This window comes from Legionella sp. km535, assembly GCF_003990085.1.
GTDB classification, from domain to species: Bacteria; Pseudomonadota; Gammaproteobacteria; order Legionellales; family Legionellaceae; genus Legionella; species Legionella moravica.
In genome coordinates this window covers 57,672-173,014 of sequence record NZ_RZGU01000003.1, presented here as the reverse complement: position 1 = coordinate 173,014, position 115,343 = coordinate 57,672, and the positions used below count along the sequence as shown (strand labels likewise).

The following is a 115,343-nucleotide window of genomic DNA, read 5'->3' as shown; positions in this document are numbered from 1 at the left end:
CAGTTACCTGACATACTCTAGACATTCTGTTACTCCAAATAGGTTCTATATTGTGTTCGTCTTTGTAAAATTCGGGGCTTTCGTTAAACAAAATAGCCGGATGTGAAATACAAGAGCGGTTTTATAACAAAAAAACTCCAATATTGCAATAATTTTTACTTCACTCTGCTAATTAAAACCCAATATTTGGGACAATCAGCAGGGAACGCTTAAATCGTTTAAACCGATTCTTTTTATTTTTACTCAATAGAGTGTAGCGAATCATAACGTAAAATGAGCTATTGCTTCTTTTAATTTATCAAAAAAACGTTGAATGAGGAAGCTTGGTAGAAGTTTTAAACAAAATCAGTATAATTCGATGCTTTTGAATTGAGTTTTAACGATGCATCGTAAGATTAAAAGTTATGTTCTGCGTGCAGGACGAGTGAGTAATCGCCAGCAGCAAGGATTGGATTTGTGGCTTAAAGAATTTGAGATACCTATGGGTAACGACCCCCTGGATTTATCAAAAGAATTCAATCGTACTGCGGATACCGTTGTCGAGATAGGCTTTGGCATGGGTACATCGTTATTAACTATGGCAAAATCCAATCCTCAAATAAATTATTTAGGTATCGAGGTTCATAAAGCAGGTGTAGGCAGTCTGGTAGCTGATTTGCATGATCATCAGTTGTCTAACGTTCGAATTATGGCTCATGATGCTGTAGAGGTATTCCAAACTCAACTAGCAGATGATTCTCTGGAAGGAGTACAAATTTTTTTCCCAGACCCCTGGCACAAAAAGCGCCATCATAAGCGACGTTTGATTCAACCCGAGTTTATTCGGCTGTTAGCTCAGAAAATCAGGAAAGGAGGGTTCATACACTGCGCCACCGATTGGATGGAGTACGCTGAGCATATGCTTGAAGTGTTAACTGCAGAACCGGCATTAAAAAATCAGCAAGACAACGGTGGATATTCGCCAAAACCTGATTCGCGGCCACTTACAAAATTTGAATTACGAGGTGAGCGTTTGGGACATGGAGTGTGGGATTTGATTTTTATTAAACAATAGGGATGTTACTTGTTTGGAAAACTATTACTTATCAGTGGTTTCACTGTATCTTTGGCTGTAAATGCCGCATCTGAAATGCCCTTGCTGGCACATCTTACTGAAATGGCAGGGGCCTCGGGCTTTGAAAAGCCGATACGACAGGAGATGGAAAAAAATTGGCAACCTTTATTAGCTGATTTCTTTACAGCTTGAAGTGGAGCCTGGATATGGTGAGGATGGTGCAAAAATTCAAGCGTCGGGTTCGGGTGTTCCCGTTGTAAACATCGGCATTCCTATTCGTTACGCACATCAACACGCCGGTGTTTTTGATAAACGAGATTATGATAATGCAGTCAAGCTGATGACGCTGATCGCCGAGCATTTAAATCAGGATGTTGTAGACAAAATTAAAAAGAGTTGATATTTGTTCTGATAGAACTCAAATACGCACAATATAGAAGCAACCGGACATTTTAATACTCAAGGTTCTGTGCCTGTTTTGTAAGCCCCGTTTGAACTTCAATTATCCATTGTGTAATATCGATGTTCGAGCGGTGAATCATTAGAAGCGCTATAGAGAGGGATGTACGATATGGATTTTAGAGATGAAATGAACAGAGTAATTGGATTGAGCCTGGAGGAGTTTAGAGCTTATATCCTTCGCAAATTACAACAGGATAAGAATTATCTTGAACGGCTTTTTTGGTTGCCCAATGGCTCACAAATGACTGTTTTAAATTATTTGATTGAACAGCATCAAGAAACGGTGCACGATCCTGAAGCAGCAGAACCTCCAATACAACTGATCGATAAAATCGATGTGATTCTGGAGTTATCCAGTAATGTGAATGTTGGTGAACCCATACACCAGGCTATAGCTTCAGGAAAAACTCTATTGGCGCTCCATTTGTTGCAAGCTGATAAAATGAATTGTTCACTGGTCGAATACATTACTATCAATGTAATCAGTGCGCTTAATGCCTTGAGAGAAAAGGCCAAAGAATTGGCCTCAGAGTTACAATCATTTTTGTTTGATGTGAATAAACGGGATAATGAAGGTCATACGCTGCTTTCATTGGCAATAGATACCAAAAATCCAGAATTACTTATCCATATTCTGGTCAAAGAACCTAATATTCATGCGGTAACCAACAGGTCAAATGCTCAGGCAAAATTTCAACCGCTTCATCAGGCTGTTGTTTTAGATTATGCCGATGGAGTTCGATTATTAGCTCATGAAGGAGCGAACCTCTCAAATCCTATGGGAGTTATGAAAGATACCCCTGTTTTGTTAGCTTCCCGTTTGGGTAAAATTAATGCATTGGAAGCATTAATGGAGTTTCCAGTAGAGAAACTCAATCTTAACGCAGAAAATAATCATTATTTTGAAGATAAAAAAACAGGTCATACTGCTATTGAAGAGTTGTGCGTGCGTATTGCAAAGAATGAAGGGAAGGGAGATGCTCTTCGAGGGGTCGCTGTTTTATTATGTCATGGCGCTGAACCTCCTCGCAATGAAAGCATGCGTACTTTATTACGTAATAATCGAGTGACTTTATTAAAGGCTGTTCACCGTTATCTGGAAGACAAGCCTGACCTGGTCGATCCCTTTGTCAATCGATGCCATCTTACAGAAAGTGCACTACATTATATTGTTTACGCCGATCACTCCTGGGGGAGTTCGATTCGTCATCTTCTCGGTAGCCCCTGTTCCGCAGCCTTTTTGGTTGAAGAGCTGGTGATTAGAAAATACAGTAATACCTTAGTCGCTCAGGGCTCACATGAGCCATTACAAACTGCTGCAAGCGCTAATTTGTCTACAGAACATGATCCTCTAAAATTGTATGCTGACTTCGTGAGACGCTATAAACTGGCTTATGAAAACCAACTGCTACCCAATTGTTGGAGCACTATGCGATGGATGATAGCAGAGGGGCGGAGTGATTGGGGGGTTGTTGAGCGTTACTCAAAAACTTATCCTAAAAGCAGGACTGGAATTATCTATAATGAAATGTTTCCAAAACTTGATATACCAGATGATTTTGATAATGAAGCGCAGGATAAACCTTTGACAAATCGAATTTGAGTGGCGTTGCCATGCCAGTTTATGGGCATGGCGCTATTTCCAGCAGAACTTAAATAATAAATCTTGAAACAGTATCTACTTGCTTAAACTTGATATACCCCATAGAATTCTAGCTTTCTTTAAACATGTTAGGAGTGGTACATGGGGTGGAATGAGCCAGAAAAAGGCAAGGATCCATGGAAGGGTAAAAATCAGCCTCCAGATCTTGATGAGGCTTTAAAGCGTATTCATGAAAAATTGAAGAACACTTTTTTTGGAGGCAATGGTTCATCCGAAAATCAATCATCTGGTGGATCAAGTGGTGGTTTGTTGGCGATGATCGTCGCCCTGATTGCTTTTATCCTCTGGGTTCTTTCTGGAATATTTATTGTCGATCCTGCGGAACAAGCGGTCATTTTGCGATTTGGTAAATATGTTGAGACCGTAGGCCCAGGACCTCATTGGATACCAAGAATCATTTCATCCAAAATCGTCATGAATGTTGATCGGGTTATGGATTATTCATACTCAGCACAGATGTTGACCCGTGATGAAAATCTGGTAGCGGTATCTTTGGCTGTACAATACCGCATCAGTGATTTACAGCAGTATTTATTTAATGTTGCAAATCCTGAAGAGAGCCTGCAGCAAGCTACCTCCAGTGCGTTAAGACAGGTAGTCGGCACGACTACTCTGGATCAGATTATCACTGAAGGCCGGGAAATCTGGGGAAATAGTGTGCAGGATACTTTGGTGAAAACACTGGATATATACAAGCCAGGAATTTCAATTGTTAACGTATCTCCTCAACCTGCCCGCGCACCTGAGAGTGTGCAGGATGCCTTTGATGATGCCATTAAAGCTCAGGAAGATGAAAAACGATTTAAAGAACAGGCGTATGCCTATGCGGCTAAGGTAATTCCTATTGCTGAGGGTAATGCCAGTCGTATTGAACAGGAGGCCGAGGCCTATTCAAAACAAGTTGTTTTACGTGCTCAGGGAGAGGTAGCCGAATTTTTAGCTCTACTTCCTCAATTTGTTGCATCACCACAAATTATGTCCGAACGTATGTATCTTGAGACCATGCAAAAGGTATTGAACAGCAGTACTAAAATTATTGTCGACAGTAAATCGGGCAATATGCTTTATTTGCCTTTGGATAAAATCATTGGCAACCAGAATGCTACTCAATCCAATAGCACAAAGAGCAAAATCAGTACTGTGAATAGTGCTAATGATAATGACAGTTTAATACTTTCTGGACGAGATCTCACCAGACCTACTTACAGTCAAGGGAGGGATTAATTATGAATGCTACCAAGACAAGCATCGGTATTGTTTTATTTTTAATTTTAGTTTTATTGTTGACTAGTGTCTTTACTGTGACTCAGGGGCAGCAAGGAATTATTTTGCGTTTAGGCCGGCTGGTAAAGGATGCTCAGACCGACAAAGTCAAAGTCCTTAAGCCAGGACTGCATTTTAAAACTCCTTTTATTGAAAGCGTTCGCATTTTTGATACTCGTATACAGACTATGGACATCAAATCTACTCGAATAGTGACTAAAGAAAAAAAGGATGTGATGGTGGATTATTATGTTAAATGGCAGATCGCTGATTTAGCACAATATTTTAAATCTACTGGGGGTAATGAATTTAAGGCTGAAACGCTGTTGGAACAACAATTGAATACTTTATTACGTGCCCAATTTGGTAAACGTACTATTTCAGATGCTGTTTCCGGTGGCCGTGAAGACGTCATGGAATTACTACGAAATGCGGCTGAAAAACAAGCAGGCGAATTGGGTATTAATGTAGTTGACGTTCGTATTAAAGGCATAGAGCTTCCTGCTAATACCAGCAATGCGATTTATCAACGAATGCGCGCCGATATGCAGAAAATTGCAAACAGACATCGCGCTGATGGGCAAGCTGCGGCTGAGGAAATACAAGCTAAAGCTGATGCTAATGTTATGGTCTTACTGGCGAAAACGAAAAGTAACGCCCAACGGACACGTGCGATTGGACAGGCTGAAGCGGCAGCAATATATGCCAAGGCTTACGGTCAAAACAAAGATTTTTTTGCTTTGTATCGAAGTTTAATTGCCTATGAGGGTAGTTTTAATAATAAAAAAGATATTTTGGTTTTGGACCAAAGCAGTTCGTTTTTTGATTACTTTAAACACGCCATGCCAAAAAATGATGGTGTAGCTGCTAAAAATTAATTATAATGTCCGATTTTGCTGAAATCGGGTTCAAGATCAATCAGCTTTTGCAGACTAAGAGTGGATCATGGGTAAGAATGTTGTTGTTTTAGGTACACAGTGGGGCGATGAAGGCAAAGGTAAAATTGTCGATTTGTTAACACAGGATGCACAAGTGGTTGTCCGTTATCAAGGCGGTCACAATGCGGGTCATACATTGAAAATTAATGGGGTGAAAACGGTACTTCGTTTAATCCCTTCGGGTATGCTCCGACCTCATGTAACCTGTTATATTGCCAATGGGGTGGTGTTGTCACCCCAGGCTTTGCTAACGGAAATGAATGAGCTCGAACAGAAAGGCATTAATGTACGAGATCGTTTACGAATCAGTATGGCCTGTCCATTAATTCTTCCCTGTCATGTCGCTTTGGATAAAGCCCGTGAAGTACACATGGGTAATTCAGCTATCGGAACAACAGGACGCGGTATAGGGCCTGCTTATGAAGATAAAATAGCTCGACGTGCAATTAAGGTAAGCGATTTATTCCATCCTGAGCGATTGGCTCAAAAGCTGACTAATTTGCTCGACTATCATAACTTCGTTTTGACAGAATATTTTAAGCAACCTGCAGTAGAGTTAAAGCCGATATTGGATGACGCCAAGCTTTGGGCTGAAGAACTGCGTTCAATGGTCTGCGATGTATCTGCATGCTTGCATGAGCATCGAGAAAAAGGTGATGACATATTATTTGAAGGAGCCCAGGGAGTATATCTTGATATCGATCATGGGACATATCCTTTTGTTACTTCGTCAAATACCTGTGTTGGTTCTGTTATTAATGGCGCTGGATTTGGCCCCAGATATCTTGATTACGTATTAGGTATTACCAAGGCTTACACGACTCGTGTAGGTAGTGGCCCCTTTCCCACTGAACTTCTGGATGACGTAGGTAAACAAATTGCTGAGCGCGGACAGGAATTTGGAGCAGTAACTGGAAGACCAAGACGATGCGGTTGGTTTGATGCTGTATTGTTGAGACGTTCCATTGAGTTAAATAGCATTACCGGTTTATGTATGACTAAACTCGATGTTCTTGATGGGCTGGATGTTCTGCGAATTGCCGTCAATTACAAAGACAGCAAAGGTAACTTATTATCACGTCCGCCACAAGCTGCTGATGATTTTGAAGGGCTTGTTCCAGTATATGAAGAAATGCCTGGCTGGCACGAGACAACAGCTGATGTGACCGTGATGAGTGACCTTCCTGCAAACGCTATAGCGTATTTAAAGCGAATAGAAGAGCTATTAGGCATTCCCATCGATATGTTATCTACTGGGCCAGAGAGGGATTCAACCATTATTTTACGCGATCCTTTTTCAGGATAGCATGCATTGATAGCCTGGAACATCATGCTGGTTCCAGGCTTATCTCATTAACCATCAGATCTCCACGGCTGTCCCATTAAAAAAATGACGTCTTTCCGAGCGTGGCGAGGAATCTCCTGCAAATTGGCACAATCTGAATTAATGCATTAATTATCATTACCTTTTAACCTCTTTGTTTTTACAAGGAATTTAATGATGTCATCAGTAGATGTACCTGGATTTTTATATCATTTCGACTGATATGATTTTAATGGCCGCATTTTAATGGGATCGTGCAACCTTGCAGGAGATTCCTCGCCACGCTCGGAAAGACGTCATTTTTTTAATGGGACAGCCGTGATCAGATCTCGTCATCCTCTTACTCTTTATAACCTAGTACTACTAAAATACAGGGGCCTTTAGCAATAACATTTATTTGATTTATCTTACAACTATCTATAGCTCGCTCACTTTCCGCACCAGGTTGCATCCAAATATTTTTAATTCCTTTATCAATGGCTTCATTAACACAAAGCTCAGTAATTGGGGGTGGAGTAATGATTGAGATACTTTGTACATCATCAGGCAACTCACTTATATTGGATACTACCGCCAAACCTTCAATTTGTGCTTCATGGGGATTTACTGGATACACCTTTTTCCCATGCTGAATGTAGCACCGCAATACTTTATTACCGTATTTGTCACGATTTGAAGAGGCACCAATGACTGCAAATGAACTGGATGTAAAAAACTGGTCTATTGAATGGGTTGGCATGATAAATGGGTTCCTAAAGTGCAAGTAGAGTGTAGATAAGAATATCAATGATTTCTCAGGATGTGAATCTGCCTGTTTTGCTAAAGAGGGCGATAGGTACTTAGGTCACTGGTCATGATTGAGTTGTACTTTATAATGATTAATTACCCCGCATTTATTGAGTCTTAAATGCGGGATTTTATGTATCCTGTTTGAGAATTAAAACGTGTTTTCAAAGGCTATTAATTTTTGTTCTAATTGCCATTGTAATTTTGCTTTTTCACTTTGATTGATAAAACTGTGGCATGTCGCACTGTTTAAATCCTTACATTCAGCAACTGGCTCTGCACTATCTGCATTATTCCAAAGGCTTTTACCTGGAAGAAAAGCATAAGTCAGAGTGTTTCTATTAATTTGCTTCAGGGTGGGATAATCCAGTCCGTGGCCTAGCACTGCTTCTACGTATTGTCTTGTTAAATCGGTCCTTAAAACGCCTTCATCATCCGTTGATAAAACCACTGGAACGTGATGAGCCAAGTAATAATTGAGGGGGTGATTACGGCCTGATACATTCAGTAATTTCTGATTGCTGATTAGGTTTATTTCAACTGGTACATGATGATCTGCCATATACTGTAGGGTTTTTTCTGCATTATTTTCATAGGCTATAGACACACCATGCCCAATTCTTTGTGCCTGTCCGGTCTTTAAAGCATCGTGTATATGGAACCTCAGATCTTCAGGAGTAACAGATTCTGGGGCCAATTCGCCTGCATGCAAGGAAATGTTGACATTGGGGTATTGCTTATGGAGATAGTCAAAGATTTGCATTTGTTTGTGATAGTCACGCAAAGAAATAATACCGTCTTCTGGCTGAACCAAATTAACGCCAACCAGATTTCCTTTAGACAAAGTGACTGCTTCAAAGGCATTCAACGCCTGAGCGAATACGCTGTCTATTGGTTGCTCGCGAAGCACATAGTACAAGACTTTGATTTGAACTTTGCAGACCTCTTTATCCGGGGTTGTGGTGCAGCCTAATTCATTGTAGGCTTCTTTAAGCATTCGATCACTTTCAAAAACAGTTTGTTCTATATTATTTTTAAAGTCTTTGTTTTCCAGAAGAATTTTTTTCTTTTGGTCGAAATTATCGGTGTTTTTGATCAACTCTCCAAAACGAAGCGAATTGGCATTATCAGTAATATCCATTAGTTCCAAATACTGTTCTTGTTGTTGCGCTGCTGTTCGAATGACATCTGCGATTAATTGCGGTCTGTAATCAAAGACAATCGGCATATACTTCATGAAGCCATTAAAAAAATGATCGTGCCCTGTTTCTTTCCCAGGAATAAAGTCTTTTAGTGACCAGTCCCGAATAACAGAGGCATAGAGTTCGGGCTTATAAAACAGGTCTTTTATCTGGATGCCATCACAATGAAGAGATGTCTTACTAACTGAAAAATTAGATAAATCAATACAATATTTACCATTAGCTGCTAACGACACCATGGTTTCTGGATAAGGTCCTCCAGCAAGATGATAATGTAATTCCCCACCTTTAGGCATGTTTTTAAAAAATGCATACAGCGCATTGGGATCTGTTTTTATCGTATTAAAATAATTATTAATCTCTGCATGAACAGGTGATAAGAATAATGAACAGAAGAACAGCGAAAGTGTTTTATTAAGATTCATAATGAGCTATTGATTATCAGGTAATTATGAATTATCGCATAAAACAGCTAAATACCATAGAGATTGATTGGTGTGATTGGGTGCTTCATTAAATTCATCTTAACCTACCTCAGCTCCAAAATCAGCTTTGATGCCACCGTTTACTATCGGATAGAAGTTATGTTCTTGAATGCTTTGAAGAATGATGAATAATCATTGTATTTATGATGCATTCATAGCAGAATATTTTTTAAGATTCATAACCACTGAAGATGAATATGCCTAAAATAGTGTTGAAAACCGCATTGATATACTGCGCTTTTATCGTATCGATGATTGGTGGAGGAATAATTCAGGCTGCTGTATGCACGCCTGATCTGAACGATAAAACCAGTGTTAGTGTTAATGTGGGAATCTACGCTCCATTCTCAAATCAATCTGCGTTTATAGGTAGAAATATTCTTGCCGCTATGGAAATGGGACGTGATCAATTAAAATCCTCTCGAATTCATTATACGTTCTACACTTTGGATGAGCTACCAAAACAAAGTCATGCCGCTGAGACGCTTCAAAAATTTGTCACGACCCGCCATATCAATGTTTTAGTAACTGAAGGTTCTGATAATGGTTTATTGGCAGCGCCCCTTGCACGTAAAAACAATATTCTGCATTTTAGCTTGGCCAATGATCCTGCAATTGCTGATGGCAAGAATAACTTTCTGGCCTGGAGTCCCGCCTATGAACAAGCGGCTGTTTTGGTTGAAGAACTCCAGCGTAAAAAGATAGGCCAAATCGGGATTATAACTTCAAAACGCCCTTCATCCATGGTTTTAACGCAAAGCGTGATAAAGCAGTTACAGCTTCATTCTGCAATTAAAATTGCTGCTTATGAGCAGATTGAACCTGGAATGAAGGACGTTTCGCATCTAATTCAGAGCATTGAAAAGAAAAAACCGGATCTGTATTTTATTATGGCTTCCCCTGAGGATATTGAAATCATCCAATCAGAAATGAGCCGTGCTCATGTGAACAAACCGATAACCAGTATTATCGGAAGGGTTACCCCTCAGGTAATGAAAATTTTTGATGGGCAATGGTATATTGATACTCATGAAATGAAACCTGAATTTATCCAAAAATTTAAGGAGCACTATCTAAATTATCCTGTAACTGAAGCAGGATATGCCTTTGATGTATTTCACATTTTGAATCAAAGTGTTGCCATGGTGTTGAAAACCAAACATCATTTTTCTAGTAAGGAAGTTGCCAATCAAATTCATGTACTGGCAAAAGGAACAGGGGTAATGGGACCATTTAATTTAGGAAAAAATGGTGTTTTGTTTACCAAATCTGAGATTAAAACCATAAAAGACGGTCATGTAGTCACTGTTTAATTAATTATGGTTTATAAAAAGACTGATGGGCATGTCGCTTTAGCAACAATGCCCATCGAATAGATTGTTCTGTTTGGTTATTATCTGTTTGCCAAGGCCATACCTTCCAACACCGTTAATGCTGCATAAAGCTGGTAATCTTCGTGAATTAAATCGTCGGATTTAGCTTCGTTTTTAGCATTGGAATTTTCCGGATTATTCTTATTGATCAAGTGTCCACTCAGATCGGCTTCACTGAATCCGGTTGCGTCAGATTTTTTTATGGAATTTTTGGGAACATCCATTTCTTCTACAATGATATCTGGAATAATTCCTTTAGCTTGTATGGAAGTTCCAGAAGGGGTGTAGTACAAAGCGGTAGTTAACTTAATTCCAGTTTTACCATCCAGAGGTAATACGGTTTGTACCGATCCTTTACCAAAACTTTTGGTTCCAAGAATAATGGCTCTCTTATTGTCTTTCAGGGCACCTGCTACAATCTCTGATGCTGAAGCCGAACCATTATTGATTAGAACGACAATTGGAGCATTATCCAAAACATCCCCAGGGTTAGCCAAGGCGGTAAATTTAGAGCCAGGTAAGCGTCCTTCAGTGTAAACGATTAGCTCTTGTTTGCCGGATTTGTCATTACCCAGGAAGGCGTCAGAAACCTGGATGGCAGAATCCAGTAAACCTCCGGGGTTGTTTCTAAGATCCAGTACCAAACCTTTTAATTTTCCATTAGACTGTTGCTTTAACTGCTCGATTGCTTGCATCATGTCTTTACCGGTTAAAGCTTGGAATTGAGTTAACCGGATGTAACCGTAGCCATCACTTAACATTTTACTTTTAACACTTTTAATTTGAATTACTTCCCGAATCAGGTCAAAGGTAAGTGGTTTGCTGACTCCTTTACGTAATACGGTTAATTCTATTGTTGTGCCTGCTTTGCCCCTCATCAGATTCACTGCGTCTTTTAGAGTAAGACCTTGTACTGATTCTTTACCTAGTTTAATAATATAGTCCCCAGATTTTATTCCTGCCTTGAAGGCTGGAGTATCAACCAAAGGTGTAATTACTTTTACAACTCCGTCTTCCATGGTAACTTCGATGCCTAATCCACCAAATTCACCACTGGTTGAGGTTTGTAGCTCTTTAAACTCTTCTTCATTAAGATAACTTGAATGGGGATCCAAACCGGTGAGCATGCCTCGAATGGCATTGTCAAAGAGTTCTTTATCGTCAATTGGTTTGACGTAGTATTTTTTTATTTCACCAATTGCATTAGAAAATCGTTGGACATCTTCCAATGGTATACGTTTCGTATTAGTATTATTTGTATCGGTCTCATCGGCTGTAAATGCTGTTAATGGGAGCATCAATGCGAGCGCGAAAATAAACGCTACTGTGCTGGGAAGAATTTTCTTGATAACCATAGCGATCTCCTAGGATGCAAGGCCATAAAATCAGCCGCTTACTTTTGTTTTTATTAATTATTGAAATGCAATTTAAATGCCAAGCGCGAAATCTAAGACAACCAGTCTAGCGGGGGCACCGCTTTTCCTCTTAGTCTTATTTCAAAGTATAGACCGTTTTGCTTAATTCCACCGCTGTGCCCTACACTGGCAATTTGTTCGTTTTGGCGGACTGTCTGCCCTTTATGTTTGAACAGTGATTGGTTATGGGCATACAGGGTCATGAAACCTTGGCCATGGTCGATAATCAGGAGTAAACCATAGCCTTTTAACCAATCGCTGAATACTACTTTTCCTGGATAAACGGCAGTAACTACTGATCCTTCATCGGCAAAAAATGTCACGCCTTGATTCATTCTGCGTAAGGATCTTTGTACATTTTGTACTGGTAGCGGCAATTTTTTGCGCATTTGAATGAAGGGTTTGCTGCTTTGGACAACACTTTGTTGCGATAATGACTTTAACAGGCGAGATAAATTGGCTTTATCTTTTTCAAATTCTTGTAAGTCATGTTGTTTGTTCTGAATATCATTATTTAGTGATTCAATTAATGTCGTGTGGTATCGTTTATTTTGTTCCAGCTGTTGCTGATGTTGTGACAATTGATTATGCAGTTTTTGATTTTCAGCCAGTTCGTTATTTAATTTATCCTTATTCTCGCTTAGATTGGTACGAGTTTCGCCTATTTTGTCGATCAATTCTTGCCGGGATTTAATTATGTATTGATAATAGGTCAAAATTCGGCTTATTTTATAGGGATCATCCTGGGTAAGTATCCATTTCAATGGTTGGTATTCACCCATTTGATATCGTGCTCGTACATGATTTGCCAGTAATTGCTGCTGTGTGGCTAATTGTTTATTCAATAATTCAGCTTTGGCATGCAATTCGGCAATTTTTTGCTCTTTAGATTTTATATCGTTTTGAATTGAATGCAGTCTATGTATACCTTCACCGATTTGTTTTTCAGTACCGGAAAGTTCCTGATTTAAAATCCCCCGCTTGTCATGAGCTGTGGCCAGTGTTTGTTTTAGATTGTTAATCTGAGCATCCAGCTGTTTTAGCTTGGTTTGAGTTTGCAGTACTGGCGAGGGAGCTGGTGTCGCCCCAAGACTAAAATGAATCAACATTCCCAATGCAATGCCGCTCAGGAATGCAGGTTTCGGAGAATACTGGCTAGATTGCGTGGACATGGCTATTTTCCAGTAAGATGTGTCCGGTCATTTCTTTAGGTGGAGTGATGCCGATTATTGAGAGAAGTGTGGGGGCGATGTCGATTAAACTGCCCTCTGATTGAATAAAATGCCAATCTCCTCCAACACACATAAAGGGCACTGGCTCACTGGTATGGGCAGTATGAGCCTGACGGGTTGTGTCATCAAACATTTCTTCTGCATTACCATGATCTGATGTAATTAATAGTGTTCCGCCTTGACGTTTGAGTGCGTCCCCAACACGTTTCATGCACTGATCAAGGCATTCTATAGCCCGAACTGTGGCATTAAAATTACCACTATGTCCTACCATATCTGCGTTTGCATAATTGCAGATGATTACGTCATATTTTTTTTGATTGATGACGTTTACCAAAATATCGGTAAGTTCAGGAGCACTCATTTCCGGTTGGAGATCATAAGTTGCAACCTTGGGGGAGGGGATTAAAATTCGTTCTTCGTTGGCAAATACATGTTCACTGCCACCATTAAAAAAGAAGGTTACGTGAGCGTATTTTTCTGTTTCCGCAATTCGTAATTGTTTTAAACCCTGGTGGGCAATAACTTCTCCTAAAGTATTATTTAATGGCACAGGTGGAAATGCCGGAGTTGTCTTCAGATTTTTATCGTATTGAGTCATGCTGATAAAGCAGGATAATTTGGGGCAGGTTGTTCTTTTAAATCCTGAAAATGCGGGATTGATAAAGGCTGATGATAATTGTCGAGCCCTGTCTGCACGAAAATTAAAGAATAAAATAGCATCTCCGTCTTCTATTACTTTAGGATTTCCAATCAAGGTTGGGGGAATAAATTCATCTGAAAGCTCATTTTGATAAAAATGCTTAATAGCCGTTTCTGCATCATCAAAGTGGTGGGTACTTTGTCCCTGAGTGAGTAAATTAAAAACGGGTTCTACACGGTCCCAACGCTTGTCTCGGTCCATTGCATAGTAACGGCCAGTGATTGAGCTTATGGTGATTCCAGGATGGGTTTCAAGTTCCTTGTTCAAGCGATGCAAACTGTCCAGAGCGCTTTGTGGTGGAGTGTCTCTGCCGTCAAGGAACAGATGCAAATAAACGGAGCTGAATTGTTTCTCATGACATAAATTCAGTAATGCAAATAAATGGCGCTCATGGCTATGAACTCCTCCAGGAGAGAATAACCCCATGATGTGTAGTGATTTACCTGTTTGCCCCAATGTCTCAATCGCTTGATTAAAAACGGGATTATCAGCAAACTCACCTTGTTGTATGGCTTTATTAATTCGTGTGAAATCTTGTTGTATTACTCTGCCGGCACCAATATGCATGTGCCCAACTTCAGAATTACCCATTTGCTTGTCTGGAAGGCCTACTGGTTCACCAGACGCTTGCAGAAGGATGTGGGGGCAATTTTGCCACCATTTATCCCATTGAGGTGTATGAGCTGACGCAATGGCATTATGTTTATCACTGGCGTTGTAGCCCCATCCATCAAGAATCATGAGTACCAGGGGAGTATTTTGGGACATGAGATAAATCCTGAATCAAGCAGTTAAATGTCAATAAAAATGATTATACCTTTGGTAATTAAAGAGGTATATAGCTGAAAGAATTGATATTGTTAGGGTGATTTATTTCATTAACGGGGTATTAAGAACTTTGCATTATCAATTGGTATTTTTTGCTTAGTCAGGCTTTGCTGTGGAATGGCTTTAATTTTATCTTTTATCCTTGCAAATGCGAGACAATGTTCCTTATTTTTGTCATATTGCCCTATTAGAGAGAGAAGTGCTCTTGTATTGATTGCGGGAGTTGCGCCTATTTGCTCACAAACAGGCTTAATTCTCATCTCAACCGAATTCCTGCGGCTGTGACCGCGGGATCCATGATGGTGGCATTCAAGTATTAGATCCCGCGGTCTTCGCCGCGGGAATTCGGCTTAGATTTATTTAACGGCAGCTACCTGATGCTGAGACATAGCTAATCTATGGTTCAAGCATAGCCATCCTGGATGCCGCGATAAAAATGCACAGTATCTAATCACAACTTTGAGTTTGGGTGCAATTTCCATTTGAATCGCATTGCTGCACGTTCTGACAATCAGAGTCTTCGTCATCGTATGAGTTGTTGATTATGTACGTTGGCGCGACGTAAGCTGGCGCTACATATACTGGTGCAACCCAGCCATTTCCTGGGTGATAATTACCAATGGAGATATCATTATTGTGAATAGTGTAATCAGGATGATTCCATCCTCCATAGCCGACATTGGGATGAAATCCACCGCCAAATCGATCGCCAAAACACATCATGGAAGCAGATAAACCAATTACGAAGAATAGTGCGCGAGAAACGTGGTAATTCCGCCTTAATGAGCTCATAAATTTCTCCTGATAAAAGTCATAAGTTCCTAATCCATAAAATGTTCACGACTTACGAAAATGCCTAATATCTTCGTTAAAAGGAATATCTAATCAAGTCATTGAGTTTACCTAAACTCCCTCGTTAAAAATTCCTTATCTTTATAAGAGTATAGTTCTTTTATCGCCCCATGCGTTTATTATTTATTCTGATGGCTAATGGATGGGCTTATTGGCAATAAGCTTTATATTATTAAAAATAGGATAAAAATTTGACCAGTTTTTTAACCTTTTTAGAAAACAATTTAGGTGTATAAAATTGGCTTGCTACTCGTTTGCTTAGTTCACTTAGAGTAGGGTAGGCGACAATGGTATCTGTGAATGCTCTTAAGGTTTTACCTTCCCTGATCGCCATGACCCACGGGAGTAATAATTCGCCAGCCTGGTCTCCTACTATAGTGACACCGAGAATGCCCCCCTTTGGATTTATGATTACTTTAATAAATCCATTCGTCTTTTTACAGGTTTGAGCTCTATCATTGCTGGAATAGTCCGCTTTTAGCAGTTCATATTTTATGCCCATAGAGGCACACATCGATTCACTTTTACCCACATGGGCTAATTCCGGAGTAGTATAGGTGACCCAGGGGATCGCGTTATCATGCATCTTGACCGGGAGTTTAAACGCAATATTTTGCAGTACTATTCCTGCATGATAGTTTGCAATATGAGTAAACAGCATGATTCCTGTAACATCTCCTATGGCGTATATTTTTTTGTTACTCGTCCTAAGTCGTTTATCGACCAGTATTCCTTTCGGACTGAATTGAATTCCTGCCTGACCACAATTTAATTGATCAATATTAGGTTTTCGGCCTGTAGCCACAAGCAAGTGAGTTCCGGTGACAAGGATTTCATCATTATTCTGTTTGCACTGAATGAGTGTTTGCTTTGCTTCATTGGTTTCAATTCGTACAATATCGATCTGCTCATAAAGGGTTATGCCATATCCAATCAGCGATTGTCGTACCTGTTCAACCGCCTCAGGATCGTCATGATTTAAAATGCCAAAATGTTCCAATAAGGTTACTTTTGACCCAAGCATGGCGAAGGCTTGTGCTAATTCACAACCGATTGGTCCGCCACCTATGATTAACAGTTCCGGGGGTAATTGAATGAGTTTAAAAATGGTTTCATTCGTGTAGAAATGGGTAGAATTCAACCCTGGTATAGGGGGGATTGCCGCGGATGACCCTGTAGCAATCACGTAACGCTTGGCTTTAATTTCCGCTGAGCCTGCTTTTAAAGTCCGGTCATTGATGAACGTTCCTTTAGCTTGTATAACTTGTACACCAAGTCCTTCAAATCTCTCTACTGAATCATGTACGGCAATAGTATCAATCACCTCTCGGACATGCTGCATAATGCGGGTAAAATCTACTGGTTCCTGAGGAATAGTCATTCCAAGAACTTCATTATGGCCGGTATGCCAATGAGCTGCAGCGGCTGCCAGAAGAGCTTTGGAGGGCACACATCCATAATTTAGACAATCTCCTCCCATCAATCCTTGTTCTATCAAAACGACCTTTAGCCCTAATTGAGCGGCACCAGCAGCCAGACTCAGTCCTCCTGCTCCAGCACCGATAATTGCAATATCACAGCTAATTTCTTTGTTCATAGGAACCTTTGATTTTTTTGTAGAATACAGGCATTAAGGAAAGAAAAGCTAACGCTAAAAGAGGTAGTAACAATTCCGGAGAAAAAATAATTTTAAAATTGGGTGCTTGCCCCTGTTCGAAAAGATGATTCAGACTATTACCGACAGAAGCATAAATGAGCGATCCGGGTATTATTCCGAGGAATGTCGCAAGAACAAAGGTTCTGGCTTTAACCCCAAGTAATGCAGGTACGATGTTGACTACCCAGAATGGAAATATCGGCATCAACCGTAAAACAAGTAAATAGGAAAATGCATTATGCTGGAATCCTTGTCGCATTTTATTTACCCATCCTGAGGTTTTTTGAGCAACCAAGTCACTAAAAGCGTATTTTACAGTGAGAAATATCAGTATGGAGCCTATCGTTGCGCTGATTACTACAAACAATGTCCCCCAGAACAAGCCAAATAAAAGGCCTCCGGTCAAGGTGAGGATTAATGCTCCAGGAAAAGAAGCTGCGACACAAATAATATAAGAAATCATGAATGTTGCCACTGCCAAAATATAATGATCATTGGTCCATGAAATAAGCTGCTGATGGTGTAATTGTAAGGATGAAAAAGTTAAATATTGATTCACTCTAAAAGAGTAGAGAAGAAATAATAACAACAGAATAAGCAATACAGGCCAGATTCTTCGTAGAACACTAAAAGTCATTAGTCTATTCTCCATGATAATCGTCAATGACGTGAAGTGATCGCTTGCTTCGTTGATTTGCAGAACATCATAATGATGATTTTAACCAATAAGGTCAATTGATTTCTTGGTAGCACTTAAATTTTTACTTTAAAGAGGTTAGACTATGTGCCATTTTGAATGGTAGGAAGTGTAGTTTTGGATTACAAATTACCCCAACACATTGCCATTGTGATGGATGGCAACGGTCGCTGGGCTGAAAATCGAGGTTTGGCTCGAATAGAAGGGCACAAGGCTGGCGTTAAGACAGTTAAAACAATGATCAAATCGTGTCTCGAAAAGAAAATTGGCTGCCTTAGCTTATTTGCGTTTAGTTCTGAAAACTGGGCAAGGCCCATTGCTGAAGTCAATTTTCTTATGGAGTTATTCGTAGAGGCTTTAAGAAAAGAACTGGCGGAATTAAAACAACATGGAATCCGTATTCGGTTTACCGGAGACAGAGAACCCTTATCCTCTGTTCTGCAAAAAGAAATGCAGGAAGCTGAGTTGCTGACGCAGAATAATCAACAATTAATTGTAAATGTTGTTGTTAATTACGGAGGAAAATGGGATATAGTTACCGCAGCCAAAAAAATGTCCCGGGCTGTTAGTAATGGTACCATTGCTTTGAATGAAATAAATGAGTCTAATTTCGCCCAATTTCTCGATACAGATGGGTTACCTGAACCTGATCTTTTTATTCGGACCAGCGGAGAGTTGCGGATTAGTAACTTCTTTCTGTGGCAGTTAGCTTATACCGAACTTTATTTCACTGAAGTGCACTGGCCAGATTTTAATAATGAAGAGCTTGAATTAGCTCTGGATTCCTTTAGTAAGCGCAAAAGGCGCTTTGGTCAAATTTAGACTTTTAATAAGGGCATATATATGTTCATGCAACGCTTAATCACATCATTAATTTTAGTGCCCTTGGTCTTGATGACGCTTTTTTATGCGCCATCCTGGTTTTTAGCGGGCGTACTTTTGCTGGTTTTTGTTGCTGCATGGAAAGAAAGCTTGCAACTCATTCCCATTAATAATATAGCACACCAAATTGGCTTTTTAGCGTTAATGCTCTTGGCTTTGTGGTTATGTGGTTATTTGTTTTCTTATTGGTTAACCATAGGTTTGGTACTTTGGGTATTTAATTGTATTGCCATTCTTGGTTTTCCTGATTCACAGCGTTATTGGGGATATCCTTCAGTTGTTGGCAGTGTACTGTTGATCCTTTTACCTTTATTTATTCAAAGCCTGGCCCATGTGTATGAGTTGCCTCAGGGTAAAGCCCTGGTTATTTATTTACTGTTCTTGATTTGGGCTTCTGATGTTGGTGCCTATCTTGCTGGAAAGCAATGGGGAACACACAAATTAATTCCACAGGTTAGTCCGGGTAAATCCTGGGAAGGCGTGTTGGGAGGATATCTGCTTTCAATGGTTGTTGCGGGTGTCGGGTTTTATTATTTTATGCCTTATTCCATTTCAATCTGGTTTGGACTGGCATTTATTACTGTGACCATTTCAATTTTTGGCGATTTATTCATCAGTATTTTAAAACGACGTTGTCATTTAAAGGATACAGGTACTATTATTCCCGGCCATGGCGGTATTTTGGATCGCCTGGATAGTTTAATAGCGGCCTTACCTTTATTTTATTTTGGATTAACTTTTATCCCCTTGGGAATTTAGTTTACTGGTTGGATTAAATATTGGATGACAGCATGCTTTTAACTCTGTTGTATTTTTTACTGGCTTTATTATTACTGGTTACCGTTCATGAATATGGCCATTTTCAGGTAGCACGGTGGTGTGGGGTCAAAGTACTACGTTTTTCATTTGGTTTTGGAAAGGTACTTGCGAGATGGCGTGACAAAAAGGGAACTGAATACGCCTGGTCCCTTTTTCCCCTTGGCGGATACGTCAAAATGCTTGATGAAACGGAAGGGGAAGTAGCGGAGCAGGATAAGCCTTACGCTTTCAATAACAAATCAGTTTGGGCGCGAATAGCCATCGTTCTGGCTGGCCCCATGTTTAATTTTATTTTTGCTTTTGTCGCATTATGGCTGGTGCTGGTTATAGGAATGCACTCACTGGCTCCGATGATTGACTCAGTCAAGCCTGGCAGTCTGGCAGCTAAAGCGGGTCTTGGGCCTAAACAGGAAATAATCGCACTGAACGGCACCAGGATAAACAGTTGGCGAGATTTTCAATACGCCATGATGCCGCTTATTGGTTCACGGGAAACAGTCAACATAACGGTCAAATCTTTAGTCGATGGCCATCAAAGTCAGCTCAGTTTGCCGTTAACTGATTGGAAACTCGATGATAAGGCACCCGATCCTCTGGATAGTCTTGGTATTGAGCCATTTATTCCAACAATTCCACCCGTGATTGGAGAGGTTGTACCAGACTCTCCTGCAGCAAAGGCGGGTCTTACGGTTGGCGACGAACTATTGAGCGTCGATGGCCAGTCATTTGATGATTGGATGTTTCTGGTAGATTATGTGCGAGAACGGCCTGATACCCAATTAACTTTGCAAATAAAAAGAAAAGGAATAAAACAGAGCATATCCATACTGACAGGAAGTCAAAAAAACAAAGACAAGATAGAGGGTAATATTGGCGTTCGCTCCCAAAAAGTTGACTGGCCAGCACATTGGTTACGCCTGGAGAGAGAGGGGCCAATATCCGCTTTGGGTACTGCATTCAATCAAACACTTCATCTCACGGGGACAACATTTACACTGATGGGCAGATTGGTTACAGGTCGCTTGGGATTAAACAGCATTAGCGGGCCCGTTGGGATTGCTCAAGGAGCAGGAAGTTCCGGGCGGAGTGGTTTGGTATCTTATTTGTTTTTTCTTGCCTTGGTGAGCATTAGTTTAGGTGCTTTAAATTTATTACCAATACCTATGCTGGATGGGGGACATTTGCTGTATTATGTTCTGGAAATTATTAGACGCAAGCCTTTGTCTGATGGAGTCAAAACTGTAGGAGTGTATTTAGGTTTGGTCTTATTGGTTGCCTTAATGTTTGTAGCACTTACTAATGATATATCAAGATTAACGGGGTAGGAGTCTCTATACATTTAATGCATTCTGGATCTCCATCCTGCCGCGGTACTGGTGATGAACAATTCCTGGAGATGAGTGATTAAAATAGGATATTAGAGTTAAGAAACTTGACAGTAGTTTCTTCTTCCTATAAAACGGTTTCAATTTTTGGCGTGACTGAACTGTAGTAAAATTTCAGAAAATCGCGTAGTACTGGACGTAAAAAAATAATGAAAAAAGTCGGTAATAAAATAATATTGGGTGTTTGTTGTTCTACTATGTTGGCGTGGTCCGCACAAACTATGGCTTCTGATGGGTTCATCGTTCGGGGTATCAAAGTTACGGGATTACAAAGAGTCTCTACTGGAACCGTATTAAATTACATACCAGTTCAGGTTGGCGAAGAGATTAACTCAAGTTCAACAGGCCAGATTATACGAACTCTATATGATACTGGCTTTTTCCAGTCTGTCTCTCTTGAGCGTCAAGGGAATATTCTAATCGTCAATGTGGTTGAAAGGGCAACCATTGGTAGCATCACTGTTGTCGGAAATAAAGACATTCCCAGCGATAAAATGAAAGCTTTTCTCAAGGAAATGGGACTGGTCAAAGGTCGCGTATTTCAAAAGTCTTCATTGGAGCGCTTGGAAAAAGAACTCAAACAAGCTTACACGGCTCGAGGCAAATACAATTCACGTATTGAAGCTAAAGTTTCTTCATTAACTGATAACAGAGTAGCCATTACCATTTCAGTTTCAGAGGGTCGTGTTTCTCGGATTAAAGAAATCAAAATAATAGGCAATCACGATTTTACTACCAATGAATTGTTGCCTGAATTTGCTTTGTCTACCAGTAATCTATTTACCTATTTTTCTAAAAAGGATCAGTACTCCAAGGCATCAATGGATGCCTCTCTGGAAGCGTTGAGATCGTTCTACCTGGATCGGGGCTACTTGAAATTTAATATTGTTTCATCACAAGTTCTGCTATCTCCTGACCGGAAAGATGTTTATATCAATGTGCATATAGAAGAAGGGCCACAATATCATTTCGCCGGCTATTCAGTCGTTGGGAAAACAATACTGCCGAAGGAAAAAATTGATCCTCTGGTTCAAGTGAAAAAGGGTGATGTATTTTCCCGGAAAAAAGTAACTGAATCCATTTCGGCTATTGGCTTGGCTTTAGGTGATGTCGGTTATGGTTTTCCAGCAATAAGTGCCGAACCTCGCATCGATGAGAATGATAAATCGGTCTTTATTACTTTTGTAGTGGAGCCAGGCCGCCATGTTTATGTTCGTAGAATTAATTTTCACGGCAACACCAAAACCGCAGATTATGTATTAAGAAATATTATTCGCCAGAATGAAGGCGGCCTTTTGTCCTTACATAATATTAAAGAATCAGAGAGACAATTACGCTTACTTGGCTATTTAAAGAATATTGATGTTAAGACCAATCCTGTTCAGGGAACCAATAATCAGGTTGATTTGGATGTTCAGGTTGAAGAAGCCCCATCAGCTGAAGCCAGTGCTTCCATAGGTTACGGTACTAACGGTTATCAATTTAATACCTCTGTGAATCAACATAACTTTATGGGAACAGGCCGCTCCATGGGAGCATCCTTTAATGCCAGTCAATGGGGACAGGATTATTCATTTAATTACTACAATCCATTCTATACAGATACGGGGGTAGGACGAGGAGGCAGTCTCTATTATTCTCGGATAGACCCTACAAACCTGAACGTCAGTACCTACAGCTCGAACCGATTTGGAGGAGATATTAATTATAATTTCCCTCTGGGAGAAGCGAGCAGCTTCCAGATCGGTTATGGTTATCAGGATATTGATATCAAATCAGTTGGCCCTGTAATTCCAATTCAGAATTTCGTCAATCTGTATGGCACTCATTTCCAGGAAATTCGCTTAACTACTGGTTGGAGTAGAAACAGCTATGATCAGATGCCTTATCCCAATAGCGGTTTGAATCAACAGGCAATCGCTTTTGTTGCTCTGCCTGCAACATCGCAATCTTTAACTTACTATAAGAGCTCATATCAAGCACGCGTGTATTACCCATTGTATCGTGGATGGATATTTTCAGCATTAGGCAATGTGGGATATGGAAATACCTTTAGTTACAATGGGCTGCCATTCTTTGAAAACTACTATGCTGGGGGTACTGCACAACCGGGGCAAGTTCGGGGTTATGACGTTAATTCTTTAGGTCCACTGGATAATATGGGTAATGCTATGGGAGCGAACCTTCTGCTTAATGCCAGTGCTGGTCTTATATTACCGTACCCTTTAAGCCGCGATAATATCAGAACAACTATCTTTGCTGACGCGGGTAATGTGTTTTCTTATGGAACTCCTGACGCATTACGTGGAACTCCTGCAGGTCCAATGCGTTATTCAGCGGGTGTTTCATTAGAATGGCGTTCTCCATTCGGTCCGCTGGCATTCAGTGTTGCGAAGGCGTTAAACCCGCAACCGTTGGATCAAACACAGTATTTCCAATTTGCTCTCTCTTCAGGATTTTAGGGGAAATCGCAAAGGAATTTATAATGAAAAGGTTTGTTGAAAAGTGTTGCTGCACATATCGCAACCCTTTTCGAATTGTGCTAGCATCACTATCTTTAAATTAGGAGATAAATATGAAACGTTTTGGTGCGGTATTAGTCGCATTGGTTTTTAGTTTGGTTGGCACATCTGCATTTGCAGATTGGGCAAAAATAGGTGTTGTTGATTTACAAAAAATCATGCAGACATCAAGTCAAATGAAAGACATCCAGGCAAAACTGGAAAAAGAATTTAAACCACGTCGTGATAAGTTAATGGCTGTAGAAGCAAGTCTGAAGTCTGACATGGAAAAATTCAAGCGTGATAGTGCTATTATGAGTGCTACTCAAAAGAAAGATCTGGAAAAGAAAATTGTTGCTGCACAACAACAATTTGAACGAGATGGACAGCAATATCAGCAAGAATTAAGCACTGCTCACAATGAAGCAATGGAAGGTTTGTATACTAAAGTTCGTTCTGCAATTTCTAAAGTTGCCAAAGACGAAAAATACGATATTATCGTCCAAAAAGATGCAACTCCTTTCAGTTCTGATACATTAGATGTAACCGATAAAGTTATTAAAGCAATAAATTAGTTCGGCGGACCAGTTGCTGACCCTTGCGCAATTAGCTGATATTTTAAATGGCGTCTGGCATGGAAATGCCAGTCACGCCATTTTTGGTTTGTCTTCTTTGGCGCGAGCCACATCTAGGGATGTCGCTTATTTCGATAACCCTTTGTTGTACAATACACTAGGACATACTGCTGCAGGCGCTGTCATTCTGAAAGCAGAGCATGTGCATCTATGTCCAGTGAATTCTATAGCGGTTTCAAATCCTCTGGCCTCTATGACTGAAGCAGTTAAGTTGTTTTCCTCTGCCCAATCTCCTAACAGTGGAATACACGAAACAGCTCGTATTCATCATTCTGCACAAATAGGTAACCAGGTTTCCATAGGTGCTTATAGTGTTATTGGTGAAGATGTTCACATAGCTGATGGCGTTATCCTGGGTTCCAATACTGTCATTGAATCGGCCGTGTCCATTGGAAAAGACAGCAGGATTGGTTGTGGGGTAATGATTCATTCAGGTTGTCGCCTTGGAAGGAATGTGCGTATTAATTCAGGGTGTATTATTGGTTCAGCTCCCTTTAATTATTTCAAACATCATGGAGTTTGGCAGCAAGGCCCTGATGTTGGTGCGGTGATTCTTTCTGATGAAGTGCATTTAGGTGCTAATACGGTGATTGATAGAGGAGCGCTGGGTGATACTTATCTTGCAGAAGGCGTTTGCGTCGATAATCTGGTGCAGATCGCGCATGATGTGTTTATCGGGAGTAATACCGCAATAGCCGGTTGTGCTGCTGTAGGTGCTTATGCTCATATTGGCTCTGATTGCATTATAGGGGGAGCAAGCAGCATTGCCGCTAATGTTCGATTAGGCGAAAATATTGTGATTACTGGAATGTCTACGGTCAGTAAATCGATAGTCAAGTCAGGTATTTATTCTTCTGGAACCATGGCCCATGAACATAATCGATGGCGCAAAAATGCAGCGCGATTCAAACGGCTGGATGATTATATAACCAGAATGGGTGCACTAGAGAAAAAACTAAGGAATGGTGATCCATCAATACAGGTACAGCAAGAGTAAGGCTGATTCAGATTTCTGATTGGTTTAGGTATTCAATTGGATATTTTTTAATTATTCGATTGATTAGAGTAGTGTAAAACAAGATAATGAATATTCTTTTAAAGAATTCACAATGATTCAATGAGAAACAATGTATGAGTGAGCATATTGATATAAATCAGATAATAAATCTGTTGCCGCACCGTTATCCATTTCTTTTGGTTGACAGAGTCCTGGATTATAAAAAAATGGATTATTTGACAGCAATCAAAAATGTGACCATGAATGAGAATTTTTTTACTGGCCATTTTCCAGGAAATCCAATCATGCCAGGTGTACTAATGCTTGAAGCATTAGCTCAAGCCTGTGCTATTTTGTCTAATCTTTCCCGCCAACCTAAAGAAGGGTACGAATTCTTGCATTATTTTGCAGGAATTGACAATGCGCGCTTTAAACAAATAGTGACCCCAGGTGATCAATTAAGATTGGAAGTAAAGTTAATTGGGCAAAAGAGAGATTTTTGGCGTATGCATGGTGAAGCTTATGTAGGTGATAAATTAGCTTGTTCCGCAGACTTATTAAGCGCAGCAAAGGAAATTCTAAAGTGATAGATGAAAGAGCAATGATTCATCCATCTGCAAAACTGGGGAAAGGGGTATCTATTGGCCCTGGTACAGTAATCGGTGCAGATGTTGAGATTGGTGAAAATACCTGGATTGGTCCGCATGTAGTAATTGATGGGCCAACAACGATTGGTAAAAACAATAAAATATTTCAATTTGCTTCAGTAGGTGATGAGCCACAGGACATCACTTATAAGGGCGAGCCAACTCGTTTGGAAATTGGTGATAATAATGTAATACGCGAATATTGTATGATTAGCCGCGGCACCGTCAAAGGCGGTGGTGTTACTCGCATCGGAAATAATAATTTTTTAATGGCTTATTCTCATATAGGTCATGATTGTATGGTTGGTGACCAAATTATTATGGTTAATTACGCGGCCTTATCTGGTCACGTTATCGTTAATGATTTCGCGATCATTGGTCCTTATGCGGCGGTACATCAGTTTTGTCATGTAGGGGCTTATGCATTTATTGCGCGTGCAACGTACGTTACTAAAGATGTATTGCCCTATGTCATGATTGCAGGACATACAACTTCAGCATGTGGAATAAATACTGTTGGATTGCGCAGACGGGGCTTTTCTTCTTCGGCAATAGACAGTCTAAGACGGGCTTATAAAATTATTTTCCGTAAAGGTTTGACAGTGCAACAGGCTGTAGCTGAACTGGAGTTGATGCAGGGGGAATGTCCTGAGGTTATTCCTATGATTGATGCTCTGAATCAATCCACGCGCGGTATTGTGAGATAAATGATGATTGCTCCCTACCTAGCTGTAGCTTTTGGAGGGTCTTTGGGAGCAATGTCGCGTTATGCAACTGTACTTTTTGCGCAGAATATATGGGGATTACGATTTCCATACGGTACTTTAATCGTCAATACTTTAGGTTCTTTTTTAGCGGGATTCTTTCTTACTTTATTAGTGGGGCGTTTCAGTGCTGAAGAATATTGGCGTTTATTTTTCTTTACTGGTTTTTTAGGTGCGTATACCACCTTTTCAAGTTTTGCTGCTGAATCATTGTTTCTGTATGAACAAGGACAATGGTTCAAATTACTGGCGAATATTTTAGTTAATAACATTGGTGCCTTGACAATGGTACTTGTCGGTACCTGTGTTGCTCGATGTTTGCTTGCAGGGTACCTTGATCCAACTTAAAACTCAGAGTGTTTACTTATGTTAGATAATCAATTACTTCGTGAAGATCCCCAACGTGTTGCATCTCAACTTTTAAAGCGTGGCTTTAAATTTGATGTGGATGCCTTTTCTGAATTGGAAGAAAAACGTAAAGCATTACAAGTCAGCACCCAGTCGCTACAAAATGAACGGAATATGCGCTCCAAAGCCATTGGCGCGGCAAAATCTCGCGGTGAAGATATAGAGCCTATGCGAGAAGAGGTTAATCAATTGGCAGCGCGATTAGAGCAGCAGAAAGCAGAGCTTGAAACGGTATTACAGCACATTGAAGCTATTGCATTATCTCTGCCTAATATTCCGCATGAATCTGTCCCTGTAGGTAAAGATGAACAAGATAACCAAGAGGTTAGGCGTTGGGGTACAGTTCCCGAGTTTGATTTTCCAGTGAAATCTCATGATGAGTTGGGAGATGCACTTGGACAAATGGATTTTGCTCTGGCTGCTAAAATTACGGGAAGCCGTTTTGTAGTAATGAAACATCAAATTGCGCGACTGCATCGTGCTTTAATTCAGTTTATGCTCGATACTCATACCCAACAGCATGGTTATCAAGAGATCTATGTACCCTATATTGTGAATTCTGACAGTCTTTTGGGGACTGGTCAGTTGCCTAAATTTGAAGAGGATTTGTTTAAACTGACTGGAGAGAATGGTTATTATCTGACTTCCACAGCAGAAATCCCTGTAACTAATACAGTAAGAGATACCATTTTGCCTGTCGAATCGTTGCCTGTTCGCTATGCATGCCATTCACCCTGTTTCAGAAGTGAGGCCGGTTCTTATGGCAAAGATACTAAAGGGATGATTCGCCAGCATCAATTTGAAAAAGTTGAGTTGGTCTGGATAACGAAGCCAGAAGATTCTTATGATGCTCTGGAGCAGCTAACCCACCATGCTGAAGTCATTTTGCAGCGATTGGAGTTGCCTTATCGGGTACTTGCTCTGTGCACCGGGGACATGGGGGCTGGATCTGCAAAAACGTATGATCTTGAGGTTTGGCTGCCTAGCCAAAATACGTATAGAGAAATTTCATCCTGCTCCAATATGGAAGCCTTTCAAGCACGTCGAATGAAAGCGCGATATCGTAATCCAGAAACCAATGAAATAGAATTGGTTCATACCTTAAATGGCTCAGGATTGGCAGTAGGAAGAACTTTGGTCGCCATTATGGAGAATTACCAGGATAAAGACGGCGCTATTCATATTCCTACTGTTTTAAAACCTTATTTGGGTGGTATGGACGTTATTTTAAATTCATTAAAATAGTATGTATTCTCTAGTATTTTAAATGCCATGCGTGTTCCCTGCTCCCTTTAAAAGGGAGAAGGGGAATAGTTTGAGCAGCCGGTTACCTATCTACCCGGTCATTTATGTTACCTCTATTCTGGTCATACACTTCTGCTGGTGAATATTTTGGATTATGATCCGGCGCATTGAATCGAATCAATAATTACCGGTATTTGTCTTATGTATAAATTATGTTTCAATGTTCCTGAAACTCATCTTGAATTAGTTAAAGATGCCATTTTCGCAGCTGGAGCTGGAATTATTGGTAATTACTGCAAATGTTCATGGCAAATATTAGGAGAGGGGCAGTTTATGCCGCTAGTTGGAAGTAATGCATTTATTGGTGAAATGAATCAATTAGAAAAAATAGCTGAATATAAAGTTGAGACGGTTTGTCAGAATGAATGCATCAAGGAGGTTATTGAAGCTTTAAAAAGCAGTCATCCCTATGAAACACCTTCATATGAAGTCTGGCAGCTAGAGGCATTTTGATAGGAAAAATAAATAATGTCTTGGTTGTTGATAGATTCGGTTTAAACCTTATAACCAGAATAATCGTACCCAAAGGTATAATAGGGACATTCCTATAACTGGAATAATGACAAAGCCAAAAAATAGGTGTATCTGAGTTCGATTTTCTGCAGATGAGCGATAATATTTTAAAAATTTTTTGAACACAGACATGCCATTCAGCCATTAATCAATTGAATTCATAACAGAATACTATGAATTCTTTGTTTGTTGAACATTCCGTTTACTAAAGATTCATCAATGAACATTAAATATGTTGAATTAATAAATGCTAACGAAACGATTTGGCATTTTTCGTAAGTCCTAAAACTTACAGGGTTGAAAAATCAGTATGCTGTATTGCATACTGCATTCCTGACATTAATTAACAAAGATCGCAATGAATAAACTAAAGAAAATTTCCTGCCCAATCTGCGGCAAACAAAATACCTGGGATTCTGAAAATGCTTTTAGACCCTTTTGTTCTGAACGATGTAAATTGATAGATTTAGGCGAGTGGGCCAGCGAAACCCGAAAAATCCCTGGAGACTCTATTGATTCAAACAGCCTTCCAATTGATAGCGATGCTGCTGATGAGCCTGATGATCCCTTCTTGAGATAGCACGGATGTTTATGGAAAGGGGACCTCAGAATAGTTAATCCTTTATTGGTGTCTCAATCCCGCATCCTGTTCTTTATGAAGCTCAGGCAAATTTTCTTTTATCGTACCAAGCGCCTCTTCAAGTGAATTGGCTTGACTAATTGCAGTAAATACGGTGATGCGCTTATCTATTTGGCTGGTATCTCTGCTCGGATTTTGCTCTTTGATTTCAACATTTTTCTCAATGCCTTTCTCTGCAATCGATTGAATTACTGAGAAATCATCATTTGCTTGTAACGCTCTGATTAAATTAGCTAAATTAGGGTATAGCTGTGATTTAATAGTTACTCCGGGCTCAACAAAGAGACCACTTTGCAGGATGGAACATAATTCACTATAGCAATTCTTATCCTGTTCAGAGTCTTGTTTCATCAATAAGTCCTGATCAGTCGACGCTTGAGGATTGGAAGTTATTCCAAATTTATTCTTATATTGATTCCATTCATTCTTTAATGCTGTCATTTGAGGGCTGTCATCCAAACTGCTCATATAAAGTTCTGTTAAATCTATGAATGCAGGAGTTGAGTGCTTAGTACTATTAATCAAAAGAGCGATCCCTTCACTCAATGCATAGGCCTGCTCATTTTCCTGATATTCAGTGGTGTTTTTTTCTAATGAAAATCTTCTGGAAAATAAGATGTTAGCTGATTTTTCGATTAAATTATTAACTTTGATATTTAATAAAGGACCGACTTCATTAATATTCTTCTCAATGATCTGAGTTAAACGACTTGCAGATATTCCGTATTTCGCCTTAATTTCCGACCAAAGTGAAGTAGCTCGTCATGAGATTCCGATAGTTTGGTATGTAATTTGAGAACAGTGTACCCAGTCCTTCGATGTCGTTACGCCAGTCGCGGTGCAATTCACAAGCCATGCCAAACCAGTTAATCAATTGTACGCCAGCGGCCTGCATTCGCAACCAGGCACTATGGCGGGTGACCTCATTAAACGTCCCTGAAGCATCAGTGATTATAAAAACTTCATATCCCGCTTCCAAAGCTGACAGGGCAGGAAAGGCCACGCAAACCTCGGTAACCACACCGGCGATGATGAGCTGTTTGCATCCGGTATTCTTCACTGCATTAACGAATTCCTCATTATCCCAGGCATTGATGTTGCCAGGGCGTGCGATGTACGGAGCATTCGGAAACATTCACTTTCTCCCAGAAGGAGTGGGGAGAACATGACATTCACTGATTATTAATATGGTCGGAGTGACAGGAATTGAACCTGCGACCCCTGCCTCCCGAAGGCAGTGCTCTACCAGGCTGAGCTACACTCCGATAAGATTGACGAGCGATCGTTCTCCTTGTTTCTATAAAGTGTGATTGAACGAAACTAATTATTCAAGGGTTGGTGTGTCTCCTGAGAGGGTTCATTCACTGCTATCATGCTATTAATGCCTGATCCGATAAAATCAATCAAATTGATTACAGGACTGGCTACACCGACAACGGCCGCTATAAAGGAAAAAACCAAATAAACTGCAGCATCTATAATATCGATTTTCGCAACCTGCGGATTTAATTTTGCCAGATTAACAATGGATTTGAGCCCGAGGTATACAGATGCTGCAGCGAGTTCCAGGGTGATAATTGTAAGGCATACAGGAGCCGTTATGGTGCTTGCTCCTTGGTAAAAAAATTCATTAGGAGATTTATATGGATTAAAAAAAAGAGATTTTATGGGGGTTCTTTTATCTAATCGTACGTGGTCAAATACCGTATAGGTCACACCACATTGGTCAAATAAAAATTCATTAAATTTTTTTATTAATTCCTGAGTAGTCATAAGAATCTTAGGCAAATAGTTTTGTAATTTCATCATACATGAAAATTTGTCTGTTTTTAAAGAGCTATCACGGTTCTGTTTCTGATTTTAATAGTGCGGCAGAGACTCTGATAACAGAAACAGGAGCGGGAAGACATGCAGCACTTTGTAGTGTTTTAGTAATTTCGTTCCAGAGCAAAATTGGCCAAATCAATCAGTGCTGTTTTATATTCTGAATCTGCAAGAACTGTTAAGCAAGACAGTGCTTTATCTACTTCCTGAGCAGCGATTCGTTTGGTATAGGCTATGGCATTAGTTTGTTCAATCGCCAGAAGAATATCGGGTAAATGGTCCAAACTTCCCAATTTTAAACTGTTTTTAATTTGCTCTTGTTGTGTTGGTGTACCATGCTGTAATGCGTGGATTAAAGGAAGGGTTGCTTTACCGTCCGCAAGATCGTCACCAATATTTTTACCCAGAGTTGCAGAATCAGAGCAATAATCCAGTGCATCATCAATCAGTTGAAAAGCATTCCCCAAATGCAAACCATAAGCATAGAGGCTATTTTGTACTTCAATGGGTGAGTTACCCAGAATAGGACCTATACATGCCGCAGCTGCAAAAAGTAGAGCTGTTTTAGACCGAATAACATCGAAATAATCCTCAATACTCAATGCTGGGTTATGCCGATTTGCAAGTTGCTTGACCTCACCACAACTAATTTGGTGTGATGTATTGGCGAATAGATTGAGAATCGCGGAAGTCCCGACTTCTACCATTAATTGTACCGATTGAGTAAATAAATAGTCTCCGACCAACACACTGGCTTTACTACCCCAGATGCTGTTAGCGGTTTGTCTTCCTCTTCTCAAGGTAGATTCATCAACTACGTCATCATGTAATAAAGTGGCAGTATGAAAAAATTCAACCATGGCTGCCAAAGAGATGTGATCCGTACCTTTATAGCCGCAGGCATTGCTGGACAAAAGTACCAGTAAGGGGCGTAATCTCTTGCCACCGCTCTCAACGATATGATGGGACAAGTCATGAATTAAAACGATTTGTGATTGAATTTTATCAATAATCAAGTTATTAACCGCGTCAAAATCTTCATTTACCAAGGCGCGTATACGGTCAATAGTCATTCTATATCCTCTACCAATTAGTCAATGCATGCTAAGGGGGGATATGTTAATTGTCAAGTATAAGAAGGAACTTGCGCACGGCTATCCTATTAAAAATATGACGTCTTTCCGAGCGTAGCGAGGAATCTCCTGCAAGGTTGCACGATGCCATTAAAATGCGGCCATTAAAATCATATCAAGAGTTGAGTCTCCCGAGCCAGCCTTTTTCTGCAGGCGCCTAATGCTCATATCCTTAAATTTCTTTAATGTTTTGCCATCAATGGCTATCAAATTACCCAATGCTTGTTGGAATGATTGAATCCAAGAAATAAAAACACTTCTTAAATTCATCCGGATTTAAAATCGAAAATACACGAGCACATGTATTTTTAGATGGAATGCCATTCTCAAAAGATAAAAATCGGCGTAAATAATCTAATTGTTCTTCTCCGAATGTTACAAAATCACGCCAACTCTGAGTTCCACATAGGTTAGCGCAGATAACAACAAATAATAGTTCCGTTAAAGGATACAATTTCTTTCTATCAATTCTTGGATCTTCGAGCGTGTCGAAATGATATAAAAATCCAGGTACATCTTCTGATGACATCATTAAATTCCTTGTAAAAACAGAGAGGTTAAAAGGTAATGATAATTAATGCATTAATTCAGATTGTGCCAATTTGCAGGAGATTCCTCGCTACGCTCGGAAAGACGTTACATTTTTAATGGGACAGCCGTGGGAACTTGCGGTTTGCCCAACGGGCGTAGAATTGATCTATTGACTGTGTTTATTGTGTTTCGCTTTTATTTTTTTGTTTTTATACATGTTGTTGTCAGCCAGCTTGAGTAAGTTCTCTGCATTTGTAGCTTCATCTGGAAAAATTGCTGTACCGATACTGATCGTACAATTTAAATCCAGATTTTTAATGTGAAAGGGTTCAGAAAACTCCTGTTCTATCCTTTTAATTATTGTATCGGATATCGACTCATTCGGTTTATAAGTGATGACTGCGGTAAATTCATCACCGCCTAATCGCGCAATAATATCGTTTGCCCTAAAGCAGTTTTTCAGTCTTTTACCAACCTGTAATAAGAGGATGTCACCTACGTCATGGCCGTATTTATCATTTATTTTTTTAAAGCCATCCAGATCCATAAAAAATAAAGTGACTGTGTTTTGGGTTGATACAGCCAAATCGAGAATTTTCTGTAAATGAGTATTAAAATAAGAACGATTAGGCAAATTGGTTAATGAATCATGATTTGATAGGTAGTGAAATTTTTGTTTATCTGCTTTGAGTAAGAAATTTTGTTCCCTTAATACCGTTTCATAAAGTCTATTTTCTTTCAATAAATTATAGAGAATGGTGATCGTAAGTAAAAAAATAAAAATATGATTTATATTTTCGATGTAGAGAAGATATTCTGCAGGGACCTGGTATACCGGTGAGATGTATTGATAGACAAATATCATTACTATTGATGCAGATAATAGGCTGTAGAAAATTAATCCCTCAAGTCCTATTGTTGCAGCGGCAAGGATGGGCGACAGATAGAACCAGCCAAAATAGGAACTGGATATTCCTCCTAAACACAAATTACCTACAGTCATGACCAACAGGCATAAACTATTCAATACATGGCCACAAAGGATGATGCTGTATTTCTTCTTGAGTAATATCAAATTACCGAATGCAATAACGCTGGCAAAACATAAAAAGTAGGCAATAATCCAAAAATGCAAATAAATATTGAGTGCAGCGAAATTAATACCAATAACAAGGAGTTCAACAGTGATTGTAGTGAGCAGGCGGTATTTTCTATCATGTTCACTGGGAAGTGGTAGTTGTGACTTACGATTCATAACATCTTGTTCACCCAGTGTCATTTAAAGACCTCAGATTCTAGATATGAAGAAGTTAAATTATTTCATATCAATATCTACAGTATAGATTATTATTTGTACAGGTTTACGTCGTTTATTCTATTCAAATTGATAAATTATCTTGATCATTAAGTCAAGAGATCAGCTGAGTTAAAGTCAAATAATGTTTAAAAAGCTTTTAAAAAAGCGGCAAGTTCTTGGGGATGGCCCTGCTAGCCCCAAACAGGAATTAAAACTGACTCGCGAGCAGTACCTAACTCCTGATTGGGGCATAATTAAACTACACGACTTCTGATGTGTCATCGCTACACATTAAAACGAAAGTGCATCACATCACCATCACAAACAATATAGTCTTTCCCTTCAAGACGTAGCTTTCCGGCTTCTTTAGCTCCCTGTTCGCCACGACAAGCGATGAACGCCTCATAAGAAATGACTTCTGCTCGTATAAAGCCTTTTTCAAAGTCTGTATGAATTACTCCAGCTGCCTGTGGTGCTGTTGCTCCTTTGTGAATGGTCCATGCTCTTACTTCCTTTACTCCGGCAGTAAAATAGGTTTGTAATCCCAATAGGTCATATCCTGCTCTGATCACTTTGTTTAACCCCGGCTCTGTTAATCCCAGGTCAGTCATGAATTCTTTGCGATCAGCATCATCCAGCTCTACCAGCTCAGATTCAGTTGCTGCGCATAAAGCCACAATGCGTGCCTGTTCCTGGGCTGCAAGATTTTTAACTTGTTCCAGTAAAGGATTATTTTCATAGCCATCATCATTAACATTGGCTATATAAAGTACCGGTTTTGCAGTGAGTAAAAACAGTCGACGCGTAATGAGTTCTTCTTCAGGAGTAAGTCCTAAAGTTCGAACAGGATATCCAGCATCCAGGTGCGCTTTAATTTTTTCGAGAGTTTTCATTTCGAAAATAGCTTCCTTATTGCCACTTCTGCTGTTTTTTCCTGCTTTTAGCATGGCTTTTTCAAGTGTTTCCATATCTGCTAAAGCAAGTTCTGTGTTAATTACTTCTATGTCGCTAAGTGGATCAACGCGACCTTCAACGTGTATTACATCCGAATTTTCAAAGCAACGCACCACATGAGCAATCGCATCAGTTTCGCGTATGTTTGCCAGAAATTGATTCCCCAGCCCTTCACCGCTGGAAGCCCCTTTAACCAAGCCGGCAATATCAACAAACTGCATGGTCGCAGGAAGAGCCTGCTGTGGCTTTACGATGTCGCTTAATGCATCCAGACGAGGATCGGGAACAGTTACGATACCCACATTAGGTTCAATGGTACAAAATGGGTAGTTAGCCGCTTCTATACCTGCTTTGGTCAGGGCGTTGAATAGAGTTGACTTTCCAACGTTAGGTAAACCAACGATACCGCATTTAAATCCCATATGTACTACCTCTTTGCTAATGTTCTAAATGAAGCGTCAATCGTGAGGATTGGATGGTTTATTTAGAATTAAGTGTTTAATTGATTCATTGCTCTGGCTATATCTCCAGACAATACCAAAGGCATTACAGCTATGCCTCTATCTATAGCATCGTAAATTTTCTGTCTGTCATCGACTGAAGGTTTGCCCAATACAAATTGGTGGACGAGGTCTCTATGACCAGGATGGCCAATCCCAATTCGTAATCGATGAAATTCACTGCTTCCTAACTGAGTTATAATGTCTCGTAAACCATTGTGCCCCCCATGGCCTCCACCTGTTTTTATTTTTATACGTCCAACAGGCAGATCCAGCTCATCATGTACGACCACAATTTCTTCTGGTTGAATTCGATAAAATTGACTGATTGCCCGGGTAGGTAACCCACTGTGGTTCATAAAAGTTAAGGGTAATACTAATTTGCATTGATGATGATTGATATCCAGATCAGCAATTTCCGCCTGCATTTTTTTATCTGATTTATAATGAGTGCTGTGTCTTTGTGCCAGAGAAGTAACCAACCATCCACCGGCATTATGCCTGGTTTGTTCATAGGCAGAGCCTGGATTACGTAAACCGATGATTAGTTTAATGGCCATAGACTGTAGTTTCTTAATATATGTATCGGATTCATCGTAGAGTAGCAGAGCGTGTTTTCATTGAACTATCTTTACAGACAGCCAGAATGAACGCATGCTGGCTGTCTGCAAGAAATGAATCCAGAGTAATCGTTACTCTGCGCTGTTCTCTTCATTAGTAGTAGGTACAGCAGAAGCTGGAACTGATGTTTCTTCTTCAGCTGAGCTGACTTTAGGTGCATGAATGCTGACAACAGGTGCATCATGACTTCCATCGGTAACATCAACAGTCAGATGAACACCTTTAGGCAGTTTCAGATTAGACAAGTGAACTACATCATCCATTCCAACATTAGTCATATCCACTTCAATGAATTCAGGTAAGTCTTTAGCTTGACAACGAATTTCAACTTGAGTCATGGTGTGGTTAATGATACCACCAGCTTTAACGCCAGCAGATTTTTGTTCATTGATGTAATGAATGGGTACAAGTTTAACCAGAACATCTTTTCCTGAAACACGTTGTAAATCCATATGCATAACAAGTGGTTTGTATGGATGGCGTTGTAATGCTTTCAAAATCACGTGTTCAACTTTACCGTCAACAGAAATATCAAAAACACTGGAGTAAATACTTTCAGTTTCCAAGGCTTTAATTACTTTATTGTGTAGAAAGTGGATTGATTTTGGTTCTTTATCACCGCCATAAATTACAGCGGGAACTTTATTTTCAAGACGACGTAGGCGGCGGCTCGCACCTTTCCCCATATCCGTTCTTGTTTCGGCTTCTAAAAGAATTGTTGACATTATATACTCCAATAAATTTAAGGATCCCTATTTAATCCGCGACCAGATTAAACACCCGATTACTCACTAAAAGGGAGCAATTAAACCGGGAAAGGGTGAAGAAGTATACAATATTTTAAAATGAACTTGAAGTCATAGCCATAATTTCATAGAATATGGCACTTTGTTGAAATTGTGATAGCCAATCAGGCGAGTTGGAGAATAGTTATGTATGCGGTAATCAAGACAGGCGGTAAGCAATATACCGTAAAAGAAGGTGATGTTCTAAAAATTGAATTGCTGCCTGAAGATGTTGGCAATGAGATCAAATTTTCAGAAGTACTGATGTTGGCAGATGGCGATAAAGTCGTGTGCGGCACTCCATTTGTTGCTAAAGCAGTAGTTAAAGCTGAAGTTCTTGATCACGGTCGTCACAAGAAAGTAAAAATTATTAAATTCCGTCGTCGTAAGCACCACATGAAACAAATGGGGCATAGACAATATTATTCGCAAGTTAAAATTACTGCGATAAGCAAGTAAGAGGGGATAGCAATGGCTCATAAGAAGGCAGGTGGTAGTACTCGTAATGGCCGCGACTCGAATCCAAAGTTTCTTGGTGTAAAGCGTTTCGGTGGTCAATTTGTTAATGCGGGTGAAATTATTGTAAGACAGCGTGGAACTCGTTTCCACCCCGGAACAGGTGTTGGTTGTGGTCGTGATCATACCCTTTATGCTCTGGTATCCGGTTTGGTACATTTTGCCGTTAAGGGTGAAAAGAATCGCAAATACGTCACTATAGTTGCCGAACAAATAGAAGAAGCTGCGAATTAATTTGCAACAATGCATCATGATTTGCAATGATCTTGCAAAGCACAGATGTATTTTAAAGTGATTTCAAAAATAATAGGATGTAGCAGTTATTTTGTAGAACACATTTTTGATGGTATCTAAACGTTACGATATTTGTCATCCAGTTTATAACCCCGGTAACGGGGTTTTTTTTTAGTTTAAGGTTGGTCATGAGATTCGTCGATGAAGCAATTATTAAGGTAGACGCCGGTAATGGTGGAAATGGTTGCGTCAGTTTCAGGCGTGAAAAATTTATCCCTCGTGGTGGTCCCGATGGTGGTGATGGTGGGGATGGTGGCAGTGTTTATTTTGAAGCGAGCAGCGATTTAAACACCCTGGTAGATTTTCGCTATATGCGTCATTATAAAGCAGAGAACGGTCAACAAGGGATGGGTGGCAACTGCAGTGGGAAAAAAGGAGCAGACCTGATTATAAAGGTTCCTGTAGGCACCATGGTTTATGATATCGATACAGGTGAGTTACTCGGAGATATAAATAAACCCGGCGAACCCGTTCTTATTGCTCAGGGCGGATTTCATGGATTGGGAAATACACGGTATAAAAGCAGTGTAAACCGATCTCCAAGACAATCAAGTCCAGGTAGCCCCGGTGAATGCCGGCATTTACGTTTGGAATTGCGTGTTTTGGCTGATGTTGGCTTATTGGGGCTTCCAAATGCCGGGAAATCCACATTAATTCGTGCCGTTTCCAGTTCAAAAGCAAAAGTTGCTGATTATCCCTTTACTACATTGCACCCAGGTTTAGGTGTGGTTAGTGTCTCATCTCACAAAAGCTTCGTAATGGCTGATATTCCCGGGCTTATAGAAGGAGCAGCTGCAGGCGCAGGGTTAGGTCATCGGTTTTTAAAACATCTTTCCCGTACTTGTGTTTTATTGCATGTAATCGATGTTGCTCCTCTTGATGATAGTGATCCGGTTGTGTCAGCAAAGGCCATCATTAATGAGCTGGGTGAATACAGTCCTGATCTCTTGAATAAACCTCGCTGGCTGGTGCTGAATAAAATCGATATGCTACCCGATGAAGCCAGCAGGCAGGAACGGGTAGAGGCCATCGTAAAAGGTCTGAATTGGACGGGTAAAGTATTTGCCATTTCAGCGATTAGTGGCCAGGGAACTCAACAACTGTGTTACTCATTGATGCAATTGATTGATGAGATGAAAGAGTCGGAAGCTTAACCACTCGGCTGCATAATAGACCACCAGAGGACTGCGATAAGGTATCTGGTGTGTCTCTCCTCCTTCCTGGATTTGATTACTGTAGTTTATGGTTAATTGCGTTGAACCTTTTGCCGGTTGTTGCGACCAATATTCCTCCAGGCCTCTGAGATGAAAATATAATCTTGTCGATTTAAGATTATGGAAGTGAATCAAGTGCTGAGTCCCTGGTTTTATTAAAAGGGATTGCAATAATCCTTGGGTGACTTCGTCTATTATGGTTATAGGTTCATTATTTTTAAGGATCAGCTCCCTCAGATTAACCGATGCTTTTTTGTCAATAGAAGCAATGATATGCGGAGACAGGATAGGATCGATAATGTCTTTAACTGTATCCACCAGATCACGGGTACAACGAACCTTGAATTCGATATAAGGCACGTCCAGGCGGTATCCTGTTTGACAATCAATATCAGCCAGCGCATCTTCCAGGGTCTGGGCAATTTCGCTCTCTGCCACACCAAAAATCCGCCACTTAATGATCTGTTTCGTGCTGCGCTCCATTGTCAAAAGGTTAGGAAGAACATGGTTATTGAACATAGGCAGACATTCACGGGGAGGTCCGGGCAGTAAGATAAAAATTCTATTATTCCATTGGTAATAACACCCTACAGCACTGCCGTTTGGGTTAGGCAGTATTCTGGCTTGTGGCGGAAACAGGCATTGCTGTAAATTTCCTTCGTTAATGACTACCTGGACTGATTGCAGTCGTTTCTTGATATGTTCTAAAGCTTCATTATGTTGAACTAAAACATCACCTGTGTATTTTGCTAACGCAAAACGAGTTAGATCATCTGTTGTTGGCCCCAGTCCGCCGATTACAATAATAACTTCATGTTTTTGGGCTAAAAATTCCAGGCAGTTTACGATGTCTGTTTCTTTATCGCTGCAGGCCATTTGCAATCCCAGAGACAAGCCTTCTGAACAAAGAATATGCGCAATATCATGACTATTGGTATTCAGTGTGTCCCCATGAACGATTTCATCCCCTGTAGCTAAAATGGCAATAGTCATTTGTTTTTCCAATATTGAAATAGATTGTGAGAATTCTATAGTAGAATGTAAAAATAAGTAATATTTATTAACAGGAGGTTGACATTTAGGGTGTGGTTGGGTAATTACTAAATCAAGATTTTTATTTTGGAATTTACAAAATTTTCCGGCTTTGAGCCTTGAGTTATTTGTAATTCCTGTATTTATCTCCCTGAGTTGTCATCCCGAATTCATTTTGGGTTTTCTCCATTGTGTGAAAGATATTAATTCTTTATGCCTAGAATTTGGCTGCATATTATAGAGAGAAGATGGGCAATTGCTGGTGTAGTTGAAATATAAATGAGTGAAGGAGAAGTTATGGGGTTTGAAAGTCGTTATGTTGCACATGTTCCTGACGCTCAGGGTATAGTCAATTATTCTGCAGAAGAAAACAGAATCTGGAATATATTATTTGAACGACAAATGAAAATATTGCCTGGTAGAGCCTGCGATGAGTTTTTGACTGGTTTGAATACATTGGGTGTAACCGGGAATGCAATTCCCCAGCTTCCAGAAGTAAGTCAAAAATTAAAGGCAAAAACAGGATGGCAGGTAGCCCCTGTCGCTGCATTGATTTCAGCACGGGAGTTCTTTGAACTTTTGTCAAATAAATACTTCCCGGCAGCCACCTTTATTCGTTGTGAAGAAGAATTGGATTACGTGCAGGAGCCTGATATATTTCATGAAATATTTGGCCATTGTCCTATGTTAACGGACAAGGTATATGCGGATTTTATCCATGATTATGCGTGTAAGGTTCTAACCTTTCCAGAAACCGATTGGCCATTATTGCAACGAATGTTCTGGTTTACGGTTGAGTTTGGTTTGATTAATACAGCAAAAGGCTTAAGAGCGTATGGTGGCGGAATTTTATCGTCCATTAGTGAAACCGTTTACAGTGTAGAAAGTGATATTCCTCTTCGTGTACTTTTTGAGCCTGTTGCAGCATTTCGAATGCCTTATCGGATTGATAGGTTACAGCCAGTGTATTTTGTTATTAATGATTACCAGACCTTATATAATTTTGTTTCGTCTAATATCAATGAACTTTTGGATCGAACACGACAGCTAGGTGAGTATCCTCCATTTTTTGATGTTGATCCTGATAACCCGAATATCCATATCAGGGCCTGTTAGCTGGGGAAGGAATAGGATGTCTATGTATTGTAATGACAGAAGAGTCTTGTTAACATCATCCAACACACTTTGTTCATTGGCTTGTTGGTCAAGGAGCATCATTTGATTAAAGTATTAATTGTTGATGACCATGCATTGGTTAGAATGGGTATTCGACGATTGCTTGAAGACATGGCGGATGTAGATGTAGTTGCGGATGCTGAGATCGGTGAGCAGGCCTTGGCATTTGTAAAAACTCATAACCCTGATGTCGTTCTTTTAGATATGAAAATGCCTGGAATTGATGGTTGGGAAGTTACTCGTCGCTTAAAAAAATCAAATCCTCAAATTAAGGTCATTGCGGTGACTGCAATATGCACTGATCCTTTGCCTACTCGAGTTTTGCAATTGGGTGCCATGGGCTATCTGACCAAAGAGTCAGGAGCGGAAGAAATGGCGGCGGCAATTCGTAAGGTAGCTAAAGGCGAAAAATACCTCAGTGCTGAAATTGCTCAGAAAATGGCAATTAATAGCTTGCAGGATGCCCAGGATTCTCCCTTTGACATGTTGTCAGAAAGGGAAATGCAAGTCATGCTAATGATCACCAGCGGTATGAATGTGCAGGATATTGCGGATCGATTGTTTTTAAGCAGTAAAACCATCAATGGCTACAGATATCGTATGTTTGAAAAATTAGGAATAAAAAACGATGTCGAGCTTACCTATCTGGCAATGAAACACCGCGTTATTGAGCATCCTAATGATATAATCCAAGATGATTAAACCGGATAGTCCAGGTACATATGGTGTTGGGCATTGGTTTAATTGAATTTCCAAGTAGCAACAAAGCAGCCAAGTATAAGCTATGATGCTATATAATTACCTTATTTTTGTCGTTTATGAATATTAGGCAGTCATCCGCTGAATTAACTTTATTTCTTAGTAAACTACCTGGTGAACCGGGTATTTATCGCATGCTTGATGAATCAGGTACCGTCTTATATGTAGGTAAAGCATCCAATCTTAAAAAAAGAGTCAACAGTTATTTCAGTAAATACACTACCGCAGTTAAAACACGATCCCTGGTCAGTCAAATTGCATCAATTGAAATATCGGTCACCAGAAGTGAGACAGAGGCTTTATTACTGGAAAGTAATCTTATTAAGGCTTTACGGCCAAAATATAATATATTGATGCGTGATGATAAGTCTTATCCCTACATCCATATATCGAATCATCCTGAATTTCCACGCATTGAGAGTTATCGAAGTAAAAAGAAACCGGTATCGGGTAATTTTTATGGCCCCTATCCCAATGGCTCTGCCGTAAAAGAGACCATTTTAACGATACAAAAAGTATTTAAGATTCGAAACTGTCGGGACAGTTATTTTAATGCCCGTTCGCGCCCATGTTTGCAATACCAAATCAAACGATGTACCGCACCTTGTGTCTCTTATATTAGTCCTGAGTCTTATCGTCAATCTGTGGACGATGCCATGCGATTTTTGCAGGGTAAATGTCAGGTGATTTTAGAAGAGCTGACGGAGCGTATGGAACACGCTGTTGAGCAACTGAATTTTGAAGCAGCGGCAGTTTTTCGTGATCAGATTAAAAATCTGCGTCTGGTTCAGGAACAGCAAGCAGTGGTTCAGCTTAAGGGGGATGCAGATGTAATCGCTATTGAAGTTCATCCCGGTTTTGCCTGTATTCAGTGCGTTACGATTCGGGAAGGGCAGGTATTAGCCAGTCGTAGTTTCTTTCCTTCAGTTCCACATAAAGGATTGAATGAAGAGTTGGATGTTGAGGATTTATGGCAACAGACCTTTGAGGCTTTTGTTGGATTTTACTACCTGGATTCTATTGATCGAATTCCTGCGTTAATTATCACAAACAAGACACTCTCCGATCATCATTCTTTAGAGGAAGCTCTGACTGAAAAACGGGGCAAAGCATGTACGATCCAAATCAATCCCCGTGGTGTTAAATCCCGATGGATGGATTTTGCTGTCAATAATCTGCGAGTATCAATAGCAGAGTATGTCAATCAACATTCTACGATTAAGTCCAGATATCATGCTTTGGAACAGCTATTATCGCTTGATAAGCACATTGAGCGAATGGAATGTTTTGATATCAGTCATACTCAGGGAGAAGCAACAATAGCTTCCTGTGTGGTTTTTGACGCAGAAGGGCCGTGTACTAAAGAATACAGGCGATTTAATATCGAAGGGATTACTCCGGGTGATGACTATGCTGCTATGGAGCAAGCCGTTACACGGAGATTCAAACGATTGCTAGAAGCCCAATCCTTGCCTGATGTATTAATTATTGATGGTGGGAAAGGGCAGGTTGCGGTGGTACAACGGGTTTTATTGTCCTTGAATGTACACGATGTGATTCTTCTGGGCGTTGCGAAGGGACCATCTCGTAAAGCCGGTTGGGAAAAACTGATTTTAGTTAATGAAGAGCGAGAATTTACCTTGCCTGAGGATTCAAAGGCACTGCATCTATTACAGCACATCCGTGATGAAGCACATCGATTTGCGATTACGGCGCATCGTAAAAAAAGACAAAAAGCCCGACTGGATTCGACTCTTGAGAGTATTGAAGGCGTAGGTGCCAAAAGGCGCCAGGCTTTACTGCACCGATTTGGAGGCTTACGGGAATTGTCCAAAGCATCCGTAGAAGAAATCAGCAAAGTTCAGGGGATTAGTGAACATTTGGCCTTGCGGATTTATCAGTATTTTCATGGATAATCAGGTTATCAAAAATCGTATTAAATTTGTTTAGTAGTGGATTTTGAGTTTATTCTACCTCGACTTTTTACTAGGGGCTGTTTACATTTCATTGTATTCAAGCCTAATTTCCGCGACTTGTTCGCGGAATCGATAGATCTTGCGTAAAACAAGAATATATTGCGCCTATAAAGAGTGAATTGGATCCTGCGAACAAGTCGCAGGACGTAGAAACTTGAATTGTCAACAGACCCTAAAAGAGTGTAAGAAAATTACTGTTTAAAATTATCCATCTGATTTAAAAAGAATTTGGCGCTAGGATTACAAATTGCAGCAATCCCTTAGCTGTTTAAGAAAGATATATATAATATTGAATTAATTGTTATTTTTTTGTTGTAAAAAATCCCCAATTTCCTGACACGTTTGGTCAATAACGGTTAAAACTTGTTGATAAAGGGATTCCAATTGTACGCGTTGCCCTGATTTATAATAACGCTCAATAAATTGACATGCCATTTTGAGTCGTACTGTTCCTACATAGACTGCGCCACCTTTAATTTTATGGGCTAAATGTTGCGTTTTGTCCCAATCCAAATTGGTATGAGCTTCTTGTATTAATTGCCTGTCTTTAGGAAGAGTATCTTCAAGCATAAAAGCAAGCATTTTTTCCAGTATCATTTTATTACCAGTAGCTTTAATTCCTTCTTCGAAGTCCAAAATAGGAAAAGGGGATAAGTCAAATAGTGATTGATTTTGTTCATGTACATCAGAGTTCTTTTTCGATGAATTTTTATGTGTAGATAGCTGAGCGTTCCCTGGCATAAATGCTTCTATGATGTCAGCACAATTTTTTGTTGTTAAGGGCTTTGTTAATACCGCATTCATTCCTGCATCAATACATCGTTTTTTATTTTCATCGCCGGCATGAGCGGTTAATGCAATAATTGGAGTATGGATCTTTTTAGTTAATTCATGAACTCGAATAAGATGCGTTATTTCATACCCATCCATATCTGGCAATCCAATGTCCATAAAAATTAAATCGTAGTGGTGCTTTTTCCAGTACTCAATGGCATTTTTCCCTGTATCAGCGATGTCGGTGGTACAATTTAATTTGGACAAAATAGACTTTGCTACAATTTGAGCAATAGGATTGTCTTCAACAACAAGCACCTGGTGCATATGTCCTGGATTATTTTGAAAAATGGCCTTTATTTCCTGAGATTGCGTTTGTTCATGAGTGGAATCCTGGATCTCTTCAATTTCCTCATGGATTCCTAAATCATCATCGAGTAGTGGTTCTTGCAGTGGGATAACACAGGTAAATCGAGAGCCTTTTCCTGATTCACTTTCTACGTAAATTTCACCATCTAATTCATCAATAAATTGCTTGGCCACTGAAAGTCCTAAACCAACCCCTTTATATATGCCTTGATAGGATGGAGTAAGTCGTTTAAATTGAATATAGATTTCCTGTTGTTTGTCTTTGGGAATACCAATACCTGAATCTTCAACGACCAGTTTTATAATTAATTCTCGTTGATGACGTTTAGCAAGAATGACAGAAAGGGTAACATGGCCTGAGTCGGTAAAATTCAGAGCATTGGCTATCAACTCTAATGCTATACGATGAATGCGTACTTTATCACCGATAACGCAATATGGAATGTGCTCATCAAACCTTAGACTAAGAGCTATTTTTTTCTGGGCAGCTTTGGATCGATTTAATTTAATCACATGATTTAAAGTATCCTCCAAGTTAAATTTTTTCTTTAATTTGGGAATCTCCCCTGTGCTTACTTGTATTGCCTCGAGTACCTCATCAAGAAGATCGCGAAGTGCATGGCTGGAAGCTACCAAATTTTCAGAATACTCTTTAATCAAAGGATTATCGGATTCCATTTTGAGTAAATCGGCAAATCCTACAATTCCAGTTAAAGGGGTGCGAATATCGTGGCGCATGTTTTCGAGAAATTCAGTTTTGGCCTTATTGGCTACCTCTGTTTTTTCTTTTTCCTGTAACAAATCTGAAATATCGGTCGATATTCCTGCAACGCCTGAAATAATGCCATTCTTATCAAATAAAGGGACTCTGCTGGTTAAAAAATTAAATACCTGATTTTTTGTTCCAGGAATAGGGGGATCTTCTATTCCATATATGGCGCGCCCTGATTTAATTACCTTAAGGTCATCATTTTTTAATTTTTCGGCTAACCCTTCAGGCCAGTGGCATAAGACCGCTAATTCTTCATAGCTTTTTCCTTTAAATTCTTCTCTTGATAAATTCAACATGTTTAAAACGTTTTGATTACATCCTACCATAAGACAATTTTTATCCATCCAATACACGTTACAAGGCATGTTTTCTATGAGCACTTCCAGATTATGAATAGTATTTTCTTTACCTAATTGCTTTTTGTTATTGGTTTGAATTAGAAAATAGCGTTGGTTATTTTCAGTTAATTCATTAATTTCCCAGGTAAGCGATTTGTATTGATAAAATTTAGAGATATTTGAGTCTTCGCTAAGAGAAGCATATTCTTTAACAAAATTACATAGCCCTGCTTCAAGTTTATTTTGTTGGCATAACTGATTAAAACATTGACCGATTGTTATGGTTGATTCTGGAAGTAAGTTTCTTTTCGCTTCATCATTAATAAAGACGATATGCAATGTTTCGTTAAGAATAAGAATGTATTCTTCACTTTGATTGGCAAAAAACTCAAGGAAAGATGTATTGAATTTCAACAGCTCCTTAGAATGTGCCATAAAGATTATGTCCTTATAAGTATTATGAAAACTGGCAATTATTTTGATAACATGCTTTAATTGTAGTCGAAAGGGGGCGTAATGGAAAATAAAACGTGCATTTTGATTGGTGATGATACACTACTAGTCGAATGTGCCACGATACTGGTTCAAAGACAGTACACTATCAAGACTGTAATATCCTCGTTTGAAGTCATTCAACTTTGGTGTAAGAAAAATAAAATCCCTTGCATATCCTTAGCTCAATATGATTTATCTGAAACACAACCTCGGGTTGATTATCTATTTAGTATAGTGAATGGTCACCTTCTAAACGCCAGGCATCTTCGATGTGTGCGCCAATTTGCCTTTAATTATCATGATTCTTTGCTTCCAGCCTATGCCGGTTTGAATGCAACAACCTGGTCTATCTTAAATAATGAACCTATGCACGGCATCACCTGGCATCTTATGAATGAAAGAATTGATGCTGGCGATATTGTTTATCAAAAATCGTTTTCTTCAGAAAATAACACAGCATTGAGTTTAAATTTAAGGTGTTTTGAGGAGGCGGTCATAGGATTCAATATTCTTTTGGATAACCTGGAATCTAATCAGTTAAAATTTTGGAAGCAATCCGCTGCTGGACGAAGTTATTATGGTAAAGATAAAGTTATTCCTCAATTGGGTTTTATTGATTGGAATACATCTGCTGAATTCATAGTTCGTATGTTTCGGGCACTAGCACATGGCCACTATCCTAATCATGTTGGAACACTTAAGTTGCTCACTCAAACTACTTCGTTGATTATTTCGTCTATGGAACAGACTAATACACACTCAACTCAAGCCAAACCAGGTGAAATCATTGCTGCTGATGAGCAGGGAATAGAATTGGCAACCAGCTGCGGTACCTTATTAATTAAGGAATGTCGCGCTTCTTCAGGAAAAGTAATTACACCTTTAGAATGTGCACAAGAATATGGGATGCAAATTGGATCCCAATTAGCTTGTTTTCAGTTACATGAATTTAATGAGCTGAGTCACTATTATATACAATCGCTAAATCAAGAAGCGTATTGGATAAACGAATTTCGACAGGTTGTTGAACACTCTCTTTTTTCTGAACGTGCTTATGTAAAAAAACAAGAAATGAACCCGTTTGGTTGTATTTCTTTTAAGGGTATTGATGATGAGTTATTGAGTGTCACCTTCATTGCTACCGTATTGGTTTATTTATATCGGCTCAATGATTATGAACACTGTTCATGTTTTTTATTAAAATCACCAGAGCCAGTGGGGGCATATGCTGGACGCTATTTATTTGGAGATAAACTTCCGCTTTCAGTTGATCTCCAAGCAGACAATACTTTTAATGATACACTGGCGTTTGTAAAAAACAAAGTGGAGTCCTTGACTCAAAGAGCACCGTATCTCATTGATTTATTAGTTCGTTATCCCTCACTTGAAGAGGTATTTATTGAACCTGTTATAACGCTCAGAATATCTCAAGATAACACTCAAACAATTCCTGAATGCTCGGTAATGCATTTTGAATTAAATGAACAAACATCAGAATTGAAACTTTTTCATAAATTAGATTTGGATTATCAACAGGGCGGTTTACAATCCCTGATACACCATGCTCCTGAGCATCTTTCGCAGATACTTCATCTGATTTTAGAAGCCCCAAAGTTACGCATAAATGAATTTGAACTGATTACCCCAATGGAGCGCCGTCATATTTATTTATGGGGATTAGGTGAGAAGCATCAATTGCCTTCTCAATCAATATACTCCATGTTTCACGAACAAGTGATGAAAAGGCCGAATGCTGCGGCACTTTATTCAGAGCAACAAGTCATTACTTATCATACTTTATGGAATTGGGCAGAATCAGTCGCGAGTTTTATAAGGTTATTGAATATTCCTCCACAGACTCCCATGGGCATCTATATGGAGCGTTCAAAAGAGATGCTTCCTGTTATACTTGGAATTTTAAGGGTGGGATGTATTTATGTTCCTTTGGATAGAAAATATCCATTTAAAAAAATCGAACTGATTTTAAAGGAAGCAAAGATTAACTGCATTTTTAGTAACGAAGAGTCTGCTAAAATACTCAATGATCATTTTCAAGATGATGATTCAGTTAGGATATACCTGACCTCTGATCTCCTCTCTAATAAGCCTTGCGAGAATGCATCTCCTATTGAGGTAATTCCCCTAGAAAAGAACGATATTGCTTATTATATGTTTACCTCTGGTACAACCGGGATCCCTAAAGGCGTCATGATATCTCATCTTAATGTCATTAATTATTGCCACTGGTTTACTCAAACGACCGATTTTAATCAAGATTCCATCATTGATTTTTCCTCCTCCATCGCATTTGATTTATCCATTCCCTGTACCTTAGCTCCGTTGATGTATGGTGGGGCTTTAGCGGTATGTTCCGATTATCAGAAGATGAGTCCTGAATTGTATTTGAAGCATTTACAAAAACATAAGATAACGCATACCGAATTAACCCCAGGATATTTGGATCTTTTGTTACAGCACCCAGATGAAATAAAAACACTTCATCATTTAAAATACTTAATGCTTGGGGCTGATACGGTTCATATCGAGGAGGTCAAGAAATGGATGAGCTTATGTCCTGATTGTCACGTAGTGAATGAATACGGTCCAACAGAAACTACCGTTTCAGTTACTTCATTCCGTGTGCCATCTAACAAGGCATTGACTGGTACAGTGGTTCCAATTGGACAGCCTGCCTTTAATAGTTCGTGCTACATTGTCGATAAATTTATGAATTTATGTCCTATCGGTATGAAAGGGGAGTTATGTATTGGAGGGAATCAGGTTTCCTTGGGGTATCTTAATAAACTCGATCTAACCTGTAAAAAATTTATTGAAGTATTCTTTAATGGTAAAGATAGAGTATATAAAACAGGGGATTTAGTGAGTTGGTTACCTGATGGCGTAGTGCAGTTTTTTGGACGAAACGACCACCAGGTTAAATTGCATGGTTATCGGATAGAGTTGGCTGCAATAGAATCTATATTGATGAAGCATGAGCACATATCTCAAGCGGTTGTGGTGATTTGCAATGAAAATACAAATAATAAAACGTTGCGAGCCTATTTGGTAAGCGAAGATAAGTTGCTTACTGTTAAACAGTTGAAGCACTTCTTATTGGAGTATTTACCTTCATACATGCATCCAAAAGAATATTATCTGGTTGATTTTATCCCACTTAAAGAAAACGAAAAGATTAATTTTGATGTACTTGAAAAGCAATCCGGCAGGGTGGTGTCTTATGATCTCATTCAAAATGATACCTTAATGACTGAAATGGAACGTCTATGTCTTGAGTGTTGGAAAGAGTCATTTCAAATGAAAGACATTCAACTTGATGATGACTTTTTTTCAATAGGAGGTGATTCCTTAACCGCATTGCATATCATCGGGCAACTAAAAAGACTGATTTCAATAGACATTCATTTATCTTTATTGTTTCAGTTTCCAACGGTGCGCTCATTAGCCTCATATCTGGATGATAGATTAAATGAGCAGGAACACTCTGAAATATCTCATCTGATAACTCAAGATAATTCACCACTTATTAAGTTGTCTTGTGGAGCACATAAAATACCGCTTTTTTTGGTTCATCCAATTGGCGGCAGCGTATTTTGGTATCAACAATTAGCACATGAACTAAAGGGAGATTTAACGGTATATGGAATAGAGGATCCAAGTCTTAATGATTCTGATATCAAATTTTCGTCACTTGAAGAGATAGCTACATATTATGTTGAATGCATTGCTCATAAGTACTCTGGAAAGAGAATCTATCTTGGCGGAGCATCCTTTGGCGCAAATTTAGCTTTTGCTATGGCTCATCACATGAAAACACGGGGAATGGACATACAATTTTTAGGTATATTTGATGGGTGGCTACACTATCCATCTACTTTGATGCAACACAATACTCTAGATCTGCTTACCCATAAATTTTCTGACCTGCCATCAGAAGAATTTTTGCGTTTAACTGCTTTAGAAGAATACAGAAGGAATTTATTACTCAGCTATAAACCTTCCGTTATAGATAGTGATGTCATCTTGTTCAAGGCCAGAGAATTATGGCCGCAATTTGCAACGGTAGATTCGTTTGATAATGGATGGAAAAAGATCATAAGCGGTCAACTCGAAGTGCATTTGGTTCCTGGATCTCATGAAACTATGTTTTTTGCCCCTCATGTTAAATACTTAGCAGAATTAGTGAAAAAAATAATCTACGAGACCTAAATTCTGTGAATGAATTTTTAATTTGTTACAAATAAGTCATCATTGCGAAGGAAGTGAAGCAGTACAACATGTTAGCGAAGATTCGATTTACTTCGCTAACGATTGCAATGACGTTTCTTTATGTAATAAATAAATTTTATTCAAGGAAATATATTTTTTGAAACGCCACATAAAATTTTGAGCTGGCCAAAAAGTTGATTTTCGATGGTGTCACTGAGCTGTGAGCTGTTTGTGACAATGGCAACTGTTCTGTCATTAAGGCATCGCTGTCAAAAGTAATTATTTTTTGAAATGGTTTGGCGTTTGGGGTTACAAAATATTAAATCGTTATTGCATGGTTTATTCAATTGATAGTAAGTATCATTTATCTAAAATGCTTCATGATATTGATTTATGACATGTATTTTAATTGATAAAAATAAGGGCGAATCTAATGCCACAATCAAATGTTATTATTGTTCATGGTGCCTATGGTCATCCGTTTGAAAATTGGTTCAATTGGATGAAGATTGAATTAGAGAGTATCGGCATTGAATGTTTTGTTCCACAGTTACCTACGCCACATGCTCAGGAATTGAAGAACTGGCTTCAGTTATTTAATGCCACAGTATCACCAATGATTACTCCTAATACGATTTTAATCGGTCATAGTTTGGGGGCGGCTTTTTTATTGAGGTGGCTTGAGCAAGCCCATCAGTCTGTATCTGCTACCATTTTAGCAGGTTCGTTTATGGGAACTGTTGGAATACAGAAATTCGATAAAATTAATGAGAGCTTTTTTGAAAATCCATTTGATTGGGATTTGATAATTAATAAATCCAAACAATTTTTTTGTTACCAGGGGAGTAACGATCCTTACATTTCAATGAGTAACTTTAATTTAATTGCAAACAATCTACGGGCCAGAAAAATTATTATTCCTAATGGCGGGCATCTCAACGAGGCTGCTGGTTATACTTCATTCCCCCTGTTACTTATTCATTTAAAATCATTATTAAGAATAGATAGTGGCGAATTTCATTAAATAAAGTTCACCATGACATGGTCTGATAGAGCGGATTAGGTGAAATGATGCTCTTTACTTGTCAGGATTGGTTAAGAATAACAGCGTTTATTTTTTATCCCAAGGAATAAGCCAAAGAGCATCAAATTTTATCAGGCCATTTTCAACGTACAAAAGAACGTACTTTTTTTGCAAACTCAGTATATTGCTGGGTTAACGTGGGCTGTCATTAATCTGTTTTAAATCGTGTTGTGCTTGTTCTTCAGCTGCTTCATCAAAAACAGGACCATTATGGTGTTTGTTTTCTGGTAAGGGATTAAAAAAGTTCAGTAAGCTGCCGATGATATGCCCAAAGACATTATCCGACGAAGTAAAGCGTTTTACTTGGCTTACTGGTTCATCAACAGAGATTAAAATTTTATCAACATAGGTATGGCAATCATTGATGCCTACTTCGTAGAGATTGTAAAATTTAAGGAGGTTATCCAGGCGGAGTTCATATTGATCTTGTAAAATTTTGTGCATGGCTAGCATTTTGATTAATTGTTCTCCAGTGGTTTCTCTGGATTCGCGTTGCGAGAATTCAGTTACTTCATTGGATGGTATTCCCATTTCAATCAGTTTTGGCTTATCAAGAACATCATTTATAGTAAATTTGATAAAACTATGATGCCCAAGAGTACCTTTTAATTTGGGGCTAAAAAATTCAGCTTCAATTCCCAAAATTTCATAGTGTTGTTTTGTTTTCAAGAACTCGTTGAATCGCTCTGAATCACCAGAAAAATAGTCATTCAGAACCTCATCTTTTATTTCATTCATGTAATCATGGTTTACCGAGGTCATTAGAGATTCAAAAGAAGTTTCTAGTTTCTCGACTGTATGGCGGATAAGTCGAGTTTCACTCTCTTTAAGCAGCGAGTGGGGGGCGCGATTACCCAGCACAAAGCCAACCAATAATCCGGTGAATGCTCCTATAAATAAACCTGTAGGCAAACGGAAATTGAAAATATCACTGATGGTCAGTGAGATAGAACCTACCACCGCGCCAAACACTCCGGTAATTAATCCAATGATAAAGCCGCCGAGATTCAATAGAGCTTGTTTGGATTGATACAAGATGCCATGAGCGCCGGTTTCTTTGAGTAAGGCATTGTAATTTATAGAAATTTGTTTTAAAGCTTCAAATTGTTCTTTTAAGGGGATCTCCGGATTTTTTATGTCATTTATATTTTTGATAAGTGAAATTAAGTGACGTGCAATAGGTTCAATATCTTCAGGGGAACGCTCTGATTTTACGAGATGTTCAAAAAGAGGTAATAAATAATATTTGCCTTCGAATTCATGACAATGATCAATTAATTCTTTTAATTTGTTTTGTGTTTCAAAGAATAATGCCACGGTATAGTTCCTTACTCAAATTACATTAATTAATTTTTAATGAACCTGAAACAATCCTGCGGCATAGCCTCCCAACAGGATTGATTCTTAATTCAAATTTATCTATTTAATCGACATTCACTCGTTGCTAGGCTTGGAACTGGAGTTGGTGAATGTTCTGTCTTCTCAAATAAACCAAGTCCTGGTGTATGAACTGGCTCATTGCCCGCTTCAGTTGTATTGACCGTGGGTTGAGTCGATACAGGAATATGTTTGGGTTCTTCTTGAAGGGAAATGGTTCTGTTGGTAGTCAGGCCAAAAACGATGGCAGTCATACAGTTTTTCTCAAGCGATTCAATGAGGTTTTTGGTCTGACTGTAAAAAAGGCCTGCATACACTATGTCTTTTTTCAAGTGGATGTCTTTTAAAGCATCTCTGAATTGATTCGTATCAAAAATATCATTTTGAAAACATGCTAAAACCTGTTGGAGTGCCTTGATTTTTTCCTGTTTTCTTCTTGGGAAAAATAATCCCCAAAAGCCAGTTAAATTGGACTCGAGATTTTTGATGTGTTGTTCCACGTTTTTTCGAGTCGTGTGTAACAGGCCTGGCAATTCTTTTTCAAATGTATTTTTTTGAATTTCCAGAAGTTCTCCACGGGATTTTTGTAATTGTGCTCCAGTTTCTAGCCAGGAGGAATCATTGAGCTTTCCATCTTCCGAGCCTAAAAAGGTCATCATCCCAAATACACTCTCCCGCATTGATATGGAGTTTTGCGATTGAAATGCTTTTTTCAACCCGTAGTGATTGAAGGAGTATTGTTGAATGAATTGATCAAAATGCCTGGAAGTAAAAACATAACCGTTGAATAAGAATTTCGCTATTGCTATTGGTCCAGTGGTACAGACTACTATAGACTTCAGATACAGGGTACGTTCCTTTTTCATGAGGTAAGCCAATAGTTTCTCATCAGACTGTTGCAGCGCCCCTTTAATTTCATAGTATTCATTTCTAAAGAATAACCATTTAAAGAATCCAAGCTGATCCTTTAATTCCTTTCTTAATCGTTGCGTTACAGATTGATGCGTTTCATCTGCAGAAACTTTGTTGAAATCAAGAAATTTGATTGGATCATTCATTATTTCATTAATGTATTTTCTTAGTTCTCTTGAGGATGGTTCTTTTCCTTGGGTAAATATATTTTTAGAGCGAGCGATGTAAATCGACTCGGAACGATTTCTCATAAAACTGATTAGGTATTTATTTAAATAACTTCCTCTGCCAAACTCTTCTTCTGTATTTTCAATAAAATCATTGGTGTATTGACTTAATACCTGAATTATTCCTTGTTGCACTTTTTCGATTTCTTCTTTCGCAGCATTGGGATCAACTATGGCAATGTAATCATTGTTAGATAAAATGATGTCTTTATTTCGGATTCGTAAACTGCCGATATTCAATAACAGCGGTGCCTTTACACTGACTCGTGCAGGGAGTTTTGAGGTATCGACAGGGACATCAAAATCGGTATATGCTCCTACAGAATAAACAGGTGATAACCATCTGAGTATATCGCTGGCAACAGCAAGGTTTCCACCTTCACTGAGATGAGTAATCTCATCTCTATAAAATTCATATAATTTTTTTTCGTTTTCTGTTGTCAGGTTCTCAGGAAATTGATGTGCATCAACGGGGGTAATTCGATGTTCTGCACAGAAGCGGTATAAATTTTTGAGCGCTTGTTCGTTTAGCAAGGAAGAATCATAAATCAGGCTAATTGAATCAGTGGGGTTTTTTTCACGCATGCTGATTAATCGCATCTGATTCTCAGTATTCATAAAAATACCGGGTTTGTTACTGAGCCAAATTTTGACATGAAGATGAGGATTATATTGATACACTTTCTTTGCGGAATCTGACATGGTGGACATCCTGAGCGCTAAAAGAGCAGATTAAAGACAATTGTTTGAATATGATACATTAGAAATCTTAATAAATTATTAAATGAGGCAAAAACTAAAATCAGTCAGGACGTTTTCAGAGGATGACTATTCATCGAACACTTGAAATTAAAAGCCTTTGATGTGGTGCCACGAAATGGTTGGTCATCGGGCAAATGCAGTTATGGCTTGTTCATTGTTTATGGGGACTAATCTCTTGATTCACTGAGAATAGACGACAATTACCGTGCTTCCTGGGGGGCGCAAAATTGCCGCTTAAGAACAGAATTTGCCGGGTCAAGTGACAATATGTGAATAGATCAAGCAGCATCGATGCATTGATAATGTGCCAGCACGTTGGGATTTTTTAAAATGCCTCTGATTATTTATTAGAAGAGGAATGCGTATTAATGTATTTTTGCAGTTCTGAAAAAGGAATTGGCTTACAGTAATAAAAACCTTGAGCGTATTGGCATCCAGTGGATTTAATCATCTCATGTTGTTGTTCTGTTTCAATTCCTTTCTGGAGGCATTGAATATTAAGATCTTTGGCTAATTGAACTATCCCTTTCAGTAGCATTCGAATTTTTGAGGTTTTTCCAATCCCTGTCAGTAATTGCTGATCCAGTTTAAGGTAATCCAGAGGTAATGATAATAGTTTGGGAAGAGACACTTGGGGGCTGCCAAAGTTATCGAGGCATATTTTGATCTCGCTTTGATGTATCTTTCTCAGTGATTTGGATATTTTATTGAAATGGGGGGCAATAATTCGTTCTGAAATGTCCAGTATAATTTGATTGTTAGAGATGTTGAATTGTTTTAAATTATCATTTAACGAATCCAGGAATCGGGGATCGTTTAATTGAGAGAATGAAATATTGATGGATAATTTTCCATCAAATTTGGATGCGAGAATGGAATGGTAATCCTGTAATGATTGTTCGATTAACCATTGGCTAATAAGATGAATACATCCAGAGTGTTCTGCTACCGGGATGAATTCTCCGGGCAGGATTAAGCCTTCTTGTGGATGATGCCAGCGTAACAAGGCTTCAAAACCTACCACTTTATTCGCGATAATATCTATTTGCGGTTGGTAATCAATGGACAACTCATTTTTTGCAACCGCCGATTTGAGTTCTTTTTTAATGACCTCATTGCGCTTATTTTGAATAAAATGCAAGGATCTCGAAAAAACAGCAAAATTATTTTTCCCTGCTTTCTTCGCCTGATACATCGCCAGATCTGCATGTTTTAAAAGATCGCTAGGGCTTTCTCCGCTATCGGGATAAAGCGCTATCCCGATACTGGCGGATATTTTCATTTGATACTCGCCAAATTGAAAGCTTCTGGATAGTACGGTTATGATTTTATCTGCAATTGCCTCAGCTGAATCGATCGTTGCATGGTGTATTAATACGATAAATTCATCCCCACCTATACGAGCAATAAAATCGTTCTTTCTGATACAACGCACCATACGTTTTGTTGCTGCCTTCAACAGTTTGTCACCAATGGGATGTCCCATGGTATCGTTAATTATTTTAAAATTATCCAGATCAATCAGAAGCAATCCCAGATTTTTCCCTTTAAGTTGATGCTCATAGATATTTTCGATCAGTTGCTCCTCAAAATATTGCCTGTTGGCTATTTGAGTCAGAGTGTCGTAACGAGCTAAATTCAGCATGCTTTGTTCGGTTGATTTAAGCTGGGTAATATCGGTTCCGTAAATGTTGATTTGCTTGAATTCCGCTATCCAAATCAGTGTGAATAAATAGATTTTAGAATCTGCCTCAAGTTCTATTCGTATCACCTGATTGGTATCTCGAGCCCTGTGGACTTCATTCAGCAATGATTCAGGAATTCCTGAATGCAGTTCTTTCCAATGATTTAATATTATTTTTCCTTGATTGTTAGCAAAAATGACTTCTCCAGACGGTAGGATTCTTATAACCGGATTTGGATCCTGCTTGGGAATACTGGCTAAAAACTGCAAGCGTCTTTGATTTAATAAACGTTCTATTTCTAAATTAATTCTTCCCAGGAATAAGCGAAATAGCGTGTTATGCAGGCTGTTCATTTCCAAATTTCGGATGGTGAGAATACTGAGTAGTCCGACTACATCGTCGTGGGCATTGATAATTGGCCCAGCCAGATAGGAATGTGCTTTCATTTCAGCTAATAGTTTATCTTTGGGAAATTGCTGTTGAATGTCATTAAAATGACAGATGGCTTTTTGCGATATCACTTGGTTACAAGGAGATTCAATAAGAGAATAACTCATATTTTCTTCTTTTTTGCCAAAAGCATAGTAACTGACGGTATGAGCTATGCCATGACTATCAACCAGGCATACTGAAGCATAATCTGCGGAGAAGGCATCGCTTATTATTTTCAGGATGTCGTCAAAAATAGCATTTTCTTCACGGTGATTGCTGATTTGGGCCAAAGACCATAAAACCCACTCAATTATTTTCTCTTGTAAAATATTGTTAAGCCGCGCAAAAATAACAGAAGTTCCGTGTAATTCTGTTTTATTTATCATAATATTATAAGCAGTGATCGGTTTTTGGGAGATGCGCTCAATCCAGGTGAAATGTTGCGTGATTCCTTCTTTTGCTAGCTGAAAGAATTTACGCGCTGTAATAAATTGCCGTTTACGAGAATAGGTATTCAGTTTAAATTGGTTCCAGAACAATTGATTTATGAGTTTGTTATGGTTTTGTCCAAATACCCTGGCTGCTTCTTCATTCATGGCAATAACTTTTCCCTGCATGTCAAAAGCAATAATGCCGTCTTGCGTTGTGCCTATTAATTTTTTAATAGAGTTTTCCAGCGCAGGCGTATTGATTCTTTTGTTCAATGTAGGTGTTTCATAATTATTACTTGGACGATCCATATCTTTTATCCAATCAGTGCTAACTTAAATATAGACATAAATTATAAATTTTGTATTAGGTCTAAACTTATTATTAAAATGACCGAAAAGAATATAAGTGCAAAATAAATAAGCTAAAAACAAAGAAATTTAATTTTAAGCACAAATCTTGCATGTAAATAAAATAAAAATGGGCATGAGGGGGAGACACCATGAAAAAAATACTTCTAACAGCATTCATGATGTCAATGACGGCTGTGGTAAATGCTGCAAATTTTTATGGAACAGCATTGTGTGGCTATCCTCAATATGAATGTATCAAGGTCGCCGCAGGAGAGAGCTGGGATAAATTGTTTCCCGATCCCGTTCAGCGTGATTTGGTACAAAGAGTGAATCGTAGTTATAACTATTTATGGGCTGGTAAAGAAATTGCCGTACCCAGAAACTTAGCCAATATTACGATTTTTGATATATCTCCTTTCCCGTTAAAAATCGAAGGGGAAAATGAAAAGCAAATCATTGTAGACCAGGAAAAACTTGCCTGGGCTGCTTATGATGCTGAAGGTAATTTGGTGTGGTGGGGACCAATTTCTTCAGGTAGGGATAAATGCTCTGATTCAAACAAGTCATGTCGTACTTTAACCGGTATTTTCAGGATGTTCAGTAAAGAAAGTGTTAAATGTACCTCCGATGTGTTCCCAATCGGCAAAGGCGGAGCCAAAATGCCTTATTGCATGTATTTTCATAAAGGATTTGCTCTTCATGGTTCGGATGATATTCCTGGGCAACGAGCAAGTCATGGCTGTGTGCGTATGTTTATTCAAGATGCCAAATGGTTAAATGAGAACTTTGTTCAATTATCCAATGAACGAAATAACTTTATGGGTACAAAAGTTATTGTGCGTCCGTTAAACGACAGCGAGAAAAAATCATGAATAGAATAATAAATAGAGGAATTGCTTCAGTTGCAATCATATGTTTATCAGGGGTGTTTTATTTTACCTCAATTCAAGCCGCTCCTACGAAGAAGGTTACTGCTTCTGAAGAAAAGGGTGAGAAGAAAGATAATAATAAGTTCCCTATTGGATGCACCCCTGTAGGATTCAAACAAAGTCTCAAAGTGTTGTCGCTTTATCCAGGGAAAGAAGGGGCATTACAATCCATGTACTTCTTTTATAATCAATTGCCTCAATCGGTCAGTTTGTATCAAATGAGGGATAAGGAAAGTGAATATTCCACGCGCTTGAATCATACGATCAAAGCAAATTCCTGGGCTGTTCTGGCTACAGGAGAGAGAGAGTTAAAATATATTTGTACTTTAGGTGATGGTAAGACTTCATATGGCAAAATTTTGGACTGTGCTGATACGATTAAAGTATGTGAGTACGTCAATGTGAAATTTGGATTGAATAATAAAGGAAATTTCTGGATAGTAGATAGTAATTCAAGAAACGGGGCCGTCAGTGAAGTCGTACATTATGGCATTATACCTGGAGTATAATTGCCATGAAAAGAGGGGAATCTTCATGAAATCACTAGTACCATGGATATGTTTGGTTGTTGCATCAGCCAGTCAACAAGTATTTGCTGATGATGAGTTTAATGCCTATAGATTAGGTAATTATAATAAAGCTGCCGAGCCTTTAATGAACAGGGCAGGTCAGGATGCCGTTGCGGATTATTATTTGGGCCGGTTGTATCTTTACGGCTATGGCCAGTTAAAGAATAACAACCTGGCAATGCGTTATTTTAACAAATCTGCAGAAAAAGGTTATTTACCTGCAGTGCAGTTAATGGCCAAATACAGTTTGTTCCAGGTTAAAAATCCAGAAGAGGCCGCGCGCTGGTTTAAGCAAGCTGCTGCTGCTGGCGATGTAAATGCTCAAATGTATATGGCTGCAGCTTATTTGTATGGCTATGGCGTTAAGAAAAATGTGGATGTTGCCTCTCGTTATTATATTGATGCAGCAAAAAGCGGTAATTCAGTGGCTCAATATGCTTTGGCAGAAAATTTCATTGACAGTCGTCATTCATCCAATAACAAATTGGGGCTGATCTGGTTAGCAAAGTCAGCGAATAGCGGTAATCCTAAAGCATTAACTAAATTGGGAAGTATTAATTTTGTAGGTAAACTGGTTCCCAAAGATATTCCCAAGGCATTGGATTTATTGAATCAGGCTGCGTCACAAAATTATGTTCCTGCAATGATAGAGCTTGGCCAAGTGGCTTTGGCGCAAAATGAGTACGATCAGGCTTTGCAATGGTTTAATAAGGCTGCCAGTCAAAAGAGTCCGGAAGCTTATTTGCAGTTGGCCCATGCTTATTTACAGGAAAAAAGCCCAATTTATGATCCCAAAAACGGGTTCTTATGGACTTTGAAAGCCGCTCAGGATGGGTTAGTTGAGGCAAAAAGCGATCTGTCTAATCTTTACAAGAAGGGTATTGGCGTCAATTCTGATGAAGTATTAGCCAAGCAGTGGGCGGATCAAGCTGCTGAAGATGCGAAAAAATCCTCTCAAACATCCCCTCAGACTCAAATGGCTTTATGGTTAAGTAATGATAAAACGGATAAGTTGGATGAAACTTCTTATCAGATGAGCGGGATCTTTAGTCCCTGGACAAACCCGGCGGGACTAAGAAATAATACTTATAATCAACCACCTCAACTTGACGTGATTACTCGTCAGGAATTATTTAAACCTCAGTTTGAATTAACACAACCTAATGAAATACCTATTAATACTTATTATGATGCGTTGATCAGTAAACAGGTCGAGTTAAAAGACAATGAGTGGGCATTTCCTATCTATCATCTAAATTATCAAATCGAAGCATTAGAAAGGGCTTATAGTCCTGTTGTAGCAAAAAATAATTTACCCGCACCTTATACCGATGCCAGTTATTACACCGAAGATGATAATATTAGCGGTGATTTAATGGATATTTGGACCGAAGGGTGGCAAAAACAGGCAAATTATATGTCTGTGTTTAATCAAATGTATTTCCGAGCCATATTAGGTGATGCGCAATCACAATTTGAAATTGGCCAAATGTTTCAATATGGCATTGGGGTGGCGCAAAATGAACAGGCAGCGATTATTTTTTACCAAAATGCAACGGAACAACAGCATTTGGGCGCCGAATATAATCTGGGTGTTCTTTATCTAGAACATGCAAAAGATGAGGCTGATTACCAAACCGGTTTAAATTGGTTAACCGACGCTGCATTTAAGGGTAATAAACGCTCTCAATATGCTCTTGCCAGATTATTAGAGAAAGGAAAGGCGGGACCCGATGGTAAGTTGTACATCCAGCCTAATCATGAACAGGCTATGTCCATGCTCTATCTATCCGCGGCAAATAACTATGGACCAGCAGAATATCAATTGGCTGAGTATTTGGCTCGCGAATACAATGATGGTTTGAGTGTTGATGTTAAAAAACATAAAATCGCATTAATTCGTCAATTGTATCAGGGCGCGGCAACGAATCACGTTGCTCAAGCCTTGTTGCCATTGGCTTACTATAACGCTATGGATACGGACAAACAAAAACAGGCTGAAGCCTTTAAAGTAGCTGAAAGTCAAGCAGATGCTGGGGATGAAAAAGCGGCTCTCTTATTGGGAATGCTTTATGATCGTGGCATTGGAATTAGCGCCGATCCAGCTAAAGCGGTATATTGGTACCAACAATCTGGCCAAAATCCAGTGAGCCAATTCATTATGGGTACCTATACAACTGAAGGTAAAGGCGTCGCTCAGGATAAAGAAAAAGGATTAAGTTTACTGAAGCAATCAGCACAAGCTCAATTCTCTTATTCTGATTTCAATATGGCGGTGTTAAAACAACAAGATAAAGAAGATTTTTTACCTGACTTAATTACTTCTTATCGTTTAGGTAATAGTCATGCAGGAATTGTTTTAGCGGATTATTATCTCGCTGAAAACAATGATACAGACAGTATGAACCAGGCCAGGGAAATTTATACGGGATTAGCTGAAAAAGGGGATCAGTATGCCCAGTTGAAATTGGCATACATGATGGATAAAGGTCTTGGGTTAGCAGCAGATCCTGTTGTAGCTGAACGCTGGTATCTTGCATCAGCCAAGCAAGGTAATCCAGAAGCTCAATATTTATTAGGTCAATTTTACCAATTGGGCGAAATTGGAGAACCTGATTATAATTTAGCAAAATCCTGGTACCAAAAAGCGGCTTCCAAGTTACCCAAGGCCTTAGTTGCTTTAGGTTTTATTTATGAAACTGTAGATGATAATTATTCTGATGCTTTGAAATCCTATGAAGCAGCTTCTGAACAAGGTGATGCTTTAGGTGATTATAACCTGGCCTTGATGTATGAGTATGGTAAAGGCGTTCCAGTTGATTATCAAAAAGCCAAAGCTTTATTTACCTCTGCTGCGGATAAAGGTGTTGATGAAGCAATGAATCAGCTGGGGGGCATGTATTTTTATGGCTGGGGTCAACCTCGAAACACACAGCAAGCTTTATCCTGGTATAAGAAAGCTGCTGAGCTGGGTAATAGCAATGCCCTTTACTCTCTTGGCCTTTTGTCAGAAACGGGTGTCGCTACCAAACTGGATTTTCCTGACGCTTTAAAGTATTACAAAGAAGCATCTGATAAAGGAAATGAAAAGGCTATGTTGGCTCTCGCGAGAATGTACCATTATGGTTTGGGGGTAGAAAAAGATCCTAAGGTGTCAGCAGGGATTTATGAAAAACTTGCCGAACGACAAAATGCCTATGCTCAATATCAATTGGGAACTTATTATATTGAGGGTACCGCGGGTGAGCAATCAGCTGAAAAAGGCAGGAAATTATTGGAGCAGGCTAGTGAAAATGGCAGTGTGCAAGCCCGAAAGGTATTGCGTCGATTGGATGCTCAAAATCAGGCGCGGGTAAGTTATGTGGAACCAGTCCAGTTAAATGATGCACCTCTGTTGGATGGTTCAAATGCTGATTTGATCTACCTCGAAGCCTTGAATGAATGGAATCGGGGAGATGAGGTTTTATCACGTATGATTTTACAACGATTGGTTACTCAGTATCCAAATTTTGTTCCCGCCAAACGTACTTATGAGCAGTTAAATCAAGCCAGGTTAACACGAATTTACAGTTAAGCCTGTTTGATGGTCTTTGGCTAAAATACTCTTATTCAATCTAGCCCCTTATTCAGGGGCTTTCTCTAGTTCCTGCCAGAAAAAATTATTGCCTCTTTTCTAATATTTGCTCACAATCGAGTTGAAGGGGCATTAGTACTTCAGGTTGTAAACTTGTTTCAGTAATGAGCTCTACATTGAACTGATTGGGATGAGTTTGCTTTTTTAAGTAGTGGGATGAACAATGAGGATGGTAATATGAAGTATGCGGTTACTTTTTGTACCTTTGATGGTGAAGCGGGCGCAAATCCTTTATGGCATAGTTGTATATTGCTTTCCAGAATGGATGAAGAGACAAAACAGCTTGAAGTAGTTGATAATTGGGGCTTTTATGGTTTGCCAACCACTCAACGTGATAATTCATGGACCAATGCATTAAAAATAAAGATCGGGTTGGACGTTGATTTGGTCGGTAATCATGGCATGTTGCGGCATGAAGAAATCAGGTATCTGGATCTTGGGCGTGGGTTGCATGGAGCTACATTTGAATTAACCAAAGAACAATTTGAGCATTTGCAGGTCAGGTGTTTGGAAATGGTCGAAGAGCAAAACAATGCGATTAACGAAATTGTTGAACCTTTGCGAATTAAAGGGAAATCTCCCAAAGAAACACGAATCTATCCTTTTGAACAACATTCATCCGACATTTATAAATGGGAGAAAATCCGAGCGGCACAAGATCAGCGAGAACCCAGACTTAAACCTTTTGAGGTGCGATTATCCTGGGGATGGTCAGGTCCAAGTTTTGCTGAATCCAATACATGCAAAACGCAGAGTGTAGCCTTGTTGAGACACGTGCTCTCAGATGAGCAAATAAACCGCCTTACCGATGGAGGCAAACATCCCTCTGTGCCTCGATACAGCGGGCCAATGGAAACAATATTTTTGCACAGCACGGGGCCTTTAAGGCAGCATGAAAAGAAATCCGGGGATAAAGTCTATTATCGCGATTCTCAGGATCCGGGTGTGCGATTATATTGGACTGTTCCTCCGCAGGAAGTTGAAGCATTATCTCCTGATACAATCAAGTTATTGACGATTGATAAGGACTATTGTCCAAAAGTTAAATCGGTAGTGAGGAAATTGCAGCAGCTTGAGTGGCTACTCAGAAATGCTCAAGTGCCTGAAGAATTTCAAATCAATAAAGATGCTTTAATTAATCAAGTGATTATGTGTTATAAAAATTTCTCTAAAATTAAACCTAAAGATGACAAACCATCTATAACGGGTGTACAGGGATTTTTTTATTCATTGCTTTCCTTACCGAGAAGTAAAGCCGAATTTAGTTTACAAGAAAAAATCAGGCACGCAGAACTGTTGTTTAACAGCCTCTATATGGCCATGGTTCATCGTATGAAAATTGATAAAACACTGCCAATTGAACCTCTTGTTGCGATAAATTCTGAGGATGAGAAGAGTGAAGCAAGCTCTAGTGATGGACAGGCTGAGTTGATTGATGAAAATCCCCTGGAAGCTGTAGTCAGTTATTTATCAGAGAATGATCAAAAAGCGCTCTGCCGAATTATAGGACGTAACTATTGTGTCGATGAGGACTCTGAAGACGAATTTTATGAAGATGAGTATCCAGTACCTGAAGAGAATTTGTATTCAAATCATGAGTCACATAGGGAATCGCTCAGTCCAAGATAACGTTCATTAAAGTACATGTTGCGTTCATAGGGATATGACGTCATCCCATGTCAAACGAGTGATCTCCTGATCAAGGCACAAGCCAGCATCAGGAGATTCTTCACGGGCTCCAGATTTGTCTCTATGTCCTAACTTATTGATATCATATAAAAATTTTTGCGCCTTGATTCGAATACCAGGAAGTCCAGATTTATTCAATGAGCTTTAGATCAAAATTTATCCTGTTGATTGAAAGTAAAACACCGCAAGGGTAAACTAAGCACACTTTATCAAACAAGTGAGCATAATAGGATGTATTTGAACTTATCAGAATTACACGAACGGATTAAATGGATCAGAAATCAATTAATCACCTCAGCTGAAAAATGGATTGATGCTCAACATGATGACATGCTTCAAGCTATTAAAAGTAATTGGCGGAACGCTGTAAGTTCAGCAAACAGAGATGAGATGCAGCGGAAGCTGCAAGAAGGTAATGTATCTCTTGTCAGAGTGGATCAGTTACTGCATTCCATGAGTGTTGCTTCATCATCTTTAGAGGTGCGTGATTCATCAGCACTCGACGTTGTGAATGAACTGTCTGAGGATCATCATTATCGAAGTGTATATCATCCCGTTGTTGACGATCCTGGTGCTCATTTAGTTTGTTTAAGCCAATTAACTACAGTTTTTGATCTCTTGTACCAATTAGAAGATTATTTATCTCCGTTGGAGTTTCATGTTTCATTTAGTGGTTTAAAGCTGGCACACGCTATGGGCGTCAGTATGAATAATGAATGGCGCTTTGTAGAGAAGGGTATGGAGACAGTGCGTTGCTATACTTCCCGTTTACAACAAGCAAGGCAGCAATTTCACCATGCCAACGCAGACGTTAATCGATTGATTCATTTAAACCAGGCTCAAATTAACATCAGAATGAGGCAATTTGATGAGACCTTACACTATTTGGTCTCCACTGTCAGTGTGGCTTATGAATTGCAAAACGATTCACGAAACAGGCTGGTTAGAATGTTCACCGCCTACCTTCCCTGGCATGCCATATTTCATCAATTGTTAACTGGTATATTCGGGGTCGATGCCGTACTGCATCCTGCAAAGGATTCAATAGCGTGTTTGGATTCAAGGATAAATGAAATCACAACTTTGGTTCAAGATCAAAATCAAATACCACAAGATGCGATTTTCGAGGAATACCAAAGAATAGCTCAGGCGACTGAATCGGAGCTTAATCAATTTAATCGGAAATTAGAAAGCATGAGAGGAAATTTGGATGTGGCGGAGCAGATGGGAGCATTACATCATGTTGCGTTATTCTTGCCAACAAGTGTTACTGGTTTTTATGGATTTTTCAACAGGTTACAAAACATGCCAAGACTTTCAGGTCAAGCGGATGCTGCTTTGGGGTATGAGAATGATCGTGTGATCGATACAGAAGATAGTAATGGACTGGGATATTAATAGAAAGAACCGAACCGGCATTGCCGGTTCGGGTGTTTTCGAACTTAGAGCGACGGAAACACTGGATTAAGCAGCCATCGCTTGAACACGAGCGACCAGACGGCTTTTAATACGAGCAGCTTTATTTTTATGAATCAAGCCTTTGCTTGCGGCTTTATCGATCACTGGTTGTGCTTTGGTATAAGCAGCACGTGCAGCTTCCTGATCACCAGCTTCTACCGCTTTAAGCACATTTTTAATATATGTGCGGTACATGGAACGTGCACTGGCGTTGTGTTGGCGCAGTTTTACGTTTTGACGGGCACGTTTGATTGCTGATTTAATATTGGCCACTTAGAAATCTCCACTCATTCAGATAATACAAAAGATGGTGATCATGCACAATGAGTTAGAATTTGTCAATATAGACCTTGATGTAACTTTAATAAATTAGGTATATCATAGGAGAAATTTACTTTTTTATACTTAACGACATGTCAGCGACGGATATTATGGTACCAAAAAAACAAAGTTTATTACGATCGACTACTTTAGTTTCAGTAATGACCTTTGTCTCTCGGATGGCAGGATTTGCGCGTGATATGGTTCTTGCCAATTTTTTTGGTGCTCAGGCAGGAATGGATGCCTTCTTTGTGGCGTTTCGAATACCTAATTTTATGCGGCGTCTTTTTGCTGAGGGGGCCTTTGCCCAGGCTTTTGTTCCGGTTCTGGCTGAATACCAAAAAACACGCTCACCAGAAGATGTTCGTACGTTTATTGCCCGTATTTCAGGATATTTAAGTGCCATTCTTACCTTGGTTACTATGGTCGGGATTATTGCTGCGCCTGTTATTATCTTTTTATTCGCTCCTGGATTCAGCCACGACAGTGTTCGTGCCGATTTGGCGACTGAAATGTTACGGATTACGTTTCCATTTTTGATGCTTGTGTCTTTAACCGCGATGGCGGGTGCAATACTCAACACCTACGGATATTTTGGAGTACCTGCATTTACTCCGGTGTTGCTGAACATCAGTATGATAGTAGCGGCCATTTATTTATGTCCTAATTTACCTCAGCCGGTTGTTGGTCTGGCCTGGGGGGTATTGATTGCCGGTATTTTGCAGTTACTGTTCCAGCTTCCCTTTTTATATCAGCGGAATTTATTAATAAGACCCCGAATTGTTCGAGATGATCCCGGGGTCAATAAAGTGCTTAAACTAATGATTCCAGCCTTATTTGGCGTCTCAATCGCTCAACTCAATCTTATGGTTGACAGCATTTTTGCTTCCTTTTTAAAAGTAGGGAGTGTGTCCTGGCTGTATTACACGGACCGATTAACGGATTTTCCATTAGGGGTGTTTGGCGTCGCTATTGCTACGGTCATTCTCCCTCACCTGTCACGCAAACATGCAGAGCAAAGTCTCACTCAATATTCGCGTGCTCTCGATTGGGGACTGCGATCTATTTTGCTGATTGGAATTCCCGCAGGTTTGGGTTTGGCGCTATTTGCCATGCCTTTGATTGCCAGTTGTTTCGCCTACGGCAAATTCAATGTGCATGATTTAATTCAAACCCAAAAAAGCCTCATTACTCTTGCAATGGGCGTTCCTGCTTTTATGATGGTTAAAGTTTTGGCTTCAGGATTTTATGCACAACAGGATATTAAAACGCCCGTTAAGATTGGGGCTATATCCATGGTGGTGAATACATTATTGTGCTGTATTTTTGTCTGGCATTTTGCTCATGCTGGTTTAACTTTGGCATCTGCTTTGGCAGGATATGTGAATTGTGGTTTGTTATTGTTTCTGTTAATTAAAAGAGGTGTCTTTCAACCGTCCCCAGGTTGGTTGAAATACAGTATGCAATTAGTGATAGCAAATCTGGCCATTGCTGTATATTTGTATTGCATGAGTGGAACGGTATCTTATTGGCTAAGTTTCCCACCAATTCCCCGCTTAAGTTTGTTATTGGCGCATGTATTAGCAACAGTCGTGTTGTATTTATTGGTTTTGGGCCTTTCCGGGCTTAGACCGAGTCATTTCCGTGGTCAAATGAAGGAATAAGAATGATGCAAGCTGATTTATTTTATGAAACCCATAATGATAGAGCAATTCCTCTTTATTTAATTTCTCAAAATCAATGGGAAGAGGGTGTTGACCATCTAAGCCCCGCAGAGCGAAATTGCTTTGCCTTGAGACAGTTTAAGGGCAAACTGGGTGATTACTGCGTTATTATTAACGCCGATGGTGTGGTTGATAAAGCCTATGTTGGCTCAGGAAGTGGAATTCAGGAATCTGCTTTGGCTCAAGCTGCTGTTCTATTGCCTCCTGGCAGCTATCAAGTACAGGAACAATTGAATCAAAGAGCTGCTGTTAACTGGGGATTGGCTCAATACCGTTTTACAGGTTATAAAAAATATGAGGTGCAACCTCGCCTGTTATTATTAAAAGAAGAACATTTTGCCGCAGTGTTGGCTTTAGTACAATCCATCTATTTAGTACGTGATCTGGTTAATACGCCTGCCAGTGATATGGGGCCTGCGCAATTGTCTCAAGCAGTTGAAGCGTTGGCCAAAACCCATAATGCGCAATTCAGGCAATGGGTTGGTGATGAGTTACTCAAAGATAACTTTCCTGCTATTCATGCCGTGGGCAGAGCTTCAGCTTCTGCTCCTCGTTTGTTGTCGTTAACCTGGGGGAATGACACACACCCTCGGATCACTTTGGTGGGCAAAGGCGTTTGTTTTGATAGCGGTGGTCTGGATATAAAACCCTCATCAGGCATGCGTTTGATGAAAAAGGATATGGGCGGTGCAGCTCATGTGATTGGTCTTGCTCAATGGGTTATGTTACAAAAATTGCCTGTTCGATTGCAGGTTTTAATCCCAGCCGTTGAAAATTCTATTGGTCCTGATGCATTTCGTCCTGGAGATGTTCTTACCATGCGCAATGGATTGACTGTTGAAATAGACAATACCGATGCAGAAGGTCGTCTGATTTTAGCTGATGCTCTGGTTAAGGCCTGTGAAGACAATCCTGATGTAATTCTTGATTTTGCGACATTAACTGGAGCAGCGCGTGTCGCAGTGGGAACTGAGATGGCCGCTTTGTTTTCCAATAATGATCAATTGGCTGCAGAGATAACAGCAGCTGCTAATAAAACACTGGATCCGGTGTGGCGTTTGCCTCTGTTTGCTGCTTATGAGGATTTATTAAATTCAACAATTGCTGATTTAGCAAATTCGAGTAGTGCGCCATATGCGGGAGCTATTGTTGCCGCGTTGTTTTTACAGCGCTTTATTACAAAAACGGTTCCCTGGGCGCATTTTGATGTGATGGCGTGGAATACCAGTTCGAAACCAGGAAAACCTGAAGGGGGAGAGGCAATGGGCGTGTGCGCTGTTGCTGAGTATTTATTACGTGTCTATGGTCAGAATTAAAAAAGGAGATTTTTATGTTCATCACCTTCCGTTGTGATGCTTATGAAGACATTACCTACTTTAATGATGTTGCAAAACGATTATTGTCTTTAATGGGGCATAGTGGAACAGTTCCGGGTGCGCTTACCTCTGATCAGGTACCTGGTGCGTTACACAATTTACAAAGCGGCCTTGAATTGGAACAGAGCAAGAATCCTCCTGCGAGGCAAGACAGGGATGATGACAGCGAGCCTGAAATCAGTCTGGCAAAACGTGCGGTTCCTTTGTTGAGCCTGTTGAAAGCTGCTGAAAAGAACCAATCTGATGTATTGTGGGTTTCGTCAAAGTCTCCCTGAATTTAGTTTTTGCAATGAGCGAGTACTCCCTCATTCAGGTGAGTACTCCCTTTGTGTCAAGAGGTGTATTGTTATCCGGGCACGACTATCCCATTAAAAAAACGTCATCCTGAGCGTCGCGAAGGATCTACAAAAGCTGCCACTGTGCCAGATACAGAATATTCTTCATTGCATTCGGAAGGATGAAGATCGTTTTAAGACTCAATAGGATGTGTATGTAACTCATATTTTTTGGCTCTGTATTCCTTATAGTGCAAACGACTTAATTCTTTTTCAGCTTCTATGTTAGAAACCAGTTCCATTATTCGTTTAAATTTTCCATGAAAAAGAGGAATAGCACTCCCCATATTTAACAAAATGTCATTAAATCCTCTGGGTTCTTTATCATAACCAATCTGGATAGGGGGAGGAGGCTCTGGTCCTTCTCCCTGCAGGTTATGAGGAATGAAACTGTCATCTCGAAATGTCCATAACAATTCATCAAGATGTTCCGCATCCTGTCTGTTGTCACAAGAAACAAAAACACGATGTCCTCTGGCGTAGGCTTTTTCCAGAAGGCGACATGCGACCAGCCATTTTGCATCGGGCTGGTCACTGGTTAATAAATAAAAATCAACGCGAATTGGCGACATGGCGTATCAACTGAGTAAGTAAAGGAACGGGTCTGCCTGTAGCATTGCGTTTTTTTCCGGATACCCAGGATGTACCAGCAATATCCAAATGTGCCCATCGATAGCTTTCAGTATATCGAGACAAGAAACAGGCGGCAGTAATGCTTCCTGCAGTACGATCAAAACTGGCATTAATCATATCGGCCAGAGGACTGTCCAATGCTTCCTGATATGCATCATCTAAAGGCATGCGCCAAATTTTGTCCTGACTTTCAATGGCGGCCTGTTCCAATAATTTAGCCAGTTCATCATCCTTGGTCATATAACCTGTAGCGATAGAACCCAGAGCGACTATCATGGCGCCAGTTAAGGTAGCAATATCAAGTACAAATTCTGGATGATATCGTTCTGCATAAGTGAGTGCATCTGCCAAAACAAGACGTCCCTCTGCATCGGTATTAATAATTTCAACGGTTTGTCCAGACATACTGGTAACGATATCCCCTGACTTAACCGCTGCGCCACTCACCATATTTTCAGCGCTGGCAATGAGACCTATCACATTAACAGGAAGTTTTAACAGAGCACAGGCCTTTAATGTGCCCAGGACACTGGCTGCGCCGGACATATCATATTTCATTTCATCCATTGCATTGGCCGGTTTGATCGAAAGTCCACCTGAATCAAAAGTAATTCCTTTACCCACCAGTACAATAGGCGCGGCATCACCAGCTCCTTTGTAATGAAGGTCTATTAATCTTGGCGGCTCATTACTGCCTTGCGATACGGCCAGCAGGAGCCCCATTCCCATGGCACGCATTTCATCAGGTCCCATAACTTTACAGCTCATGGAATCAAATTGTTTGGCCAACTCAAGTGCCTGTTCTCCAAGATAAGTTGGCGTGCAGATATTTGCTGGCATGTTTGCAAGATGTCTTGTCATTTCAACGCCAGAAACAATGGCTTTTGCTAACTCCAAGGATTTCTCGCTTGATCCAGGCAAATAAAAACTAATGGACTCTAATTTGTGTGATTTTGGATTTTTCTTTTTGAAATCAAGAAGTTGATAGCGAATATTGTCGATTTGCACTATCATTTGCTCTAATTGCCATTCCGCAGATTGATTATTTAACTGAGGCAGGCAAAGCAGGGCTGATGAGAAGCGTTTTTTGATTAACTCATCCGTTATTTCAGTGATTCGTTTTTGCAGGACTGTTGATTTAAACTCGTTTTTTTTGCCGAATTGAACCACTAATAGACTCTGTCCTTGAACATCCATCTGCCATACTGCATCACCCTGTTCTGTGGCTCTCTGGCTTAGTCTGGTAATAACTCCATCGTGTTCTTTATCCAGGTTTATTGCGTAATCGGGTAGTTCTGCATCGGAAAAAATACCCAGAACAAGACACTCACTGATCGTGAGTGAGGGGTTTTGAATGAGTCCGTAATTCATCGTGAGCTCCTGTTGCCACTTAAAGAGGCTTAGTTTACCTAATCTATTCAAGCAATGAAACCAACATTTTATCGTGATTTTAGGTTAAATAAGGTCCTTTGAATTATCATGAGACTATGTCTTTATGGTATCCTGAATATTGGAACCGCATCCATCATCCTCATGATAGGGGTATTGAGTGATAATTTTTCGTTATTTAACCAAAGAAGTGTTTTTGACTTTAGTTGCATTAACCGCAATTTTAATGCTGATTTTTATGAGCAACCAGTTTGTTCAATATTTGAATCGAGCTGCTTCAGGAAATATACCTGGAGTGATTATTATGAAGTTAATGATGTTGGAAATGCCCAATTTGATGGGATTGCTTCTGCCGTTAGGATTTTATATTGCAGTACTTTTGGCATACGGTCGATTGTATGCGGAAAGCGAAATGACCGTGATGGTTGCTTGCGGTTATGGCCCGAATCAGCTGTTAAAACACAGTTTTATCATGGCTCTTGTTGTGGCAATTATAGTTGCCGGAGTTATGGTGTTTGCAAGTCCTTTGATTGCTACCGAACGAGCGAAGCTGCTGAGATCAACCGGAATAAAAACTTTAATTCAAACCATTATGCCGGGACGATTCCATGCCATTAACGGCGGTCAGCAAGTGTTTTATGTTCAATCAATGAATCGTGAACATACCAAAGCAGAACAGGTATTTCTGGCAAAAAATTCAGTTAAGGACGGCAGGATTCAATGGGATATACTCTGGGCAGATAAAGCATTCGCTGAAATGGACCCTGATACTGGTGAGGAATACATCGTTTTACAGAATGGAAAAGAATATCAGGGAATACCGGGACATGCTGACTATCAGGTGGCTCGATTTGCTGATTATAAATCACGGCTACCTCATCCAATAGTACGAATCAATGAAGACATTCGAACAGCTAAAACCGCCAGTTTATTACCATTTAATAATCCCGATCGGGAGAAAGCGGCGGAGCTTCAGTGGCGATTATCCATTCCTGTGATGGTTCTAACGTTAACATTCGTGGCTGTTCCTTTAAGTCGGGTTAGCCCTCGAACAGGTAAATACGCAAAACTACTGCCTGCTATTGTTATTTATATTTTATATGCCAATTTTATGTTTGTTGCTCGTGATGCGATAGTGTCTGGAAAAATACCGTTATGGATAGGCATGAGTTGGATTCATCTTGCAGTGTTTCTTTTGGGGCTGTTTTTAATCTGGCGTAATCAAGTGAAATTGGCATAATTATGAAATTAATTGATCGTTATATTGCTAAAACGGTTCTCTCGGCGATAGGCTTGGTTACTCTGATGCTGGCGGGATTACAAGTATTTATTTTGTTTGTTAATCAGCTTGATGAGTTGGGGCGTGTGGACTATGGAATTGCCCAAGCTGCAGTTTTTGTCTTCTTGCAAATGCCCTATCAAGTGTATCTGTTCTTTCCTATGGCCAGCCTGTTGGGTTGTCTGATAGGTTTGGGCCTTATGGCCAGTCATAGTGAGTTGGTCGTCATGCGCGCGGCTGGTGTATCTATTGGACAAATAACTGCAGGTGTATTAAAAGCATCTATAGTTGTTGTGATTTTGGTTACTGTCTTAGGTGAAGTATTAACGCCAATGATGTCGCATTATGCCAATGATTATAAAATGGCAGCAATAAGTGGCGGTCAAACATTAAGAACGCCAAAAGGAATATGGTTGCGTTATGGTAATGATTTTATATCCATATCGTCAGTCCAGCCCGATAACGTATTAGAGAATGTATACCAATTCCGATTTGACGAGCAGCATCATTTGCTGCTTGCCCGAGAAATGAGGGAAGTACGATATGCCAACCATTTCTGGATGGCTTATGATGTGACTCAAACTGAATTTGCTGCAGATCATACCAAGGCCAGTCGATTGGTTTCGCTCCCTTGGGATATTCCGGTTAAACCACAAATATTGGAAATTACAGGTTCCAATCCTGATGAAATGACGCTGCATGAATTGAACCGTTATTTGCGTGAACAAAAGCGTAGCCAGCAAAATGCGCAAAATTACAAGATTGCCTTTCTGCAAAGAATCATTCAACCGCTAACCACTATGGTGATGATGTTATTGGCAATTCCTTTTATTTTTGGTCCTCTCCGTTCTTCTACGATGGGCTCCAAATTATTGGTTGGAGCAACTGTGGGATTTGCATTTCACATTCTGAATCAATTTTTTGGACCGGTGAGTCTGGTATTCCAATTGCCCCCGGAAATCGCGGCCTTAGGACCTACTGCTATTTTTGCCTTGATTGGATTTTATTTAATGAGGCGAGTGAAATAATGGCGTTATTCAGGCATTTGATTGAATTGCTCATTAATCCTTTTTTTCTGTGTTTGGTGTTATTGGGAATCTGTGCCTATTGGCTTTGGTTTCGTTCTCATCTTCTGTTTGTTCGTAGAGTTCTGTTTTTAGTGCTACTGGTCCTGATCGTAATCAGTACGGGGTGGTTGCCACGATACATGACGTATGTTCTGGAGTCGCGGTACCCATTGGTGACTGAAGCCGATCCCAAAGTTCGGTGGGTTGTTGTTTTAAGTGGTGGTCAAACTCAGGCTCCCGGGTTTCCTCCTAATGATGTATTGTCCTCTGCGAGTATGAAGCGGTTGATTGAAGGGATAAGATTGTTGAGAACATTGCCCGATGCGAAGCTGATTTTGTCGGGTGGCGGATCTGCAGGCGATCAACCCGAAGCATTGCTTTTGGCAGAATTAGCTCACTGGTTTTCCATCCCGGATCATAAAGTGGTTTTGGAAACTCACTCCATTAACACGGCAGATCAGGCTCGAGAATTAGTACCTCTTGTCAATCAGGACCCTTTTTATTTGGTAACCTCTTCGGTTCATATGCCTCGAGCAATGGCTTTATGTCAAAAACAAGGTCTTCACCCCATCGCAGCACCTACTGACTTTACTTTTTTCTGGAGTACCGACAGTTGGGGCAAATTGATTATTCCTAATGCATACAATCTGGCCTATTTTTCCATTGCCTTGCATGAGGTATTGGGAAGTATTTGGGCTTTCAAATTTAAGGGGCAATGACATGCCCCAAAGATTATGGAACGATTGAATAATGTCAAAGACAGTATCAGATTCGGTATCTTGTTTCAGCAATGGCAGTATGTTCACTGGTTAGCTGGAGAGGATCATCCAGCTGATAATCATAAATCGTATCGTCTTCTTTATGTGGGCTCGAATGTGCAAACATTCCGCTGATGCTGGCTGCTCCCTTGTTTTCTTGTGGAATATGCCTTAATCCTATATGAGCAATGGGTGATTTTTGTATTGCTTCACGGAGTTGTTCGAATAAATGAACAGGCAATTTCCCTAATAAATTGTTATGAAGGTACAATTCTTTTAAATGAGGGAGGGCAATTAATTTAAGGATGCATTGAAATTTTTGTGGATTAAGGCAGCAGGATTTTAGAGATGTCTTATTAAGGCTCAAGGAGGTGAGCGATTGATTGTGCTCTATCTTTGCAACAAATGCGCTCCAATATTGTTCACTCCATTGATCCAGATTGGCATGATCCAGGATTAATTGGGAAGATTTATTGACGCTATTCAAGAATACGGCCATTTCTTCTGACCCCATTTGACCTAATTCATTTTTTTCATAAGTCAATGAGCTGCTGACCGGTAGGGCATGTACTATTTTGTTTAATTCCGCCAAATTGGCTGCACCGGATGGCCCGTAAACAAAATTGCCAAAGATGGTTACCTCCGGCGCGAAGACTCGGATGCAAAATAACAAAATGGCTTGTTGCTCAGTGCTCAGTTGAGCTATGGTGTCCAAATCAGCGGTAAAGCGAATGGGATCATCGGGTTTTGTTATGGCTTCATAATGAAAAGTCGCGACAATTTGGGCCGGATAACTGATATGAAACAACATAGTCTCGATCGGTTCGTGTGGTGCATGCCGATAACATGCTTCGGTTAATGCATAAAGGAAATTTGAGCGTGTTTGCTGAGTTTTACAGGAGCTTAAGTATTTAACCGCAATAACAGACTCTTCTGTGCTTTCTCCTAAAAGAGTATTGGGGTGAGGTTGTTTCATGTAATACATAATGAGATCGCTAAGCGAGGCTAATTTATCTATTTCCTTGGATTGGGAATAGTTTAAAAATGCTTCGATAGCATGTTTACATTCTTCAAAACTGAATTTGTTGAAGGGGCCAGGCATAATTCTCTCCTTGAACGCTAGGTTCAGTGTACTTATTTATTATTATCTCGGCCAAAATGGGCTTATTTTTTGCGCTTCGATGCTCACATACTGATGTATGCTCCGCTTCAGTGCTCCAAAACAAACCCATTTTGACGCAAGCTAGCGTTAAGTGCACTGAGCCTAATGCTTTAAATCATTTAAAGTATTTTGATGCATTAATTAAATCGTACCAGAACGTACTGTTTAATATAATTAATCATGTCCAGACTATAATGATCCTTTATTAATATCAACCTGAATTCTTATTAGTATTGGCGGGGGTGCTTATACTGTTTGCCCCGCCGCCCAACCAGAGGACCAGGCCCATTGAAAATTATATCCTCCCAGCCAACCGGTTACATCCACTGCTTCACCTATAAAATACAGCCCTGCGACTTCATTTGCTTCCATCGTTTTTGACGATAGGGAATGACAATCAACCCCACCTATGGTGACTTCAGCAGTACGGTAACCCTCAGTTCCATTGGGTTTGACTATCCAGCTTTGAATCAAATGAGTTACAGACTCCAAATCCCTGTTTGACATTTCCGACAACTTTGTTTGTGCCTGATGTTTAGGAATAAATACTTCGACTACTCGTTTGGGTAAGAAATGGGACAATATGGAATTCAATTGCTTTTGTGGTGTTTCAACCCGAGCTTCTTTTAAGAGTTCAAGGAGCTCATGCTCTGGTACCATATTGATATGGATTGGTTCGCCAGGGTTCCAGTAGGAAGAGAGTTGTAAAATTGCTGGGCCGCTTAGTCCACGATGAGTAAATAAAACATGCTCACGAAATTGGTTTCGTTCATTTGATACTATGCTATCGACACCAATACCTGAAAGTACTGAAATTCGTTCCTTATCGTGTACATCTAGAGTAAACGGGACCAGCCCTGCGCGAGTTGGCCATACTTTTATGTTAAATTGCTCAGCCACCTTGTAGGCGAATGGACTGGCTCCCATGGTTGGGATGGACAGCCCGCCGCTGGCAATCACCAGAGAATGGCATTGAAAAGTTCCACGACTGGTATTTACCTTAAAACACCGGTCACCCGTTTTTTGTATTTTTTCAATAGAAGTATTTAAATGAATTTCGGCTTTGAATTGCTCGCATTCTGAAAGCAACATGTCCACAATATCTTTTGATTTATTGTCGCAAAATAATTGCCCCAAGGTTTTTTCATGAAATGGGATGTTGTGTTTTTTTACCAGATTTATAAAATCCCATTGGGTGTACCGTGACAGAGCCGATTTGAAAAAATGTGGATTGTTTGAGCAATATTTGTCTGGCTCAATGTAATAATTGGTAAAATTACAGCGTCCCCCTCCTGACATTAATATTTTTTTCCCTGCTTTATTCGCATGATCCAGGACAATGACGCGGCGTGAACGTTTACTGGCTTCAATGGCGCACATTAAGCCGGCTGCACCAGCGCCTATAATGATGACATCTATTTCTTGCATTTCAGGATTGCACTCGTTAAATACCAGCAGGTGAACCGTATGAATTTAAGCTTGGGCTGTATGGGTTCTTTAAGTGGAGTACCAGTCAAATTTAACGCATAATGTATCATTTTATAATCCGTGAATCCATAAATAATCCGATTATAACGAAGTGCCAATGACTCAGGCGGGAGAGTTGTTTCTGAATGGAATAGGCTTGAATGCTTGAACTCGTGGATCGGTTGACAGTGATGAGGGGTTCTGTATGAGCTCGGATTTTTGTTGACGGGACTTTTTCTTAATTTCACGCTCCAGTTTCATCGCGAAAGATTTATCTCCATCTATTATCCAGCATTGAGCAATATGGAGTGGTTTAAAGCTACGGGTATATTTACATCCGCCAGTGCCGTTCACATGGGATAAAAAACGTTTTTCCAGATTATCAGTATATCCAGTGTAATAACATTGATTGTCACAGAGAAGGATATAAACCCAATAATCTTTTTTAGACATCTACTCAACCTTAATCTATTCTTTAAACAGAATGTTTGGCTTCAATCAATGATACCTTTTGAAACGTGATCGTATTTTATTATAGAAAGGCTACACTGCCTATTCTTAGTAGATAATTCGTTGTTGTGACATAGGAATATTAAACAATGGGATTTACTGAAAAGGAGTTTGGTATGAATATTTCATTTATCGGTCTGGGTAAAATGGGTTCGGCAATGGTCGAGCGCCTGTTGCATGCAGGTTATTCTGTTACCGTATATAACAGAACCCCCTCAAAAGCCCTGCCGCTTGTTAAATTGGGTGCCAGATATGCTGACTCCCTCATTCAAGCGGTACAAGATGCCGATGTGGTGATGAGTTGTTTGTTACATGATCAGGCGGTTCTTGATATGGTTCATGATTCTGTGCACCATTTTAAACCAAAAGCAATTCATGTGTGTTTGTCAACAATATTACCTGATACATCAGTACTGCTTAAAGAATTGCATGAAGCAAATAACAGTCATTTTGTTTCAGCTGCAGTTCTGGGCATACCTAAAGTAGTTCAAAAGGGTGGGGTTACTGCTTATTGTGCCGGGGCTGATAAAAATCTGGAAGTCATTATTCCTTTACTCAAATCTTTTTCAACTGAAGTCATATGTCTTGGGGATAATATTAAAGCAGCAAATACAATGAAAATATGTCTCAATTACAGTTTGGCAACAGCACTGGAGCTTATTAGCGAATTGTATGTCTTTGCAGAAAAAAGTGGTCTTGAAAGTGAATTTGTAAAAATGAGCCTACACCAGATTTATGGCCATCCTGCGTTCCAACTTTATGTTGATAAGATTCAGGAGCGTAATTTTGATGAAGTGAATTTTGACATGATAGGTGGAAACAAGGACATCACTATTTTCCAGGAGGCCTTCGCCCGGGCTGGTGTGGTACCTGAATTAGGAAACGTGATTAGATCCCGATTTATTTCTGCATTAGCGAATGGAATGGCGCATAAAGACTGGAGTGGCATCTATGAAGTCATCAGAGAACAATCGGGGTTGGCTGAATAAGTGACCAGCACTTGATTAAATCTGCACCTCTCTTCAGTTTCGCAATTAACATGCCCGCATCAAATCAAGAATGATGCGGGTTGGTTATTGGGGATTATTTCAATATCGTTCCATCCTCGACCCTCAATAATTTGGGTTCTGTCAGCATTGGTTATCTGCTTAAAACATTGGCTAAACAATTAAAGTGCATGGATAATTGTGTAACTTGCTGACATAATATGGCAGCAAGTTACAACTGAATAAGGTATGCCCTTGTCCCGTACAGACCGATTATTTGAGTTAATCCAGATTTTGCGCCGGCATCGATATCCAGTGAGAGGCGCAAATCTGGCCGAAGAGTTAGGAGTAAGCCTGCGAACTCTTTATCGTGATATTGCTACCTTACAGGCGCAAGGCGCCAGCATTGATGGAGAACCAGGATTAGGATACGTGTTACGCCCCGGATTTATGTTGCCGCCATTAATGTTTTCAGAGGATGAAATCGAAGCTTTGGTTCTCGGTTCTCGATGGGTTGCGAAACGCACGGACAGCCAATTAAGTTCGGCAGCAAAGAATGCTTTGGCCAAGATAGCTGCTGTACTTCCTGACGATTTAAGACATCAGCTGGATGCCTCCGGTTTATTGGTGGGCCCAGCCAGTAGCCTTTCAGCAGGTGATGATGAGTTGGCGACGATCAGAAAGGTGATACGGGGCGAGGGTAAATTGTTAATCTCCTATAAAGACAATAGTGAACAATTAAGCGAGCGAATTATCTGGCCTTTTGCTTTGGGTTTTTTTGAACAGGTTCGTATAGTCGTTGCCTGGTGTGAACTTCGACAGGAATTTCGTCATTTTCGAACGGATAGAATCATTAAGCTAACCCGTTTAGATATTCGTTATCCCGCCAGACGCCAAACGCTTTTGAAAAAATGGCGTGAGCAACAAGGTATTCCCGTTCAATAATCCATCAATCATTACTGACATATTCTGTCATTAATATCTCGTACACTGGGTTAATAACTCCCAATCTTTTGATGCAAGGAATTATTAGTTCAGTCATTTAGTTTATCTAAATACCTTTATTTACTTTCCTTTTATCCCTTGATTCGGGGGAGCTTTAACCACATCAGGAGTGTTTTTCATGAGTCAAAATTGGTTGGCAGTAGCTTCGGCTGAGCATGTGCGTCGTGGTCGCGAATCAGGATTTATGCAGGTTTGTCATGGTAAGAAAGCACCGTTAAAGCGAGTTCATCCGGGTGATACCGTTCTTTATTATTCGCCTACAGTCAGTTTTGGTGGAGCAGATAAACTTCAGGCCTTTACTGCTATAGGAACAGTAGCGAACGGAGAGGTCTATCAAGTTGATATGGGTAATGGATTTTATCCCTTCAGACGGGATGTTGACTGGTATAAGGCTACAGAGGCATTTATTGCTCCCTATCTGGATGAACTTGAATGGACCCGGGAACGAAGAAATTGGGGATATCAACTGCGATTTGGATTGTTATTAATCAGTAATCACGATGTGAAGCTGATTGCTCAGGCGATGAATGTTGAGTTTAATTTTTAGGCATCAAAATTAGGGCCTGTTGACAGTTCATTTATATGCCCCTACTTCTCGCGCTTTATGCGCGTAATGTAGGCTTTGGGCGCAATGGTTAACAGACCCTGGTTCAGGTTATGTATTGTTTTGTTATCAGGAGAAGTAGGATGATTAATGAAGAACCGAGAAGGGTGGAAGTCGATGGTTTCAAGGTGGCCGGTTTCAGTGTGCGCACTAAAAACAGCGATGAGTTCAACCCTGAAAAGGCCAGGTTACCGTTACTGTGGGAGCAGTTTTTTTCTTCCGGACTTGCTCAAACAATTTCCCATCGTTTAGAAAATGAACCGATTTTCGGAGTGTATTCACATTATGAATCGGATGAAATGGGCCACTATAACGTAACTGCTGGTCTTGACAGTTCAAATGAGACCAATGCTTTGGAGTTAAACCAGGTTGAGGTAATGAAAGGATGCTATCTTGTTTTTGAATCTCAGGGCGCCTTTCCAGACTGTGTTGTTCAGACCTGGGAGCGTATATGGACTTATTTTCAACATAATGATTTATATAAACGAGCCTTTCAAAGTGATTTTGAACTGTATTCAGGTCCAAATCAAATTGCAATTTACATTGGCATTTGTTCGAGAGAGGATCTGAAATGACGGTCCTGCCTGATGGAGTGGCCTAAATTTGAAATTTCCCTGTTTCGGTCTAATATAGTGTAAACAGAGAACAATTATCTCAAAAGATGGAATTCATGATGAATGAACTGGATATTTTGCACTTATTTTACGATGAAATGAAAGAGCACAGTGTGACGCGCGATAAAATTTTTCTAAGCATTGATCAACAGGCTGTGGACAAATTATCGCTAAAGAGAGGCACCCAAATTTCGTTAGAGGCAGCGCATAAATTAACCGATATTTGCATTGCCAATGAATGGCTGGAACGTACAACAGCGGATACTCATTACAAATATTTATCGTTGACTGAAGCAGGCTTACAGACGGTTCTCTTGAGTGAGTACAGTAAAGTGAGATGATGAATTTGCTCAAAATAGGACATAGTTTGAGAAATTAACTGAAAGAGTGTTAGATAAGGGTATAATCTTTAGGCAAAACTCGGTAAAATAGATCACTTTATTCTTTTTTTTGTTGCCACTATGCCAAAACGAACTGATATTAAATCGATCCTGATTCTTGGAGCCGGTCCCATTGTTATTGGACAAGCATGTGAGTTTGATTACTCAGGTACTCAAGCAGTGCGTGCTTTGAAGGAAGAAGGGTATCGGGTGATATTGGTTAATTCAAATCCAGCAACCATCATGACGGATCCTGAGCTTGCTGATGCGACTTATATAGAGCCTGTGCGCTGGAAAGAAGTTGAAAAAATAATTGAGAAAGAACGACCTGATGCTTTATTACCCACTATGGGCGGGCAAACCGCATTGAATTGTGCTCTGGATTTGGTACGAGAAGGAGTCTTAGCCAAATACTCTGTTGAAATGATCGGCGCTACACGAGAAGCAATTGACAAAGCAGAGGATAGAGAAAAGTTTCGTCAGCTGATGATAAAAATCGGCCTGGATATGCCCCGCTCTGCTATTGCCCACAGTTTGGAGGAAGCCATTCAGGTTCAGGCGCGTTTAGGTTTCCCTGCTATTATTCGTCCTTCATTTACCATGGGCGGCAGTGGCGGTGGGATTGCTTATAATCGTGAAGAATTTGAAGAAATATGTACCCGAGGCCTGGAGCTTTCTCCAACGCATGAGTTGCTGATTGATGAATCCGTTCTCGGTTGGAAAGAATATGAAATGGAAGTGGTCCGCGATAAAAAGGACAACTGCATCATTGTATGTACCATAGAAAACCTTGATCCTATGGGGGTGCATACTGGTGACTCGATTACGGTCGCTCCAGCTCAGACACTTACCGATAAAGAATATCAACGTATGAGGGATGCCGCAATAAAAGTATTGAGGGCAGTTGGTGTGGATACCGGCGGATCCAACGTACAATTTGCAATAAATCCAGAAGATGGGCGCATGCTTGTTGTCGAAATGAACCCCAGGGTATCACGAAGTTCTGCACTGGCTTCGAAGGCAACCGGGTTTCCAATCGCCAAAGTGGCTGCCAAATTAGCTGTTGGTTATACTCTTGATGAATTAAAAAACGAAATAACAGGCGGTAAAACTCCTGCGTCCTTCGAGCCGAGTATTGATTATGTCGTAACCAAAATCCCACGGTTTAATTTTGATAAGTTCCCGCAAACTCCCAATACTTTAACTACGCAAATGAAATCTGTGGGCGAGGTGATGGCAATAGGTTCCAATTTCCAGGAATCGTTACAAAAAGCCATTCGCGGTTTGGAAATAGGACGATGCGGTTTACATTCACTATTTCAAAAAGGAGATATGGCCAGGCTACGAGGACATCTGCGTGAGCCTACTCCTGATCGACTTTGGTATATCGCAGACGCATTCCGTCAAAAGCTTTCTCTTGAAGAGATTCATATGGAAAGCCGTGTTGATCCCTGGTTTTTGGCACAGATTGAAGAGCTGGTTCAATTAGAGCGTTCTGTTTTTGGAAAATCCATTCATGAGTTGGATAAAGCAACCCTTGGATTATTAAAGCATCGCGGATTTGCTGATGCCTACTTGGCCAAATTAATGTATTGCTCCGAAGCACAGGTCAGGGCACGTCGTGTTGAATTAGGTGTTATTCCTGTTTATAAGCGGATCGATTCTTGTGCTGGTGAGTTTCCCAGTGATACAGCTTACTTATACTCCTGCTATGCAGGCAGTTGTGAAGCTCGTCCAGAAAGCAATAAGAAAAAAATTATGATTCTCGGTGGAGGCCCCAATCGCATAGGACAGGGTATCGAATTTGATTATTGCTGTGTACATGCCGCTATGTCTTTGCGAGAGGCGGGTTATCAAACGATTATGGTTAACTGTAATCCTGAAACCGTGTCTACTGATTTTGATACTTCGGATCGCCTGTATTTTGAACCAGTAACCCTTGAAGATGTTCTATCCATAGTGGATGTGGAACAACCAGATGGTGTTGTCGTGCATTACGGTGGACAAACTCCGCTAAAACTGGCTAGAGATCTTGAAGCCAACGGGGTAAAAATCATTGGAACTTCTCCTGATGCCATTGATATGGCAGAAGATAGAGAACGATTTCAGCAGCTCGTTAATGAATTAAAGCTGCATCAGCCGGATAACGGCACTGTACGAAGTGAAGCTGAGGCTGTTGAATTGGCCAATCGTATTGGCTATCCATTGGTTGTACGGCCTTCTTATGTTCTTGGGGGCAGAGCTATGGAGATTGTCTATCATGAAGATGATCTGCGCCACTATTTATCGCATGCTGTCGCCGTTTCTAATGATTCCCCAGTTTTACTGGATAAATTTCTAAATGATGCCATAGAAGTTGATATTGATGCGGTCTGCGACGGCAAAGAGGTATTAATTGGCGCCATAATGGAACACATAGAACAGGCAGGCATTCATTCAGGTGATTCTGCCTGTACTTTGCCACCGTTTAGTATCAGTGTGGTTGTGCAGCAAGATTTAATGGAACAAATGCGGCAAATGGCTCTAAAATTGGGAGTAGTTGGTTTGATTAACGCTCAATTTGCGATTCAGGCAGATGATATTTATGTTTTGGAAGTGAATCCCAGGGCTTCAAGAACAGTACCCTTTGTTTCCAAGGCTACAGGATTACCCTTAGCTAAAATTGCCGCATTGTGTAAAGTGGGTATTAGTCTGAAAGAGCAGGGTTTAACACAAAATCATCATATGCCTTCGTTTTATTCAATTAAATTACCTGTGTTTCCATTTATAAAATTTTCTGGAGTCGATTCCATCCTGGGCCCAGAAATGAAATCAACTGGTGAGGTAATGGGTATTGCCAAGCGTTTTGGTCAGGCTTATGCTAAAGCGCAGCTGGGAGCCGGTTGTAACATAGCTAAACGACGCCGTGCTTTTGTTTCTGTTCGAGATGCGGATAAAACCCGCGTGGGGGAGATAGCTAAACGATTAATTGAATTGGGATTTGAAATTATAGCTACACGTGGTACGGCTTTGGCGCTGCAAGCAGCAGGCGTAGACTGCCGGCGAGTTTTTAAAGTCGCCGAAGGCAGACCGCATGTGTTGGATTTTATAAAGAATAATGAAATTGATTTTATTGTGAATACAACTGAAGGCAAGCAAGCCATTGCGGATTCATTTGCTATTCGACGCAATGCGTTACAGCATAAGGTTAGTTATACTACGACATTATCAGGAGCCGAGGCTGCTTGTCTGGCGATGAAATATGAAGATAGGGAAACAGTAACTCGATTACAGGATTTACATTAGAGGTGGATATGAGTAAACATCCTATGACAGTACAAGGTGCTGAAGCACTTAAAGAAGAATTACAACGTTTAAAATTCGTCGATCGTCCTCGTATCGTTGAGGCTATTGCAACTGCCAGGGCTCATGGTGATTTGAAAGAAAATGCGGAATATCATGCGGCTCGCGAACAGCAAAGTTTTAATGAGGGACGAATTCAGGATCTTGAAGCTAAATTATCGCATGCGCAGATTATTGATATCAGCAAATTACCCAACAATGGGAAAGTTGTATTTGGGGCAACAGTGACCATATGCCATCTGGCAACCGATGCTGAATTAACGTACCAAATAGTTGGCGAAGATGAGGCCGATATCAAATTAAATAAAATATCCTACAGTTCCCCAATTGGTCGTGCTTTGATCGGTAAAGAGTTGGATGACACAGTGACTGTGAATACTCCAGGGGGAATGGTGGATTATGAGATCATTGATGTTAAATATTGTTAGTTCCCGTAGATAATATCTCCTATGGTCACCTGAAAAAATGATCCATTGATTGCTTTTAAATCGTGGATCATTTTATTGCAATCTAAACGATGCTTCGTACAAATCTTAAATGCTTTAGTTCTTCGGTTTTATACGTTGTTTAAATTTTTTGCAATTAAGGGTTGATTTGCACCTGTTCAGAGGTTGTTGTAATGCCTGATGAAGTGGCTAGAAAACGATTGGAAAGTGAACTCGATAAATTAAATCTGAATATACCTTCATCTGTTTTTCAATACGAAATGAATCGTGAACGGGCGGTAGAATTTTTAAAAAATAATTCTTCGGTACCATTTATTGTTCGCAACTCGAGCATTAATGGATATTTTGTCTTTGATATACCCAGCGAAGACAGACAGAGTTTCAAACATTCTTTAGTTTTACCTCCCAAATCAGATGAGGACGAATTTAAATTATGCAACTATTTTAAAACAACGATTACAGAAGCCTGTTCGCTAAAGGATTATTTTGAACTTGTCTGGGATCCTCTTCACAAGATAATCCGAGCACCTGAAAGGTTGATTTGGCAACAGTTCAAACGTTTAAATCAACAGAATCAGGTCAGAACAGTTGCGGTAATGAGCATCCAAAGTCTTGATAACGAAAAAATCGCACTAACAGCTGAACAAGTACAGAGTTATGCGGAAAGTAAGCCTGGTTTACAGTATTCAGGTGATGGGCATACTGGATTTGCAATGGCTGTTGCGCTTAGGTCTCCATTTCTGGTTTTACGATCAAAGGATAATCGTGAAGCAGCAAATAAGATATTAAAAAATCATATTGGTGATAATGGGTTAATCGTTATTACTGGTCATGGGAATCAAGCAGGTCATGGAGTGAGTGGAAACTATATTAGTTTACAATCGCAGGAAGACATCATCTCGATTAATCCAAAAATAAATCGCAGCCCTCATGAAATTGCTAGTTCCGCCATGGAGTCTGGTCTAAAAATGGGTAATAGCGTTACTATTTTATTGTGTATTTGCTACGGTGCTTTTAACCGTCAAGGAAAGGGTAGCAGTTTTGCTTATAGATTAGTACGTGAGTTTGCGAAGCGGGGAGTCAGTACGACAATTTTGGCCACTGATCAGCTCTTTAATCGTTTTGGTTTAAATGCGATTGTTGATAATAAAATCACCTTTGATGAAGGGACAGGGATGGCTGCAAAAGATGTACATGTTATTACAGCCAAGGTACATCACCCTGAGTTACATCCAGTAATTAACGTATTTAAGCCCAATGAGACCATTCAACTATCTGGCAATGGTATTGACTTTCTAAATCCCAACCCATCTCAACCGATGACGCTCAGTGAGACAATGCGGCAACGAGATGAACGTATGCTTGAGCACCAGGGTAGCCAAAAACAGGTTGAAGAGCATTTTTTGTCAAGACACTCTGTCCCAGAGCATTCTATTGAAGCTAAAGGCGTACGAAAAGGAAATACTACCCCGATTCGAGAACAATCACCACAAGAGAAAAGATTTAATCAGCATCTTCAACTGCTTTTCAATAAAGGCGTGAATTTAAAATGTCGTCGGGACAGAATCAATCCACTTCAGCAGCAGGGCGTTTTTCATGCTTTGAATGAAGCTTATGGTGCAGTACTAAACCTGCATCACGCGTTAAAAACAGATGGAGATGAATATTTCAGTCATCCCACAATAGAAACGTACAGAACTTTTAAAAAGAACTGTGATCGCCAAATAATTGATGCGCGTAAAATTTTGGATAAACACAGAGGGTGGTCTGAATTTTTGATTAATCTGGCTATTGGAATTATCTCTGTGGGCTTGGGATTGATTGTCAAAGGGGGGATTAACCTGGCTCTTAATCGCTCCTTCTTTTATGTGCATCCAACCGATTCCTCTAAAAAACTGGATGAAATTGAGGCGTTGATTGATAAAGCAAAGCCATAAACCGAGTTAATTATCTGGTCGGCGAGCACTGCCCAGGGCAGTGCTCTATTCATGAAACAAGCAGCAGTATTCAATCTGATTAAGGTTGATATACTTCTTGCTGGATTCCACCAACAACCCATTCTTTACTGTTTGTGAATTGATAAAAATGCCAGATTTCATCAAGTGGCGCGATTGCTTCATCATTTTCTTTGATTGATCCTGTAAACCGAACGCTGGCAATTGTAGACAGCGTTTGTTTTGAGACATCAAGTAGTTCAGCATTGAGATTAATGACTTCTGTTTTATTAGGTTCGTCACCGCGCTCTTCAAGTTGCATTTTTATTTCAGCGAACACTTCAGGAGTAGTGAAGGATTGAATATCTTGAAGGTTTTTTGCATCATACGCAGCCTGTAGGCGAATAAAATTAACTTTGGCATTACGTAAAAAGCTTTCAGAAACAAAGTCGACAGAATTTGAGGTGAAATGAGAGCTGTTACTACTGCTGTCTGAATTAGGTTGAGTAAAATGATTAAACGAACTCTGCCTGAATGCATTGGATTGAGACGATTGTAACCCTGGCTGCATTCTTCTGCGTAAAAAACTGATTGCAAAAAAGATCACTGAACCGAGTATTAACCAGGTCATCAGTCCATTCGCAAGACCATGCCCCATGAACAGGCTGGCTAAAAGTCCCCCAACTAAAAGTCCACCTAACATACCTCCCCATTTGCTTTTATTGGCTTTTTGTCCTATTGAAGCCGTATTTTGTGGTTTATGGGATGAAAAAAGGCTGCTTTGTGACCGTTGTACACCAAAACTTCTTCCGCCGCCAAAGCGTTTTGCTGACGCCTCATTAATGACCAGTCCGAAAGACAGTAATGCAATTAAGAAATATGAAAGAAAATGACGCATTTTATTACACCCTAAATGTAGTACGGACTGTCATTATATCCGAACACAAACAAACTTGCTCGTGCTCTGTTGGGTGTTTGATTGTTCATGAATGAATAGCCTGAAAACTCTATTATATTGCGAAAATTGCATTCTTATTATTGGTTGCATTTAGTTTTGCTCTTGATATGATGCTAGAGAATTAACTATAGGGATATTATTTATGAATAAATTGATTAATTTAGCTGTTTTGTCGTTATCTACTTCACTGGCCTTTGCCAGCCAGGTGAGTCTAAAGGGTGAAGTTGATGTGAATATCACCCCTAAAAATCTTAGCGGTGTTACTAAAACTCTGAAATTCAAACTGCCAAAATACGAACTGTCAGCGAATGCAAAATCCTATTTACATGATCAATTGTCACAATATCCCAAAAATGCTGTACCCTCTGCATCTTTTGCTTCTGAATTACCAAGAAAAGTTAATGTAGGAATGCAATTAACTCCAGTATTGGATCAGGGCTACCATGGAAGTTGTGTTACTTTTGCCGTCACTGCCGCGCTGGATGCTACTTTGGGTGCAGGTGATTACATCAGCCAATTATGCAGCCTGGAATTAGGAAGTTATTTAGCCATTCATGACAAGGCTCAAGCCAGTGGATGGAATGGTTCTTATGGATCATGGGTTCTACAACAAATTTCTGATTACGGCATCATCAGCAAAAACCATCAAAAATTAAACGGCTGTGCCGGTGTTAAAGAGTATCCATTACAAGAAGAAACCAATGAAGGCAAGCCAATGTCTGATAGTGAATTTTTGGCTCATAGTATTCCAGTATCCAATCTCATTAGTTGGGAAGCTCTTTTACAGGATGAAGAGTCATTTTCTGCTAAAAGAGATATGAATGACATTGTGTTCCAAATTAAAGAAGAACTGGCTAAAGGTAATCGCCTGACTGTTGGTATGTTGTTGGATGTTTATGTGGGTGATGCCGGGGCTGTTGGAACTAACCGTGCTTATAATGACACCTGGATGTTAACTCCTGAAATTGTGACAGATGCCATGAATGGAAACATTTATGCAGGTCACGAATTGGTTATCACTGGATATGATGATGATCTTGAAGTAACCGATAACGAGGGTCATGTGAATCGCGGTGTGTTTACTCTACGTAACTCCTGGTCAAAACTAGCTGGAGATCAAGGCGATTATTATGTTACTTACGATTACGTCAAGTTCCTGGCTATGGAAGTAATGGCTGTACGTTTAAAAGCTAAAAACGCTTAGAGAGTAGTACTTTAGAATGACAGGTCCCTCGCCAAGGCGAGGGATCTTTGATTATTGGGTTAGGGCAGGTAGTAAAACGGATTGGGTAATTTAAATCCTTTTTTTGCATAGCCACCACGAATATCACTGTATTGATCACCAATAGTAGCAATGATTGTATACCCTTGTTTGGTTATATCTTCTCGTGCTTTCGATTTAAACGGTATAATCGAAGAGTGTGAGTAGTTTTTGGGGCGTAGATAAAGGCCTGCCCAATGTTTATAACCGGCTTTAGTCAGATTAATTTGTGTGGCATTACGCTCTGATTCATGTCGGCCCGTAACAAAAAATACTTTTATGCCCTGTTTTAACGCAGTATTGTATAGAGCTAACATTGGTTTGATGACCTTGGCATTTGCAGCCATAATTTCTTGATGTATCTCTTCTTTGGTCCCAACAAAATCACGAGTGACCATTTTATCGTAATTGGACAGACTGGTTTCATCTATATCAAGCACCAACGCCAGTTTATTGGATGATTTATTGTTTTTGTGAAGTTTCACCTGTTCAACAATGTATTGTTGTGCTTGTTTTATTTTATTTTCCAAATCTTTGTAATAAAGTCCAGAGTCATGGTAATTGACTACATCTTTTCTGACCAGGCTGAGGTTTGGCGGTTCTGAAAATATAGGTGTTGAATACAACAGGGTTAGACATAGGGTTAATATTATTCTGGGTAACACATTGAACTGATGTTTCATTGTCCATCCATAAATTAGCAGAATGACGCATTATATAATGATAATACTGTTTGTCAATTGCTCATCTTGTCTTTCGTTGCTGCAATTATTGAAATTCCACAAGCTCTCAAATAGTCATACCTTCTAACCTCGGTTATAATGGTCAATAATTTATTATTTTTGCAATCGCCATGCATTTGAAACAACTAAAGTTAGCTGGTTTTAAATCGTTCGTAGATCCCACGGTTGTTCATTTTCCTAGTCAACTTGTAGCCGTAGTTGGGCCAAATGGCTGCGGCAAATCAAATATTATCGATGCGGTACGATGGGTCATGGGAGAGAGCTCGGCAAAAAATTTACGTGGTGAATCCATGATCGATGTGATCTTCAATGGATCTACAAATCGTAAATCTGTAGGCCAGGCCTCCGTTGAGTTGATTTTTGATAACAGTTTGGGGCGATTAACGGGGCCGTTTGCCAGTTATGGCGAGATTGCTGTAAAGCGGATTGTGACCCGTGATGGTGATTCGTCTTATTATTTAAATGGCAGCAAATGCCGAAGAAAGGATATCACCGATATTTTTTTGGGCACCGGAGCTGGCGCAAAGGGATATTCGATTATTGGTCAGGGAACCATTTCTCGTTTGATTGAAGCAAAACCTGAAGAATTAAGGGCGTTTCTTGAAGAGGCAGCAGGTGTATCAAAATATAAGGAACGACGACGCGAAACCTTACAGCGTATTGAACACACGCGTGAGAATTTGACGCGAGTTGCCGATATCAGAGAAGAACTGGATAAGCAATTACAACGTTTGGAGCGTCAGGCCAAAGCAGCGGAACGCTACACTGTACTGAAGGAAGAGGAACAATTGTGCCGGGCTGAAATACTGGCGCTCAGATGGCAGGAATTCACAGAACAACAATTAATCAAACAGCGTGAACTTCATGATTGGGCGGTTCGTTACGAGGAACAACAAAGTCTATTAACCGGATCGAATAAAGAACGCACCCTGTTAAATGAACAATTACACGATGCCAACGAGCAGTCCCAACAGATTCAGGAAACCTTTTACCATTTAGGTACTGAAATAGCACGCCTCGAAGAAACCCTACAGCAGAAAGAGCGAGATAAAAAGCGTCTTGAGCAGGACAGGCAACAAATGCAGGAGGATTGGCAGATTGCTGAAGGCCAATTAAAAAGAGATAAAGAAGAATTACTCAATTGCCAGCAAAGTGCTCAGAATCTTCAGATTGATTTAGAGCAGTTAAAGAGTGAATTTAAAGAGAAGGATCTGGAGCTGCAGGATGCTCAACAGCAACAAAAGCAATGGGAACATCGCTGGCAAGAAGTTCAAAACAATACCAATACAATAAAAAGTGAATTAAAGGTAACCCAGCTCAATTTACAACATTTGGAACAAAGGCGTCAGCAAACCCAGCTTCGCTTGGAAAAGCTGGAGTCGGAACGAAGCTCTATTTCCCTTGAGAATTTGCAGGAATGCAAACGTGATTTGGAACACAAGCAAATAAAATTGAAAGAAACGCAATTGTTTGATGAAGAACAATTAAGATTGGGTAACGAACAAATCAATCAGCATCGTATCCATTTGCAGGAAACAGAACAGCAATTGCATCAGCTACAGGATGAATTTCATCGTTTAAATAGTGAGCATGCTGCTTTAATTGCCACTCAAAAAGCAGCAAGACAAGCCAACAGGACAAATAAGGAAGGCATTAAGGCCTGGACAGACAAATCCAGATTAATGGATATTCTTCAAGTTGAACCGCAGTGGCAATCGGTTTGTGAAATGGTGCTGGGAGAGGACCTGCACGCTTATGTTTTAGATGATTTTGACGAATTATGGCCCCAGTGGTCTGATTGTGCCCGTTTGGGGGAAAGTATCGTAACCCTGAATACCGTGTCGGCTAAGCAAAATCCTCATTCCCGATTGTCTGATAAAGTTAAAGGTATGGTTCCCGCTTCACTCAATAATCTGTATTCAATTTATACTGTAGAACATTTGGAGGAAGCGCGGAATTTGTTGCCAGAGCTGCTGGAACATGAATCTGTAGTAACCGTTAACGGATTTTGGTTAGGGAAGGGTTGGGTCAAACTGGTCAATCCTGGTGAGCAGGATGAAATGGGACTGCTCGCCCGACAGCAAAGAATTGCTGAACTGGCAGTCATTGTTGATGAATTGCAGCAAAAGATTGAATCCATCAGGTTGCTTCGCGATCAGTGTCATGCCCAGTTGCAACAAAGTTTAAATTATCTTGAGGTGTATCAGTTGAATCTTAAAGCCAGCAATGAAGCTTTAAGATTAAATATCTCGGCATTAGACGGAAATGAACAGGCGATACAACATGCTCAACGGCTGATGACCAATATAGCTGAGGAAGTTGACGAGTTATTGGTATTGGTTGAAGATTTGGCAACAGAGCAATTAGGACTTAATGAACAATTAATTTATTTGGAAAATCAATATCAAAGCGCGGAACAACAACAGCTTCAGGTTATTGAAGAAAAACAAGCCTGGCTGGATTCAGTGACAGAGCAGAAGAAGCACGTTGATGAATTGCGCAACATGTTGCATCAAACCGAATTGGAATACGATAGAGAAATTACCAAAATACAGCAGGTTACTGATCGCATTAACAGAGAGCAGGAACGCCTGGATGTATTGCAGGAACGATTAGAGCATTTAGCTATGTTGTGTTTGCAATCTGCTGAGCCCGATGCCGAATTGCAAGAGCAATTAGCTGAGCAATTAATGAAGCATGGTGAGGTTGAGTCGCAATTAACTTTAAGTCGTGAGCGAGTGGCTCAAATCAGAATGGAATTGGATGCGCTGGAGAAATCGACACAAAATCATGATCTGGAGGTCAAACGGATACAGGATGTTATTGGGCAAACCCGTATGGATGAACAGGCTTTATCGGTACGTGCGAGCTCGGTTCAGGAGTCACTTGATGAGCTTGGTTTGCAGGCCCAGCTTCTTTTGGAGCACATACCGCCAGGAACGACGCAAAGTATGCGTGAAGATGAATTGATCGCTATTACTGAACGCATCAAACGACTTGGGGCTATTAACCTGGCTGCAATTGAGGAATTTGCCACGGAACAGCAGAGAAAACTCTATCTGGATGAACAGCATGATGATTTAAGTGAAGCTTTGGTCACTTTGGAAACGGCCATTGAAAAAATGGATAAAGAAACCCGTTTACGTCTTGAAAATACTTTTGATGAAGTGAATACTTCTTTTAAGGCTCTTTTTCCTCGATTATTTGGAGGAGGAAGGGCGCAGCTTGAATTAACTTGTGATAATCTGTTGGAAGCGGGCATTGTCGTAATGGCTCAACCCCCCGGAAAACGAAACAGTACGATCCATTTGTTATCCGGTGGAGAGAAAGCGATGACTGCTGTTGCATTAGTGTTTGCAATATTTCAGCTGAATCCTTCACCATTTTGTATGTTAGATGAAGTGGATGCACCATTAGATGACGTTAATGTGGGGCGATTTTGCGATTTAGTGAAAGAGATGTCACAATTCGTACAATTCTTGTTTATTACACATAATAAGGTAACTATGGAATTGGCAGATCATTTAATTGGGGTAACTATGCGTGAGCCTGGAGTGTCGCGTTTGGTTGCGGTAGACGTGAAAAACGCTTTGACTATGGAGTAAATTATGCAGGCAAATTGGAGCTTAATTCTTAATGTCCTGTTGTTGATTGGCGTTATAGTGGCCATCGGTCGCTTAATGAAAGCGAGAAAGCAAAGCTTAAGTCCAGAACAGTATCAGCCGTCATTAGGGCCTGTAACGAATAGTCCTTATGATGCACAACCCTATAATGATGATATTATTGCGGTGCGAAAAATAAATAGAGACGGTTCGCTTGATTTTGTGAACGATGAAGAGTCTGAGTCGCAGATACTAACAAGTACTGCATCCAGACCTGCTCAGCCTCAATTGATCCCTCAGGAGGAGATCACTAGGGAACAAAAGGCAGAGGTGTCTACTGCAGATACACCCGCAACCATAATGATGTTTTTACTGGCTAAAGAAAACCGACAATTTGCAGGTTATGAGTTATTACAAACTGTGCTCGCAGCGGGATTGCGTTTTGGTGAAGGACATTTATTTCATCGTCATCAAAGCGTCAATGGTCAGGGGCCAGTCATTTGCAGTTTGGCTGCAGCTACTGCTACAGGGGTGTTTGATTTGCAGAATATAGGCGCATTTAGTGTGCGTGGGTTATGCCTTTTCATGCAAACCTCTAAAAATCCAAGCATAGATTCAGAGCGCTTTGCAATAATGTTAGACACAGCACGACAATTGAGCGAAGGTCTGGATGCTCATTTGCTTGATGATCAACGCAAACCACTGACTGAACAGCGGATTGTCCGTTATTATCGATTATTGAATATAGAACACGTCGAAAGGGAATGTGCAACAGCCTGAGTTGTTGACGCCTCATTCTTTTCAAGCCTACTTTCCGCGACTTGTTCGCGGAATCGAGGAATCTCGCGCAAACCAGGAACATAGTGCGTTTATAAAGATTGAATTGGATCTAGCGAACACGCCGCGGGACGTCGAAATCTCAATTGTCAACAGACTCTGGTTAATCTGTCACGGCTGTCCCATTAAAAATGTGACGTCTTTCCGAGCGCAGCGAGGAATCTCCTGCAAATTGGCACAATCTGAATTAATGCATTAATTATCATTGGACGTTACATTACGTGAAGAGGATTCTCGCGTACGCCAAGATCATGCTCCTGAAAATAGGGCGATGGTTCGGCATATTATTTTGAACAGGTTACAAAATACCAAAAAGAAATTTAAGGATATGAGCATTAGGCGCCTGCAGAAAAAGGCTGGCTCGGGAGACTCAACTCTTGATATGATTTTAATGGCCGCATTTTAATGGGATCGTGCAACCTTGCAGGAGATTCCTCGCTACGCTCGGAAAGACGTCATATTTTTAATGGGACAGCCGTAGTTAATCTGTAAATTATTGTTGAAAATTGCCTTCTTAAAATTTCAAATTACGATTCATCTTGAACTCTAAGCGCGAGTGTTAGTACACTAGACTTTTAGCCTTGTGTTGAGACCATGAATCTAAATACTATTGCATCATTGCTTTCCCAAACCTGTTCGATAAATGCCGAAGTTACTGGTGTTTGTATTGACAGCCGGATTATTAATCCTGGAAATCTGTTTGTCGCCATTAAAGGAGAACACTTTGATGGGCATGATTTCATCAAGGAGGTTGAAGCAAAGGGCGCTGTTGCTGTGGTCGTTAACCAGGCTATTCAGGGGGTGAACATCCCTCAGTTTGTCGTAGACGATCCTGTTTTGGCTTTGGCTAAAATTGCAGAAGCGCATCGCCAAAAAATTCATTGTCCTGTCATTGCATTAACTGGCTCAAATGGAAAAACTACCGTTAAAGAAATGATAGCAGCAATTTTACCCTCTCCTTCACATGCAACTAAAGGTAATTTAAACAATCATCTTGGCGCTCCTTTAAGTGTATTGCAGCTCAATCAGCAACATCGCTATGCTGTCTTTGAGTTGGGAGCAAATCACCTGGGAGAAATTGCTCATACCGTGGGAATTGTTCATCCTGATGTAACCTTGATTAATAATATTGCTCCAGCTCATGTTGAAGGATTTGGCTCAATAGATGGTGTTGCACGAGCAAAAGGAGAGATACATCAGGGTTTATCCGCTCATGGCACTGTTGTGATTAATGATGATGATGCTTATTCTCATTTTTGGGATAGTTTGATAGGGGATAAACGAGTATTAAGATTTTCAGCGACACACCCAGCAGATATTTATGCTCAGGATGTTCGATTGGATACTCATGGCCGAGGCCATTTTTCTTTAGTGTTGCCGAATGCCAGAGCTGATATTGAATTACAGGTACCTGGATTGCATAATGTCAGGAATGCTTTGGCTGCAGCAACGTGTTGTTATGCCGTTGGTATTTCAATTCAGGACATTCAAAATGGTTTAAACCAGTTCGGCGGGGTAAAAGGGCGAATGACCACTTTACCTGGAAAAAACAAGTCAACAATTATAGATGATACGTATAACGCCAATTTGCGCTCTGTGCTAACTGCTTTGGAAGTATTGGCATTGCGGCCTGGAAAAAGAATATTTGTATTCGGAGACATGGGTGAGTTAGGTGAGTGGGCGACGCAACACCATCAGGAAGTTGGATTGGCTGCGAAACAATTGGGAATTGATCAACTGTTAAGTTGTGGAACCCATAGCCTGTTAGCCTCTCAAGCATTTGGCGCCCAAGGACACCATTTTTCAAGCCAGGAAGAGTTGGTTCAAAATTTACTCGATGAGCTTTCAGATAATACAACTGTATTGGTAAAAGGATCACGCTCTAGCGCGATGGAAAAAATTGTGCATAAACTGCTTAATTGATTCGATTTGAATGTGATATGCTTTGTCGCTTTTTGCCCCACTAGGGGTTTGTGTTTTACAGTAGTTTAAATAAAGCACCGCCCTAATGATTAACATGAGGAAAAATTATGCTCTATTGGCTAACGCAGCTATTTCAGGGACAGTATCATGCGTTAAGAGTTTTTCAATACCTGACTTTCAGATCCATCCTGGCTTCTTTAACCGCATTAATGGTCGGTTTGTTGTGTGGTCCCTTAATGATTAACTGGTTGCGGGGATTGCAAATTGGCCAAATGGTTCGTAATGATGGCCCTCAATCGCATTTATCCAAAGCCGGCACGCCTACCATGGGGGGCGTATTAATATTAGTGGCTGTTACGGTTAGTTGTCTCCTTTGGTGTGATTTAAAGCAATCCAGTTTGTGGTTGGTACTGTTGGTTACTTTGAGCAATGGTATTGTTGGTTGGGTTGATGATTATCGCAAGTTGGTATTAAAAAACAGTAAAGGTCTTCCAGGACGATGGAAATATTTTTGGCAATCAGTTATTGCTGTGATTGCAGTTGTGTATTTATACATGAATGCCACTTTGCCTGTGAACACCCAGTTAATTCTGCCATTTTTTAAAACCGTGACTTGGGATCTGGGTATTTTATTTCCATTCCTTGCTTATTTTGTTATTGTAGGTAGTAGCAATGCTGTCAATTTAACGGATGGATTAGATGGATTGGCAATTATGCCCATAGTTATGGTTGCTGGTGCTCTTGGTGTTTTCGCATACGCTTCCAGTAATTCGGTGTATTCCAATTATTTGGCTATTCCGTTTGTACCCAATACAGGTGAGTTAACTATATTTTGCTCGTCTATTGTTGGCGCAGGTTTAGGATTTCTTTGGTATAACAGTTACCCAGCACAGGTCTTTATGGGGGATGTCGGTTCTCTTGCTTTAGGCGCTGCATTGGGCATAGTGGCTGTAGTCGTAAGACAGGAACTTGTGTTATTAATAATGGGTGGGTTATTTGTCATTGAAACAATCTCGGTTATATTACAAGTGGGCTATTTTAAAATATCTCATGGAAAACGATTGTTTCGCATGGCACCGTTACACCATCACTTTGAATTAAAAGGGTGGTCGGAGCCTAAAGTCATAGTCAGATTCTGGATTATTACTGTTGTATTTGTGTTATGCGGTTTGGCTACATTAAAACTACGATAGGCTAGGTGCATTCATGAATCATTCCTTATATTTAGTCGCAGGCTTAGGCAAAACAGGATTATCTATAGCAAGGTACCTGCATAGAAAAAATAAACCCTTTATCGCATTTGATACCCGGATAGAGGCTCCTGGACTGGCGGAGTTTAAAGCGGAATTTCCTCATATTCCTGTTTATCTGAAGTCGATACCCGAAGAACAATTAAGCCTGTTAACGGATATTATCACCAGTCCTGGTTTGTCTCTTGATACGCCTTTTATTAAACAGGCGATTCAGTCAGGCGTTGCCGTCTATGGTGATATTGAGTGTCTGGCCAAAGAGATTAATGCACCTGTTGTAGCGATTACAGGAACGAATGGCAAATCTACAGTAACCACTTTAGTGGGCGAAATGGCGAAAGCCGCTGGATTCAGTGTTGCTGTCGCAGGTAATATTGGAACACCAGTACTGGATATGTTGGATGATGATCATCAGTATGATTTATGGGTTCTGGAATTATCCAGTTTTCAACTGGATTTGACTCATTCTTTATCACCGATAGCCGCGACTATTCTGAACGTAACTCCGGATCATTTAGACAGACATCATACAATGGAAGCCTATACGCAGGCCAAACAACGAATTTATCACCAGGCTAAGGTCGTCATTGTGAACCGTGAAGACGCGGCGACCATTCCGAGTGATGCTATGAACACAGGGGCTCAGCAGGTCTCTTTTGGCAGTGATGTTCCTGCCCCGGGCAATTGGGGAATCGTCTCCAGAGAAGGGAGCATGTATCTGGCAAAAGGTAGTGAATGTCTTTTTTCTGTAGACTCCCTATTGATCAAAGGAGTGCATAATTGGCTTAATGCGCTTGCTGCGTGCGCTTTGGCTGAGGCTGCTGGAATATCAGAACACCATATCGTGCAGGTATTGAAAACATTCTCAGGATTACCTCATCGTTGCCAATGGGTAAGGTCTCTGGATGGTGTCGAGTGGATAAATGATTCAAAAGGAACAAATGTAGGTGCCACGATCTCTGCTATCAATGGAATAGGGGGTGCTATGCAAGGGAAAATTGTTCTTATCGCTGGAGGGCAAGGGAAAGGTGCTGATTTTAACGATTTGACAAAGCCGATTGCCGATTTTGTTCGTTCCATTGTACTTATAGGAGAAGATGCTGACAAAATGGAGGCCGCTCTGGCTCATGTCGTGCCTGTAGTTCGTGCGTCTTCACTTGATAATGCCGTGGTACTGGCGAAGACATGTGCAAAACCGGGCGATGTCGTTTTGTTATCACCTGCCTGTGCAAGTCTGGATATGTTTCGCGATTTCAATCATAGGGGGGATGTCTTTGCATCCTCCGTAAATGGATTGTAAGCAGCATGCGACCAAGACATTTAAATCAAAGAGGGAAGCCAGTCAGTAAACCGATATCACTTTATGACAAGTGGTTGATTGGAGCTGTTTTTGGCCTGGTGATTATTGGTTTGATGATGGTCGCATCCAGTTCGGTGATGATCTCTACTAAATACTTTCACCAACCGTTTCATTTTTTAATTCGACAGGCCTGTTATTTATTTTTTGGTTTGATGCTGGCCTTGATTGTAGTGCGTACTGACAGCAGTTTTTGGGAAAAAATAAGCATGCCCATGCTGATTATCTGTTTGGTGATGTTGCTTGTTGTGTTGGTCCCGGGAATTGGCCGATCTGTGAACGGTAGCAGGCGATGGCTTGCTTTTGGACCCATAGGCATTCAAGTGTCAGAAATGGCAAAATTAACCATGATTTTTTATTTGGCAGGGTACTTGGTACGGCAGCAAGAAGCGGTGAGTAGCAGTATCTTCGGATTTATTAAGCCCATGATGATCTTGGGTGTTGTTTCCTTCTTATTGCTGCTTGAACCTGATTTTGGAGCTACTGTTGTTATTTCTGGTACCGTTATGGCCATGCTGTTCCTCGCAGGAGTGAGATTAAGGTACTATATAGGTTTAATGATTGTGGTTATTGGCGCTCTCGCGCTTCTTGCCATTTCTTCACCTTATCGTGTCGCCAGGTTAACTGCCTTTCTGGATCCCTGGGCTGATCAGTATAACAGCGGATATCAACTCACGCAGTCTTTGATCGCATTTGGACGTGGGGGCTGGTTTGGCTCAGGTCTTGGTGAAAGTATCCAGAAACTAATGTACTTACCCGAAGCACATACCGATTTTTTATTCGCTGTACTTGCTGAAGAGTTAGGGTTGTTTGGAATTTTAGTTGTAATGCTGTTGTATAGTATACTTGTATTTAGGGGACTTAATATCGCATATACAGCCCATGTTCAAGATCGTCTCTTTGCTTCATTTACGGCATATGGTCTGACTTTTTGGTTAGCCTTGCAGGCTGCAATCAATATGGGGGTTAATGTGGGTTTGTTGCCTACAAAAGGGCTAACTCTGCCATTACTTAGTTACGGTGGTGCCAGTATAGTGATTAATTGTGTGGTTGTCGCATTGTTATTGCGAATAGACCATGAAAATCGTTGGCAGTCTCTTGGATTGAGAACGCAAACGGCATAAGGGGGAATTGTGAATAATTCAGGACCATTTTTATCTACAAGGATGGGGCATGTAGAACAAATTCATTTTGTTGGTATCGGTGGCGTTGGCATGTGCGGTATCGCGGAAGTGTTGCATAATCAAGGTTACCGTATTACAGGTTCTGATATTGGTGAGAGCAGCACGGTACAGCGATTAAAATCGTTGGGTATACAGGTTCATATTGGTCATCGTGTTGAGAATATTCAAGGTGCTGATGTAGTAGTGCGTTCTTCGGCTGTTGATATGAATAATCCGGAGATTATTGCCGCACGTGAATTAATGATTCCGGTGATCCCAAGGGCCGCAATGCTGGCTGAGTTAATGCGATTCAGGCATGGAATCGCTATTGCTGGAACTCACGGTAAAACGACGACCACCAGTCTGGTGAGTAGCTTGCTTGCCGAAGGTGGACTCGATCCTAGTTTTGTTATTGGTGGAAAACTAAATAGCTGCGGCAGCAATGCTCAATTAGGCAAATCGGCCTATTTTGTGGTTGAGGCGGATGAAAGCGATGCTTCATTTTTGTTTTTAAAACCGATGATGGCAGTGGTTACCAACATCGATGCTGATCATATGGATACCTATCAGGATGATTTTGATAAATTAAGAACTACGTTCCTGGAATTTTTACATCACTTGCCTTTTTATGGTCTGGCTGTGGTGTGCATAGAAGATGACGAAATTCAAAAAATTCTTCCAGCAATCCAAAGACCTACCTTAACCTACGGATTTAAAGAGGAAGCTCATTACCGCGCTGTAAATTGGACACAAAATGAAATGCTCAGCCAGTTCACCGTAATTAGGCCAGCTCCTCATTCGCAATTAGCGATTGAGTTCCGATACCCTGGGCGTCATAATGTCTTGAATGCCTTGGCAGCAATTGCAATTGCAACAGAGCTGGGGGTTGATGATGAGTCCATTATTCGCGGCCTTAAAAAATTTCAGGGAGTTGGACGACGGTTTCAAATGCTGGGTGAACGACAGTTTGAACACGGTTCTGCTATAGTCGTTGACGACTACGGACATCATCCACAAGAAATTTTATCAACGATCGATGCATTCCGACGTGTTTGGCCGGATAGACGCCTGGTGCATGTATTTCAACCGCATCGATATAGCAGGACACAATCTTTATACAATCAATTTATCGATGTTTTAAGCCTTTCTGATGAACTGTTCCTGTTTGATATCTATGCTGCAGGCGAGAAGGCAATTCCAGGAGTTACCAGTGAAGGGTTGGCCCAAGGAATCAGGGGTAAAGACAGAAGAGTAACTCTGGTTAATGAACAATCTTTGAAAGAAAAACTGGACGAGCTGGTTAAAGATGGTGATGTTATTTTGATGCAGGGAGCTGGAAATATTGGCCAAATGGCAGTAAATCTAATGAAAAAGGGTGAAAATTAACATGCACGCAATGGAACAGGATTGTGTTCTTGCTGCAGATATTGAAGCCGTGATTCATTTGGTGCAAACTAAAGTTAAAGAGCAAACAACTATAGAGTTGATGCACAAAGTACATATTATTGGAGACTGTTAATGTCTAAGCTTATCAACCTTGTTTTGCTTTATGGCGGGAAATCAGGCGAGCATGAAGTTTCGCTCACTTCAGCGTCTTCAGTTCTCAGGCATCTGGATTCTGAAAAGTACCATATTATTCCGATAGCAATGGATAAAAATGGGCAGTTTCATTTGCACGCTTACGCCGATTTGCTGAATTATAAAGAAAAACTCCCTGTAGCAACCGAGTCTTCGAAACCATTAGACAGTTTGGTAAGCAATGGCCGCCTTGCCGTTGAAGCCGATGTCGTTTTTCCTGTAGTACATGGTCCGTTATATGAAGATGGCTGCTTGCAAGGCTTGCTTGAGCTGGCTGGAGTAGCCTATGTGGGTTGTGATGTATTGCCTTCAGCCATTGGTATGGATAAGGATATGGCACGAAGAGTCGCATGCATTGATGGTCTTCATTCTGCCCAGTATCAATTATTATCCTGGCATACTACTCCGGCTGAAAGACAGCAGTTTTGTAATGATGTTTCTGCTGAATTGGGTTGGCCCTTATTTGTAAAGCCTTGTTCCTTAGGATCCAGTGTTGGTATTCATAAAGCAAGAAATATGGCCGAGTTGGTTGCTGCTGTAGATGATGCCTTACGTTACGATGAAGAAATCCTGGTTGAACAATTCATTCAGGGTCGAGAAATTGAATTGGCTGTATTAGAAAATAATAAACCTTCTGCCAAGCCTCGAGTCAGTGTGGCGGGGGAAATCCGGGTGAATCATCCAGATGGTTTTTATTCATATACCGCGAAATATCTGGAAAGTACTCAGACTGATTTAATCATTCCAGCGCTGTTAAATGAGAAACTGAGTGAGCGTTTAAAACAAGCTGCTGCTGATATTTTTTCACGATTAAAATGCAAAGGAATGGCGCGAGTTGATTTTTTTGTAAATGATAAAACAGAAGAAATATACTTTAATGAAATCAATACATTACCCGGTTTCACCTCAATCAGCATGTATCCCAAACTGTGGCAGGCTAGCGGTTTGACTTACCCTGAGTTACTTGATGAACTGATTCAAATTGCAATGACACATCAACACTGTCGACAACATTTAGTGACTAATTACTTGTGAAAGAGAACATCAAGAAAAAGGATGTTGATTCCGATGGGCTGCGCTATGCCAGTCTGTTGGGGTTATTAATTGTAAGTGCCTTGCTGCTGGCAGGGCGTTTGGGTTATTTATACCTTGCGGATGCGGAACGTTTTCCGATAACTACAATTAAAGTTGCAGCCAGTTATGAGCATGTCAGTCATAAGGAATTGGAGTCCATATTGGCACAACATTTGAGTGCCAGTTTTTTTGCTTTACCAGTGAGCCAGTTACAAAATGAACTGAATGCAATAAACTGGATTGAAAGTGCTTATGTGGAACGAGTCTGGCCTGATACAATTAAAATCAAGTTGGTAGAAAAGAATCCTGTTGCCATTTGGGACAATGCCTTGATGACCGAGGATGGCAAATTATTTAATGAGGGTGATGTTCCTGCTGATTTAAGCATCCCAAAATTGAAAGGTCCCATCGGTCAACAATTAGACGTCTTACAAGTTTATGAAAAATTGAGTAAGATATTATCATCGTATGGTTTAAATGCTTCTGGATTGAGCTTAAGAGACAATCAGGCCTGGGTGTTAATACTGGGTAATGGCGTAAAAATATACTTAGGAAAGAAAGAGTTAGAAGCGCGATTGCTGCGTTTTTGTAAAGCATATCCTGCAGTGTTTGCTGAAAAAGCAGATCAGTTGGCGAGCGTGGATTTACGTTATCCACGTGGAATGGCAGTGCAGTGGAAACAACAAACGGGACGATAATGGCTAAAAAAATAGAAAAAAATATTATCACTGGATTGGATATTGGCACTTCAAAAATAATTGCCTTAATTGGTGAAGTGACCTCTGATGGAGCGATTGAAATAATTGGAATTGGCCGCCATCCTTCTCGCGGTTTAAAACGTGGAGTCGTCGTTGACATAGAAGCCACAGTTAATTCCATACAACGCGCAGTGCAGGAAGCCGAGTTAATGGCGGGCTGTGAAGTCAGAACCGTTTATGCAGGGATAGCCGGAAGTCATATCCGTAGTTTGAACTCCCATGGGATTGTTGCTATTCGGGATCAGGAAGTGTCTCAGGCTGATGTGGAACGAGTGATTGATGCAGCCAAGGCCGTGGCCATCCCTGCCGATCAAAAAATTCTTCACATATTGCCTCAGGAATTCATCATTGATCATCAGGGTAGTATCCGTGAGCCTATAGGCATGGCTGGAGTCAGGCTGGAATCCCGGGTGCATATAGTTACCGGATCAGTCAGTGCCGCTCAGAATATAGTCAAGTGCGTCCGTCGGTGTGGATTGGAAGTCAATGACATCATTTTGGAGCAACTGGCATCCAGTCATGCGGTACTGACTGAAGATGAAAAAGATTTAGGTGTTTGCCTGATTGATATTGGTGGTGGTACTACTGACATTGCCATATTCTGTGAAGGGGCAATTCAGCATACTTCAGTAATTCCCATCGCAGGAGATCAGGTGACAAATGATATAGCGATGGCTTTACGAACACCAACCAAGGCAGCGGAAGCAATTAAATTGACCCACGCCTGTGCTTTACCTGAACTGGCAAACTCCAATCAAATGCTGGAAGTTGCAAGCGTCAATGAACGGCCAGGAAGAAAAATATCAGCCAAGGCGCTGGCTGATGTCGTTTCTGCCCGATATGAAGAGTTGTTTTCTTTGGTTCGCAATGAGCTAAAACGAAGCGGATTTGAAGACAGAATGGCTGCTGGTATTGTCCTGACTGGTGGCGCTTCTAATGTCAGGGGCGCAATTGAACTTGCGGAATTAAATTTTGAAATGCCAGTTCGCAAAGGATGTGCGCATCATGTATCTGGTCTGGCAGAGGCTACTGAAAATCCCTCTTTTGCTACCGGTGTTGGCTTGCTGCTTCATGGCTTCCAACAGCAATATGAAGGAGGATATAATGTGCCAGCATTGAATGATAATACCAAGGGAATTTGGTCACGAATGAAAGAATGGTTCCAGGGTAATTTTTAATTGATTAGACACATGATTTTATAAAATTTTGACGAATGCTCATGACGATTGAGTAAACGATTAGGGGTTGCATCATAATGCAACATGTTCAAAACTGTTTTAAAGTGATAAGCAGAACAAAGCAGCACACTAGGGGAGCGGGGTTATGTTTGAATTAATGGAAAGCAGCCATCATGATAATAATGCTGTAATAAAAGTAGTCGGTGTTGGTGGTGGCGGCGGTAACGCTGTGGAACATATGGTTGCTGAAAATATTGATGGTGTCGAGTTTATTTGTGCTAATACAGACGCCCAGGCATTAAAAGGTTCCAATGCTAAAATTCATATTCAATTAGGTGACGAACTGACCAAGGGATTGGGGGCAGGAGCTAATCCTCAAATCGGCCGTGAAGCTGCAGAAGAAGACAGAGATCATATACGAGAAATCTTAAGCGGTGCGGATATGGTTTTTATTACAGCCGGTATGGGCGGAGGCACTGGAACAGGTGCTGCACCAGTATTTGCCGAGATTGCCAAAGAATTGGGAATCTTGACCGTTGCTGTAGTAACCAAGCCATTTTCTTTTGAAGGAAAGCAACGAGCACTTGCAGCTGAAGATGGAATCCGTCGTTTGGCTGAGCATGTTGATTCATTGATAACAATACCAAACAATAAATTATTAAGCGTTTTAGGAAAAAACATCAGTTTACTGAATGCGTTTAAAGCGGCAAACAACGTGTTGCTTGGTGCCGTAAAGGGTATATCGGACTTAATTACTCGTCCTGGATTAATCAACGTGGATTTTGCTGACGTGCGAACAGTAATGTCAGAAATGGGTATGGCCATGATGGGAACAGGAAGTGCTGTAGGCGAGCAAAGAGCCAGACAAGCAGCTGAAGCAGCAATCGCTTCACCTTTACTGGAAGATGTGAATTTTTCCGGAGCACGAGGAATACTGGTCAACATTACTGCCGGTCTGGATATGTCTATTGGCGAGTTTGAAGAAGTTGGCGACGTGGTTAAAGAATTTATTTCCGATGATGCAACCGTGGTCGTGGGTACCGTAATTGATCCTGATATGACTGATGAAATGCGGGTTACTGTAATCGTAACTGGTTTGGGTGACATGAGACAACGTCATCAACAGCCGCAACAACAAGGTCAAAGAGCTCGTTTAATGGAATCCACTCGCAGTGATGGGTCTCTTGACTATCACCAATTGGATAGGCCTGCGGTTATTCGTAAACAAGCTCAAAATGCTTCTTTATCTCCATCTGCTGCAAAAACTAAAAATCCTGTAAGTGATAGTGTTCCAGATGTTGATTATCTGGATATACCAGCCTTCCTTCGTCGTCAGGAAGAGGAAGCCTAGTTGCACGAATACTCGAGTGTATTTTTTAAACGATTCTGAGTTTTAAAATGGAGCACAGTCTTATGCAGGCTGTGCGTTTTAAGGTTGTGATCGTCTGAATGACGCTTGAAACAGGCTGTCAAATAAATGATTTGTTCTTGATTAATGTATTGATTTTAGATTAGAGATGCGTTCTGGATAATACGAATCAATTAAGTGTTTTTCGTAAATCCTGGCATTATTTTTAGGGAAAAATAGGTCTATACGGTTTAAGTATAGAAAAAAATTAGACTAATCAATAAATTGTTGCTAAGATCAAGAGGTTTTTGCGCGCAAAATAAATAAAGATAAAAGGTGAGCACTGAATGATAAAACAAAGAACTCCTAAAAAGGTAATCCAGGCTACTGGCGTTGGGTTGCATTCCGGTGAGAAAGTGCTTTTAACCTTAAGACCCGCTCCTGTTAATACAGGGATCGTTTTTAGAAGAGTGGATCTGTCACCAGTTGTCGAAATTCCAGCATCCTACGAATATGTCGGGGATACCATGCTCTGTACTACTTTACATCATGGAAATGTTAAAATTGCAACTGTAGAACATCTCCTGTCTGCTTTGGCTGGTTTAGGTATCGATAATGCCTACATTGATGTCAATGCGCCAGAGTTACCGATTATGGATGGCAGTGCAGCACCTTTTGTTTTTTTGATTCAATCTGCTGGCATAAAAGAGCAAAATGCTGCCAAGAAGTACATCCGTATTCTTAAGCCCATTCGTGTTGAAGACAATGGTAAATACGTTCAGTTCTTACCGCATAAAGGGTATAAGGTTTCTTTCACTATTGATTTTGATCACCCTGTATTTAATGATAAGCCCCAAACCGTTAGTTTTGATTTTTCAGGCACTTCCTATGTGAAAGAAGTCTGCCGTGCCAGAACTTTTGGTTTTCTTTCCGACTATGAAAAATTGCGGGAATGTGATTTGGCTAAAGGCGGTAGCCTGGATAATGCTATCGTTGTTGATAATTACCGTGTACTTAATGAAGATGGATTACGTTTTGAATCAGAATTTGTGACTCATAAAGTTCTCGATGCAATTGGTGACTTATATTTGTTGGGTTCCAGTTTAATTGGTGCATTTGAAGGGTATAAATCAGGTCACGAATTGAATAACAGGTTATTACGTGAATTAATGGTCAGGCAAGACGCTTGGGAATATACCTATTTTGACGCAGAAAATTATTTGCCATCAATGCAATCTGAATATTATCCTGTCGAAGCCTAATTCAAACATAATGACACCATCAGGCTATTTTTTAGCTTCATTCAGGGTGTGTTGATAGTCATTTAATGACTTGCCATAACACCCTGGTTAAAGGCTAAAAAACGTGTTGGTGTGACTTATAAATCAGTTCATCTCCACAGTAGCGGAGTTCCATTACAGTGATGCTATGGTTCTCATTAAATAAATCTTTAATAGTGATGTATCTATCTCAGTAATATTAAATTGATTGGATGTTTTCTATTAATTTGTAATATGCTCTGGATATAAAGGCAAAGGAGTCGCACGATGAAAATCAAAACAGGATTAATAACTCTTTCACTGATCTGTAGTTCTGCAGTGTCTTTAGCCGATGCTACGATTGACACCAAACAACGTGACGCACTCCGTCTGCACTGGATGGACCCTACAGTTTTACCAGGTCAGGATTACTATTCATACGCAAATGGAGCCTGGCAAAAAAATAACCCTATACCCGCTGAATATGCCTCCTGGGACAGTTTTAATGTACTCAATGAAAAAATTCAGAATATCATTCATCAGATGCTCATTAATGCTGCGCAAGATACCCACGCTAAAGAGGGCAGCATAGAGCAAAAGGTAGGTGATTTTTATTTTAGTGGAATGGATGAAACAACCATCAACAAGGTGGGTATTACCCCCATACAATCTGAATTTTCTCGCATTGACTCGATAAACTCTCTTGATGATTTACAAAAGGAACTGGTCCATTTACATCAAATAGGTGTCGATGCTTTATTTGGCTTTGGCAGCATGCAGGACTATAAAAACAGCAATTTGATGATAGGAGCTGCCGTTCAAGGCGGCCTGGGTCTGCCAGAACGCGATTATTATTTAAGCAATAATCCAAAATTTAAAAAAATTCGCGAAGCCTATGTCAATCATCTCGACAAGATGTTTCAGTTACTTGGCGACAGCCCGGAAAAGGCTGCCAAGGAAGCAAAAACCGTAATGGATATTGAAACCCAGCTGGCTAAAATTTCAATGCCTATAATCGAACGTCGTAATCCCAAATCGGTATATCATATTATGACGCTTAATGAGCTAGAACAAATTACCCCTGAATTTTCATGGCCCTATTATCTAAAGGCTATAGGTCAGGATCAACTGACCAGCATTAATTTAGCGATGCCTGATTTTTTTAAGGGTATGAATAATTTATTAAAATCAATCAGCCTGGATGAGTGGAAAATCTATTTACGCTGGCATTTAATCGATGCGTTTGCTTCCTATCTTTCCAAGCCTTTTGTAGATCAGAATTTTAAGATGGTCAGTGCTCTTACAGGAATTGAAAAATTATTACCTCGATGGAAACGGGTTGTGAATACAGAAAATGGAGCGTTAGGATTTGCGATTGGTAAAATGTATGTAGAGAAGTATTTTCCTCCGAAGGCCAAAGAGCAGGTCGAAGAAATTCTGAAGAATATTCGTAGTGTTTTGCGAAACGATCTGGCTTCCTTGAGTTGGATGTCTCCAGAAACAAGAACAGCAGCACTGAAAAAACTGGACTTAATGCAGCAACGAATTGGCTATCCGACAAAATGGTGGGATTATTCCAAACTAAAAGTGGATAGAGGACCTTATGTGTTAAACGTCATAAGGGCCAATGTATTTTTGATTAATAGAGATCTGGAGAAAATTGGTAAGCCCATTGATAAATCTGAATGGGAGATGACACCACAAACGATTAATGCTTATTACGATGTTTCAATGAACAGTATCAATATGCCTGCCGGGATATTACAAGCTCCATTTTTTGATCCTGATGCACCTGCTGCAGTGAATTATGGCGCGATCGGATTTGTGATGGGACATGAAATCACTCATGGTTTTGATGATCAAGGAGCACAATTTGATGGTTATGGAAACCTGAATAATTGGTGGAAGCCTGAAGATTTGACCAAATTTAACAATGCGACTCAATGTATTGCAGATCAATTTTCCAACTATGTGGTTGATGGCAATTTGCGCGTACAGGGAAAACTGGTCGTTGGTGAAGCTGCTGCAGATCTGGGGGGGCTTACTCTAGCTTATAAAGCATTTTTGCAATCAAACGATTATAAAACTGCCAAAACTATAGAGGGTATTACCCCTGCGCAGCAATTTTTCCTGGGTGCTGCACATGTTTGGGCGAAGAATATCCGACCCCAGCAATTACAGAATCAAGTAACAACTGATCCTCATCCACCAGCTCAATATCGAGTTAATGGCAGTTTTGCCAATATGCCTGAGTTTAGAGAGGCTTATAAACTTACGGACGACAGTCCCATGGTCAATAAGCAGAGGTGTGTTATTTGGTAAGAAACAGGAACAAACAAAATTTGCTATAGTAATTTGCTATAGTTAGGTTAGAAAAGTTAGTAGCTTCAGGCACTAGGGTCTGTTGACAATTCAAGTTTCGACGTCCCGCGACTTGTTCGTAGGATCCAATTCACTCTTTATAGGCGCAATATATTCTTGCTTTGCGCACGATCTATCGATTCCGCGAACAAGTCGCGGAAAGTAGGCTCGAACATAATGAAATGTCAACAGCCCCTAGCAAAAGGTATTGGAACAGTAGTAAAAATATTAACGATGGAGTGTATTATGTGCCGACTCGTTGCGTATTTAGGTCGTTCAACTTTATTGGAAAATGTATTAGTCAAACCTAAGAACTCCATAATTATGCAGAGTCTGCATGCGCGTGAAACCAATTTGCGAACCAATGGAGATGGCTTTGGGGTTGGGTGGTATGCTCCTGAAATAAGCTCGGATCCTGCTTTATTTACCTCTGTTTTCCCTGCATGGAATGATAGAAATTTGTTGAATTTAACAGCCAAAATTCAATCTCCCTGTTTTTTTGCTCATGTTCGCTCAGCCAGTGCTGGCGGAGTGACTAATTATAATTGTCATCCCTTCGTCTATGGAGATTGGATGTTAATGCATAATGGTGAAATTCACGATTTTATCAACGTGAAACGACATATAAGGCATTTACTGGATGATGATATTTACCACTGGGTTAAAGGTGAAACGGATTCCGAGCATTTATTTGCTTTGTTTTGGCAACTTGCCAAAGGGCGCGATTTAAGTCAGATGACCGTGGTTGCAGACGTCTTACAGGAAACGATACTTCGCGTAGAGGATGTCATTAGAGAGTTCGGTCATCCTGGTGTTTCTTATTACAATGTATGTCTAACCGATGGGAAAAGAATCATAGCAACGCGATATACCAGTCATAAAAAGAAAAAGCCATTAACAATGCATTATCTGGTTGGCTATGTTTTAGCGACTCATGGCCTATGGATAAAAGAAGAGGGAAAACCGGCTTATATAGTCGTTTCCTCTGAAAAATTGAATGATTTGGCTGAGGGTTGGGAAGATGTGCCTGAACATCACATGCTGCTGGTTGATGAAAATAAGAACATTCAATTGCGCCCTTTCTAAACAATAGGATAAACTATCGTCCCTTAATCCTTTATTGAGAAGATGATGACTAAAGAAGAAATGATGTGCCGTATCATTCGTTTTGTTACCAAGAAGCCTAGTGCGAAAAAAACCTGTTGCAGATAATGATTCCAAGCCTTCATGATCTGAAACGATACAAGAATCAGAATGTAATTAATTATTTTTGCTACCATCATCCTGAGTGTTCCCAGGATGATGGGCAATGTTTATTTGAAGATTTGTTATCCTGGCTGTGGTTAAACTATCAACGTTCTAAAAACGGCAAACGGACTTATCTTTTTGGTCCTTTATTGGTTCTGGACGAGATGTGGCATACCTTTATATTGCACACACGGGATTATATTGATTTTTCCATGCATTATTTTGGTGAGTACATTCATCACGAGGTAGAACCCATCGGCTTTGAGCATATTATTGAAGAAGACGAATTAACTGATTTTTTGCATGATTGTTTTGAATACCTCGATCAGGATTGGGTGGCGAGGCGATTTTCAAGTGCTTTAACTGATCAAACAGGATAATCAGATGAGCTTTGTTCACGATTCATCTCTTTTTATTTCCAACATTCTTCTCCACCGTATTCAGTAAACTGTTTTTCATGTACAGTACGGCCAATTGATATGGGGCTAAATGCCCGAAAACAGAATGAGGTACAAGCACATGTTACACATTGCACTTTATCAGCCTGAAATTCCCCCTAATACGGGCAATATCATTCGATTATGTGCAAATAGTGGCGCCCAGCTTCATTTGATTCATCCTTTAGGTTTTGAATTGGATGATAAACGGATGCGTCGAGCTGGTTTGGATTATCATGAATGGGCTTCGGTTCAACACTACGCGGATTGGAATGATTTTCAGGAACAGCATAAGGGGCGCAGGATATTCTGTTGTACTACCAAGACGGACCAGAGTTACAGTGAAGTGCAGTATCAACCAGATGATATATTATTATTTGGACCGGAAACTCGAGGTTTGCCTGCCGAAATCAGAACTCAGTATGCATCCATTCGCATTCCAATGGTTGAGAATAGCCGTAGCCTGAATTTATCCAATGCTGTGGCTATCATTTTATTTGAAGCCTGGAGACAGCTCAAATTCGCTTGATTTAAGCCAGGATTAAATCTCATGTTCGCCATTGGCAAGATGTAGCAACGCTTTGCGCAAGGGTTGATAAGAGCACTGTTCACTTTCACGAATAATTGACGCTTTGGCTTTGTCTGTTAATTGATGAGAAGAATGCGGTTGTTTGGTGCTTTGTACGATCGGCTCAACCAGCTGGATTTTTATCGATGTGAGTTGGTACATGCCCGCTTCTTTTCTTAATTTGTCGCGTAGTTCGGGTATGGCATAGCGTAATTGTGATGCCCATGCTGCATTGGAAGTGGTGAGCGTCAGGCAACCTTTTGAAAAGCTACCCACGTGACATGCAGAGGCCAAATTTTCAGGAAGGATTTGGGATACCTTTTTGGAGAGTTCTTCCAGTTGCATGGAGCGCTGGCATATGTCCAGAAGTTGTTTATTCAGGCATCTACTGATAATACGCATATTTTATTCTCAAAATGATCGTGAACACAACTGTATTCCTATTCGGATTGATAGTAACATAAAGAATAGAACTATCGCTAAATTTACTGTTTTATGTTTAGAATACAACAGCAATATCAATAACGGCGTTTCTTTTCAGAGCATACATCAAGGTGGAAAATGGCTGAGACAAATACAGACAGTAACGTGATTTACTTTACCCGATTGCATTGGATTATATTTTTCGGTCCCATCCTCGGTTTGGTATTAGCAAGTGCACTTTATGTGTACATTGTTCAATTGCGGCAAGTTAGCCTCCTCTTGATTGTATTCGCCTTGCTTTGGATTTTGATGACCTGGGTTACCTATTATTTTTCCTCTATAACCATTAAAAGAAAACAGGTTATTTTACGCACCGGAATTATAGTCAGGCAGACTGTTGATATCCCTTTAAGTAAAATTGAAACCATTGATATTCGTCAATCCATTTTGGGAAGTATATTGCGCTACGGTGCATTGGTTATCACCGGAACTGGTGGAACACGCCATTTAATCAATTTTTTGCACCACCCGTTAACATGCAGACGGTACATTGAGCAGTTGATGAATGAACCTCAATAAAAGAATTTAAATGAATATTGGGAATGCGGATCACTCTGGTTGGTGGTGAACTGTATTTCTCTCTATAAGCTCTGTTAATCACTCGTTTGATCTGGGAAGTCTCCTAATGCTCCCTTATAAAAATCACTATTGGTTACATTAATTTCCCCTGAAAATGGGTAGTCAAAATTAAGCGCAAGAGCTAAATTGAAGCCCAATAACCCTGAAAAAAGCAGTACTGGCGTCAGGTTAATGAGGTTGTCTCTTCCTCGGATCAAGCCCACTATAATGGCCAGGAATATCGAATAGACAAAAACGGTATCGATTAAGGTTTTAGGAATAATGCTTTCAACTTTACTCAGCCTGTCTCTTCGGGATTGTAGAATGTAATTGACATTTGAGGTAAGAAGGGTGTGATAGAGTTTATCTTGATAAGTGATTGCTGGTAAATTTTGAATTTGAGAGTACAGCTTTTCCAGGCTATCCCATGCCGCAGGACTATCAAGCCCTTTACGCATGGCTTTCCATTCATCAACACGGACGTGGACTGTATAATTGGCGATGTTTTGTTTTAATTTATTTTGTTGCTCAGCTGGAAATGCGGCAATATTTCGAAGCATAACTGCCAGATAATAAGCCTCTTTAGAGGCGGCATTGCGAGCATCTTGCTGATAATTCCACGTATTGATAATAATAAACGCGAGCAAAACAAAAAAGCCACTGGCTAATATACCCATAAGGGTATTAGTTAGTTTGACATGCTCTTCACCAGCAGAAATATGAAACCAGGTATTTGAGATACGAGAAAACAGATAAGTAATCAGCATAAACACCAACATCAATAAAATGATTAACAAGTTAAACGGTATGATGTTGATGAGTTCTCTAAACATTGATTTCCTCCCTGTATTCTATTTTATCCCTGAGTTTCTATTCTTCCTTATGAGAATATCCACAGCCTTCACGCGGGCATAAAATTTGACGGCCAAATTTTTTACTTTCTTTTACAGTAAGTATAGGCCATGCACACTGAGGACAGGGTTTATCAATGGGTTCATTCCATAAAGCATAGTCACATTTGGGGTAGTCGCCACAAGAGTAGAAAATTTTACCTTTTCTGGATTTTCGCTGTAGAATTTTCGCTTGATTGCATTTGGGGCAGACAACTCCGGTATCAGCCGGTTTTTCCAGCGGTTCCATATGTTTGCACTGAGGGTAATTGCTGCATCCTATAAATCGACCGTAACGTCCTGTTTTAATATGCAACGCACCGGAGCAAAGAGGGCAACTTCTACCTTCTACAACTTCCGGTTCAGTTTTTTCATTGTCCTGACCACCCATATCCTGGGTGTAATCACATTCTGGATATCCTGTGCAACCAATAAACCGACCACGTTTACCAAGTCTTATGGAGAGTGGTTTTTGGCATTTGGGGCATTGTTCTTCCAGGACTTCAGTCGTGACGTCCTTGCGTTGAACCTGTTCATCCGTATCCTGTATTTGTTGTACGAAAGGTTGCCAGAATTCTTCCAATACCGGGATCCACTCCTTTTCACCTCGAGCTACTGCG

General features: G+C 40.2%; 99 protein-coding genes, 1 tRNA gene and 2 pseudogenes (2 of these 102 cut by a window edge). 66 read left to right on the top strand and 36 right to left on the bottom strand.

The genetic code is table 11. From position 1 onward, the window contains the following. Positions 1-25, bottom strand: the start of a protein-coding gene (gene rpmB / locus ELY21_RS03010) for a 50S ribosomal protein L28 (RefSeq protein WP_028383682.1). It extends 212 nt beyond the left edge of the window; only the first 25 of its 237 coding nucleotides appear in the window; the start codon lies at positions 23-25; the stop codon falls past the left edge of the window. Between the two features lie 357 nt (positions 26-382). Between rpmB and trmB the strand changes: the two genes are divergently transcribed. From trmB to ELY21_RS02975, 7 genes and pseudogenes are all read left to right on the top strand, one after another. Then, positions 383-1,054, top strand: a complete 672-nt coding sequence (trmB, locus tag ELY21_RS03005; protein WP_127106754.1) for a tRNA (guanosine(46)-N7)-methyltransferase TrmB — start codon at positions 383-385, stop codon at positions 1,052-1,054. A gap of 9 nt (positions 1,055-1,063) precedes the next feature. After that, positions 1,064-1,246, top strand: a complete 183-nt coding sequence (locus ELY21_RS03000) for a hypothetical protein (protein ID WP_127106752.1) — start codon at positions 1,064-1,066, stop codon at positions 1,244-1,246. Next, positions 1,230-1,454 (top strand): annotated as a pseudogene (locus tag ELY21_RS02995) (M42 family peptidase); the annotation flags it as partial. The gene ELY21_RS03000 and the pseudogene ELY21_RS02995, both read left to right, overlap by 17 nt. 171 nt (positions 1,455-1,625) lie before the next feature. Beyond that, positions 1,626-3,119 carry a Dot/Icm T4SS effector AnkC/LegA12 gene (gene ankC, locus ELY21_RS02990; protein ID WP_127106750.1) on the top strand — a complete coding sequence of 498 codons (1,494 nt, stop codon included), beginning with the start codon at positions 1,626-1,628 and terminating at the stop codon, positions 3,117-3,119. Between the two features lie 141 nt (positions 3,120-3,260). After that, positions 3,261-4,403, top strand: coding sequence for an FtsH protease activity modulator HflK (hflK, locus tag ELY21_RS02985; protein WP_127106748.1), 1,143 nt, complete (start codon positions 3,261-3,263; stop codon positions 4,401-4,403). A 2-nt stretch (positions 4,404-4,405) separates the two neighbouring features. Continuing rightward, on the top strand, positions 4,406-5,320 hold the full coding sequence (hflC, locus tag ELY21_RS02980) for a protease modulator HflC (protein WP_127106746.1): 915 nt from the start codon (positions 4,406-4,408) through the stop codon (positions 5,318-5,320). A 67-nt stretch (positions 5,321-5,387) separates the two neighbouring features. After that, entirely contained in the window at positions 5,388-6,686 is a 1,299-nt protein-coding gene (locus ELY21_RS02975; RefSeq protein WP_127106744.1) for an adenylosuccinate synthase, read from the top strand. 358 nt (positions 6,687-7,044) lie between these two features. On the opposite strand, the gene ELY21_RS02970 is transcribed toward ELY21_RS02975, so the two are convergent. Both ELY21_RS02970 and ELY21_RS02965 read right to left on the bottom strand, forming a co-directional pair. Continuing rightward, positions 7,045-7,443 carry a CoA-binding protein gene (locus tag ELY21_RS02970; protein WP_127106742.1) on the bottom strand — a complete coding sequence of 133 codons (399 nt, stop codon included), beginning with the start codon at positions 7,441-7,443 and terminating at the stop codon, positions 7,045-7,047. Between the two features lie 198 nt (positions 7,444-7,641). Further along, on the bottom strand, positions 7,642-9,117 hold the full coding sequence (locus ELY21_RS02965) for an adenosine deaminase (RefSeq protein ID WP_127106740.1): 1,476 nt from the start codon (positions 9,115-9,117) through the stop codon (positions 7,642-7,644). A 257-nt stretch (positions 9,118-9,374) separates the two neighbouring features. Between ELY21_RS02965 and ELY21_RS02960 the strand changes: the two genes are divergently transcribed. After that, positions 9,375-10,490, top strand: coding sequence for an ABC transporter substrate-binding protein (locus ELY21_RS02960; RefSeq protein WP_233588647.1), 1,116 nt, complete (start codon positions 9,375-9,377; stop codon positions 10,488-10,490). 80 nt (positions 10,491-10,570) lie between these two features. Here the strand turns inward: ELY21_RS02960 and ELY21_RS02955 are convergent, their stop codons facing one another. From ELY21_RS02955 to ELY21_RS15770, 7 genes are all read right to left on the bottom strand, one after another. Beyond that, complete coding sequence (locus ELY21_RS02955; protein WP_127106738.1) at positions 10,571-11,905, bottom strand: S41 family peptidase; 1,335 nt, start codon at positions 11,903-11,905, stop codon at positions 10,571-10,573. A gap of 92 nt (positions 11,906-11,997) precedes the next feature. Continuing rightward, the gene (locus tag ELY21_RS02950; RefSeq protein ID WP_233588646.1) at positions 11,998-13,137 is read right to left on the bottom strand and encodes a murein hydrolase activator EnvC; all 1,140 of its coding nucleotides are present in this window, start codon (positions 13,135-13,137) and stop codon (positions 11,998-12,000) included. Next, positions 13,121-14,668, bottom strand: coding sequence for a 2,3-bisphosphoglycerate-independent phosphoglycerate mutase (gene gpmI, locus ELY21_RS02945; RefSeq protein WP_127106736.1), 1,548 nt, complete (start codon positions 14,666-14,668; stop codon positions 13,121-13,123). Before gpmI ends, ELY21_RS02950 begins: the two co-directional genes overlap by 17 nt. Positions 14,669-14,778: 110 nt before the next feature. Further along, positions 14,779-14,988: a hypothetical protein gene (locus tag ELY21_RS02940; protein ID WP_127106734.1), complete on the bottom strand. Its 210-nt coding sequence runs from the start codon at positions 14,986-14,988 to the stop codon at positions 14,779-14,781. 187 nt (positions 14,989-15,175) lie between these two features. Continuing rightward, positions 15,176-15,520 (bottom strand): hypothetical protein, encoded by a 345-nt coding sequence (locus tag ELY21_RS02935; RefSeq protein WP_127106732.1) that lies wholly within the window; start codon positions 15,518-15,520, stop codon positions 15,176-15,178. Between the two features lie 232 nt (positions 15,521-15,752). After that, a complete protein-coding gene (locus ELY21_RS02930) occupies positions 15,753-17,177 on the bottom strand; it encodes an NAD(P)/FAD-dependent oxidoreductase (protein ID WP_127106730.1) in 1,425 nt (474 codons plus the stop codon). Next, positions 17,161-17,874 carry a TVP38/TMEM64 family protein gene (locus ELY21_RS15770; RefSeq protein WP_233588645.1) on the bottom strand — a complete coding sequence of 238 codons (714 nt, stop codon included), beginning with the start codon at positions 17,872-17,874 and terminating at the stop codon, positions 17,161-17,163. Before ELY21_RS15770 ends, ELY21_RS02930 begins: the two co-directional genes overlap by 17 nt. A 177-nt stretch (positions 17,875-18,051) precedes the next feature. Here ELY21_RS15770 and uppS point away from each other — a divergent pair, with 177 nt between their 5' ends. From uppS to yacG, 12 genes are all read left to right on the top strand, one after another. Further along, a complete protein-coding gene (uppS, locus tag ELY21_RS02920; protein WP_127106728.1) occupies positions 18,052-18,756 on the top strand; it encodes a polyprenyl diphosphate synthase in 705 nt (234 codons plus the stop codon). Between the two features lie 21 nt (positions 18,757-18,777). Next, on the top strand, positions 18,778-19,575 hold the full coding sequence (locus tag ELY21_RS02915) for a phosphatidate cytidylyltransferase (protein WP_127106726.1): 798 nt from the start codon (positions 18,778-18,780) through the stop codon (positions 19,573-19,575). A gap of 32 nt (positions 19,576-19,607) precedes the next feature. Beyond that, positions 19,608-20,960, top strand: a complete 1,353-nt coding sequence (gene rseP, locus ELY21_RS02910) for an RIP metalloprotease RseP (RefSeq protein WP_127106724.1) — start codon at positions 19,608-19,610, stop codon at positions 20,958-20,960. Between the two features lie 209 nt (positions 20,961-21,169). Beyond that, positions 21,170-23,482: an outer membrane protein assembly factor BamA gene (gene bamA / locus ELY21_RS02905; RefSeq protein WP_127106722.1), complete on the top strand. Its 2,313-nt coding sequence runs from the start codon at positions 21,170-21,172 to the stop codon at positions 23,480-23,482. Between the two features lie 113 nt (positions 23,483-23,595). Further along, entirely contained in the window at positions 23,596-24,096 is a 501-nt protein-coding gene (locus tag ELY21_RS02900) for an OmpH family outer membrane protein (protein WP_127106720.1), read from the top strand. A gap of 13 nt (positions 24,097-24,109) precedes the next feature. Next, positions 24,110-25,153, top strand: a complete 1,044-nt coding sequence (gene lpxD / locus ELY21_RS02895; RefSeq protein WP_127106718.1) for a UDP-3-O-(3-hydroxymyristoyl)glucosamine N-acyltransferase — start codon at positions 24,110-24,112, stop codon at positions 25,151-25,153. 134 nt (positions 25,154-25,287) lie between these two features. Next, positions 25,288-25,740, top strand: a complete 453-nt coding sequence (gene fabZ / locus ELY21_RS02890) for a 3-hydroxyacyl-ACP dehydratase FabZ (protein WP_028383704.1) — start codon at positions 25,288-25,290, stop codon at positions 25,738-25,740. Then, a complete protein-coding gene (gene lpxA / locus ELY21_RS02885; protein ID WP_028383705.1) occupies positions 25,737-26,507 on the top strand; it encodes an acyl-ACP--UDP-N-acetylglucosamine O-acyltransferase in 771 nt (256 codons plus the stop codon). The genes fabZ and lpxA overlap by 4 nt, the downstream gene beginning before the upstream one ends. Continuing rightward, positions 26,508-26,912 (top strand): fluoride efflux transporter CrcB, encoded by a 405-nt coding sequence (crcB, locus tag ELY21_RS02880; RefSeq protein ID WP_127106716.1) that lies wholly within the window; start codon positions 26,508-26,510, stop codon positions 26,910-26,912. Positions 26,913-26,930: 18 nt separating this feature from the next. Then, positions 26,931-28,217, top strand: a complete 1,287-nt coding sequence (serS, locus tag ELY21_RS02875) for a serine--tRNA ligase (RefSeq protein WP_127106714.1) — start codon at positions 26,931-26,933, stop codon at positions 28,215-28,217. 201 nt (positions 28,218-28,418) lie between these two features. Beyond that, complete coding sequence (locus tag ELY21_RS02870) at positions 28,419-28,730, top strand: NGG1p interacting factor NIF3 (RefSeq protein ID WP_127106712.1); 312 nt, start codon at positions 28,419-28,421, stop codon at positions 28,728-28,730. Positions 28,731-29,148: 418 nt separating this feature from the next. Beyond that, positions 29,149-29,370, top strand: a complete 222-nt coding sequence (yacG, locus tag ELY21_RS02865; protein WP_127106710.1) for a DNA gyrase inhibitor YacG — start codon at positions 29,149-29,151, stop codon at positions 29,368-29,370. A 42-nt stretch (positions 29,371-29,412) separates the two neighbouring features. Here the strand turns inward: yacG and ELY21_RS02860 are convergent, their stop codons facing one another. The 10 genes from ELY21_RS02860 to ELY21_RS02815 form a co-directional block, all read right to left on the bottom strand. Beyond that, on the bottom strand, positions 29,413-29,955 hold the full coding sequence (locus ELY21_RS02860) for a hypothetical protein (RefSeq protein ID WP_127106708.1): 543 nt from the start codon (positions 29,953-29,955) through the stop codon (positions 29,413-29,415). Positions 29,956-30,163: 208 nt separating this feature from the next. Continuing rightward, positions 30,164-30,565, bottom strand: a complete 402-nt coding sequence (locus ELY21_RS02855) for an isochorismatase family protein (protein ID WP_233588644.1) — start codon at positions 30,563-30,565, stop codon at positions 30,164-30,166. Between the two features lie 53 nt (positions 30,566-30,618). Beyond that, a tRNA-Pro gene (locus ELY21_RS02850) sits at positions 30,619-30,695 on the bottom strand. A gap of 55 nt (positions 30,696-30,750) precedes the next feature. Next, positions 30,751-31,203: a hypothetical protein gene (locus ELY21_RS02845; protein ID WP_158618502.1), complete on the bottom strand. Its 453-nt coding sequence runs from the start codon at positions 31,201-31,203 to the stop codon at positions 30,751-30,753. A 155-nt stretch (positions 31,204-31,358) separates the two neighbouring features. Further along, on the bottom strand, positions 31,359-32,327 hold the full coding sequence (locus ELY21_RS02840; protein ID WP_127106704.1) for a polyprenyl synthetase family protein: 969 nt from the start codon (positions 32,325-32,327) through the stop codon (positions 31,359-31,361). Positions 32,328-32,598: 271 nt separating this feature from the next. Continuing rightward, positions 32,599-32,919 carry a transposase family protein gene (locus ELY21_RS02835; RefSeq protein WP_127106702.1) on the bottom strand — a complete coding sequence of 107 codons (321 nt, stop codon included), beginning with the start codon at positions 32,917-32,919 and terminating at the stop codon, positions 32,599-32,601. Between the two features lie 165 nt (positions 32,920-33,084). Beyond that, positions 33,085-34,197, bottom strand: a complete 1,113-nt coding sequence (locus tag ELY21_RS02830) for a GGDEF domain-containing protein (RefSeq protein ID WP_127106700.1) — start codon at positions 34,195-34,197, stop codon at positions 33,085-33,087. A 302-nt stretch (positions 34,198-34,499) separates the two neighbouring features. Beyond that, a complete protein-coding gene (gene ychF / locus ELY21_RS02825) occupies positions 34,500-35,591 on the bottom strand; it encodes a redox-regulated ATPase YchF (RefSeq protein ID WP_127106698.1) in 1,092 nt (363 codons plus the stop codon). Positions 35,592-35,659: 68 nt separating this feature from the next. Further along, complete coding sequence (gene pth, locus ELY21_RS02820; protein WP_127106696.1) at positions 35,660-36,229, bottom strand: aminoacyl-tRNA hydrolase; 570 nt, start codon at positions 36,227-36,229, stop codon at positions 35,660-35,662. A gap of 132 nt (positions 36,230-36,361) precedes the next feature. Continuing rightward, on the bottom strand, positions 36,362-37,015 hold the full coding sequence (locus ELY21_RS02815; RefSeq protein ID WP_127106694.1) for a 50S ribosomal protein L25/general stress protein Ctc: 654 nt from the start codon (positions 37,013-37,015) through the stop codon (positions 36,362-36,364). A gap of 207 nt (positions 37,016-37,222) precedes the next feature. On the opposite strand from ELY21_RS02815, the gene rplU reads away from it, so the two are divergent. The 3 genes from rplU (at position 37,223) to cgtA (ending at position 39,039) form a co-directional block, all read left to right on the top strand. Continuing rightward, positions 37,223-37,534: a 50S ribosomal protein L21 gene (rplU, locus tag ELY21_RS02810; RefSeq protein ID WP_028383133.1), complete on the top strand. Its 312-nt coding sequence runs from the start codon at positions 37,223-37,225 to the stop codon at positions 37,532-37,534. 12 nt (positions 37,535-37,546) lie between these two features. After that, complete coding sequence (gene rpmA / locus ELY21_RS02805; RefSeq protein ID WP_127106692.1) at positions 37,547-37,825, top strand: 50S ribosomal protein L27; 279 nt, start codon at positions 37,547-37,549, stop codon at positions 37,823-37,825. A gap of 188 nt (positions 37,826-38,013) precedes the next feature. Continuing rightward, positions 38,014-39,039, top strand: coding sequence for an Obg family GTPase CgtA (gene cgtA, locus ELY21_RS02800; RefSeq protein WP_127106690.1), 1,026 nt, complete (start codon positions 38,014-38,016; stop codon positions 39,037-39,039). On the opposite strand, the gene ELY21_RS02795 is transcribed toward cgtA, so the two are convergent. Then, positions 38,995-40,092, bottom strand: coding sequence for a molybdopterin-binding protein (locus tag ELY21_RS02795; RefSeq protein ID WP_127106688.1), 1,098 nt, complete (start codon positions 40,090-40,092; stop codon positions 38,995-38,997). The genes cgtA and ELY21_RS02795 overlap by 45 nt on opposite strands. A 336-nt stretch (positions 40,093-40,428) precedes the next feature. Here ELY21_RS02795 and phhA point away from each other — a divergent pair, with 336 nt between their 5' ends. The 3 genes from phhA to uvrC all read left to right on the top strand — a co-directional run bounded on the left by phhA (position 40,429) and on the right by uvrC (position 43,982). Further along, the gene (phhA, locus tag ELY21_RS02790; RefSeq protein WP_127106686.1) at positions 40,429-41,247 is read left to right on the top strand and encodes a phenylalanine 4-monooxygenase; all 819 of its coding nucleotides are present in this window, start codon (positions 40,429-40,431) and stop codon (positions 41,245-41,247) included. A gap of 102 nt (positions 41,248-41,349) precedes the next feature. After that, positions 41,350-42,009, top strand: coding sequence for a two-component system response regulator LetA (gene letA, locus ELY21_RS02785; protein ID WP_199741619.1), 660 nt, complete (start codon positions 41,350-41,352; stop codon positions 42,007-42,009). Positions 42,010-42,125: 116 nt separating this feature from the next. Further along, positions 42,126-43,982, top strand: coding sequence for an excinuclease ABC subunit UvrC (uvrC, locus tag ELY21_RS02780; RefSeq protein ID WP_127106682.1), 1,857 nt, complete (start codon positions 42,126-42,128; stop codon positions 43,980-43,982). Positions 43,983-44,336: 354 nt separating this feature from the next. On the opposite strand, the gene ELY21_RS02775 is transcribed toward uvrC, so the two are convergent. Further along, complete coding sequence (locus ELY21_RS02775; RefSeq protein WP_127106680.1) at positions 44,337-46,730, bottom strand: PAS domain-containing sensor histidine kinase; 2,394 nt, start codon at positions 46,728-46,730, stop codon at positions 44,337-44,339. Positions 46,731-46,811: 81 nt separating this feature from the next. Between ELY21_RS02775 and ELY21_RS02770 the strand changes: the two genes are divergently transcribed. Both ELY21_RS02770 and ELY21_RS02765 read left to right on the top strand, forming a co-directional pair. Beyond that, positions 46,812-51,017 (top strand): amino acid adenylation domain-containing protein, encoded by a 4,206-nt coding sequence (locus tag ELY21_RS02770; RefSeq protein ID WP_127106678.1) that lies wholly within the window; start codon positions 46,812-46,814, stop codon positions 51,015-51,017. Positions 51,018-51,450: 433 nt separating this feature from the next. Further along, entirely contained in the window at positions 51,451-52,041 is a 591-nt protein-coding gene (locus ELY21_RS02765; RefSeq protein ID WP_199741618.1) for an alpha/beta hydrolase, read from the top strand. A gap of 192 nt (positions 52,042-52,233) precedes the next feature. Here the strand turns inward: ELY21_RS02765 and ELY21_RS02760 are convergent, their stop codons facing one another. The 3 genes from ELY21_RS02760 to ELY21_RS02750 form a co-directional block, all read right to left on the bottom strand. Continuing rightward, positions 52,234-53,418, bottom strand: a complete 1,185-nt coding sequence (locus ELY21_RS02760) for a hypothetical protein (protein ID WP_127106674.1) — start codon at positions 53,416-53,418, stop codon at positions 52,234-52,236. 98 nt (positions 53,419-53,516) lie between these two features. After that, on the bottom strand, positions 53,517-55,319 hold the full coding sequence (locus ELY21_RS02755; RefSeq protein ID WP_233588643.1) for a glycosyltransferase family 88 protein: 1,803 nt from the start codon (positions 55,317-55,319) through the stop codon (positions 53,517-53,519). Positions 55,320-55,719: 400 nt separating this feature from the next. Then, entirely contained in the window at positions 55,720-58,236 is a 2,517-nt protein-coding gene (locus tag ELY21_RS02750; protein ID WP_127106672.1) for an EAL domain-containing protein, read from the bottom strand. 191 nt (positions 58,237-58,427) lie between these two features. Here ELY21_RS02750 and ELY21_RS02745 point away from each other — a divergent pair, with 191 nt between their 5' ends. The 5 genes from ELY21_RS02745 to ELY21_RS02725 all read left to right on the top strand — a co-directional run bounded on the left by ELY21_RS02745 (position 58,428) and on the right by ELY21_RS02725 (position 66,497). Beyond that, the gene (locus ELY21_RS02745; protein WP_127106670.1) at positions 58,428-59,150 is read left to right on the top strand and encodes a L,D-transpeptidase; all 723 of its coding nucleotides are present in this window, start codon (positions 58,428-58,430) and stop codon (positions 59,148-59,150) included. After that, positions 59,147-59,716, top strand: coding sequence for an endopeptidase IV (locus ELY21_RS02740; RefSeq protein ID WP_127106668.1), 570 nt, complete (start codon positions 59,147-59,149; stop codon positions 59,714-59,716). Before ELY21_RS02745 ends, ELY21_RS02740 begins: the two co-directional genes overlap by 4 nt. 25 nt (positions 59,717-59,741) lie before the next feature. Beyond that, complete coding sequence (locus ELY21_RS02735; RefSeq protein ID WP_127106666.1) at positions 59,742-63,350, top strand: tetratricopeptide repeat protein; 3,609 nt, start codon at positions 59,742-59,744, stop codon at positions 63,348-63,350. Positions 63,351-63,587: 237 nt separating this feature from the next. Continuing rightward, positions 63,588-65,039 carry a hypothetical protein gene (locus tag ELY21_RS02730; RefSeq protein WP_127106664.1) on the top strand — a complete coding sequence of 484 codons (1,452 nt, stop codon included), beginning with the start codon at positions 63,588-63,590 and terminating at the stop codon, positions 65,037-65,039. A 297-nt stretch (positions 65,040-65,336) separates the two neighbouring features. Beyond that, positions 65,337-66,497, top strand: a complete 1,161-nt coding sequence (locus tag ELY21_RS02725) for a hypothetical protein (protein ID WP_127106662.1) — start codon at positions 65,337-65,339, stop codon at positions 66,495-66,497. 66 nt (positions 66,498-66,563) lie between these two features. Here the strand turns inward: ELY21_RS02725 and rpsT are convergent, their stop codons facing one another. Next, positions 66,564-66,830 (bottom strand): 30S ribosomal protein S20, encoded by a 267-nt coding sequence (gene rpsT, locus ELY21_RS02720; RefSeq protein ID WP_127106659.1) that lies wholly within the window; start codon positions 66,828-66,830, stop codon positions 66,564-66,566. 140 nt (positions 66,831-66,970) lie between these two features. Between rpsT and murJ the strand changes: the two genes are divergently transcribed. From murJ to ELY21_RS02705, 3 genes are read left to right on the top strand one after another with little or no spacing between them, the layout of a single operon-like run. Further along, on the top strand, positions 66,971-68,542 hold the full coding sequence (gene murJ, locus ELY21_RS02715) for a murein biosynthesis integral membrane protein MurJ (protein ID WP_127106657.1): 1,572 nt from the start codon (positions 66,971-66,973) through the stop codon (positions 68,540-68,542). A gap of 5 nt (positions 68,543-68,547) precedes the next feature. After that, positions 68,548-69,918: a M17 family metallopeptidase gene (locus tag ELY21_RS02710; RefSeq protein ID WP_127106820.1), complete on the top strand. Its 1,371-nt coding sequence runs from the start codon at positions 68,548-68,550 to the stop codon at positions 69,916-69,918. A gap of 14 nt (positions 69,919-69,932) precedes the next feature. Then, positions 69,933-70,253, top strand: a complete 321-nt coding sequence (locus tag ELY21_RS02705) for a DUF1840 domain-containing protein (RefSeq protein WP_127106655.1) — start codon at positions 69,933-69,935, stop codon at positions 70,251-70,253. 194 nt (positions 70,254-70,447) lie between these two features. On the opposite strand, the gene ELY21_RS02700 is transcribed toward ELY21_RS02705, so the two are convergent. Both ELY21_RS02700 and ELY21_RS02695 read right to left on the bottom strand, forming a co-directional pair. Continuing rightward, a complete protein-coding gene (locus ELY21_RS02700) occupies positions 70,448-70,885 on the bottom strand; it encodes a DNA polymerase III subunit chi (RefSeq protein WP_127106653.1) in 438 nt (145 codons plus the stop codon). Beyond that, on the bottom strand, positions 70,866-72,317 hold the full coding sequence (locus ELY21_RS02695; RefSeq protein ID WP_127106651.1) for a leucyl aminopeptidase: 1,452 nt from the start codon (positions 72,315-72,317) through the stop codon (positions 70,866-70,868). Before ELY21_RS02695 ends, ELY21_RS02700 begins: the two co-directional genes overlap by 20 nt. Before the next feature lie 178 nt (positions 72,318-72,495). Between ELY21_RS02695 and lptF the strand changes: the two genes are divergently transcribed. From lptF to ELY21_RS02680, 3 genes are read left to right on the top strand one after another with little or no spacing between them, the layout of a single operon-like run. Beyond that, a complete protein-coding gene (gene lptF, locus ELY21_RS02690) occupies positions 72,496-73,575 on the top strand; it encodes an LPS export ABC transporter permease LptF (RefSeq protein WP_127106649.1) in 1,080 nt (359 codons plus the stop codon). A 2-nt stretch (positions 73,576-73,577) separates the two neighbouring features. Next, positions 73,578-74,642, top strand: coding sequence for an LPS export ABC transporter permease LptG (lptG, locus tag ELY21_RS02685; protein ID WP_370272444.1), 1,065 nt, complete (start codon positions 73,578-73,580; stop codon positions 74,640-74,642). Beyond that, positions 74,642-75,400 carry a YdcF family protein gene (locus ELY21_RS02680; protein WP_127106645.1) on the top strand — a complete coding sequence of 253 codons (759 nt, stop codon included), beginning with the start codon at positions 74,642-74,644 and terminating at the stop codon, positions 75,398-75,400. Before lptG ends, ELY21_RS02680 begins: the two co-directional genes overlap by 1 nt. Positions 75,401-75,446: 46 nt before the next feature. Here the strand turns inward: ELY21_RS02680 and ELY21_RS02675 are convergent, their stop codons facing one another. From ELY21_RS02675 to ELY21_RS02665, 3 genes are all read right to left on the bottom strand, one after another. After that, positions 75,447-76,541, bottom strand: a complete 1,095-nt coding sequence (locus ELY21_RS02675; protein ID WP_127106643.1) for a leucine-rich repeat domain-containing protein — start codon at positions 76,539-76,541, stop codon at positions 75,447-75,449. 306 nt (positions 76,542-76,847) lie between these two features. Continuing rightward, positions 76,848-78,029, bottom strand: a complete 1,182-nt coding sequence (locus ELY21_RS02670; RefSeq protein ID WP_127106641.1) for an NAD(P)/FAD-dependent oxidoreductase — start codon at positions 78,027-78,029, stop codon at positions 76,848-76,850. A gap of 162 nt (positions 78,030-78,191) precedes the next feature. After that, positions 78,192-78,521 (bottom strand): GIY-YIG nuclease family protein, encoded by a 330-nt coding sequence (locus tag ELY21_RS02665; RefSeq protein ID WP_127106639.1) that lies wholly within the window; start codon positions 78,519-78,521, stop codon positions 78,192-78,194. Positions 78,522-78,694: 173 nt separating this feature from the next. Here ELY21_RS02665 and ELY21_RS02660 point away from each other — a divergent pair, with 173 nt between their 5' ends. The 8 genes from ELY21_RS02660 (at position 78,695) to ELY21_RS02625 (ending at position 87,892) form a co-directional block, all read left to right on the top strand. After that, on the top strand, positions 78,695-79,567 hold the full coding sequence (locus tag ELY21_RS02660; RefSeq protein ID WP_127106637.1) for an NAD(P)-dependent oxidoreductase: 873 nt from the start codon (positions 78,695-78,697) through the stop codon (positions 79,565-79,567). Between the two features lie 252 nt (positions 79,568-79,819). Then, a complete protein-coding gene (locus ELY21_RS02655) occupies positions 79,820-80,509 on the top strand; it encodes a YafY family protein (RefSeq protein WP_127106635.1) in 690 nt (229 codons plus the stop codon). Positions 80,510-80,687: 178 nt separating this feature from the next. Beyond that, positions 80,688-81,116 carry an EVE domain-containing protein gene (locus ELY21_RS02650; protein ID WP_127106633.1) on the top strand — a complete coding sequence of 143 codons (429 nt, stop codon included), beginning with the start codon at positions 80,688-80,690 and terminating at the stop codon, positions 81,114-81,116. Between the two features lie 140 nt (positions 81,117-81,256). Then, positions 81,257-81,748, top strand: coding sequence for a GyrI-like domain-containing protein (locus ELY21_RS02645; protein WP_127106631.1), 492 nt, complete (start codon positions 81,257-81,259; stop codon positions 81,746-81,748). A 98-nt stretch (positions 81,749-81,846) separates the two neighbouring features. Further along, entirely contained in the window at positions 81,847-82,128 is a 282-nt protein-coding gene (locus tag ELY21_RS02640) for a hypothetical protein (RefSeq protein ID WP_127106818.1), read from the top strand. Positions 82,129-82,248: 120 nt separating this feature from the next. Beyond that, positions 82,249-85,452 carry a carbamoyl-phosphate synthase large subunit gene (carB, locus tag ELY21_RS02635; RefSeq protein ID WP_127106629.1) on the top strand — a complete coding sequence of 1,068 codons (3,204 nt, stop codon included), beginning with the start codon at positions 82,249-82,251 and terminating at the stop codon, positions 85,450-85,452. An 8-nt stretch (positions 85,453-85,460) separates the two neighbouring features. After that, positions 85,461-85,937 (top strand): transcription elongation factor GreA, encoded by a 477-nt coding sequence (gene greA, locus ELY21_RS02630; RefSeq protein WP_028383167.1) that lies wholly within the window; start codon positions 85,461-85,463, stop codon positions 85,935-85,937. A gap of 191 nt (positions 85,938-86,128) precedes the next feature. Next, positions 86,129-87,892, top strand: a complete 1,764-nt coding sequence (locus ELY21_RS02625; protein ID WP_127106627.1) for a hypothetical protein — start codon at positions 86,129-86,131, stop codon at positions 87,890-87,892. A 79-nt stretch (positions 87,893-87,971) separates the two neighbouring features. Here ELY21_RS02625 and ELY21_RS02620 read toward each other — a convergent pair whose 3' ends face one another. Further along, complete coding sequence (locus tag ELY21_RS02620) at positions 87,972-88,787, bottom strand: Tim44 domain-containing protein (RefSeq protein WP_127106625.1); 816 nt, start codon at positions 88,785-88,787, stop codon at positions 87,972-87,974. Between the two features lie 202 nt (positions 88,788-88,989). Between ELY21_RS02620 and ELY21_RS02615 the strand changes: the two genes are divergently transcribed. Then, positions 88,990-90,051 carry a C1 family peptidase gene (locus ELY21_RS02615; RefSeq protein WP_127106623.1) on the top strand — a complete coding sequence of 354 codons (1,062 nt, stop codon included), beginning with the start codon at positions 88,990-88,992 and terminating at the stop codon, positions 90,049-90,051. A 59-nt stretch (positions 90,052-90,110) separates the two neighbouring features. Here the strand turns inward: ELY21_RS02615 and ELY21_RS02610 are convergent, their stop codons facing one another. Next, complete coding sequence (locus tag ELY21_RS02610; RefSeq protein ID WP_127106621.1) at positions 90,111-90,791, bottom strand: HAD family acid phosphatase; 681 nt, start codon at positions 90,789-90,791, stop codon at positions 90,111-90,113. A gap of 170 nt (positions 90,792-90,961) precedes the next feature. Here ELY21_RS02610 and smc point away from each other — a divergent pair, with 170 nt between their 5' ends. From smc to trmL, 17 genes and pseudogenes are all read left to right on the top strand, one after another. Further along, the gene (gene smc / locus ELY21_RS02605; protein ID WP_127106619.1) at positions 90,962-94,456 is read left to right on the top strand and encodes a chromosome segregation protein SMC; all 3,495 of its coding nucleotides are present in this window, start codon (positions 90,962-90,964) and stop codon (positions 94,454-94,456) included. Positions 94,457-94,459: 3 nt separating this feature from the next. After that, positions 94,460-95,233, top strand: a complete 774-nt coding sequence (gene zipA / locus ELY21_RS02600) for a cell division protein ZipA (RefSeq protein WP_199741617.1) — start codon at positions 94,460-94,462, stop codon at positions 95,231-95,233. Positions 95,234-95,884: 651 nt separating this feature from the next. Continuing rightward, positions 95,885-97,213, top strand: coding sequence for a UDP-N-acetylmuramoyl-tripeptide--D-alanyl-D-alanine ligase (murF, locus tag ELY21_RS02590; protein ID WP_127106613.1), 1,329 nt, complete (start codon positions 95,885-95,887; stop codon positions 97,211-97,213). Between the two features lie 107 nt (positions 97,214-97,320). Further along, positions 97,321-98,406, top strand: coding sequence for a phospho-N-acetylmuramoyl-pentapeptide-transferase (gene mraY / locus ELY21_RS02585; RefSeq protein ID WP_127106611.1), 1,086 nt, complete (start codon positions 97,321-97,323; stop codon positions 98,404-98,406). A 13-nt stretch (positions 98,407-98,419) separates the two neighbouring features. Then, the gene (gene murD, locus ELY21_RS02580) at positions 98,420-99,763 is read left to right on the top strand and encodes a UDP-N-acetylmuramoyl-L-alanine--D-glutamate ligase (RefSeq protein WP_127106609.1); all 1,344 of its coding nucleotides are present in this window, start codon (positions 98,420-98,422) and stop codon (positions 99,761-99,763) included. A gap of 5 nt (positions 99,764-99,768) precedes the next feature. Continuing rightward, entirely contained in the window at positions 99,769-100,944 is a 1,176-nt protein-coding gene (gene ftsW / locus ELY21_RS02575; protein WP_028383177.1) for a putative lipid II flippase FtsW, read from the top strand. A gap of 9 nt (positions 100,945-100,953) precedes the next feature. Continuing rightward, positions 100,954-102,369 (top strand): UDP-N-acetylmuramate--L-alanine ligase, encoded by a 1,416-nt coding sequence (gene murC / locus ELY21_RS02570; protein WP_127106607.1) that lies wholly within the window; start codon positions 100,954-100,956, stop codon positions 102,367-102,369. A gap of 31 nt (positions 102,370-102,400) precedes the next feature. Then, a pseudogene (locus ELY21_RS02565) lies at positions 102,401-102,502 on the top strand (UDP-N-acetylenolpyruvoylglucosamine reductase); the annotation flags it as partial. After that, positions 102,502-103,596, top strand: a complete 1,095-nt coding sequence (locus tag ELY21_RS02560; RefSeq protein WP_127106605.1) for a D-alanine--D-alanine ligase family protein — start codon at positions 102,502-102,504, stop codon at positions 103,594-103,596. The pseudogene ELY21_RS02565 and the gene ELY21_RS02560, both read left to right, overlap by 1 nt. After that, a complete protein-coding gene (locus ELY21_RS02555; RefSeq protein ID WP_199741616.1) occupies positions 103,593-104,333 on the top strand; it encodes a cell division protein FtsQ/DivIB in 741 nt (246 codons plus the stop codon). The genes ELY21_RS02560 and ELY21_RS02555 overlap by 4 nt, the downstream gene beginning before the upstream one ends. Then, on the top strand, positions 104,333-105,571 hold the full coding sequence (gene ftsA, locus ELY21_RS02550) for a cell division protein FtsA (RefSeq protein ID WP_028383181.1): 1,239 nt from the start codon (positions 104,333-104,335) through the stop codon (positions 105,569-105,571). The genes ELY21_RS02555 and ftsA overlap by 1 nt, the downstream gene beginning before the upstream one ends. Before the next feature lie 145 nt (positions 105,572-105,716). Beyond that, positions 105,717-106,922, top strand: a complete 1,206-nt coding sequence (gene ftsZ, locus ELY21_RS02545) for a cell division protein FtsZ (protein ID WP_127106603.1) — start codon at positions 105,717-105,719, stop codon at positions 106,920-106,922. A gap of 344 nt (positions 106,923-107,266) precedes the next feature. Then, positions 107,267-108,181: a UDP-3-O-acyl-N-acetylglucosamine deacetylase gene (gene lpxC, locus ELY21_RS02540; protein WP_028383183.1), complete on the top strand. Its 915-nt coding sequence runs from the start codon at positions 107,267-107,269 to the stop codon at positions 108,179-108,181. Positions 108,182-108,466: 285 nt separating this feature from the next. Continuing rightward, positions 108,467-110,500, top strand: coding sequence for a M13 family metallopeptidase (locus ELY21_RS02535; protein WP_127106601.1), 2,034 nt, complete (start codon positions 108,467-108,469; stop codon positions 110,498-110,500). 285 nt (positions 110,501-110,785) lie between these two features. Continuing rightward, positions 110,786-111,625, top strand: coding sequence for a class II glutamine amidotransferase (locus ELY21_RS02530; RefSeq protein ID WP_127106599.1), 840 nt, complete (start codon positions 110,786-110,788; stop codon positions 111,623-111,625). A 125-nt stretch (positions 111,626-111,750) separates the two neighbouring features. Further along, on the top strand, positions 111,751-112,167 hold the full coding sequence (locus ELY21_RS02525; protein WP_127106597.1) for a hypothetical protein: 417 nt from the start codon (positions 111,751-111,753) through the stop codon (positions 112,165-112,167). Positions 112,168-112,306: 139 nt separating this feature from the next. Continuing rightward, the gene (gene trmL, locus ELY21_RS02520; RefSeq protein ID WP_127106595.1) at positions 112,307-112,753 is read left to right on the top strand and encodes a tRNA (uridine(34)/cytosine(34)/5-carboxymethylaminomethyluridine(34)-2'-O)-methyltransferase TrmL; all 447 of its coding nucleotides are present in this window, start codon (positions 112,307-112,309) and stop codon (positions 112,751-112,753) included. Between the two features lie 12 nt (positions 112,754-112,765). On the opposite strand, the gene ELY21_RS02515 is transcribed toward trmL, so the two are convergent. Beyond that, entirely contained in the window at positions 112,766-113,194 is a 429-nt protein-coding gene (locus tag ELY21_RS02515) for a DUF721 domain-containing protein (RefSeq protein WP_127106593.1), read from the bottom strand. A 159-nt stretch (positions 113,195-113,353) separates the two neighbouring features. On the opposite strand from ELY21_RS02515, the gene ELY21_RS02510 reads away from it, so the two are divergent. After that, positions 113,354-113,794: a PH domain-containing protein gene (locus ELY21_RS02510; RefSeq protein WP_127106591.1), complete on the top strand. Its 441-nt coding sequence runs from the start codon at positions 113,354-113,356 to the stop codon at positions 113,792-113,794. A 74-nt stretch (positions 113,795-113,868) separates the two neighbouring features. Here the strand turns inward: ELY21_RS02510 and ELY21_RS02505 are convergent, their stop codons facing one another. Further along, positions 113,869-114,666, bottom strand: a complete 798-nt coding sequence (locus ELY21_RS02505; RefSeq protein ID WP_127106589.1) for a DUF4239 domain-containing protein — start codon at positions 114,664-114,666, stop codon at positions 113,869-113,871. Between the two features lie 37 nt (positions 114,667-114,703). Next, a protein-coding gene (gene topA / locus ELY21_RS02500; protein ID WP_028383191.1) for a type I DNA topoisomerase crosses the window boundary here: on the bottom strand, positions 114,704-115,343 show its end. 1,640 nt of this gene lie beyond the right edge of the window; only the last 640 of its 2,280 coding nucleotides appear in the window; its start codon lies off the right edge, out of view; the stop codon is at positions 114,704-114,706.

Bases quoted from the DNA above. Each gene is read 5' to 3' on its own strand.
- ELY21_RS02670 (WP_127106641.1), bottom strand. From the start codon at position 78,029: ATGCAAGAAATAGATGTCATCATTATAGGCGCTGGTGCAGCCGGCTTA.
- ELY21_RS02775 (WP_127106680.1), bottom strand. From the start codon at position 46,730: ATGGCACATTCTAAGGAGCTGTTGAAATTCAATACATCTTTCCTTGAG.
- zipA (WP_199741617.1), top strand. From the start codon at position 94,460: ATGCAGGCAAATTGGAGCTTAATTCTTAATGTCCTGTTGTTGATTGGC.
- ELY21_RS02935 (WP_127106732.1), bottom strand. From the start codon at position 15,520: ATGAGCTCATTAAGGCGGAATTACCACGTTTCTCGCGCACTATTCTTC.
- ELY21_RS02625 (WP_127106627.1), top strand. From the start codon at position 86,129: ATGCCTGATGAAGTGGCTAGAAAACGATTGGAAAGTGAACTCGATAAA.
- hflC (WP_127106746.1), top strand. From the start codon at position 4,406: ATGAATGCTACCAAGACAAGCATCGGTATTGTTTTATTTTTAATTTTA.
- bamA (WP_127106722.1), top strand. From the start codon at position 21,170: ATGAAAAAAGTCGGTAATAAAATAATATTGGGTGTTTGTTGTTCTACT.
- ELY21_RS02975 (WP_127106744.1), top strand. From the start codon at position 5,388: ATGGGTAAGAATGTTGTTGTTTTAGGTACACAGTGGGGCGATGAAGGC.
- murF (WP_127106613.1), top strand. From the start codon at position 95,885: ATGAATCTAAATACTATTGCATCATTGCTTTCCCAAACCTGTTCGATA.
- fabZ (WP_028383704.1), top strand. From the start codon at position 25,288: ATGAGTGAGCATATTGATATAAATCAGATAATAAATCTGTTGCCGCAC.
- pth (WP_127106696.1), bottom strand. From the start codon at position 36,229: ATGGCCATTAAACTAATCATCGGTTTACGTAATCCAGGCTCTGCCTAT.
- phhA (WP_127106686.1), top strand. From the start codon at position 40,429: ATGGGGTTTGAAAGTCGTTATGTTGCACATGTTCCTGACGCTCAGGGT.
- ELY21_RS02735 (WP_127106666.1), top strand. From the start codon at position 59,742: ATGAAATCACTAGTACCATGGATATGTTTGGTTGTTGCATCAGCCAGT.
- ELY21_RS02660 (WP_127106637.1), top strand. From the start codon at position 78,695: ATGAATATTTCATTTATCGGTCTGGGTAAAATGGGTTCGGCAATGGTC.
- murJ (WP_127106657.1), top strand. From the start codon at position 66,971: ATGTCAGCGACGGATATTATGGTACCAAAAAAACAAAGTTTATTACGA.
- ELY21_RS02710 (WP_127106820.1), top strand. From the start codon at position 68,548: ATGCAAGCTGATTTATTTTATGAAACCCATAATGATAGAGCAATTCCT.
- ELY21_RS02615 (WP_127106623.1), top strand. From the start codon at position 88,990: ATGAATAAATTGATTAATTTAGCTGTTTTGTCGTTATCTACTTCACTG.
- mraY (WP_127106611.1), top strand. From the start codon at position 97,321: ATGCTCTATTGGCTAACGCAGCTATTTCAGGGACAGTATCATGCGTTA.
- ELY21_RS02770 (WP_127106678.1), top strand. From the start codon at position 46,812: ATGGAAAATAAAACGTGCATTTTGATTGGTGATGATACACTACTAGTC.
- ELY21_RS02840 (WP_127106704.1), bottom strand. From the start codon at position 32,327: ATGACTATTGACCGTATACGCGCCTTGGTAAATGAAGATTTTGACGCG.
- ELY21_RS15770 (WP_233588645.1), bottom strand. From the start codon at position 17,874: ATGACTTTTAGTGTTCTACGAAGAATCTGGCCTGTATTGCTTATTCTG.
- ELY21_RS02765 (WP_199741618.1), top strand. From the start codon at position 51,451: ATGCCACAATCAAATGTTATTATTGTTCATGGTGCCTATGGTCATCCG.
- ELY21_RS02755 (WP_233588643.1), bottom strand. From the start codon at position 55,319: ATGTCAGATTCCGCAAAGAAAGTGTATCAATATAATCCTCATCTTCAT.
- ELY21_RS02900 (WP_127106720.1), top strand. From the start codon at position 23,596: ATGAAACGTTTTGGTGCGGTATTAGTCGCATTGGTTTTTAGTTTGGTT.
- trmL (WP_127106595.1), top strand. From the start codon at position 112,307: ATGTTACACATTGCACTTTATCAGCCTGAAATTCCCCCTAATACGGGC.
- ELY21_RS02870 (WP_127106712.1), top strand. From the start codon at position 28,419: ATGTATAAATTATGTTTCAATGTTCCTGAAACTCATCTTGAATTAGTT.
- ELY21_RS02950 (WP_233588646.1), bottom strand. From the start codon at position 13,137: ATGTCCACGCAATCTAGCCAGTATTCTCCGAAACCTGCATTCCTGAGC.
- ELY21_RS02955 (WP_127106738.1), bottom strand. From the start codon at position 11,905: ATGGTTATCAAGAAAATTCTTCCCAGCACAGTAGCGTTTATTTTCGCG.
- ELY21_RS02665 (WP_127106639.1), bottom strand. From the start codon at position 78,521: ATGTCTAAAAAAGATTATTGGGTTTATATCCTTCTCTGTGACAATCAA.
- ELY21_RS02650 (WP_127106633.1), top strand. From the start codon at position 80,688: ATGAGTCAAAATTGGTTGGCAGTAGCTTCGGCTGAGCATGTGCGTCGT.
- ELY21_RS02610 (WP_127106621.1), bottom strand. From the start codon at position 90,791: ATGAAACATCAGTTCAATGTGTTACCCAGAATAATATTAACCCTATGT.
- rpmA (WP_127106692.1), top strand. From the start codon at position 37,547: ATGGCTCATAAGAAGGCAGGTGGTAGTACTCGTAATGGCCGCGACTCG.
- ELY21_RS02815 (WP_127106694.1), bottom strand. From the start codon at position 37,015: ATGTCAACAATTCTTTTAGAAGCCGAAACAAGAACGGATATGGGGAAA.
- ftsA (WP_028383181.1), top strand. From the start codon at position 104,333: ATGGCTAAAAAAATAGAAAAAAATATTATCACTGGATTGGATATTGGC.
- ELY21_RS02750 (WP_127106672.1), bottom strand. From the start codon at position 58,236: ATGGATCGTCCAAGTAATAATTATGAAACACCTACATTGAACAAAAGA.
- ychF (WP_127106698.1), bottom strand. From the start codon at position 35,591: ATGGGATTTAAATGCGGTATCGTTGGTTTACCTAACGTTGGAAAGTCA.
- ELY21_RS02560 (WP_127106605.1), top strand. From the start codon at position 102,502: ATGTCTAAGCTTATCAACCTTGTTTTGCTTTATGGCGGGAAATCAGGC.
- ELY21_RS02740 (WP_127106668.1), top strand. From the start codon at position 59,147: ATGAATAGAATAATAAATAGAGGAATTGCTTCAGTTGCAATCATATGT.
- ELY21_RS02695 (WP_127106651.1), bottom strand. From the start codon at position 72,317: ATGAATTACGGACTCATTCAAAACCCCTCACTCACGATCAGTGAGTGT.
- lpxC (WP_028383183.1), top strand. From the start codon at position 107,267: ATGATAAAACAAAGAACTCCTAAAAAGGTAATCCAGGCTACTGGCGTT.
- ELY21_RS02645 (WP_127106631.1), top strand. From the start codon at position 81,257: ATGATTAATGAAGAACCGAGAAGGGTGGAAGTCGATGGTTTCAAGGTG.
- rplU (WP_028383133.1), top strand. From the start codon at position 37,223: ATGTATGCGGTAATCAAGACAGGCGGTAAGCAATATACCGTAAAAGAA.
- ELY21_RS02525 (WP_127106597.1), top strand. From the start codon at position 111,751: ATGATTCCAAGCCTTCATGATCTGAAACGATACAAGAATCAGAATGTA.
- ELY21_RS02960 (WP_233588647.1), top strand. From the start codon at position 9,375: ATGCCTAAAATAGTGTTGAAAACCGCATTGATATACTGCGCTTTTATC.
- ftsW (WP_028383177.1), top strand. From the start codon at position 99,769: ATGCGACCAAGACATTTAAATCAAAGAGGGAAGCCAGTCAGTAAACCG.
- ELY21_RS02830 (WP_127106700.1), bottom strand. From the start codon at position 34,197: ATGACACTGGGTGAACAAGATGTTATGAATCGTAAGTCACAACTACCA.
- ELY21_RS02930 (WP_127106730.1), bottom strand. From the start codon at position 17,177: ATGAACAAAGAAATTAGCTGTGATATTGCAATTATCGGTGCTGGAGCA.
- murD (WP_127106609.1), top strand. From the start codon at position 98,420: ATGAATCATTCCTTATATTTAGTCGCAGGCTTAGGCAAAACAGGATTA.
- crcB (WP_127106716.1), top strand. From the start codon at position 26,508: ATGATGATTGCTCCCTACCTAGCTGTAGCTTTTGGAGGGTCTTTGGGA.
- ELY21_RS02640 (WP_127106818.1), top strand. From the start codon at position 81,847: ATGAATGAACTGGATATTTTGCACTTATTTTACGATGAAATGAAAGAG.
- ELY21_RS02730 (WP_127106664.1), top strand. From the start codon at position 63,588: ATGAAGTATGCGGTTACTTTTTGTACCTTTGATGGTGAAGCGGGCGCA.
- ELY21_RS02530 (WP_127106599.1), top strand. From the start codon at position 110,786: ATGTGCCGACTCGTTGCGTATTTAGGTCGTTCAACTTTATTGGAAAAT.
- ELY21_RS02700 (WP_127106653.1), bottom strand. From the start codon at position 70,885: ATGTCGCCAATTCGCGTTGATTTTTATTTATTAACCAGTGACCAGCCC.
- ELY21_RS02515 (WP_127106593.1), bottom strand. From the start codon at position 113,194: ATGCGTATTATCAGTAGATGCCTGAATAAACAACTTCTGGACATATGC.
- ELY21_RS02705 (WP_127106655.1), top strand. From the start codon at position 69,933: ATGTTCATCACCTTCCGTTGTGATGCTTATGAAGACATTACCTACTTT.
- ELY21_RS02915 (WP_127106726.1), top strand. From the start codon at position 18,778: ATGTTCATGCAACGCTTAATCACATCATTAATTTTAGTGCCCTTGGTC.
- ankC (WP_127106750.1), top strand. From the start codon at position 1,626: ATGGATTTTAGAGATGAAATGAACAGAGTAATTGGATTGAGCCTGGAG.
- ELY21_RS02510 (WP_127106591.1), top strand. From the start codon at position 113,354: ATGGCTGAGACAAATACAGACAGTAACGTGATTTACTTTACCCGATTG.
- ELY21_RS02620 (WP_127106625.1), bottom strand. From the start codon at position 88,787: ATGCGTCATTTTCTTTCATATTTCTTAATTGCATTACTGTCTTTCGGA.
- carB (WP_127106629.1), top strand. From the start codon at position 82,249: ATGCCAAAACGAACTGATATTAAATCGATCCTGATTCTTGGAGCCGGT.
- cgtA (WP_127106690.1), top strand. From the start codon at position 38,014: ATGAGATTCGTCGATGAAGCAATTATTAAGGTAGACGCCGGTAATGGT.
- serS (WP_127106714.1), top strand. From the start codon at position 26,931: ATGTTAGATAATCAATTACTTCGTGAAGATCCCCAACGTGTTGCATCT.
- ELY21_RS02965 (WP_127106740.1), bottom strand. From the start codon at position 9,117: ATGAATCTTAATAAAACACTTTCGCTGTTCTTCTGTTCATTATTCTTA.
- gpmI (WP_127106736.1), bottom strand. From the start codon at position 14,668: ATGTCCCAAAATACTCCCCTGGTACTCATGATTCTTGATGGATGGGGC.
- ELY21_RS02845 (WP_158618502.1), bottom strand. From the start codon at position 31,203: ATGACTACTCAGGAATTAATAAAAAAATTTAATGAATTTTTATTTGAC.
- yacG (WP_127106710.1), top strand. From the start codon at position 29,149: ATGAATAAACTAAAGAAAATTTCCTGCCCAATCTGCGGCAAACAAAAT.
- ELY21_RS02675 (WP_127106643.1), bottom strand. From the start codon at position 76,541: ATGCCTGGCCCCTTCAACAAATTCAGTTTTGAAGAATGTAAACATGCT.
- ELY21_RS02940 (WP_127106734.1), bottom strand. From the start codon at position 14,988: ATGAGAATTAAGCCTGTTTGTGAGCAAATAGGCGCAACTCCCGCAATC.
- ELY21_RS02680 (WP_127106645.1), top strand. From the start codon at position 74,642: ATGGCGTTATTCAGGCATTTGATTGAATTGCTCATTAATCCTTTTTTT.
- ELY21_RS02745 (WP_127106670.1), top strand. From the start codon at position 58,428: ATGAAAAAAATACTTCTAACAGCATTCATGATGTCAATGACGGCTGTG.
- ftsZ (WP_127106603.1), top strand. From the start codon at position 105,717: ATGTTTGAATTAATGGAAAGCAGCCATCATGATAATAATGCTGTAATA.
- lptG (WP_370272444.1), top strand. From the start codon at position 73,578: ATGAAATTAATTGATCGTTATATTGCTAAAACGGTTCTCTCGGCGATA.
- ELY21_RS02505 (WP_127106589.1), bottom strand. From the start codon at position 114,666: ATGTTTAGAGAACTCATCAACATCATACCGTTTAACTTGTTAATCATT.
- ELY21_RS02535 (WP_127106601.1), top strand. From the start codon at position 108,467: ATGAAAATCAAAACAGGATTAATAACTCTTTCACTGATCTGTAGTTCT.
- ELY21_RS02855 (WP_233588644.1), bottom strand. From the start codon at position 30,565: ATGTTTCCGAATGCTCCGTACATCGCACGCCCTGGCAACATCAATGCC.
- rseP (WP_127106724.1), top strand. From the start codon at position 19,608: ATGCTTTTAACTCTGTTGTATTTTTTACTGGCTTTATTATTACTGGTT.
- uvrC (WP_127106682.1), top strand. From the start codon at position 42,126: ATGAATATTAGGCAGTCATCCGCTGAATTAACTTTATTTCTTAGTAAA.
- ELY21_RS02970 (WP_127106742.1), bottom strand. From the start codon at position 7,443: ATGCCAACCCATTCAATAGACCAGTTTTTTACATCCAGTTCATTTGCA.
- ELY21_RS02835 (WP_127106702.1), bottom strand. From the start codon at position 32,919: ATGATGTCATCAGAAGATGTACCTGGATTTTTATATCATTTCGACACG.
- trmB (WP_127106754.1), top strand. From the start codon at position 383: ATGCATCGTAAGATTAAAAGTTATGTTCTGCGTGCAGGACGAGTGAGT.
- ELY21_RS02795 (WP_127106688.1), bottom strand. From the start codon at position 40,092: ATGACTATTGCCATTTTAGCTACAGGGGATGAAATCGTTCATGGGGAC.
- hflK (WP_127106748.1), top strand. From the start codon at position 3,261: ATGGGGTGGAATGAGCCAGAAAAAGGCAAGGATCCATGGAAGGGTAAA.
- smc (WP_127106619.1), top strand. From the start codon at position 90,962: ATGCATTTGAAACAACTAAAGTTAGCTGGTTTTAAATCGTTCGTAGAT.
- greA (WP_028383167.1), top strand. From the start codon at position 85,461: ATGAGTAAACATCCTATGACAGTACAAGGTGCTGAAGCACTTAAAGAA.